This window comes from Hungatella hathewayi WAL-18680 (genome assembly GCF_000235505.1).
Classification (GTDB): domain Bacteria; phylum Bacillota; class Clostridia; order Lachnospirales; family Lachnospiraceae; genus Hungatella_A; species Hungatella_A hathewayi_A.
The window spans coordinates 997,731-1,084,620 of sequence record NZ_JH379028.1 but is presented as its reverse complement, the minus strand read 5'-3'; the positions used below and the strand labels follow the sequence as shown (position 1 = coordinate 1,084,620).

Annotated in this window: 65 protein-coding genes, 1 tRNA gene and 3 pseudogenes; 53 read left to right on the top strand and 16 right to left on the bottom strand. The window is 50.6% G+C overall.

Annotated elements, in window-relative coordinates:
* Window positions 1-87: 87 nt before the first annotated feature.
* Complete coding sequence (locus HMPREF9473_RS20615) at window positions 88-1,140, bottom strand: AraC family transcriptional regulator (RefSeq protein WP_006782153.1); 1,053 nt, start codon at window positions 1,138-1,140, stop codon at window positions 88-90.
* A gap of 183 nt (window positions 1,141-1,323) precedes the next feature.
* On the opposite strand from HMPREF9473_RS20615, the gene araA reads away from it, so the two are divergent.
* The 7 genes from araA (at window position 1,324) to HMPREF9473_RS20580 (ending at window position 10,084) form a co-directional block, all read left to right on the top strand.
* Window positions 1,324-2,820, top strand: a complete 1,497-nt coding sequence (gene araA / locus HMPREF9473_RS20610; protein ID WP_034859681.1) for an L-arabinose isomerase — start codon at window positions 1,324-1,326, stop codon at window positions 2,818-2,820.
* Window positions 2,821-2,897: 77 nt separating this feature from the next.
* Window positions 2,898-4,502, top strand: coding sequence for a xylulokinase (locus HMPREF9473_RS20605; RefSeq protein WP_006782151.1), 1,605 nt, complete (start codon window positions 2,898-2,900; stop codon window positions 4,500-4,502).
* 68 nt (window positions 4,503-4,570) lie between these two features.
* On the top strand, window positions 4,571-5,269 hold the full coding sequence (locus HMPREF9473_RS20600) for an L-ribulose-5-phosphate 4-epimerase (protein WP_006782150.1): 699 nt from the start codon (window positions 4,571-4,573) through the stop codon (window positions 5,267-5,269).
* Between the two features lie 84 nt (window positions 5,270-5,353).
* Complete coding sequence (locus HMPREF9473_RS20595; RefSeq protein WP_006782149.1) at window positions 5,354-6,247, top strand: AraC family transcriptional regulator; 894 nt, start codon at window positions 5,354-5,356, stop codon at window positions 6,245-6,247.
* A gap of 83 nt (window positions 6,248-6,330) precedes the next feature.
* Window positions 6,331-7,854 carry a xylulokinase gene (gene xylB, locus HMPREF9473_RS20590; RefSeq protein WP_006782148.1) on the top strand — a complete coding sequence of 508 codons (1,524 nt, stop codon included), beginning with the start codon at window positions 6,331-6,333 and terminating at the stop codon, window positions 7,852-7,854.
* Window positions 7,855-7,885: 31 nt separating this feature from the next.
* Window positions 7,886-8,506, top strand: coding sequence for a DUF4867 family protein (locus HMPREF9473_RS20585; RefSeq protein WP_006782147.1), 621 nt, complete (start codon window positions 7,886-7,888; stop codon window positions 8,504-8,506).
* A 93-nt stretch (window positions 8,507-8,599) separates the two neighbouring features.
* Window positions 8,600-10,084, top strand: a complete 1,485-nt coding sequence (locus HMPREF9473_RS20580; RefSeq protein ID WP_006782146.1) for an L-fucose/L-arabinose isomerase family protein — start codon at window positions 8,600-8,602, stop codon at window positions 10,082-10,084.
* A 10-nt stretch (window positions 10,085-10,094) separates the two neighbouring features.
* Here the strand turns inward: HMPREF9473_RS20580 and HMPREF9473_RS20575 are convergent, their stop codons facing one another.
* Both HMPREF9473_RS20575 and HMPREF9473_RS20570 read right to left on the bottom strand, forming a co-directional pair.
* Window positions 10,095-10,424 (bottom strand): type II toxin-antitoxin system RelE family toxin, encoded by a 330-nt coding sequence (locus tag HMPREF9473_RS20575; RefSeq protein ID WP_006782145.1) that lies wholly within the window; start codon window positions 10,422-10,424, stop codon window positions 10,095-10,097.
* Complete coding sequence (locus tag HMPREF9473_RS20570; RefSeq protein WP_006782144.1) at window positions 10,421-10,744, bottom strand: type II toxin-antitoxin system Phd/YefM family antitoxin; 324 nt, start codon at window positions 10,742-10,744, stop codon at window positions 10,421-10,423. Before HMPREF9473_RS20570 ends, HMPREF9473_RS20575 begins: the two co-directional genes overlap by 4 nt.
* A gap of 316 nt (window positions 10,745-11,060) precedes the next feature.
* On the opposite strand from HMPREF9473_RS20570, the gene HMPREF9473_RS20565 reads away from it, so the two are divergent.
* From HMPREF9473_RS20565 to HMPREF9473_RS20520, 10 genes are all read left to right on the top strand, one after another.
* Window positions 11,061-11,900 (top strand): tyrosine-type recombinase/integrase, encoded by an 840-nt coding sequence (locus HMPREF9473_RS20565; RefSeq protein WP_006782143.1) that lies wholly within the window; start codon window positions 11,061-11,063, stop codon window positions 11,898-11,900.
* Window positions 11,901-12,329: 429 nt separating this feature from the next.
* On the top strand, window positions 12,330-13,103 hold the full coding sequence (gene lepB / locus HMPREF9473_RS26525; RefSeq protein ID WP_006782142.1) for a signal peptidase I: 774 nt from the start codon (window positions 12,330-12,332) through the stop codon (window positions 13,101-13,103).
* A 29-nt stretch (window positions 13,104-13,132) separates the two neighbouring features.
* Entirely contained in the window at window positions 13,133-18,721 is a 5,589-nt protein-coding gene (locus HMPREF9473_RS27850) for a hypothetical protein (RefSeq protein ID WP_006782141.1), read from the top strand.
* The gene (locus HMPREF9473_RS20550; protein ID WP_006782140.1) at window positions 18,711-19,286 is read left to right on the top strand and encodes a hypothetical protein; all 576 of its coding nucleotides are present in this window, start codon (window positions 18,711-18,713) and stop codon (window positions 19,284-19,286) included. Before HMPREF9473_RS27850 ends, HMPREF9473_RS20550 begins: the two co-directional genes overlap by 11 nt.
* A gap of 2 nt (window positions 19,287-19,288) precedes the next feature.
* The gene (locus HMPREF9473_RS26520; RefSeq protein ID WP_006782139.1) at window positions 19,289-19,828 is read left to right on the top strand and encodes a hypothetical protein; all 540 of its coding nucleotides are present in this window, start codon (window positions 19,289-19,291) and stop codon (window positions 19,826-19,828) included.
* Between the two features lie 11 nt (window positions 19,829-19,839).
* Window positions 19,840-20,451, top strand: coding sequence for a hypothetical protein (locus HMPREF9473_RS26515; RefSeq protein WP_006782138.1), 612 nt, complete (start codon window positions 19,840-19,842; stop codon window positions 20,449-20,451).
* A 51-nt stretch (window positions 20,452-20,502) separates the two neighbouring features.
* Window positions 20,503-21,186 carry a hypothetical protein gene (locus tag HMPREF9473_RS20535; RefSeq protein ID WP_006782137.1) on the top strand — a complete coding sequence of 228 codons (684 nt, stop codon included), beginning with the start codon at window positions 20,503-20,505 and terminating at the stop codon, window positions 21,184-21,186.
* Window positions 21,187-21,245: 59 nt separating this feature from the next.
* Window positions 21,246-22,019: a hypothetical protein gene (locus tag HMPREF9473_RS20530; RefSeq protein ID WP_006782136.1), complete on the top strand. Its 774-nt coding sequence runs from the start codon at window positions 21,246-21,248 to the stop codon at window positions 22,017-22,019.
* A 51-nt stretch (window positions 22,020-22,070) separates the two neighbouring features.
* Window positions 22,071-22,262, top strand: a complete 192-nt coding sequence (locus tag HMPREF9473_RS20525) for a helix-turn-helix domain-containing protein (RefSeq protein WP_006782135.1) — start codon at window positions 22,071-22,073, stop codon at window positions 22,260-22,262.
* A 170-nt stretch (window positions 22,263-22,432) separates the two neighbouring features.
* Window positions 22,433-23,230 carry a Fic family protein gene (locus HMPREF9473_RS20520; protein WP_242830870.1) on the top strand — a complete coding sequence of 266 codons (798 nt, stop codon included), beginning with the start codon at window positions 22,433-22,435 and terminating at the stop codon, window positions 23,228-23,230.
* Between the two features lie 124 nt (window positions 23,231-23,354).
* Here the strand turns inward: HMPREF9473_RS20520 and HMPREF9473_RS20515 are convergent, their stop codons facing one another.
* Window positions 23,355-24,653 carry a sensor histidine kinase gene (locus HMPREF9473_RS20515; RefSeq protein WP_006782132.1) on the bottom strand — a complete coding sequence of 433 codons (1,299 nt, stop codon included), beginning with the start codon at window positions 24,651-24,653 and terminating at the stop codon, window positions 23,355-23,357.
* Window positions 24,654-24,670: 17 nt separating this feature from the next.
* A complete protein-coding gene (locus HMPREF9473_RS20510; RefSeq protein WP_006782131.1) occupies window positions 24,671-25,387 on the bottom strand; it encodes a LytR/AlgR family response regulator transcription factor in 717 nt (238 codons plus the stop codon).
* A 258-nt stretch (window positions 25,388-25,645) separates the two neighbouring features.
* On the opposite strand from HMPREF9473_RS20510, the gene HMPREF9473_RS20505 reads away from it, so the two are divergent.
* The 12 genes and pseudogenes from HMPREF9473_RS20505 to HMPREF9473_RS20450 all read left to right on the top strand — a co-directional run bounded on the left by HMPREF9473_RS20505 (window position 25,646) and on the right by HMPREF9473_RS20450 (window position 38,109).
* A complete protein-coding gene (locus tag HMPREF9473_RS20505; protein WP_006782130.1) occupies window positions 25,646-27,103 on the top strand; it encodes a sodium:solute symporter family protein in 1,458 nt (485 codons plus the stop codon).
* A gap of 164 nt (window positions 27,104-27,267) precedes the next feature.
* Window positions 27,268-28,182, top strand: coding sequence for a YitT family protein (locus HMPREF9473_RS20500; protein ID WP_006782129.1), 915 nt, complete (start codon window positions 27,268-27,270; stop codon window positions 28,180-28,182).
* Window positions 28,183-28,261: 79 nt separating this feature from the next.
* A complete protein-coding gene (locus tag HMPREF9473_RS20495) occupies window positions 28,262-28,993 on the top strand; it encodes an acyl-[acyl-carrier-protein] thioesterase (protein WP_006782128.1) in 732 nt (243 codons plus the stop codon).
* A complete protein-coding gene (locus HMPREF9473_RS20490) occupies window positions 28,986-29,819 on the top strand; it encodes a CvfB family protein (RefSeq protein WP_006782127.1) in 834 nt (277 codons plus the stop codon). Before HMPREF9473_RS20495 ends, HMPREF9473_RS20490 begins: the two co-directional genes overlap by 8 nt.
* Window positions 29,820-29,829: 10 nt before the next feature.
* Window positions 29,830-30,414, top strand: a complete 585-nt coding sequence (locus HMPREF9473_RS20485) for a class I SAM-dependent methyltransferase (protein ID WP_006782126.1) — start codon at window positions 29,830-29,832, stop codon at window positions 30,412-30,414.
* Window positions 30,415-30,478: 64 nt separating this feature from the next.
* Window positions 30,479-31,318 carry a YitT family protein gene (locus HMPREF9473_RS20480; RefSeq protein WP_006782125.1) on the top strand — a complete coding sequence of 280 codons (840 nt, stop codon included), beginning with the start codon at window positions 30,479-30,481 and terminating at the stop codon, window positions 31,316-31,318.
* Window positions 31,319-31,536: 218 nt separating this feature from the next.
* On the top strand, window positions 31,537-32,649 hold the full coding sequence (locus HMPREF9473_RS20475) for an ABC transporter ATP-binding protein (RefSeq protein WP_006782124.1): 1,113 nt from the start codon (window positions 31,537-31,539) through the stop codon (window positions 32,647-32,649).
* 128 nt (window positions 32,650-32,777) lie between these two features.
* A complete protein-coding gene (locus HMPREF9473_RS20470; protein ID WP_006782123.1) occupies window positions 32,778-33,866 on the top strand; it encodes a PucR family transcriptional regulator in 1,089 nt (362 codons plus the stop codon).
* 64 nt (window positions 33,867-33,930) lie between these two features.
* Window positions 33,931-34,617, top strand: a complete 687-nt coding sequence (ftsE, locus tag HMPREF9473_RS20465) for a cell division ATP-binding protein FtsE (RefSeq protein WP_006782122.1) — start codon at window positions 33,931-33,933, stop codon at window positions 34,615-34,617.
* Window positions 34,607-35,546, top strand: a pseudogene (gene ftsX, locus HMPREF9473_RS20460) (permease-like cell division protein FtsX). The gene ftsE and the pseudogene ftsX overlap by 11 nt, the downstream one beginning before the upstream one ends.
* A gap of 125 nt (window positions 35,547-35,671) precedes the next feature.
* Window positions 35,672-36,733, top strand: a complete 1,062-nt coding sequence (locus HMPREF9473_RS20455) for a murein hydrolase activator EnvC family protein (protein WP_006782120.1) — start codon at window positions 35,672-35,674, stop codon at window positions 36,731-36,733.
* Window positions 36,734-36,771: 38 nt separating this feature from the next.
* Entirely contained in the window at window positions 36,772-38,109 is a 1,338-nt protein-coding gene (locus HMPREF9473_RS20450) for a S41 family peptidase (protein WP_006782119.1), read from the top strand.
* 122 nt (window positions 38,110-38,231) lie between these two features.
* Here HMPREF9473_RS20450 and HMPREF9473_RS20445 read toward each other — a convergent pair whose 3' ends face one another.
* The 3 genes from HMPREF9473_RS20445 to HMPREF9473_RS20435 are packed head-to-tail and all read right to left on the bottom strand — an operon-like array spanning window position 38,232 to window position 42,067.
* Window positions 38,232-39,080, bottom strand: coding sequence for an AraC family transcriptional regulator (locus HMPREF9473_RS20445; RefSeq protein ID WP_006782118.1), 849 nt, complete (start codon window positions 39,078-39,080; stop codon window positions 38,232-38,234).
* A 13-nt stretch (window positions 39,081-39,093) separates the two neighbouring features.
* Window positions 39,094-40,599, bottom strand: a complete 1,506-nt coding sequence (locus HMPREF9473_RS20440) for a sulfatase-like hydrolase/transferase (protein ID WP_006782117.1) — start codon at window positions 40,597-40,599, stop codon at window positions 39,094-39,096.
* A gap of 22 nt (window positions 40,600-40,621) precedes the next feature.
* Complete coding sequence (locus HMPREF9473_RS20435) at window positions 40,622-42,067, bottom strand: arylsulfatase (protein WP_006782116.1); 1,446 nt, start codon at window positions 42,065-42,067, stop codon at window positions 40,622-40,624.
* Between the two features lie 262 nt (window positions 42,068-42,329).
* Between HMPREF9473_RS20435 and HMPREF9473_RS20430 the strand changes: the two genes are divergently transcribed.
* The 4 genes and pseudogenes from HMPREF9473_RS20430 (at window position 42,330) to gnpA (ending at window position 47,744) form a co-directional block, all read left to right on the top strand.
* Window positions 42,330-43,652, top strand: a complete 1,323-nt coding sequence (locus tag HMPREF9473_RS20430; protein WP_006782115.1) for an ABC transporter substrate-binding protein — start codon at window positions 42,330-42,332, stop codon at window positions 43,650-43,652.
* A 68-nt stretch (window positions 43,653-43,720) separates the two neighbouring features.
* A complete protein-coding gene (locus tag HMPREF9473_RS20425; protein WP_006782114.1) occupies window positions 43,721-44,614 on the top strand; it encodes a carbohydrate ABC transporter permease in 894 nt (297 codons plus the stop codon).
* Window positions 44,615-44,676: 62 nt separating this feature from the next.
* Window positions 44,677-45,552: a carbohydrate ABC transporter permease gene (locus HMPREF9473_RS20420; protein WP_006782113.1), complete on the top strand. Its 876-nt coding sequence runs from the start codon at window positions 44,677-44,679 to the stop codon at window positions 45,550-45,552.
* A 28-nt stretch (window positions 45,553-45,580) separates the two neighbouring features.
* A pseudogene (gnpA, locus tag HMPREF9473_RS20415) lies at window positions 45,581-47,744 on the top strand (1,3-beta-galactosyl-N-acetylhexosamine phosphorylase).
* Window positions 47,745-47,812: 68 nt separating this feature from the next.
* Here the strand turns inward: gnpA and HMPREF9473_RS20410 are convergent.
* A complete protein-coding gene (locus HMPREF9473_RS20410) occupies window positions 47,813-48,577 on the bottom strand; it encodes a TraX family protein (protein ID WP_006782110.1) in 765 nt (254 codons plus the stop codon).
* 190 nt (window positions 48,578-48,767) lie between these two features.
* On the opposite strand from HMPREF9473_RS20410, the gene HMPREF9473_RS20405 reads away from it, so the two are divergent.
* The 3 genes from HMPREF9473_RS20405 (at window position 48,768) to HMPREF9473_RS20395 (ending at window position 53,658) form a co-directional block, all read left to right on the top strand.
* Window positions 48,768-49,643: a helix-turn-helix domain-containing protein gene (locus HMPREF9473_RS20405; protein WP_006782109.1), complete on the top strand. Its 876-nt coding sequence runs from the start codon at window positions 48,768-48,770 to the stop codon at window positions 49,641-49,643.
* A 215-nt stretch (window positions 49,644-49,858) separates the two neighbouring features.
* Complete coding sequence (locus tag HMPREF9473_RS20400; protein ID WP_034859676.1) at window positions 49,859-52,390, top strand: ribonucleoside-diphosphate reductase subunit alpha; 2,532 nt, start codon at window positions 49,859-49,861, stop codon at window positions 52,388-52,390.
* 224 nt (window positions 52,391-52,614) lie between these two features.
* Window positions 52,615-53,658 carry a ribonucleotide-diphosphate reductase subunit beta gene (locus HMPREF9473_RS20395; RefSeq protein WP_006782107.1) on the top strand — a complete coding sequence of 348 codons (1,044 nt, stop codon included), beginning with the start codon at window positions 52,615-52,617 and terminating at the stop codon, window positions 53,656-53,658.
* 141 nt (window positions 53,659-53,799) lie between these two features.
* Here HMPREF9473_RS20395 and HMPREF9473_RS20390 read toward each other — a convergent pair whose 3' ends face one another.
* Complete coding sequence (locus tag HMPREF9473_RS20390; RefSeq protein WP_006782106.1) at window positions 53,800-54,816, bottom strand: threonine aldolase family protein; 1,017 nt, start codon at window positions 54,814-54,816, stop codon at window positions 53,800-53,802.
* A 222-nt stretch (window positions 54,817-55,038) separates the two neighbouring features.
* Between HMPREF9473_RS20390 and HMPREF9473_RS20385 the strand changes: the two genes are divergently transcribed.
* The 11 genes and pseudogenes from HMPREF9473_RS20385 (at window position 55,039) to feoB (ending at window position 74,948) form a co-directional block, all read left to right on the top strand.
* Window positions 55,039-57,630, top strand: a complete 2,592-nt coding sequence (locus HMPREF9473_RS20385; RefSeq protein ID WP_006782105.1) for an EAL domain-containing protein — start codon at window positions 55,039-55,041, stop codon at window positions 57,628-57,630.
* A gap of 31 nt (window positions 57,631-57,661) precedes the next feature.
* Window positions 57,662-60,061: pseudogene (locus HMPREF9473_RS20380) on the top strand (response regulator); the annotation flags it as partial.
* Between the two features lie 2 nt (window positions 60,062-60,063).
* Complete coding sequence (locus tag HMPREF9473_RS20375; protein ID WP_006782103.1) at window positions 60,064-60,432, top strand: Hpt domain-containing protein; 369 nt, start codon at window positions 60,064-60,066, stop codon at window positions 60,430-60,432.
* A gap of 4 nt (window positions 60,433-60,436) precedes the next feature.
* Window positions 60,437-61,711, top strand: coding sequence for an extracellular solute-binding protein (locus tag HMPREF9473_RS20370; protein WP_034859675.1), 1,275 nt, complete (start codon window positions 60,437-60,439; stop codon window positions 61,709-61,711).
* A gap of 5 nt (window positions 61,712-61,716) precedes the next feature.
* On the top strand, window positions 61,717-64,704 hold the full coding sequence (locus HMPREF9473_RS20365; protein ID WP_006782101.1) for an ATP-binding protein: 2,988 nt from the start codon (window positions 61,717-61,719) through the stop codon (window positions 64,702-64,704).
* 28 nt (window positions 64,705-64,732) lie between these two features.
* On the top strand, window positions 64,733-67,684 hold the full coding sequence (locus HMPREF9473_RS20360) for an ATP-binding protein (RefSeq protein WP_006782100.1): 2,952 nt from the start codon (window positions 64,733-64,735) through the stop codon (window positions 67,682-67,684).
* A gap of 398 nt (window positions 67,685-68,082) precedes the next feature.
* A complete protein-coding gene (locus tag HMPREF9473_RS20355; RefSeq protein WP_006782099.1) occupies window positions 68,083-68,910 on the top strand; it encodes a DUF2971 domain-containing protein in 828 nt (275 codons plus the stop codon).
* A 71-nt stretch (window positions 68,911-68,981) separates the two neighbouring features.
* Window positions 68,982-70,505 (top strand): RNA-binding domain-containing protein, encoded by a 1,524-nt coding sequence (locus HMPREF9473_RS20350; RefSeq protein ID WP_006782098.1) that lies wholly within the window; start codon window positions 68,982-68,984, stop codon window positions 70,503-70,505.
* A gap of 67 nt (window positions 70,506-70,572) precedes the next feature.
* On the top strand, window positions 70,573-72,558 hold the full coding sequence (gene uvrB / locus HMPREF9473_RS20345; protein WP_006782097.1) for an excinuclease ABC subunit UvrB: 1,986 nt from the start codon (window positions 70,573-70,575) through the stop codon (window positions 72,556-72,558).
* A 145-nt stretch (window positions 72,559-72,703) separates the two neighbouring features.
* Window positions 72,704-72,943, top strand: coding sequence for a FeoA family protein (locus HMPREF9473_RS20340; RefSeq protein ID WP_006782096.1), 240 nt, complete (start codon window positions 72,704-72,706; stop codon window positions 72,941-72,943).
* On the top strand, window positions 72,930-74,948 hold the full coding sequence (gene feoB, locus HMPREF9473_RS20335; RefSeq protein ID WP_006782095.1) for a ferrous iron transport protein B: 2,019 nt from the start codon (window positions 72,930-72,932) through the stop codon (window positions 74,946-74,948). The genes HMPREF9473_RS20340 and feoB overlap by 14 nt, the downstream gene beginning before the upstream one ends.
* On the opposite strand, the gene HMPREF9473_RS20330 is transcribed toward feoB, so the two are convergent.
* Window positions 74,925-75,872 (bottom strand): DUF5688 family protein, encoded by a 948-nt coding sequence (locus HMPREF9473_RS20330; protein WP_006782094.1) that lies wholly within the window; start codon window positions 75,870-75,872, stop codon window positions 74,925-74,927. The two genes, feoB and HMPREF9473_RS20330, sit on opposite strands and share 24 nt — an antisense overlap.
* 311 nt (window positions 75,873-76,183) lie before the next feature.
* Here HMPREF9473_RS20330 and HMPREF9473_RS20325 point away from each other — a divergent pair, with 311 nt between their 5' ends.
* Complete coding sequence (locus HMPREF9473_RS20325) at window positions 76,184-78,388, top strand: efflux RND transporter permease subunit (protein WP_006782093.1); 2,205 nt, start codon at window positions 76,184-76,186, stop codon at window positions 78,386-78,388.
* Window positions 78,369-80,477, top strand: coding sequence for a hypothetical protein (locus tag HMPREF9473_RS20320; RefSeq protein ID WP_006782092.1), 2,109 nt, complete (start codon window positions 78,369-78,371; stop codon window positions 80,475-80,477). The genes HMPREF9473_RS20325 and HMPREF9473_RS20320 overlap by 20 nt, the downstream gene beginning before the upstream one ends.
* Before the next feature lie 70 nt (window positions 80,478-80,547).
* Here HMPREF9473_RS20320 and HMPREF9473_RS20315 read toward each other — a convergent pair whose 3' ends face one another.
* From HMPREF9473_RS20315 to HMPREF9473_RS20300, 4 genes are all read right to left on the bottom strand, one after another.
* Entirely contained in the window at window positions 80,548-81,780 is a 1,233-nt protein-coding gene (locus tag HMPREF9473_RS20315) for a GTP pyrophosphokinase (protein WP_006782091.1), read from the bottom strand.
* A gap of 61 nt (window positions 81,781-81,841) precedes the next feature.
* Window positions 81,842-82,075, bottom strand: coding sequence for a hypothetical protein (locus tag HMPREF9473_RS20310; protein ID WP_187388724.1), 234 nt, complete (start codon window positions 82,073-82,075; stop codon window positions 81,842-81,844).
* A gap of 10 nt (window positions 82,076-82,085) precedes the next feature.
* Window positions 82,086-82,844: a type II toxin-antitoxin system PemK/MazF family toxin gene (locus HMPREF9473_RS20305; RefSeq protein WP_006782090.1), complete on the bottom strand. Its 759-nt coding sequence runs from the start codon at window positions 82,842-82,844 to the stop codon at window positions 82,086-82,088.
* A 106-nt stretch (window positions 82,845-82,950) separates the two neighbouring features.
* A tRNA-Arg gene (locus HMPREF9473_RS20300) sits at window positions 82,951-83,022 on the bottom strand.
* A gap of 132 nt (window positions 83,023-83,154) precedes the next feature.
* Here HMPREF9473_RS20300 and HMPREF9473_RS20295 point away from each other — a divergent pair.
* The gene (locus HMPREF9473_RS20295) at window positions 83,155-84,054 is read left to right on the top strand and encodes a hypothetical protein (protein WP_006782089.1); all 900 of its coding nucleotides are present in this window, start codon (window positions 83,155-83,157) and stop codon (window positions 84,052-84,054) included.
* 87 nt (window positions 84,055-84,141) lie between these two features.
* Window positions 84,142-85,167 (top strand): tRNA preQ1(34) S-adenosylmethionine ribosyltransferase-isomerase QueA, encoded by a 1,026-nt coding sequence (queA, locus tag HMPREF9473_RS20290; protein WP_006782088.1) that lies wholly within the window; start codon window positions 84,142-84,144, stop codon window positions 85,165-85,167.
* 11 nt (window positions 85,168-85,178) lie between these two features.
* Here the strand turns inward: queA and HMPREF9473_RS27970 are convergent, their stop codons facing one another.
* Window positions 85,179-85,460, bottom strand: a complete 282-nt coding sequence (locus tag HMPREF9473_RS27970) for a hypothetical protein (protein WP_187388723.1) — start codon at window positions 85,458-85,460, stop codon at window positions 85,179-85,181.
* A 108-nt stretch (window positions 85,461-85,568) separates the two neighbouring features.
* Between HMPREF9473_RS27970 and HMPREF9473_RS20280 the strand changes: the two genes are divergently transcribed.
* Together HMPREF9473_RS20280 and HMPREF9473_RS20275 are read left to right on the top strand one after the other, a co-directional pair.
* On the top strand, window positions 85,569-85,778 hold the full coding sequence (locus HMPREF9473_RS20280; protein ID WP_006782087.1) for a hypothetical protein: 210 nt from the start codon (window positions 85,569-85,571) through the stop codon (window positions 85,776-85,778).
* Between the two features lie 162 nt (window positions 85,779-85,940).
* Window positions 85,941-86,807 (top strand): tyrosine-type recombinase/integrase, encoded by an 867-nt coding sequence (locus HMPREF9473_RS20275; protein ID WP_006782086.1) that lies wholly within the window; start codon window positions 85,941-85,943, stop codon window positions 86,805-86,807.
* Window positions 86,808-86,890: the final 83 nt, after the last annotated feature.

The following is an 86,890-nucleotide window of genomic DNA, read 5'->3' as shown; positions in this document are numbered from 1 at the left end:
ATTATAGTTTCCTTTCTTAAATCCAATTTTTTTTTCTTGAGAATGCCCTGCTTGGGGCATCTGTTTTTTTGGTGCGACAGGGCCCAGTCAGGCTCCGGTGTGCTCTTTGCGGAACCGGGCCGGGGTCATCTGGTAACGCTCGGTGAAAATCCGGTAGAAATACCCCTTGTTCTGGTACCCGACGGCGTCCGCTATCTGCTCGATGCTGAGACTGGTGGACGTCAGCAGCCGCTCCGCCTCATCCAGACGCAGCTTCTGCACATATTCGGTGTAGGTCATGCCGGTCTTCTGGCGCAGCAGGCGGTTGAAATAATCCTCCTGAAAATGAAACTGCTCACAGAGCTGCCGGATGGTGATATCCCGGTAATGCTGCCGGATGTAGGCGGTGATTTCTTCGTACATCAGCCAGTTCATTTCCCTGCGCAGTTCTCTGGACAGGGAAAAGTCGTAATCAGTGCTGAGAATGCGGAAAATGCGCATCAACAGGCCGCGGCAGATGTAGGAGGACGCCTCGTCGTGGGTGATAAGCTCCCGCAGTAGCGGTTCCAGACATTCCTCCAGCTTCGTCCCGGCGTCGGGATTGGGCTTAAAATGCAGGTACTGCTGAAGATTCTTCTGTTTCAACAGGGCCGACTGGAGAAAGGAGACGATGCGCCCCGCCGCCACATGGCTGTCCATAATCTCCTCGAAAATATCGTTGGCGATGCCGAGAAACAGGATAGACGCGGGACTGGAATCCAGATAATCCTGATGCAGGCAGTTCTTGTCAATCAGGCACAAATCCCCCTGCTCAAAGGTAATATCGTTCCCCAGAATCCGCTGGCGGAACCGGCCGGACACGATGTAGGAAAGTTCCAGATACTCGTGGGTGTGTAGCTGGGTCTTGTCCCCCGGCTCAAAATGACAGCTGTACGAGAAGGAGACGGCCGACGGCTTGATGGTCCCGTAGAGCCGGTGGTTGGGGCTCACGTTCCAGCATAGGGCGAAGAGATGTTCCTCTTTGGGGAGGGGGTAGGTCTTCTTGTCTTCCAAATGCAGGGAGTACTCCGGGCACATGATGCGGGAGCCGATGGGATTGTCCTCCCGGAGCATATTGGTGTCGTTGCAGGATATCTGCTCGCAGAGAGATTTGAGCGTCATGGCGGGCCTCCTTTCGTTTTTTGTTTCATTTCCTCTAGTTTAACTGGAATGGAGGGGAAATGCAAGAAGATTGAGGTCGGATTTGGTAACTTTTGAGAGGAAATGACAGGGGTGGGAAATTGCCTTGGCCGGAGGTATTTTTTATAATGAAACCAGAAGAATTTATGAGAGAAGGAGAGTGGCATGATGACGGAGAAAAATTACAAATTCTGGTTTGCAACGGGGTCCCAGGACCTGTATGGGGAGGAGTGTCTGGCCAACGTGGCGGAGCACTCGAAAATTATCGTGGAGAAGCTGAATGAATCGGGGGTATTGCCCTTTGAGCTGGTGTGGAAACCGACGCTGATTGACAATGCTTCCATCCGCCAGCTGTTCAACGAGGCCAATGGGGATGAGGAGTGCGCGGGGGTTGTGACCTGGATGCATACGTTTTCGCCGGCCAAGTCCTGGATTCTGGGACTGCAGGAGTACCGGAAGCCGCTGCTGCATTTACATACCCAGTTTAACCAGGAGATTCCCTATGACACCATTGACATGGATTTTATGAATGAGAACCAGTCGGCCCACGGCGACAGGGAGTACGGCCATATTGTGACGCGGATGGGAATTGAGCGGAAGGTGATTGTGGGACATTGGAGCAGCGAGGCGGTGCAGAAGCGGATGGCGGAGTGGATGCGGACTGCCATCGGTATCATGGAGAGCAGCCATATCCGCGTGGTGAGAGTAGCCGACAATATGAGAAATGTTGCCGTTACCGAGGGCGACAAGGTGGAGGCGCAGATAAAATTTGGCTGGGAGATTGACGCTTACCCGGTAAATGAGATTGCGGACTATGTGAAGGATGTGTCCGCCGGGGATGTGGATGCCCTGGTGGAGGAATATTACAGCAGGTACGAGATACTGCTGGAGGGACGTGATGAGAAGGAGTTCCGCCGTCATGTGGCAGTGCAGGCGGGAATTGAGATTGGGTTCGAGCGGTTTTTGAAGGAGAAGAATTATCAGGCCATTGTCACCCATTTCGGAGATTTGGGGGCTTTGCAGCAGCTTCCGGGGCTGGCGATTCAGCGATTGATGGAAAAGGGGTATGGATTTGGCGGCGAGGGCGACTGGAAGACGGCGGCTATGGTGCGGCTGATGAAGATTATGACCTCCGGGATGAAGGATGCCAAGGGGACTTCGTTTATGGAGGATTATACCTACAATCTGGTTCCGGGAAAAGAGGGGATTTTACAGGCCCATATGCTGGAGGTGTGTCCGACGATTTCGGAGGGACCGGTTGGGATTAAGGTGTGCCAGCTTTCCATGGGCGACCGGGAGGACCCGGCGAGACTGGTGTTTACTTCCAAGACGGGACCGGCGGTGGCCACGTCTCTCATTGATTTGGGGAATCGGTTCCGTTTGATTATCAATGAGGTGGACTGTAAGAAGGTGGAGAAGCCTATGCCGAAGCTGCCGGTGGCCACGGCGTTCTGGACACCACGGCCGAACCTGGCGACGGGGGCGGAGAGCTGGATACTGGCCGGCGGCGCCCACCATACGGCGTTTTCCTATGATTTGACGGCGGAGCAGATGGGGGACTGGGCTGCGGCTATGGACATTGAGGCGGTCTATATTGATGGGGAGACTACCATCAGGAATCTAAAAAATGAACTTCGGTGGAATGCGGTGGCATTCCGGTAGAGATAGCGGGGAATCTGGCCGGGAGCCGGAGATTCTGCAAATAGCGGCCAGACGGGCCGGGAACAGGAGATGGAGATATGGGTAATGAGAGAGAACTGACGGCGGCGATGATTCGGGAGGGCAGGACGACCATGGGAATGGAGCTGGGGTCCACCAGGATTAAGGCGGTGCTGATTGATGAGAATCACAGACCGATAGCGACGGGAAGCCACGACTGGGAGAACCGGCTGGAGGACGGTATCTGGACCTACACGCTGGAGGATATCTGGACAGGGGTTCAGGACGCGTACCGGGATATGGCGGAGGATGTGTTAAGGCAGTATGGGGAAACGCTGACGACCATAGGCGCGATTGGTTTCAGCGCCATGATGCACGGGTATATGGTGTTTGACAAGGCAGGGAAGCTGCTGGTGCCATTTCGGACCTGGAGAAATACCATCACCGGGGAGGCGTCGGAGAAGCTGACGGAGGTATTTCAGTATCCGGTACCCCAGCGGTGGAGCATTTCCCATCTGTATCAGGCGATTCTGAACCGGGAGCCCCATGTGCCGGATATTGATTATATGGTAACCCTGGAAGGTTATGTGCACTGGATGCTGACGGGGCGGAAGGTGCTTGGCATCGGGGATGTGGCCGGGATGTTCCCGGTGGATGTCCAGGCGAAGGATTTTCACCAGCGGATGGTGGAGCAGTTTGACCAGCTGGTGGCGGGAGAGAAACTGCCGTGGAAGCTGCGGGATATTCTGCCGAAGGCGCTGGTGGCCGGGGAGGATGCCGGTGTGCTGACGGAGGAGGGTGCGAAGCTTTTGGATACCAGCGGCAATTTGAAGGCCAGGATACCGCTCTGCCCGCCGGAAGGGGACGCGGGGACCGGGATGACGGCGACCAACAGTGTGGCTGTGAGAACGGGAAATGTCTCCGCCGGGACCAGCGTGTTTGCCATGGTGGTGCTGGAGAAAGAATTGAAGAAAGTCCATCCGGAGATTGATTTGGTGACGACGCCTGCCGGGGATTTGGTGGGAATGGTGCATTGTAATAACTGTACCTCCGATTTGAATGCCTGGGTAGGGATATTTAAGGAGTTTGCGGAGAGCATGGGTATGGATGTGGATATGAATGAGCTGTTCGGCACGCTGTACCGGAAGGCACTGGAGGGGGATGCGGACTGTGGCGGCCTGCTGTCCTATAACTATTTCTCCGGGGAGCATATCACGGGATTCGAGGAAGGACGGCCGCTGTTTGTGCGCAGACCGGACAGCCGGTTTACGCTGGCCAACTTTATGAGGACCCATCTGTACACGTCTCTGGGAGCGCTGAAGACGGGGCTGGATATCCTGTTTAAAGAGGAGGATGTGAAGCTGGATGTGCTGCTGGGGCATGGCGGACTGTTCAAGACAAAGGGCGTGGGACAGAAGATCATGGCGGCGGCCGCCGATGTTCCGGTGTCCGTGATGGAGACGGCCGGCGAGGGCGGCGCCTGGGGGATTGCGCTGCTGGCGGAATATATGTTGAAAAAAGAGGACGGGGAGACGCTGGCTGGCTATCTGGCGGAGAAGGTGTTTGCCGGACAGGAAGGTAGTACTTTGCAGCCGGAGGAAGCGGATGTGGCCGGATTTGAAGCGTTTATGGAGAGATACCGCCAGGGACTGCCTGTGGAGCGGGCGGCTGTGGAAGCGCTGTGATCATAAAGATGGGCAGCAAGCCATATGGAACAAGGTCCCAGTAGAAGCGAAGAAAGAGGAGACATGTGATGTTAGAAGTATTAAAAGAGCAGGTATACGAAGCCAATATGGAGCTTCCCAGGCGTGGGCTTATCACCTACACCTGGGGAAATGTAAGCGGAATTGACCGGGCGTCGGGGCTGTTTGTGATTAAGCCCAGCGGTGTGGATTACGACGACCTGCGGCCGGAAGACATGGTGGTGATGGATTTGGAGGGAAACCGGGTGGAAGGGACGATGAATCCTTCCTCCGATACGGCGACCCATCTGGAACTGTACCGGGCGTTTCCGGAGATTGGCGGGGTGGTGCACACCCATTCGCCGTTTGCCACCTCCTGGGCCCAGGCCGGGCGGGGGATTCCCTGTTATGGGACCACCCATGCGGATTATTTTTACGGAGAGATTCCCTGTGCGAGAAATCTGACGCCGGAGGAGATTGAGGAGGGCTATGAGAAAAATACCGGAAAGGTGATTGTCGAGACCTTTGCCGGAAAAAATCCCGTCTATGTCCCCGGTGTTCTCTGCAAAAACCATGGCCCCTTTACCTGGGGAAAGGACGCGGCCCAGGCGGTACACAACGCGGTGGTCCTGGAGGAGATTGCGAAAATGAACCTGATGACGGAGCTGCTAAATCCCAATGGGGACAACCAGACGCCCCAGTGCATGCAGGATAAACATTTCCTGAGAAAGCACGGCCCAAACGCCTACTACGGCCAGGGAAAGGAGTAGTTGCAAAGAAGGTCCGGGACTGCTACAATGAGAACAGAAAAGAGCAAGAAAATGCTGTTTACTGTTTGAGAAGGAGGCAGGTGGATGACCACGGATTTTAAACATGAGCTGGTGCTTCCCAATGAGGACTTACCGTTTAAACTGTTCCTGTTTGAGGGAAAGGAAGGCAACTACCGGAGGGCGAAGCACTGGCACCGCTCCATTGAGATCTTTCTGGTGCTGGAAGGGAAGCTGGAATTCTTTATCGACAATACCAGTCTGCCGTTAACGGCCCCGGATTTTGTGATCGTCAACTCCAATGAGATTCACTCCATTGAGGCCCCGATGCCAAACACCACCATCGTGGTGCAGATTCCGGTGAGCTGTTTTGCCGGGTACCTGGAGGAGGACGATTATGCGGTATTTTCCAAGGGCTCGGAGGAGGAGAATTTAAAGCTGGTCAAGCTGATTGTGCAGATGTACCGGGCTTACCAGGAGAAGGGGCTGGCCTATGAATTGAAGGTGCGCAGTCTGTTCCTGGAGCTTTTGTATCTGCTGGTTACCTCCTTCATGAAGAAGGAGGAGGACCAGGGCAATATCCGGCAGAAACGTCATCTGGATAAGTTGTCCCGGATTACCTCCTATATGAAGAAGAATTACAACCAGGATATCACCCTGGAGAGTGTGGCGGATTTGTTTGGATTTTCGCCGACCTACCTGTCCCGGATGTTTCAGCGGTATGCCAATGTCAGCTATAAGACGTATCTTTTGAACCTGCGGACGGAGTACGGACTGCGGGAAATGATGAACACGGAGCATAGTCTGAATGACGTGGCGTTAAACAATGGATTTCCCAACAGCCGGGCATTTGCCAAGGCATTTTCCAAACGGTACGGGTGTCTTCCCAGTGAGTACCGGCACCGGATGGGCAGGAGAGAGGGAAATCCGGACCCGGAAAATAAAAAGAGCAAGAAAGTGCTATCAACTGGTCAAGTTTGAGTCTGGAAAGTGACAGTGGAACAAGTTATACTCATAGATAGAAGAGATTGTCAAAGACTCGTGATTGAGAAAGGGGTTACGCAATGAACTATCTGATAGGAATTGACGTGGGGACATCGGCGACGAAGACGGTTCTGTTTGACGAAGCGGGAACAGTGATGGCCTCGGCGTCCCAGGAGTATCCACTGTACCAGCCGAAGAACGGCTGGGCGGAGCAGAAACCGGAGGACTGGCGTGACGCGGTGCTGGCGACACTGGAACGGGTGGTGAGCCAGGCGGCGGTGGAACGGGAAGCGATTAAGGGCATCGGTATTTCCGGGCAGATGCACGGGCTTGTGATGCTGGATGAAGCCGGGGAGGTGATTCGCCCTTCTATCATCTGGTGCGACCAGAGAACCGGGGAAGAAGTGGAAGATATGCTGCGCATAATGCCGAAGGAGCGCTGGATTGAGATTACGGCCAATCCGCCTTTGACGGGATGGACGGCGGCCAAGATTCTCTGGGTGCGGAAGCATGAGCCGGAGAATTATAGCCGTTGTAAGCATATTCTGCTTCCAAAGGATTACATAAGGTATATTCTGACCGGCGTGTTTGCCACGGAGGTGTCGGATGCCAGCGGTATGCAGCTGCTGGATGTGCCGGGGCGGCGATGGTCGGATGAGGTGTTAGAGGCGCTTCAGATTGACAAATCCATGCTGGGGAAGGTCTATGAGTCCTGTGAGGTGACAGGCACTCTGCTTCCGGAGATAGCAGAGAAGACAGGATTGACGGCGGAGGTCAAAGTGGTTGGCGGCGCTGGGGACAATGCGGCGGCGGCTGTGGGAACCGGGATTGTGCGGGATGGAACAGCATTTACCACCATCGGGACTTCCGGTGTGGTGTTTGCACACAGCAGCCAGGTTTCCATTGACAAGAAGGGACGGGTGCATACCTGCTGCTGCGCGGTGCCGGGGGCATGGCATATCATGGGCGTGACCCAGGGGGCCGGTCTTTCCCTGAAATGGTTTAAGGATGAGTTCTGCCAGGATTATGTGGCGGAGGCGAAGGCCCAGGGAAAAGATGTCTATGATTTGATTAATGAAGATGTGAAGACGATTCCGGCGGGCAGCGACAAGCTGATATATCTGCCTTATTTGATGGGCGAAAGAACGCCTCATCTGGACCCGGACTGCCGGGGCGTGTTCTTTGGGCTGTCGGCGATTCACACGAAGAAACATCTGCTGCGGGCGGTGATGGAGGGCGTGTCCTATTCTCTCTGTGACTGCAACCAGATTTTAAAGGAGATGGGCGTGGATGTGACGCAGATGATGGCCTGCGGAGGCGGCGGGAAGAGCCCTGTCTGGCGTCAGATGCTGTCTGACCTTTACAACTGCACGGTGAAGACGGTGCAGCAGGACGAGGGGCCGGCTCTGGGCGTGGCGATTCTAGCCGGGGTTGGCTGCGGCATTTACCCCAGTGTGGAGGAAGCCTGCGACAGACTGATCAGTGAGAAGAGCAGCACCAGCCCGGTGGCGGAGAATGTGAAGACTTACGAGTGCTATCATCATATCTACCAGAATCTCTATCAGAGTTTGAAGGCGGATTATAAAGAACTGGCGAACTTGTAGAACGAACTATGTGGAGAGGAAGGGAAAGAATATGAAGCTGAAACATGTAAATGATTCGGAGTTTCGGATGTACGGCCGGGTGATTACCGGATATGAGGTGTCGGGGCTGATGGAGGAGATGAAGAAGACTCCGCTCCCGGAGGATGTGGTTTATGTGGCTTCCGTGCCGGAGCTGGAAGCATTGCCGGAAATCGGGGCGCTGGCGGACGGCGTGTATGGCGGAATGCCGATTCAGATTGGTTACTGCAACGGACATAACCGGAAGTTAAACGCGCTGGAGTATCACCGGGATTCGGAGGTGAATCTGGCGGTGACGGACATGATTTTGCTGATTGGACGGCAGCAGGATATCACGGAGGAGTACACCTATGACACCGGGCTGGTGGAAGCGTTTTTTGTGCCGGCGGGGACGTTGATTGAGGTGTATGCGACGACGCTGCACTATGCGCCGTGCCAGACGGACGAGGGGGGATTCCGCTGTGTGATCGTGCTTCCGAGAGGAACCAACGAGGAACTGGCCGGGCCGGCAGCCGTGCGGTGCGGGGAAGATAAGCTGCTGTTCGCAAGAAATAAATGGCTGGTGGGCCATGAGGAGGCAGGGCTTCCGGAAAACGCCTGGATTGGTTTGAAGGGTGAGAATGTTTCGATATAAAAGTATGAAGAAACATGTTTTCAGATAGTGAGAGAAACGGAACTAGTGAATTGTAAATAAAATATATTTCATAATAAAATGGAGGATATTCACATGATTAACATGCCAGAAGTAAAAATCGGTATCGTAGCCGTAAGCCGCGACTGTTTCCCGGAGAGCCTTTCCGTGAACAGAAGGAAAGCGTTGATTGAAGCCTACAAGGCCAAATATGATGAGAAAAATATTTATGAGTGCCCGGTCTGCATCGTGGAGAGTGAGATACATATGGTACAGGCACTGGAGGATGTGAAGGCGGCGGGATGTAATGCCCTGGTTGTTTACCTTGGCAACTTTGGACCGGAGATTTCTGAGACATTGTTAGCGAAGCATTTCGACGGACCGGCCATGTTTATCGCGGCGGCTGAGGAGAGTGGTAACAATCTGGTTCAGGGCCGTGGCGATGCTTACTGCGGGATGCTGAATGCCAGCTATAACCTGAAGCTGCGCAATATTAAGGCATACATTCCGGAATACCCGGTTGGAACAGCCGAGGAGTGCGCCGATATGATTGAGGAGTTTGTGCCGATTGCCCGCGCTATCGTAGGGTTAAGCGGACTGAAGATTATCAGCTTTGGACCGAGACCGTTAAACTTTCTGGCCTGCAACGCTCCCATCAAGCAGCTTTACAACCTGGGTGTGGAGATTGAGGAGAACTCCGAGCTCGATTTATTTGAGGCGTTTAACAAACATGCCGGCGACGCGCGTATACCGGATGTGGTGAAAGATATGGAATCCGAGCTTGGCGCAGGCAACAAGAAGCCGGAGATTCTGGAGAAACTGGCCCAGTATGAGCTGACACTGCTTGACTGGATTGAGGAGCACAGAGGCTACCGCAAATACGTGGCGATTGCCGGAAAATGCTGGCCGGCTTTCCAGACCCAGTTTGGATTTGTGCCATGTTATGTAAACAGCCGTCTCACCGACAGAGGCATTCCGGTGTCCTGTGAGGTGGATATCTACGGCGCGTTGAGCGAGTTTATCGGAACCTGCGTGAGCCAGGATGCGGTGACATTATTGGATATCAACAACTCCGTGCCGGCTGATTTGTACAATGAGGATATCAAGGGCAATTATGATTACGGCCAGAGAGAGACCTTCATGGGCTTCCACTGCGGCAACACCAGCTCCAAGAAGCTGTCCTTCTGCGAGATGAAGTACCAGCTGATTATGGCGAGAGCCCTGCCGGAGGAAGTAACCCAGGGAACCCTGGAGGGCGATATCGTTCCTGGCGATATAACCTTCTACCGTCTCCAAAGTACGGCTGACAATGTACTGCGGGCCTACATCGCCCAGGGCGAGGTGCTCCCGGTAGCGACACGCTCCTTCGGCGCCATCGGCATTTTCGCCATCCCGGAGATGAACCGCTTCTACCGCCACGTACTGATTGAGAAGAACTTCCCGCATCATGGGGCGGTGGCATTTGGACATTATGGAAAAGCGATTTATGAGGTGTTTAAGTATATCGGCGTTGACGTGGAGGAGATTGGGTTTAACCAGCCGAAGGGGATGTTGTATAAGACGGAGAATCCGTTTGCATAAATAAGGGTAATTATAAATGATGTTTATTCCGACGGGTTTTGGCTTCTTCGTAAACTTGCTCGTCGGTCCGCGTTGAGATAATAATGATGTTCATGATGGAATTGGTGATTTCTACTTTGTAGACGACCCGGATTCCCAGGTCACGAAATTTGATTTTTAACAGATTGGTTAGATTGGTTCCGTTCTTATTTCCAAGTGGTTTTCCGTAGCCGCCCTGTGTGGCTGGGAGAGGATTTTGACTGACTTTTTGAATTCCTTTTAGCACTTGGATACGGACGGAACCGTCTAATTTTCTTAGGTCTTCCTGCGCTTCTTCTAAAAATGTAATATTCCAAATCATTCGATATCAATATCCTCCGTTTCGTTTAATTCCTGTTCGGTGATGCCCAGATTGGAGAGAACATCGGCGAAAGGTATGGAATTTTTTCCTTCATTTTTTTTCAGACGTTCGCTGGCTTCCATCAAAAGCAGATAGTTTTCCTCAATTTCGGCCAGACGCTCATATTCTTCCGGGGACAGAATGATGGCGGAAGGCTGATTGTTCTTTAGCACGACCAGTTGTTTCTCCGTCCGAAGCCGGTCAAAAATCCTGGAAGCCTGCCCACGGTTAAATTGTGTGATGGGAACCAGACTTTGAAGCAGGTTGGCTGTTATAGTCATGTGTTATCACCTCTCTTTTTTCTTTTAGTATATGCGATTAGATGAAAAATAGCAATAGATAATAATGAGAATATAGCGATAAATTTAATGATTATAAAGCGATAAATATAGCGATATATCCGTGCGATTAAAATATCTTGAAAAATTATCCGGAATGTATCGTGCTGCGGCATGGGCATTCTCTTTTTGCATGGAAATAATTCCCAGCACAATCTGTTTTCATCTGCTTGAAAAATTTCCCTTTTGCGTATAAGGTATATCGTATACTGAAACAACAAAAGAGAAAAGTTCTATGGAAACGAGGGGGTACGGAAGGATGAGGATTACGGAACTGACATTGGAGGAGTACCGGGGGTATTTACAGGATGAGGAGCGGAGCAGCGCTACGGTGGAGAAATATCTGCGGGATGTTCGAAAGTTTATAGCATACTTGTCCGGCGATATGACAATTAGTAAAGATAAGGTGAGAGAGTATAAGCAGTGGCTGAAAGAGCGGTATACGATTGCCAGCGCCAATTCCATGCTGGCGGCCGTGAACAGCTTTTTTACATATCTGGGACAGGAAGAGTGGAAGGTGAGGCTGTATAAAATTCAGAGGGCGGTGTACAGCAAACCGGAAAGGGAGATGACGAAGGCGGATTATAAACGTCTGGTCTGTGCGGCAAGAAAAGAAGGTGATATGCGGATGAGCATGCTGATTCAGACCATATGCAGCACGGGTATCCGCATCAGTGAGCTGAAATACATCACGGTGGAATCATTGGGCGTGTGCCGGGCGGAGATTTATAACAAGGGAAAGTCCCGGCTGGTGCTGATCCCTTCCGAGCTTGCGCGGGCATTGAAAAAATATTGCAAAGAAGAAGACATCACTTCCGGGAGTATTTTTGTCACTAAGAATGGGAAGCCGATGGACAGGAGCAATATCAGCAAAAGGATGAAACAGATTGGAAAGACGGCTGGAGTGGACAGTGCGAAAGTATTTCCCCATAATCTGCGGCATTTGTTTGCGAGAACATTTTATAATGTGGAAAAAGATGTGGTCCGGCTGATGGATTTGCTGGGGCATTCCAATATCAGCACGACGCGAATCTATACCGTTGACACGGAGGAACGGCCCAGAGAGCAGATGGCGCGGATGCATCTGGTGCTTGATTAGGCCGATTACGACAAAATAAAAAATACCCCATAAGATATATTATGTGGTATTGACGATAATTTGCGAGGGAAAATACCCCTCACAATATAGTCTATTATACTTGCTTTCGTAAAAATTGCAAGGATAAAAATGGAAAAACATATAAATTGCGGCATATTTACGAGCAAAAAATATTAAAATACGTATAAATATGAAATTGGGTTATTTTGATAAAACATGGACGTCCGGAGATGGACGCGGACAGCCTTTCAGTTAATCAAAATTTTCAGAAAATCTCTTATTATCAGCAATCTGTTCTTTATGAGACCTAGAATCAGGTCCAAAACTTCAATTAACCATTACAGCCATGGTATTCAGTCCGCACAAACGGCAACGGAATACCACATAATATATCTTATGGGGTAAAATCCGGGAGAGAGGTGCCAGTTCGTGAGAGGGGCCGAAATAAAGGGGAAATCCCGCAGGCAGATGCGGGCAGGCAGTATAAATAAAACGGGAAAAAGCTCCCATTTTCGGACAGTGCGGTTCGGCGGATTCGAGGAGACCCAGATTATCTGTTATCTGTGGGATGTGATAAAGGCGGTGGAGGCCGGAGCTGCGGTCCGTGCCGGGGCATCAGACAGACCGGATAGTCTTGCGGAGGAAGCCCGGCAGCTGCGAATGCAGATGCGGGTTGAAATGCGGCGATATTTTGCAAGACGAAAGCGCAGAAATGTGAGAATTGTTCTTACTTTTATCATGCTGGCGCTGAGTGTGATCTGTCTGTTTTCTTTTATCATCGGAGTGGACCGGGTTTCCGGAGAATCTATGTACCCGTATCTAAATAACGGGGACTGGATTATATACAGCCGCCTTGGCGGTAGATGTAACAGGGATGAGGTAGTGGTCTTTGAAAATGGAGGAGAAAACTTTGTGAAACGTATCGTAGGGCTTCCGGGAGATACGGTGGAAATCAGTGTTTCAGGCGGCCGGGTGGTCGTCAATGGAACCCAGGTGAGGGAGCATTATATAACGCTGACAGTTCCGGAACGGGAGAATGACGGGAACGAGATGGGGGCGCCGTTAACCGTGATAGAGGGACAGTATCTGGTGCTGGGAGATAACCGTGGAGTTTCCATTGACAGCCGCGACCAGAATGTGGGAACGGTGGCGTCAAAGCAGATACTGGGGAGTGTGATACTGATTATCAGGACCAGAGGATAGGGATAAGAGTAAATGTTGGAGGGATACAGATGAGCCGCTTTATATTACATACGAAAACGAAGGAGAAAAAATACTTTACATATCTGGCAGCAGGAATCGCGTGTATCCTGCTGATTGCAGCGGGATGCTGTGCGCTGCGGGGAATAGGGACGGCCAGGGCGAAGAGCCGTGAGACAGTATTAATCTATACGGAAGAGGAACTGGAGCAGTATCTTCTGGATAAAAGCAGTGAGGAGTATAACTTAAATGGAAGATACCGGCTGGAAGAGGATTTGGAGCTTGGCTGGATAAGTGGTTCCATAGGGACAAATGTGGAACCATTTACAGGAAGTTTTGACGGAAACGGGCATGTGATAAGCGGGTTGGAAAGACCGCTGTTTGGCGTTTTGAATCAAGCGACGGTGGAAAATTTGTTCTTGAGTGACGTAGTAATTCAACATCCATTTACGTACTTCGACGGCGAATGCTATGTGGATGGATATGGTGCGCTGGCAGCGTATATAGTGGATTCCACGGTTCATAACTGTGGAATGGGTGGAGAAATCTATGTGGCCACTCCATCAGAGGCGGAGTATCAGACAGCGAAGGCCAGTCCGGCGGATGCGGAGGAATTGAAAGGTCCGGGATATGAGGAAGTGCCAAAATCACAGGAGGAGAGTAGTCCGGAAGGGGAAGCGGAGACAGAGGGGACGCCAGGAGACGGAGCAGGAAATAACACAGAAGAAGTGATACAGGATGACACAGGGAAAGAGGATGGGGATGGCGCTGGAGCAGAAGAGAGTGAAAGTACGCAACCAGAAACAGAAAGTTTATGGGAAACAGAGACATCCGTAACTTCCCAGGAAAGTGAAGGTGTTTCTGCTGATTCATCTGAGGGGGAGGAAAACACGCAGGAAACCCAGACAGCAAAAGAAGATGAAACAGGACAGGAGAATCAGACAGCCGAAGAGACTGTTCAGGTAGAGACGGGGCAGGAAGAAACAGGGCAGGAAGAGGAGATACAGACAGATTCCAATACTGAGGCAGCAGTTCCAATGGAGACAGTTGGTTATCAGCCCCATGAACGGCAGAGTTTAACAATGAAGACATATGCCGTTGTTGATAGTCAAGTTGCTGCCGCCGCCAGTGCGTCTGGTGCGGAACAGTCAGCTGAAATTGGGCCGGGGGTGGAACCGGAGAATCCAGTGCCATTTATCTCAACACCATCCGATGCGGACCCATACGATATGACGGTATCTGAGACAGTTCCATTGGAGACGACTATCTTCGCTGCAACGCCATTCGATGCAAACGAGTTGGAAAATCAGATAGAATATGTCGGAAATCCAAACGGCGATATGTTCATACTTGTAACCGCAGAACGCATAGCGGCCGGAGGACTTGTGGCTCAGACAGCCGGGAAGACGCTGATATCAAACAGTTTTTCTCTGGTTACGGCAGGTTCCGGCGTGACAGAGGTTGATACATATGCCGGAGGATTTGTGGGAATTCTGGGTGGAGAGACCCGGGCAGAAAACAGCTATGCTTCCGGACTGGTCGAAAGCAGCGGCGTGACAGGCGGTTTTGCAGCTGTTAATGAGGGAACGATTGAACATTGCTTTTCCACAATGACGATTGGTGAGAATGGAGTGAGCCGGGGGGCATTTATTGCGGAAGGGGATGGAAACTTATCCGCTTGTGCCTATGACAGACAGATTGCCTGTGTCGGGGAACAAGAGAACCAGGAATCAGAATCGACGGTGAAGGGTTTGAATACGATTGAATTAATTGGAACGCAGTCACAGATGCCTGGTACATGGTTTACTGTGGAAAATGCATATCCCCAGATTGAATACTTTGCATTGCATGAAAACAATAGGATTGCGGTCAGTTCCAAAGTATCGGCGGTTGCGCTGGTACTGCCGGAAGGAGTTCGTTTATCAGATGTTTTAAAAACGGGTGAACTTGTTCTGCCTTCCGAGATAGATGGCCAGGAAATCCGGTGGGAGGCGGAAGGCAAAATCAGAATTGATGAGAATAATCAGGTTCTGCCCGATGAAAATGCCGCCATTTCCGGCCATGAAGCGCCAAGAGTTGGAAGCAGCCTGGAATCAAAAGAGGAAGAAACAGACGAATCTATGGAAAAACAAAACATAGAAGAAAATCCGGGCAGCAGCGAGGATTCTGAAAATACCGGTCTGAAGTTAAAAGCCTCCATGGAAAACATATCAAAAAGTTTTGGCTTATTTACATTGAGTAAAGCAGCCACTTACAACAGCTGGAAGGAAGTCGGAGATGGTCTGGAAGAAGGACTCCGGCCGAAACAAAATGCAGAAGGATATTACGAGATATTTAACGGAGCGCAGCTGGCCTGGTTTGCCTGTCAGGTGAATGCCGGGCAGAATACGCTTAATGCAAAGCTGATGGATGACATTGATTTGTACGGATATGGAGTAACTACGCCGGTGACGCCGGATATAAATGATGCCTTGTTGTGGAATCCTATCGGAGCAACAGAAGGAAACCCATACATAGGAATTTTCGATGGAAACAGCCATTTTGTCTCAAATCTAAGGGTGGAAGGAACGAATCTTTCCAACCAGGGGTTTATTGGCAATTTTGCAAATCCGGGAATTGTCAAGGATTTTGGCGTGGCCTCCGGAAAAGTTTGGGCGACATATGATAATGTGGGGGCTGTGATAGGAAACATCATAGATAATACGGCAGCCGGAAACGGCGCCCAGCTGTTGAGATGCTGGAACCGTGTAGATGTAGAGGGGAGGAAGGTGGTAGGCGGGATTGCAGGAATGGCTAGAAACAATAATTTACTGGTGGAAGGATGTTATAACCAGGGAAATATTAAAGCCACCGACCGCCCCAGTGGAATACTCGGGCAGATTGATGTTGGAAACAACATAAATATAAAAGATTGTTATAATACTGGAACTTTAACAGGTACGAGACAGGCGGGAGGGATTGTCGCATTTTTAGCATCGAGTGTGGACACGGTGTTGATAGAGAACTGCTATAATCTGGGAGATATTTCTACTGCTGATGGTTCCTTAGGGGGAATAAATGGATGGATTAATTCCAGTAAAAATGTAACTATGAGAAATTGTTATAACAAAGGAATGATCAGTGGAGACAATTGCGCAGGAGGAATCGCCGCAAGCGTGGTAACCGGTGAAAATTTGCTCATAGAGGAATGCTATAACGAGGGAGACATTGTGGCAACAGGAGGGCGGGCAGGTGGGATCGTGGCCTATGACGAGAGAATGGCAGGTACTACCTACAAAAATTGTTACAACTTAGGAACCATAACAGGAAGCTCCAATATTGGCGGCATTGCAGGAGTTCTTAATCAAAATAATAAGGGGAGCAATAATAAAATCATAAATTGTTTTAATGCGGGAACATCCAGTGCCGGCATTTGCGGTTACAGCTATGGAACCGTGACAAACTGTTATTATGTCAGTAATTTAAGCTCAAATAAAGGAGGCGGTACAATCGCGCAGGCCCAGCCAGTCACCGCAGAGCAGCTTCAGTCATGGGCGGCAGCCTTTGCACTCAATGGACAGAGTCTGGTCCAGAAAGACGAGGCAGATGAAGAGATCGGTTCATGGACTTACAGACCGGGAAGTCTGTATCCGGAATTTTACAATCCCAAAGACGCTGCCACTGAAAAATTGGCTCCCGCAAAAGACTGGGAAGCAATCGGCCAGGGAATCGACACACAATTAATCGGGCCTTTTGGAAGCAGGATAGCGAAACCGGGTGGCAATGGCAGTACGGAATCCTACAAACTGGGAACGGCAGAAGAACTCGCCTGGTTTGCTTATCACGTAAATAAAACGGTGGGGGCAGGTGGAAGCACCGCCAGCGGTTTTGACGCCGATTTGATTTCAGATATTATATTTCCGATTGGAGCGGAGTATGGTGGAACCGCATCAGACCCGGTTCCCTGGGCATCTATCAAAGAATATAGTGGAACATTTGGGGCGGGAAATGCAAAAATATATACAATTTCCAAACTCCATATGGAGTCCGCAGACCAGGCGGGCCTGTTTGGAACGGTGAAAGGAAGTGCGAATATATCAAAGCTTGGTATGATCCAGTCCTCGATCACCGGTCATACGGCCGGAGGAATTGCAGCAGAGGTTGCGGAGCATGCGGTGATTTCCAGATGCTTCAACAAAAGTGCCATATCTGCGCCAGGGACTGGCCAATTCTACATCGGGGGAATTGCCGGAAAGATTTCAGGAAATGGCCGGATTGAAGACTGTTATAACATGGATGCCACAATAAACGGAACGGCGGTAGGCTCTGTGGAATCCTGTGCAGGTGGAATTGCAGGCGGAATCATTGGCAGCGCCGGCAGGGTGTGGAGCAGTTATAGTCTGGACAGCACAGTCAGTATCTCAGGTGCAGCGGGAAAGGCAAAGACGGGCTCGATTGTAGGATTTACAGACACGGCAGGTTGTATTGAACGGTGTTATGCCGTTACCCCTGGAATTGGCAGTGATGGGGCAAATGGGACGAGCCTGGTCAGTAAGGCAGAGATGAAAGAGCAGGCGGTGACCGACAGCCTGAATGTGTCAGGAGAAACCGGTACGGAGCGGTTAAATCAATCCCGTGTCTGGTACACCAGTCTGGCCGGAGAGATGACAAAAGGGTTTCCGACTTTTGAAGCGCCCAGGCAGTTATCGGTAGAATTATCACCGGCAGAAACGATGGAAGGAAGCACCGGGAATTTGACGGCAGAAAGTGATTCGCTGCCTGCCGGTACAAATGTACTGTTCCGTGGAATCCGGTTTGAGAATAGCGGAACCACCGGATATGCGCTTAATCTGATGACAAAGTCTTCTTTCACAGATGCAAAGTTCCGCAGCTATGGACTGAACAGTGCCATCAGCAATCTTGTACTTATGGCTGGAACTGTTGATTTGGCTGAAATCAAAAATCAGGCGTCACTCTCAGAGCCGAAGGCGCAGCTTGCTGCATTTGACAAAATGACGCTGTATAATGCAGCCGCCTATCTGGACAGAAACGACCGCACAATCCTGGTTGACGTATCACACGAAACGACCCGCTATGAGATTCGGGTGAAAATCAAAGCGGTTACAAGCAAAACCCTGAGTTTGATTATCTCAGCGGGGACGACGATTGAACTTCAACCAGGAATTAACCGGAGAGCAGATTCTAATGATGTGGTTGTCACGAATGGCAATGATTACCCGGTAGCTGGGAAAATTACTGCGGTAGAGGTTATGAGGGAACAGGGGAAGATGGAATTAAATCCAATTGCCCCGAATCTCTCTATTGATGACAGTAAGCGGCTGGAAGAGGCAGGGGTAATATTGGGAATCACCGGGGCAAAGGAGAGCTCTGAGACAGTGATTGGAAGTAAAGAATATTATTATAATCCTGTGGCAGGAGAGGCGGATACTCCGTGGCTGTCTTATCAATTAGGGAGCAAAAATACATTCCGTTACCGTTATTTCATGAAGTACAGTCCTCTTTATTTGGGGGAACAGGCTGCCTTTGGTTACAACATTCAATACAGCGCAGCAATTCCTTCAGAGGATGTTCCTGCCGGCACGGCCATTGTTACAGGGGCGGAGGTTGGAAATGGCGGCTGATGAGAAGAGAAAGACTGGAGACAGTCGTAGAAAAAGGAGAAACTCTCATCACACTATTTCAGGGAAATATTACGCCATATGGCTCCTGGCAGGGGGAATCATCATGGGCTGTCTGACGGCTGGGTATGCTGGTACATTTCGTCCGACGGCTTCGCTTCAGGCCCAGGCAGATATATTGCCGGATGGCCGGGCAAAAGAAGGAACCTTGCATGAAACGCAAGGCCAGACTTTAGCGCAGGGAGACTTTTGGGTAGTATTAAACCAGATACCTGTCATGGACGGGGAGACGGGGGAGTGCAATCTTGAGTATGAGAACCCGGAGTCCAACCATTATAGCGCACGGGTCAATCTGTATTTGAAATCTACGGGAGAGCTGCTGGGCGGGACCCGGCGGGTGGATCCTGGGAATTATGTGGAGATTGTTAAATTAAAGACAATGCTGCCGCCAGGAGAATATCCGGTGACGGCCAGGATTGAATTGTTTCAGAATAAGGAACCAGCGGGGGGATTGTCTCTGGATATGACTCTTCGTGTGGAGGAGCCGGAGGGAGGTGGAAACGATTGAGGATGGAAGAGAAGTGGAGGGGGAAGAAGACGGAGACAGTGATTATTCTGGCGGCAGCGTTCTGTGTGGTGGTGGCGTGCGTGTCTATCTATACGGTAAGTTCCATAGCCCGCCAGCGGCCGCCTCAGACAGAACCGGCATCCGGACTGGTTGCAGAAGCCAATGTAAAGATAGGAACCTTGAATAACATGGAGGGAAGGCAGGAGGAACTGGACGAGATTGTCAAGGAAGGTTTGATTACATTTTCCATCAATGCCACACCAAGTTTACAGACAGGAGACAGTGAGGCAAACCTGTTGATTGAGAATCCACCGGATAATGGAACCCGGTTTACAGTCACGATTACCCGTGATGATACCGGTGAGGAAATCTATCAATCCGGTTATCTGGACCCGGAGCAGTACATTGACAAGACGCCGCTGGATGTAGTGCTGCCAAAAGGGGAATATCCCTGCACGGCCTCCTTTAATTCATATCGGATAAAGGATAGCAGTTATCTGGGACGCGCGGCGGCGAAGATTACGATTTATGTACTAAACTGACGGAGGGACTTATGGAAAAAAATTCTGGTAGACAGGAAAAGCCAGGCCATGAAGGGATACCGGATGGACAGGGAAATCTGGGACGTGGAAGAAAGAACAGCGGGGGTCCCGGACGGTTCTTGCCCTGGGTATTGATAGGGATACTCCTTCTGGTGGCTGTCTCGCTGGGAGCCATGCTGCTGATGAGAGACAAAACGCCGGAAGCGAAAGAGCGGCTGGACTATGAAGCGAATGTGGCAGCTGGTGACATTCCCGGCAAATCGAAGGAGGAGCGTCAGCGCGAACTGGATTCCATTGTGGAAGAAGGGATGCTGGCCATGTCGATCAATGCGACTCCCAGCGGAAAAGGAACCGGAAAGGACCGCTCTGTGAATTGGCTGATTGAAAATCCCTCCAACCAAGGGAAACTCATCCGTGTGGAGGTATCCCGTGATGACACCGGGGAGAAGATTTATGAGACTGGGGCCATTAAACCGGGAAATTATGTGGAGACTGCCCCGCCCAGTGTGGAACTGCCTGTGGGAGAATACGACTGCACGGCCCGCTTTTACACGTACCGCCTGGAGACCGAAGAGTATATCGGACAGGCGGCGGCCAAAATCAGGCTGGTGATCTATGAGTGACAGGGATGGCAGGAAGAAATGTAAAGATAGGAATCGAAAGGGGGGATTATTTTGAAAAACAGAAAATCTGCACAGCGTCTGGTGTGGGGGCTGGCATTGTGTCTTCTAGGTCAATACGGGGCAGTACCTGTCTATGGCGGGGAACCGGCAAATAGAACACAAAGAAACGGAGTCGTGACCAGCGATATCGAATTGGACCCAAATGACGGAAGTATCCCAGTCCCAGTAGAAATGAATGCAAATATCACAGCCTCGTTGATTTCAGTCAGCCTGCCAGCAGATGGATTTGAGTTCACTGTAAACCCGGCTCAGGAGTTTGACATCAGCAGGCCGTCAGCCCAGATTACCAGCCCGGATGTAACAGTAGTAAATCATTCGGTGGTGCCGGTAAAACTGGAGATCGCCAGTGTTCCGGAAGTGGAGGATGTCAAGTTTTCGGATAAGTTTTCAGACTACGTGGAGCAGTCGTTTCAGCTGGTAGACCGCATATCAGGCGTAGGGCCGCCGGGAACCGCCATCCTGGTACTGGGAACCCAGGACAGGCAGTACGGCAGCAGTGAGGATTTTGAACACTATGCCATCTGTCCCGGACGAACAGGAATCTTCGTGGCGGAAATACCAGCCGAGCAGGAGACGGTGATAAAACTATATGGAAAAGTTGCACCCGACTTTTACGGGGAATATGAGTTTACCGTAAAGCCAACCTTAAAAATCAGTGCAGCCAGGGCCGATTGAGCCCGCTGATTTATATAAACAACAGGCAAGGAAAAAAGGATAGTAAGGAGGAAAAGGAAATGAGAAGTAAGAGAACAAAGAGGGCAAAGATGACAAAGAAAATGACAGCATTGATGCTGTCGGCAGTCATGTCAACCGTATGGGCGGGGACCGCTTTTGCAGAACCGGTGAATATCCCGATGGAAACGGTATCAGGACCAGGTGATAATACGACGATGACGCTGACAGGAGTAGTGAAGGTAACCACCCTGAAAGTAACAATACCAACAGCAGTTACCTTTGACATTGACATGACAGCAGTGCCGTCAGCGCCTGCGGCAGAGGATACAACAGCTGCGGCTAAAATGCAAAAAGTAAATCCCCAGGTAGGTCAGCCGGACCCAGATGTATATAAGATCACAAACCAGTCAGCATCCAGCGTCTGGGTGTATGTGAACGAGGTCAGCGTAGAAGGGGATGCCGGAGGGACAGCGCCAACACTGGTCACAGCCTACGAGACAATGTTCGCGAATCCCAACAATGTCATGTTTACGTTAAAAGATGCCAAGGATGACAGCACCCCGCTTACAGTGACTGGAACTGAGGGGACGAACATGAAGATTGGAACTGAGGGGGCAGATGGTGACTGGATGGTGGCAGGCAGTAAGGATTATTATCTGAATGCAAATAAAGGAAAATTGGTAGCAGCAGATCAGGCCACATCAATGGGGAAAGAAAATGAAATGGGCCTGAGAATCTATGCCTACACCAGAAAAGGCTGGCAGGCCGGAAACAGCTTTAAAGTGAAACCTGTCTTTACCGTATCCGTAACAGAGCCGGGCTCAGCCACGTAAGTAAAGTGAAGTGAAATACGTAAAAATCAAAATTGGAAGGAGAATGAATATATGGCAACAAGAATCCCATGTACCCCCTTTGGAAAGAAAATGAAAATCGCCATGGTAGAACAGGACATCCCCCAGCAGGAACTGGCAAAACGGTTAGGAATAGCGAATTCCACAGTGAGCGACATCATTTACGGCCGCAACCAGTGTGAGCGCACGAAGATGCGGATTGCGGAAACTTTAGGAATTCATTAACAGATATCTACATCAATCATAGGGAGGGAATGTTTGTGCGGCGGCATTAACATTCCCTTCTTTTTTCATGCCCTTGACCGGTATTGTTCCGATAGACACAAAGTATCGTTCCGATGACGTTGCTATTGTTCCGAAAGTGGGGTATACTAATGATAGAAATGAGGTGTAGAATGATGTATATATCCGTAAAACAGGCCGCAGAGAAATGGGGCATTTCAGATAGACGAGTGCGAATCCTATGCTCGGAAGGTAAAATTCCAGGCGTTATCCGTGAGGGGCGTAGCTGGAGGATTCCGGCAGAGGCTGAAAAGCCGGAGGACGGACGTTATAAGTCCGCAGAAAATCTGCTTGAGAGGATTGACAGGAAGAAAACAGAGTTGGATTCCAGACGCCCTTTGACGGAGGGAGAGGCGGAACGGTTGACGGAGGAATTTGCGGTGGAGTATACCTATAACTCCAACGCCATCGAGGGGAATACACTGACACTGCGTGAAACCGACCTGGTGCTGCGTGGTCTGACAATTGACCAGAAACCGTTGAAGGATCATATGGAAGCAGTTGGGCATAAGGAAGCGTTTGATTTTGTGCGGGACTTGGTGAAAACTCAGGAACCATTGTCGGAGCGTATTATAAAGCAGATTCATTATCTGGTGCTGGCAGATAAAAGGGAGGACCGGGGTGTTTATAGAAGGGTTCCGGTAAGAATTATGGGGGCAAAGCATGAGCCTGTACAGCCGTATCTTATTCAACCGAAGATGGAGCAGCTGCTGGAGTCCTATAACAATAGTAAAGAGCATATCATTCCCCGGCTTGCACGGTTTCATATAGAATTTGAAGGTATTCATCCCTTTATCGACGGTAATGGCCGCACAGGACGGCTGCTTGTAAATTTGGAGTTAATGAAGGCCGGATATCCGCCGATTGATATTAAATTTACAGACCGTATTGCTTATTACAATGTCTTTTGATGAATACCATAGTAAAACATAATCTAGGAGCCATGGAAAAGTTATTTGCGGGATATGTGAATGAACGTTTAGATAGTTACCTCGTAATGTTGGAAGAATCGGTGCACAAATGACATTTTGTCACCTATCCCCGCACCCCAATCTTCACCATAGCCGTAAACATCGTATCATTGTAGTCAATGTCGAACTCATCCCCAGGCTGGTTTAAGATGCGGCGGACACTTAGGAGGCCCAGGCCGCCATCGGGTTTGGTGGAGAGGAAGGTTTCGTGGTCTAAGTGGAGGTGGCCGTTGTAGGTGTTTTCGACCAGGAGCAGGAGGTGGTTCTCCAGCCAGCGGGCGCGGAAGGAGATGTGGCGGGCGGAGGGGAGTTTTAGGCAGGCTTCGATGGCGTTGTTGATTAAGTTGCCGGTGACGATGCACAGGGTTAAGTCGTCGATGGGAATGTGGGAGGAGATGTCCAGTTCGGTTTGGAAATCGATTCCGTTCTGGCGGCATTTGGCGGCGCTCTCCTGTAAGAGGCCGTTGACAGCGCGGTTTTCGCAGAAGTACTCCTCGGCGGTCTCCTCCATCTCGCGGTGGAGGTAGGCCAGGTACTGCTTCTGGGCATCCAGGTCCATGTGCTCCAGGGCGTGGATGTGGTGGCGGAAATCGTGGCGGATGATGCGCACCTGCTCCATATGCTCCAGCATCTGGTTGTAGCGCTCCCGCTGGCTGTCGATCAGTTTTCTGGCAAAACTCAATTCCTCCTCGGTCTTTCTCCTTGTCACAATGCCGGCGGTGCTGCTCAGTATCATCACGTACAGAATCAGTATCATGACGCAGAGGGCGAGATAGAAAATGATATCCTGAAAGCCCCTTACGGCCAGCACGGCGGGGGAGAAAATGGTGGAGGTTCCGTACAGAATAATCGCCAGGGCGGCGGCCGGATAGCCCAGAAGCAGCAGGCAGGAGCGGCTGGTCAGCTGGGCGAAAAGGCGTTCCGTCACCTCTTTCAGCCAAAAGCGGACAAACAGATAGACACTGCAGGCCGACAGAAAGGATACAATGACGCCCACTTGAAGAGAGGTCAGATTTCCGGCGCCCCGCAGGACCCAGGCGGCAAACGCATTCAGAGAATTTGACAGGGCGGCCAAAAGCCAGGCGGAGAGATAGAGAAATGCCTTTTTTAACAGACTTCCGTCAAAGAAGATGAGCAGCACCAGAAAAAACAGGCAGGAAAAGACGCCGCTGAACAGAAGAAACTGGGTCTCATTCATGTGAAACAGGGACTGCATGGAGATCATGACCACCCACAGATAGACGGAGACCGCCGCAATATTTTCCCGGTTCTTCTGCCTGGGTTCCAGACAGAGGAAGATGGGCATCATGCGGACGGCCAGATTAATCAGATTGAGAAATACGGCACAGGCGTTATCGTTCATGGAAACCTCGCTTGTTATTATTTTAACAGATAGTGGTAATACATGTGTTTGCTCTGCTTGTAATTGTTGCGGGAGATGGGAATCTGCCTGCCGTTTAACGTGACAAAGCAGTCGGCTTCCATCCGGCTCACCTGGGAAAGGTTGATGAGATAGCTCTGGTGGCAGCGCAGAAATCGGGACTGTCCGTCCAGGGATTCCAGTTTTTCCTGAAGCTCCTGGAGTTTCTGGTGTACCGTCAGCATTTCCCCGTCATCCAGAACGACGTTCACCTGGTGCAGGCGGCTCTCCAGATAGGCGATCCGCTTCAGGGGAAGAGCCACGGGGACACGGTTGTGAAGCACTTCGATGGCGGGTTCCTCCGGGGCCAGATACTGGGCCTCCACCCGGGTGATGGTTTCGCGGAAGTTGGACTCCTCAATGGGCTTTAACAGAAATCCGGCGGCATTGACCCGGTATCCGTCCACGGCGGATTCCAGGGACGAGGTGATAAACACAATCACCGGTCTGCGTCTGCGCTTTAAGAGCCGCTCAGCGGCCTGCATTCCGCTCATATCCGGCATGATGACGTCCAGAAGATATAAATCATAGTCCCGGCCGTCGGACAACAGCGTTTCGGCTTCCTCAAAGACGGAGACGTCCACCTCTCGCTCCCGTTTCTTAAAATATTCTTTTATCAGCTGACAGGACTTATCTCTGTCCTCTTTTGCGTCGTCGCAGATGGCGATAGAAAGCATCCTGAATCCCCTTTTCCGGAAAGCATTTGTTAACTTCTATTTTATGGACAAATATGGGAGAAGTCAAGTGTGGGAATGAAGGTGCAGAACTGGTAGAAAACCTGCAAAATCGGTACTTTCGCTGCGCAATTCTTCATGATAAACTGGAACTATAAGCACAGGGCATATCGGAATGAATGTTCTGCGAACGGGCCGCGCTGCGTGCGGTGAAGATATCAAATGGGTATCCAATATTTTGAGAACACAGGAGGGGGTTTTATGGGGTCTAACATTATTGTAACGGTGATTGTGGTGATCTATCTGCTGTTTATGCTGTGGATTGGCTGGTATTCGTCCACCAAGATTTCCAGCAACACGGATTTCATGGTAGCCGGGCGGCGGCTTGGACCGCTGTTGATGGCGGGGACGCTGGCGGCCACGGAGATTGGCGGCGGCAGCTCTCTGGGCGTGGTGCAGAACGGAATGTCCGGCTACGGGCTCAGTGCATCCTGGTACATTACCACCATGGGAATCGCATTTATTATTCTCAGTTTTATCGCACCGAAATTCCGGGCGGCTACGGTGAAGACGGTGCCGGAATATTTCCGCAGGAGATACGGGAAATCCTGTGGGCTGATTACGGCCATCATCATGCTGCTTCCCCTGGTGGGTCTGACGGCAGGACAGTTTATCGCCTCGGCAGTTATTCTCTCCACCATGCTGGGAATCAACTATCAGGTGGCGGTGATTATTGTGGCTGTGGTGGTGACGGTCTACTCGATTATGGGCGGTCTGTGGAGCGTGACGCTGACAGACTTTATCCAGGTATTTCTGATTGTCATCGGCATGATTATCGCGGTGCCGTTTGCCCTGAATTATGCAGGCGGCTGGGGCAATGTGACGGCCAATATCCCGGCGGGGACGATGAACCTGTTCGAGGGGTATGACTTGTTCGGCATCATTTCCCTGGTTATCATGTACACGGCGACGTTCTCCGTGGGGCAGGAAGCGGTATCCCGTTTCTATGCGGCGAAGGATGAGAAGGCGGCAAAGGGCGGCGCCTGGCTGGCGGCTCTGGTGAACTTTATTTACGCTTTTATCCCGACGATTCTGGGTATTATCGTGCTGGCCCTGATTAATATGGGGAAATTCAGTGCGGACCAGTTTGCGGAGGTGGGAGCCCGTTACGCCCTTCCGGTTCTGGCGATGAACGCCATGCCGGCCATTATCTGCGGTCTGCTGTTCGCGGGAATCATATCGGCAACCATGTCCAGCTCCGACTCGGATTTGCTGGGGGCCGGTTCCATCTTTGCCAATGACATTTATAAGGCGATCTTAAAGCCGGATGCATCCAGCAAGTCGGTGATGAGCGTCACCAAGATAGTGATGTGTCTGGTGGGCTTGACCAGTATGTTTATCGCCCTGTTCAATACCCAGAGCATTGTCTCTATCCTGATGTTCTGCTTCACCCTCCGGGCGGCCGGCTCCTTCTTCCCCTACGTGATGGGGCATTACTGGAAAAAAGCCTCCGCGGCGGGCACCATCGCGTCTCTGATAGCAGGCACCATTGTGGTGGTATATTTGGAGCATATTTCCGGTGGAATCCTGTTTGGCATCAAGTTCAGCCAGCCGATTATTCCGGGGCTGGTGGCGGCCTTTATCTGCTTCATCATTTTCTCCTATCTGAAGCCGCCGGCAGTGGAGACCACGGAACTGGCTCCGGAGGAAGAGGATTAACTGAAAATAGAATTAAATTTGCGAAAATGCTTTCGCTCCCATCCATATGTAATCAGGGTGGGAGCGTTTTTTGTGCTTGCATTATTCCGGCGCTCATTATACTATGATAGAAGGCAGTTTATGTGTTAGAACCGCTGTTAATATAGTGGTGTGGGAGGTTTTCGATGGAGAGTAAAGAACTGGTATCTGATTTGTATAAGGAAAATCTGGAAAAGAGCAAGGGGAATCAGAAGTTTCGGGACGGGCTGGCGCTGGTCTGTATTCTGCTTGGCAGTGTGCTGGTGGCGGTGAACTTAAATACCTTTGTGGAACAGGGGGAGCTGGTGCCGGGAGGGTTTTCGGGGCTGGCGAAGCTGATTCAGAGGGTTGGACTGTTTTATTTTGATGTGAGAATACCGTTTACGCTGTTGAATGTGCTGTTTAACGCGGTGCCGGCGGTGTTTGCCTACCGGATTGTGGGGAAGAAGTTTACGATTCTCTCCTGCGTCAGCCTGCTGACCGTATCGGTGCTGGTGGACCAGCTGCCGGTGGTTCCGGTGACGGGCGATATTCTGTTGATTGCGGTGTTTGGAGGAATCTTAAATGGTCTGGGCATGAGCCTGATTCTCAACAACCGGGCCAGCGGCGGCGGAACGGATTTCATCGCCATGTGCCTGTCTACCAAGTATAAGATATCCACGTTCAACTATATGCTGGGCTTCAGCGCGGTGATTATTCTCATATCCGGCGCGCTGTTTGGAATGGACAAGGCTTTGTACTCCATCATTTTCCAGTTCTGTAACACCCAGGTGATCAATGCGCTGTACAAGAAGTATAAGAAGAAAACGCTTCTGATCGTGACGGACAACCCGGCGGCCGTGTCGGCGGACCTGCTGGAGATCACCAACCACAGCAGCACCATCATCAAGGGCTTCGGCTCCTATTCAGCCAACAAGAAGTATATTCTGTACACGGTTTTGTCCGACGGGGATGTAAAGAAGATGAAGAAACGCATCCGGGAAGCCTACCCGGACACCTTCGTCAATGTGCTGAATTCCAGCGATGTGGTGGGGAATTTTTATATTCAGCCGTTGGAGTAAGCCACCTCCATCCCCTAGACAATTTGCCGGAAATACTATATAATGGTAATAATTTTCGGTGGAAAGGGAGCTAAAGGAGATGTATCAGTTTGACAGCAGGGTCAGGTATAGTGAAACCGATGAGCAGGGGAAACTTTCTCTGACGGGGATTATCAATTATCTTCAGGATTGCTCGACATTTCAATCAGAAGATATCGGGCTTGGGGTTCAGTATCTGAAGGATAACCACCGGGCGTGGTGGCTGTCGTCCTGGCAGATTGTGATTGACCGCTATCCGAGGCTGGGAGAAGAGATTGTAATCAGTACGTGGCCCTATGATTTTAAGGGGATTTACGGGTATAGGAATTTCACGATTCAGGATAAGAGCGGGACGTATCTGGTGCGGGCCAATTCGGTCTGGTTCTTTTTCGACACGGAGGCGGGGAGACCGGTCCGGGTCCGGGAGGAGAACGTGCGGGGATACGGAAGCGGGGAAGAGAAGCTGGCCATGGACTATGCGCCCCGGCGGATTGAGGTGCCGGCGGAGTATGAGACCAGGGAGCCGGTGGTGGTGGCCAGGCATCATCTGGATACCAACCACCACGTGAACAATGCCCAGTATGTGGAAATAGCCAGGGAGTTTCTGCCGGAGCTTAAAATCGGGGAAATCCGGGTAGAATATAAGAAAGCGGCGGTTCTGGGGGACGTGATAACCCCTCATATCAGCAGGAACGGGGAGGGATATACCGTGTCCCTCTGTGATAAGGAAGGTTCCCCTCACGCCATCATCTGGCTGAGGGAGCAAAAAGCGGGAAAGGAAAACAATGATTGAATTAGGGAAAAGACAAAAACTGAAGGTTGTCCGCATGAAGGAATTTGGAGTGTACCTGGGAGAACATGAGGGAGATGAAGCGGCGGTGCTTCTGCCGAAGAAACAGGTGCCGGAAGGGACGAAGTTGGGAGATGAGCTGGAGGTTTTCATCTACAAGGATTCGGAGGACAGGCTGATTGCCACCACGGGAGTGCCAAAGCTCCAGGTTGGAGAGGTGGCTGTTTTGAAGGTCAAAGAGGTTGGAAAGATAGGCGCGTTTCTGGACATGGGTCTGGAGAAGGATTTGCTTTTGCCCTTTAAGGAGCAGAATCACAAGGTGCGCCAGGGAGAGGACTGTCTGGTGGCTCTGTACATCGACAAGAGCAAGCGGCTGGCGGCCACCATGCGGGTGTATTCCTACATGAGCAGCGAATCCCCTTACCAGAAGGACGATAAAGTGACCGGCACGGTCTATGAACTGAATGAGAATCTGGGTGCCTTTGTGGCGGTGGATAACCGGTATTACGGTCTGGTTCCCAAGAAGGAATTATATGGAAATATTCACGAAGGCGACATCATCACGGCCCGTGTCATGAAGGTGCGGGATGACGGCAAACTGGATTTAAGCCCCAGGGAGAAAGCCTACGTGCAGATGGATACGGACTCGGAGCTGGTATTGAAGGTGATTGACGAGTTTGACGGCGTGCTTCCATTTACGGACAAAGCCAATCCGGAGACCATCAAGAGAGAATTCAATATGAGTAAAAATGCATTTAAGCGTGCGGTGGGCCATCTGTTGAAGGAAGGTAAAATCAGAATCACAGAGAAGACCATAGAGAGAGTATAGGAGGTTTCGCTTGGACTCGATAGAATATTATAATAAGTATGCGGCTAAAATATATGAGGACACCGTGGATGTGGACATGAGCGATATCATGAAGGAGTTCCTTGACCAGCTGGAGGAGGGAGATACGATTCTCGATTTGGGCTGCGGTTCGGGACGGGACAGCCTGACTCTCTATGAGCTTGGATATGACGTGACTCCCCTTGACGCGTCCGAGGAGATGTGCAAGCTGGCAGAGATACATACCGGGCTGGATGTGCTTCAGATGACGTTTGAGGAGATGGAGTTTGAGGATGTATTCGATGGTATCTGGGCCTGCGGTTCCCTGCTCCATGTGCCCAAAGGCGAGGTGGAGGGAGTCTTAATCAAGCTGGCGGATGCCCTCTGTGCACGAGGTGTTCTGTATATATCGGTTCAGAAGGGGGACTTTGAAGGGTTCCGCGGGGAACGGTACTTTAGCGATTATACGGAGGACAGTTTAAAAGCGATGCTGAACAGAACAGGTCTATTTGAGATTATCCGGATATGGGAGACGGAGGATGTGCGTTCCACCCACCCGGACACCGTATGGATAAACCTGCTGGCCAGAAAAAAATAACATCAATCATAGCAGACAGCCCTGAAGATATGGGGCTGTCTGTATTGTTTTATAGGAGGTAATGATGAAGAGAAGACCCGTTTACGTAGATTATATGCTGATTGTGCTTGGCTCGTTTATTATCGGATTTGCGATTAAAAATATGTACGACCCGGTGAACCTGGTGACAGGCGGGGCGTCCGGTCTGGCGATTATCATGAAAGAACTGGGGAAAATACCGCTGTGGGTGACCAACACGGTGGTGAATATCCCGTTGTTTCTGGCGGCCTATAAGATAAAGGGATGGAAGTTTATCAAGAGAACGCTAATTGCCACGGCGTCCCTGTCCGTCTCCTTATATGTGCTGCCCTACACGCCGTTTGTGACGGACGATTTGCTGCTGGCGTCCCTGTTTGGCGGGATTGTGACCGGCGTGGGAACCGGTCTGGTGCTTTTGTGCAAGGCCACCACCGGCGGCACGGATATGCTGGCGGTGCTGCTCCACCGGAAATTCCGCCACTACTCCATCGCCCAGATTATCCAGGTGCTGGACGGAATTATCGTGCTGGTGGGCGCCACGGTGTTTGGCATCCGCTTCGCCCTGTACGCTCTGATATCCATTTACGCCCTGGCAAAGATAACCGACGGCATGATTGAAGGTATGAAATTTTCCAAGCAGGCATTTATCATTTCGGACAAGAGCAAGGAGATTGCAGAGACCATCATGACGGAGATGGAGCGGGGCGTCACGGCCCTGGACGCCGTCGGCATGTACTCCGGACTTGGCCGGCAGATGCTGTTCTGCGTGGTTTCCAAGAAGGAAATCGTACAGTTAAAGGAGATTGTACAGTCCCACGACGCGGGTGCATTTGTCATCGTAAATGACGCCAGAGAGGTGTTTGGAGAGGGGTTTATAGAATATTAACATAATTTGGAACCTATTTTCGGTATAATTTTGTGGTTTTGGTCATTTTCAAAATTCCGTATACAGATTAGACAAATAAGGAAAATACTTTTTGGTTAATTACAATATGGTAAAAAATTTCCGTTCGTGTATGATAGCTTTAGAACAAATGAGCGGGAAGTTGTGGGGATGGAACGCTCGAATCCAACACATACACTTATTTTTAGGAGGAGTTTATCATGGCTAGTTTATCACTCAAAAACATAACCAAAGCATACCCGAACGGGTTCGTAGCGGTAAAGGATTTTAACCTGGATATTGCAGATAAAGAGTTCGTTATCTTCGTAGGACCATCCGGATGTGGAAAGTCTACCACACTTCGTATGATTGCAGGTCTGGAGGACATTTCTTCCGGTGAACTGTACATCGATGGCAAGCTGATGAACGATGTAGAGCCAAAGGACAGAGATATCGCGATGGTATTCCAGAACTACGCTCTGTATCCTCATATGTCCGTATATGACAACATGGCATTTGGTCTGAAGTTAAGAAAGACTCCAAAGGATGAGATTGATAAACTGGTTCAGGAAGCAGCAAGAATCCTTGACCTGACTCATCTGTTAGACAGAAAGCCGAAGGCATTATCCGGTGGTCAGAGACAGCGTGTTGCCATGGGACGTGCTATCGTTCGTAACCCGAAGGTGTTCCTGATGGATGAGCCGTTATCCAACCTGGATGCCAAGCTGAGAGGCCAGATGCGTATTGAGATTTCCAAACTGCATCAGAGACTGGAAGCTACTATCATCTACGTAACACATGACCAGACAGAGGCTATGACACTGGGTACCAGAATCGTTGTTATGAAGGACGGTATTGTACAGCAGGTAGATTCTCCTCAGAACTTATATGACAAGCCATGCAACAAGTTCGTTGCCGGATTTATCGGAGCTCCTCAGATGAACCTGGTTGACGCGACAGTTGGCAAGGATGGCAGCGACGTGACTCTGACATTTGGCGGACACACCATCGCTATCCCGGCTGAGAAAGGCAAGAAGCTGGAAGACGGCGGATATATCGGCAAGGTAGTTACTCTTGGTATTCGTCCGGAGGATTTACATGATGAGGAAGCATTCCTGGCATCTTCTCCGAAGAGCGTAATCGATGCTACCATCAGAGTATACGAGCTTCTGGGTGCTGAGGTTTACTTATACTTCGATGTGGATGAGGCAAACTTTACAGCCAGAGTGAATCCACGTACCACAGCAAGAGTTGGCGATACCGTGAAGTTAGGTCTTGACTTAAGCAAGATTCACGTATTTGACAAGGAAACCGAGAAGGTTGTGTTAAACTAATCCAAAGTTGATTTAATATTTATGAATTTTTAGTTAATTTAGGCAAGCAGGTGTCATACCTGCTTGCTTTTTTTATCTTTTTGCATTAAGATAGAATCAGGGTAAATTTACAAAAAGGAGAGTGTTCTATGATTTCAAATCAGATACTTCAAACAACGATTGAAGGATTAAAGGGTATTACCAGAATAGACCTCTGTATCTGTGATACGGAAGGGAAGGTGCTCGCGGCTACATTTCCGGACGCCGAGGAGTATGAGAGTTCCATTCTGGCATTTGTAGATTCTCCGGCAGACAGTCAGGTGATTCAGGGTTACCAGTTCTTTAAGGTATTTGACGAGCATCAGTTGGAATATATTTTACTTGCCAAGGGCGGCAGTGATGACGTTTATATGGTAGGGAAGCTGGCGGCTTTTCAGATTCAGAATTTACTGGTGGCTTACAAGGAGCGTTTTGATAAGGATAACTTTATCAAGAACCTGCTGCTTGACAACTTACTGCTGGTGGATATCTACAACCGGGCTAAGAAACTTCACATTGAGACCAGTGTGAAGCGGGTGGTGTTCCTGATTGAGACAAAGCATGAGAAGGACGTCAACGCGCTTGAGACCGTGCGGAGTCTGTTTGCAACCAAGACCAAGGACTTTATCACCGCTGTGGATGAGAAGAATATCATTCTGGTGAAGGAAGTGAAGGCCGGGGAGACCTACGAGGAGCTGGAGAAGACAGCCAACACCATTCTGGACATGCTGAATACGGAAGCTATGACCAAAGTGCATGTGTCCTTCGGTACCATTGTCAACGAGATTAAAGAGGTGTCCCGCTCCTACAAAGAGGCGAAGATGGCTCTCGATGTGGGCAAGATTTTTTACAGCGACAAGAACGTGGTTGCATACAGCAACCTTGGTATCGGGCGTCTGATTTATCAGCTGCCGATTCCGCTGTGCAAGATGTTTATCAAAGAAATTTTCGACAGCAAGTCCCCGGATGATTTCGACGAGGAGACCTTGACGACCATCAACAAGTTCTTTGAGAACAGCCTGAATGTGTCCGAGACATCGAGACAGTTGTACATCCACAGGAATACGCTTGTCTACCGACTGGATAAGCTGCAAAAGAGCACCGGGCTGGACCTGCGTGTATTTGAGGATGCCATCACCTTCAAGATTGCACTGATGGTTGTGAAGTACATGAAGTACATGGAGAATTTAGACTACTAAGAGACTTGAACTACGAAAAACCAGGACTATCAAATTTAGACGATAAAGGGTACCAGAGGATAATATGATTGAGATTTCAGGTATTAACAAAACATACGATACCGGGAACAGGGCTCTGCGGAATGTCAACATCACAATCGAGGACGGGGAATTCGTGTTTATCGTGGGCCGGAGCGGCTCCGGTAAATCCACCCTCCTTAGGCTGCTGTTGAAGGAAGCGGAGCCCAGCTCCGGTAAAATTATTGTCAATGACATGCACCTGGGCAAAATGCCCAGGCGCTACGTGCCCAAATACCGCAGAAAGCTAGGCATGGTGTTCCAGGACTTCCGCCTGTTAAAGGACAGGAACGTCTACGAGAACGTGGCCTTCGCCCTGCGGATTATCGGCGCACCGACGAGGGTGATTAAGGAGTCGGTGCCTGCCATGCTTCACATGGTGGGGCTGTCTTCCAAGTATAAGTCCTTTCCGCAGCAGCTGTCCGGCGGGGAGCAGCAGAGGGTTGCCATTGCGAGAGCATTGATTAACAACCCGGAAGTGCTTCTGGCGGATGAGCCGACCGGTAATCTGGACAATCACAATGCCATCGAGATTATGAAGCTTTTGGAAGAGATTAATCAGCGGGGAACCACAGTGATTGTCGTGACCCACAGCCAGGAGATCGTTGACAGAATGCAGAAACGGGTGATTACCATGGACAGAGGTGTGGTAGTCAGCGACGAGAAAAAGGGCGGATATACACATGAGGATTAGTACATTTTGGTATTGCCTGAAACAGGGCATTATTAATATATGCAGAAATATCTGGTTTTCGCTGGCGTCGATTGCTACTATTTCTGCGTGTATTTTTTTATTTTGTTTGTTTTTTTCCTTGATTGTCAATATTCAGCACATGGTGAAAGTGGCGGAGACCACCGTCGGTATCACCGTGTTTTTTGACGAGGGAATTACGGATGATGAGATTTCCATGATTGGAAGCCAGATTCAGAGCCGGCCGGAGGTGGAGTCCATTGAATTTACCTCGGCGGAGGAAGCATGGGAGATGACTAAACAGGATTATTTTGAGGGAAATGAGGACTTAGCGGAGGGATTCGCACAGGATAACCCGCTGGCCAACTCGGCCTCCTATCAGATTTTCCTGAATGATATTTCCTATCAGGGCGAAATGGTGGCCTACTTGCAGCAGATCGAGGGCATCCGGAGGGTAAATTATTCCAACACGGCGGCGGAGGGGTTATCCAGCTTCAACCGGGTGATTGGTATTTTGTCCGTGGTGATTATCGGCGTGCTGCTGGCGGTTGCGATTTTCCTTATCAGCAATACGATCAACGTGGCGGCGGCATTTCGGAAGAGTGAGAACGAGATTATGCGGCTGATCGGCGCCACCAACTATATGATACGGGCCCCCTTCGTGGTGGAAGGTGTGGTCCTGGGAGTGATGGGAGCGGTTCTGCCGCTGGTTGCCATGTTCTTCCTGTACCGCCGTTCGGTGGTGTATCTGCTGGAGAAGTTCCAGATTCTTTCCGGGATTTTCCAGTTCCTGCCGGTGGAGACGATTTTCCCATATATGGCCGGGACCGCTATGGTTCTGGGTGTGGGAATCGGATTTTTTTGTAAGTTTCTTTACTATTCGTAAGCATTTGAAGGTAATAAAGTACGGGAGCATGTATAGAAAGTTCTAAGGTGGCGAAGGACGCTGTTAGCCATAGCGCTGGCGGCGGCCTGTGCTTTCCCTGCATACGGTACAAGCTCCGATATCAATAAGGCAAAGGATAAGGCGTCATCTCTGGAGGAAGAGAAAAAGAAGGTGGAGACCACCCTCAAGAATCTGGAAGGACTCAAGGCGGACATGGAGGCTTATGTGAGAGAGCTGGATGCCAGTCTTGAGAGTGTGAGCCAGGAGGTAACAAACCTGGAATGGCAGATTCATGACAAGGAGATGGATATTGAGAGGGCAGGTCAGGAGCTTCTGGGGGCGAAACTGGTGGAACAGCAGCAGTATCAGGCCATGAAACTTCGGATTCAGTATATGTATGAGATGGGAGAGACGAATTTTATCGATATGCTGCTCCAGTCCAAGGACATGGGGCAGTTTCTGAACCGGGCGGAATATATTGCCAGGATTACGGAATATGATAAGAAGAAGCTCGATGAGTACAGGGCGGTAAAAAAAGATATTGCCGGACGCGAGGCGGTTCTGGAAGAGGAGCACGCTGAGCTTATGGAGTTAAAGGATGCCACGGAGATAAAACGGGCGTCCGTGGAGGAGCTTCTGAAGGCCAAGAGGTCGGAGCTGGAAGCGTTTGACGTGCAGATATCCTCTGCCGAGGGGAAGATATCCAAGTATGAACAGGATATCAAGGACCAGGAAGACAGGATCAAGAAGATTGAGGCTGAGATAAAACGAAAAGAGGAAGCGGCGAAAAAAGAAGCGGAGGCCATTGGGAAAAAGTATAATACCACCAGTATTGGGAATATTAAATTTATATGGCCCTGCCCATCCAGTTCGAGAATCACTTCCGAGTTTGGCGCCAGGGAATCACCAACGGAAGGCGCGTCCACCGGCCACAAGGGTATGGACATCGGGGCGGCGTCGGGCAGCAGTATCAGGGCCGCGGCGGCGGGAGAGGTGACAATCTCTACATACAGCTATTCCGCGGGCAATTACATCATGATCAATCATGGCGGCGGAGTCAGTACGGTGTATATGCACTGTTCCCAGCTGCTTGTGTCGGAGGGGGAAACGGTGACACAGGGCCAGGAGATTGCAAAGGTGGGTTCCACGGGAGTTTCCACCGGGCCGCATCTTCATTTTGGCATCCGTGTGAACGGAGATTATGTAAATCCGGCAGGCTTCGTTAGTCCGTAGGGGACACCCGCAGGGAGGCATGCGAGAGGAGACTAGTTATGGAAAACAACAGGAATAACAATAAATTCTGGAAAGGCGTTCTGGTCGGAGCGCTGGTGATGGCATTTGCCGGGCTGATTATCGTGGGATTTTCAGCGGGCATCTTCCTCATCGGGAGAACGGTGATTGACAGCCAGGTTCAGACTGAACAGCTGGAGAATGACGTGTCCGGGGAGGGCGCTGGCCTGGAGCTGGAGCGGATTGCGTCCAAGATGGAGCTGATTCAGCAGATTGTGGGGAAATATTTTCTGTTTGATGAGGATATGAAGGACGTGGAGGACGGCATTTACACCGGACTCATGTATGGGTTGAATGATCCGTATTCCGTTTACTACAATGAGGACGCCTACGATTCTCTGAAGGAGGATACGGCCGGAGTGTACTGTGGAATCGGGGCCATGGTGTCCCAGCAGCGCTCGACCGGCATTATCACGGTCAGCAAAGTGTTCGAGGGGGCGCCGGCGTTTGACGCGGGGATGCTTCCGGGAGACATTCTCTACAAGGTGGATGACGTGGCGGTGACCAGCATGGACCTGGATCTGGTTATCAGCGAGCATATCCGTGGGGAGGAGGGGACCTTCGTTCCCATCACCGTTCTCCGCGGGGAAAATAATGACGAGGTGGAGCTGAAGGTGGAGCGCCGTCAGGTGGTTGTGCCGACGGTGGAGTACCAGATGCTGGAAGACAATGTTGGCTATATCTATATCATGCAGTTTGACACGGTGACCAGCGAGCAGTTTAAGGAGGCCGTGGATGATTTGGAGAGCCAGGGCATGGAGAAGCTGATGGTGGACCTTCGGGATAACCCGGGCGGTGTTCTGGATTCCGTGGTGGAAATGCTGGCCTATATCCTGCCGGAGGATGAGCATGACGGACTGCTCCTCTATACCAGTGACAAGGACGGCAAGGGGGATAGATATTTCAGCAAGGATGGAAAGCTGCAGTGCACCAGCGATTTTGACGAGGTGAATTCCAGCTATCCCAAGGCTGATAACCACGAGCTGGATATGCCTATGGCGATTCTGGTCAATGGAAACTCGGCCAGCGCCTCTGAGGTTTTCACAGGAACTATGATGGATTATGACAGAGCGGTGGTTGTGGGAACACAGACCTTTGGAAAGGGGATTGTCCAGAACCTGATTCCGCTGGGGGATGGGACGGCAGTGAAGCTGACCACTTCCCATTACTATACGCCCAGTGGATTTGATTTGCACAAGGTGGGTCTGAAACCGGATGTGGAGATCGATTTGGATGATGAGCTGAAGAAGAAGGCGGTTGTGCCGCTGGAGGAAGATAACCAGGTGCTGAAGGCGCTGGAGGTTTTGAAGGAAAAGTAATGAGGTAAGAAGTAAGTGTGAATAAATAAGCATGGCTGCTGTAAGATGGAGAATACATGTTGCGGCAGCCATGTCTTTTTTTAATAGAAAGTTTTTTTTGGTAGAAAATTTCCGTAAAAGTTTCAGGAAGGCGTTTCTGATTCTGATTCCGTGGATTTTCTCTTCCGGTATTCGTTGGGCGTCATATTCATCTCCTTGCGGAAGGCCTGCGAAAAGTAGGACTGGGAGGAGAAGCCGACGCTGGAGGCAATCTGGGCGATGGAGAAGTCCGTGGAGGTCAAAAGATTCCGGCTGGACTCCAGGCGTTTCGCGTTTAAGTAGCTGATGGGGGAAAGCCCCGTGTACTTGGTGAAGGCGTGGACCAGATAATACTTGTTCATGTGGGCCATGGCGGCGAGGCTGTCCAGATTGATATTGTCCGCATAGTTGGAATCCAGGTATTGTTTAATCTGTCCGCACTCCTTGGTCATCTTCGTGAAACTGATGGGCGCCGGAACCAGCTTCTGGCGGCGGATAATCTGAATCAGCAGCACGTCCAGCAGGTTCTGGCAGACCAGATGGTAGCCGGGCTGCTTGTCCTGAACCTCTTTTAGAATCAGATTCAGAAGGTTGGACAGCTCGGTCCGCTCCGGGTAGTTGTAGATGTCACGGCTGCTGGATGTCTCCGAATCCAGAAAGGTGATGCCCTCGATGCCCAGCACGATGTATTCCAGCGGGTTGGCATTGTAGGATAGCTCCGTGTGTTCCGTGTTTGGCGGAACAATGATTAAGTCGTTGGGACTGATGGGATAGGTCTTGTTTTCCAGCCAGAATTTGCCCTTCCCGCTTACCACATAAAATAGCTCGGCGAAGTGGTGGGTGTGGGGGATGCTGTTCCAATCTCCCTCGTACTTGGACATGGAGATATAGAGCAGCTTAGAATTCAGCTTCTGGAAATCCTGGGGTTTGATTTCGTAACGGTTTATGCTCATGGGTTTCTATCCTCTAAATCTTTGGATTTCTGGATACCTTTTTCCGGACCGCTTCTGTCATGGGAAGGCCGGTATCGTAATCCAGCTGTCTCGGCTCATACTCTTCATTTTCCCGCTGTCTGGTGTAGCCGTCGTTGGCCCAGGACGGAGTTTTGTCCCTGCGCCAGTTCCGGCAGGCCCACTGGTAGCCCCGGTATAGGTCTCTGGTCCGGTTCATCTGCTCCAGAATGCTGTCGTGCAGGGAGTTGCGGATTTCGGAATACTCCTCCTCGTCAATCCGGTTGCAGATTTCATAGGGGTCCGTTTCCATATCATAGAACTCATCGCTGTCCAGCAGATGAAGCACCAGCTTGTACCGCTCGGTGATGGCGGCCCGCATCATCTGTAATCCGCCGAAGCCGTCGTGATCGGCTTCATACCGGGTAAATTCGGTGTAGACCACATCGTTGATGCGGATGTCTGTGTTGTGGATTTGTGGCAGCATGCTTTTTCCCTCCAGCATGTTCGGGATGGGAAGACCCATGTAGTCCATGATGGTGGGAACTAAATCGATGTGGGAGGCCGGGTAATTCACCACCTTGCCGGCTTCCCCGCCCTTGATAATCAGCGGGATGTTGGCGACCTCCTTGTAACAGGCGGCATTTTTGGCGGTCAGCTGGTGATTGCCCAGCATGTCTCCGTGGTCGGAGGTGAAGATGACCATGGCGTCCGGCGCCGTCTCCCGGATTTTGTCCAGAACCTTCCCGATTTCGTAGTCCACAAAGCTGTTGCATCCCAAAAACAGGGCCAGCTTGCTGGAAGGACGGTTCAATTCCTCCTTGGTTTTGTGGAGGTTTTCTCCTGCCCACAGCTGCTGCATGAGAGGTTTCCGGCTTAAATCGTCCTCGTAGTTGGGATTGTCCCCAAAGCGGAAGCCCTCATACATGGTATTGTAAGGGGCAGGGCAGAGGGAGGGGCCGTGGGGCTCATCGTAGGAGACCGCCAGGAAATAATCTTCGTCCTTATAGTTTTCCAAAAAGTCCAGCGCCCGCAGGGAGCAGCGGTGGGCGTATGTAAATGCTTCCGTCATATCTTCTTCATAGGAAGTGGAGGATTTCCTGGATTTTAACCGTTCCTCCTCCGTCAGCTCTTCCAGATAACGGCGCATGTCGTACCAGTATGCTTCATCCCAGCCTTCGGGGCAGACGCCGTTGCCGAAATAGTCGCCGCCGTCCAAATGCCATTTGCCGATATAGCCGCAGTGGATGCCGTTGTCGGTGAGCCGCTGGCCTACGGTCTTGATATTGTCTCCCATAGCCACACAGTTGGTCACCTCCCCGTTGGTGTGGGGGAAGGTTCCGGTGAAGATGGCGGAGCGGGCCGGACCGCAGACGGGCTGGCAGGTATAGGCATTCTCATAGCGGATGCCCTCGGTGGCCAGACGGTCTAAATTGGGGGTAATCATGCTGGGATTACCGTAGCAGCCCAGCATGTCTTTTCGCGTTGTATCTGTCATAATGAGGATGATTTGTTTTTTCATAATATTCTCCAGATTTTTGTTGTTATGAGAGGACTGGCGGATAGGGGCGTCCGGGTACCAGGTGCCCGTTTTCCACAAAGCCTTCCGGGCGGTTTTCTAAGGATTCGATCAGGCAGCTCCTCAGTTCCCGGATCCGCTCCTGGCAGGAAGCATTTCCAATCAGGTCCGTGAGCTCGTGGGGGTCTGTCTCCAGGTGGAAGTACTGCTCCTGCCCGCTCTGTGAGTGCCAAATGTATTTGTCCGTTCCGGTGACAATCCAGTGGTTGGAATATTCGTCAAAGGAATGCTCCCCGTGAAGCCAGGGGCGCACAGGCAGTGTGGGATTCTCAAGCAGAGGAAGGAGTGATTTTCCGTCCACGGTATCCGGTATGGGCGCGCCTGCCGCATCGAGGAGGGTGGGCATGATATCCCGAAGCTCCACAACGCTGTCGCATCTGGCGGAAGTTTTCAGCTTCGGAAGCACCTGTCTGCCTCCGGTGATGATGAGGGGAACGTGGCAGCTTCCCTCATAGGGTCTGGCCTTGCGGAACATATGGTGGTCACACAGTTCTTCCCCGTGGTCGGCGGTAAAGAGGATGATGGAGTTGTCGTAAACTCCCTGCTCCTTCAGCGCCAGAATCAGCCGCCCTATCTGGTGGTCCAGATGGGTGATGCACGCGTAGTAGCCCACTTGGGCCTGCCGGATCAGCTCCGGGTCGATGGGGCCGGTCTTGGAATCATAGATCCGCCCGTCCCTCTGCAGCAGCTCGTCGGTCTCCCAGGTGCCCACATAGGGGGCCCGCAGGGGTTTATCCCGGTATAAGTCGAAGTAATGGGAAGGAGCGTCAAAGGGCGGATGGGGGCGAAGATAGGAAGCCATCAGGAAAAATGGCTTTCCCGGGTCGCGCCGTCTCAAAAAGTCGATGCTTCTCTCGGTCACCCAGTTGGTGGGGTGATATTTCTCCTCATGCATCCAGGGCCTTGCCACAAAGCTGTTGCATTCAATCCCGGTGTCCGTCACGTCGGCGGAGATTCCCAGTTCATTTTTCAGCCAGTAGAAATAATCGTCGGCCACCAGCTGGGATTCCTGATAGGGAATACTGGCCCGCCTGGAATATCCCAGATATCCGTCATGAAGTTCCACGTTGTGAAACCCCAGATAGTTTCTTAGAGGATGGACATGCATCTTGCCGACGCACTGGGTGTAGTAACCTGCCTGGGCCAGTTCCCCGGCCAGGGTGTGCTCATACTCCCAGGGAATGCCATCCTGATAGCCGACACGGCCGTGGTGGCTCTGCTCCATCCCCGTGTGGAGGGCGGCTCTGGCGGCGATACAGCTGGGACAGGCGCTGTATGTATGGTCAAACGATACGCCGGCAGCGGCCAGCGTGTCGAGATAGGGCGTTTTCACGTCGGGGTGACCGGCGTATCCAAGACAGTCCCACCGAAGCTGGTCAGTCATAAGAAGAATAATATTCGGACGGCTCATAATGATACTCCTTTGTTTTTTTATCATCATAGTATAATAAATTTTAAAAATCAAGCATTTTATAAAAAAATATAGTGCAAACTGTTGGTAAAAAACCTACTAAAAAGAATTTTTATTATGTATATGCAACAAAAAATAGCAAGAATTATAAAAAACAGACCAATATAGTGATAGCTATTGGTGGCCTGGTCAGTATATAATTTAGGTATGGATTTCAGATATGCAAAATTGGGCATCGCCCGACAAAAAGGAGGATTTATTTATGAAGAAAAAAACATTAAGTGTTCTGCTGGCAGCGGCTATGACCACAGGTCTTTTAGCAGGATGTGGCAGCGGCGACAAAGCGGCAGAGACAACCGCGCCGGCAGCGACTACCAAGGCTGAGAGCGGCGAGACAACCGCTGAGACTGCTGCACCAGAGGGCGGCAAAAAGTACGACGGTGTGGAGCTTACATATTGGTCCATGTGGACCAGTCAGGAACCTCAGGGGCAGGCGCTTATGCAGGCGGCTGAGGCTTTCGAGGCTGAGACCGGCGCCAAGGTTAAGTTCGAGTGGAAAGGCCGTGAGACCAAGAACATCCTTTCTTCCGCACTGGAAGCTCAGGAAAAATTCGATATGTTTGAGGATGATTACACCAGAATCTCCAAGAACTATGTGAACTATGTAGCTGATTTGACAGCTATGGCTGAGGAAGCCGGATACGCTGACAAGAGTTATTCCGTATTCAACAATCAGGCAACTGAGTGGGCTGGATTCCTCCCATGTGTGACCGAGCAGCCATCCGTAGGCGGTGTGTTCTATAATAAGGATATATTTGATGACTGTGGCATCACAGCTCCAAAGACATGGGCTGAGTTCATGACAGCATGCCAGACCATGAAAGACAAAGGCTATCAGCCTCTGGCTCTGGACAGCACCTATGCACCATTCCTGTTTGGCTATCATCTGTCAAGACACATTGGACAGGCAGCTGTGGAAGAACTGGCTACTAACGGTGGATGGAGCAGCAATCCGGGCGTTGCAAAAGCAGGCCAGGAGATGATTGATTTCGTAAAGGCCGGCTACCTTGCAGATGGCGCTCCTGATGAGTATCCTGCAAGCCAGAATAAGATTGGTCTGACAGGTAAAGTTGGTATGGTAGTATGTGCAAACTATATCACTTCAGAAGTAAATACCAATACTGGTTCAGAGATAAACTGGGGTCTGTTCGCTTACCCAGCAGTGGATGGCGGCGTTGATAATTCCAGTACCTTCGCAGGTGCAAACTCTATCGGTATCACCAAATACAGCGAGAATCAGCAGGCTGCTTTTGACTTCGCTTTATATCTGACAAGCGGCAAACAGGGTCAGAACTTTGCTGATCTGTCCCTTTCAATCCCGGCAGATCCAAGCAACACAGCACCGGCTGTTCAGAACGGTACGACAGAAGTACTGGTTAACACCACAGCTCCTCTTTCCTGGAACATGGGTCTGAATGCAAATGCAGATAAGATTTCCGTTATTCAGGAAGTAATTGTGAAACTGTACGAAGGAAGCTATGCAACAGGCGACGATTTTGCAAAGGCTCTGGACGCTTTATATTAAAGAATGCTGGAAAACCGGAGGTGGCGCTTTATGCGTCACCTCATTTGGTCAGAAAGGTGACATAGGAAATGAAAAAAAACAAATTGTTTATCGTTGGTTTTATCACACCTTGTATACTTGCTTTGTTTGTCATGTATCTATACCCGGTTGTCAGAACCGTAATCATGAGTTTTTTTAAGATTGAAAGCGTGACTTCCAGTGTATCGGACTGGAGCTTTAACGGTCTGGCTAATTACGCAAAGGTATTTTCCAGTCCCACCTTCCAGAGAGCAGCGTCAAACATCCTGATTATCTGGGTACTGGGCGGTATTATTATCCTCAGTTTTGCACTGCTGTTTTCTGTTATCATTACCAGTGGAATCCGGTTTAAGAAATTTTTCCGGGCAGCAATTTACCTTCCCAACATCATCAGCGCCGTGGCTCTTGCCACGATGTGGATTCAGTACATCTACAACCAGGATTACGGTCTTATCAACCAGATTTTGAGGACCATGGGTCTGGAAGGAAAGAACTGGCTGGGAACTGATATGAAGTTCTGGGCCATGCTGGCGGCTTTCACGTTTGGTGCGGTCGGTTACTATATGTTGATTTTCATCAACGGCATCGAGCAGATTCCCGCAGATATCTATGAGGCGGCCACGATTGACGGGGCAAACAAGGTTCAGCAGTTCGGCAGAATTACTATGCCTCTGCTCCGCGGCATTTTTAAGACAAACATCACGTTCTGGAGTGTAAACTGTGTTACCTTTTACCTGTGGTCCAAGATGTTTTCACCGGTCAGCACGGAGGCTTCTACGATTACACCGGTGGTATATCTGTATGACACGGTATTTGGTACGGTCGGCAATGTTCAGAGAGACGCGGGCGCCGGTGCTGCCATCGGCGTTGTGATGGCAATCTTTATCGGAATTGTCTATTTCTTGATGAACAAGCTGCTCAAGGACGATGATTTGGAATATTAATGTGTGAGTGACGTGGCACAAGAAAGATACTTATCTGACATGTCCACAGAATGGAGTGAAAAATGAGTAAAAGAAACAAAGAGAACGTGTTTAGAGGCAAGGTGAACTGGAGAAAAGAGCTGACCCTTCTTCCGGGATATCTCATTTTGACCATTTGGGTTGCTTTTACGGCGGCCTTCCTTATCTGGATTCTGGGCGCCAGCCTTTCTACCTCCAGAGAAATTTTCACCGGCACAGTATTTAAGTTTGAATCAGGAATCCACCTTGAGAACTACGTAAGCGCCTGGAAGGGCAACAACGTTTCCATCTATTTTGCAAACTCGCTGCTGTATGCCGTATCTTCCTGTTTCGTGGTAATCCTGATTTCGGCGCCGGCGGCCTATGTGCTGTCCCGCTTTACCTTCCTTGGCAATAAGGGAGTTAAGACAGGATTAATCCTGGCCATGAGTATACCGGAAGTTATGATTATCATGCCGATTTATTCTCTGACAGCCCAGTACCACATCAGAGGAAGAATCTTGCTGATTATTCTTTATATCCTGTTACGTGTGCCGTTTACCACCACTTACCTGCTGAACTTCTTTGCCAGTCTGTCAAAGAGTTATGAGGAAGCGGCGGCTATCGACGGCTGTACGCCTTCGAAGGCTTTCTGGAAGATTATGTTCCCGCTGATTCAGCCGGCGGTTGTTACGGTAACTATTTTCAATTTTATGAGCGTTTGGAATGAGTTCTTTATGGCTCTCATTTTTGCAACGTCCACGGAGACCACTCCTGTCGGCGTAGGACTGCTCCAAATCGTAAATGCAATGAAGTACACTGGAGATTATGGCGGATTGTTTGCGGCAGTCATTATCGTATTCCTGCCCACTTTCCTGTTGTTTATCCTGCTCTCTGAGAAGATTATATCCGGTGTTACCGGCGGCGGGGTAAAAGGCTAAAAAATATTGACAGCAAAGGAGAACGATGATGAAAACGGATTTTAGTGGAAGAGTGACTATCCCCACGGATGTGGATGTAGTTCCGGAAACCCTTGAACTATTAAAACGATGGGGGGCCGACGCGATCCGGGACTGTGATGGCACCAATTATCCGGAAGAATTAAAAAATGTAAATGCCAAGGTTTATTCGACTTATTATACCACCAGGAAGGACAATGCCTGGGCGAAGGCGAATCCTGACGAGATTCAGCAGATGTACATCATGACGCCATTCTATACGGCGGTAAAGAGCGAGCTTTCCATCCATCTGATGAATCATTTACATACGGATTTGCTGAAAGTAAATGACAGGGATGATATCAAGCGGTGGTGGGAAGTCATAGACAGAACCACCGGCCAGCCGGTTCCCGTATCCTCCTGGGAATATGACAGCCAGACTGGGGATGTGATCATTCACGAGGCGGACGGGTTCCATGAGTATACGGTCAGCTTCCTGGCCTATATCATGTGGGACCCAGTACATATGTACAATGCGGTCACCAACGGCTGGACGAATTTTGAGAAGCAGATTACCTTTGATGTGCGTCAGCCGAAGACCCACAAGTTTTCCATGGACAGACTGAGGAAATATTTTGAGGACAATCCTCATGTGGATGTGATCCGCTACACCACGTTCTTCCACCAGTTTACGCTGATATTTGATGAACTGGCGAGGGAGAAATATGTGGACTGGTACGGATACTCGGCATCGGTAAGTCCCTACATTCTGGAGCAGTTTGAGAAAGAGGTGGGGTATCCGTTCCGCCCTGAGTATATTATCGACCAGGGGTACATGAACAATACCTACCGGATTCCGTCGAAGGAGTTCCTGGACTTCCAGGCGTTTCAGAGACGCGAGGTGGCAAAGCTGGCGAAGGAAATGGTAGACATTACCCATGAATATGGCAAAGAGGCCATGATGTTCCTGGGAGACCACTGGATTGGGACGGAGCCTTTCATGGACGAGTTCAAGACCATTGGACTGGACGCCGTGGTGGGCAGTGTTGGAAACGGCTGTACGCTGCGCTTGATCAGTGATATTGAAGGAGTGAACTACACGGAAGGTCGTCTTCTTCCCTATTTCTTCCCGGATACCTTCCGGGAGGGCGGGGACCCGGTGAAGCTGGCAAAGATTAACTGGGTGACGGCCAGAAGAGCAATCCTTCGAAAACCCATTGACCGGATTGGTTATGGCGGTTATCTGAAGCTGGCGTTACAGTTCCCTGAGTTTATTGACTATGTGGAGGACGTATGCAACGAATTCCGCACCCTGTATGACAATATAAAGGGCACGACTCCGTACTGCATCAAGACGGTGGCCGTACTGAACTGCTGGGGCAAGGCACGGGCCTGGGGGAAATCACATGGTTCACCATGCCATCTACCACAAGCAGAACTATTCCTATGCGGGAATTATCGAGGCTTTGAGCGGCGCGCCGTTTGATGTGAAGTTTATCAGCTTTGACGATATCCGGAATAATCCGGAGATGTTAAAGGATATCGACGTGATTCTCAATGTGGGTGATGCGGATACGGCTTACACCGGCGGAGATAACTGGTGTGACGAGACCGTTGTTGCCGCGATTCGAAAATTTATCTACAACGGCGGCGGATTTATCGGTGTCGGGGAACCGGCGGCTCATCAGCACGAGGGGCATTTCTTCCAGCTGGCTGCGGCCATGGGGGTGGAGAAGGAGACCGGCTTTACCCTCAATGTGGATAAATATAATTGGGAGCAGCATGACCACTTTATCAAAGAGGACTGCACCGGAGAGATTGACTTTGGCGAGGGGAAGAAGAACATCTATGCTCTTGACGGAGCTCAGATTCTGGTGGAGAGAGAAAAAGAAGTGCAGATGGCGGTCAATGAGTTCGGAGAGGGACGGTGTGTTTACATCAGTGGACTGCCGTACAGCTTTGAAAACAGCCGGATTCTGTACCGCTCGATTATCTGGTCCTCCCATGACGAGGAGAATCTTTACCGCTGGTTCAGTTCCAACTTTAACGTGGAGGTTCATGCCTACGTGAAGAATGGAAAATACTGTGTGGTGAATAATACCTATGAGCCACAGCATACCACGATTTACAAAGGGGACGGGTCCAGCTTTGAGCTTGACTTGAAGGCTAATGAGATTGTGTGGTATGAGATATAAAGAGTTATAAAAGAGATATAATATAGAAATCCACCAGTCCTTTATGGGCCGGTGGATTTTTTTGTGCGCTATTTACCGCCGATTAGAACTCCTATGTTGCCGTGGATGGCAATACGCAGGAGGCCGCAGAGAACGAGGTGCAGCGGATAGTAGAGGTAGAAGAACCACTTCATGCTTTTGGACTTGCCGCGGGTGCCGTTGTATTGGCGAAGCAGAGGGATGGCGAGGGCGACAGTCATCTGAAGGAGTCCATATACCGGGTTGATGAAGAGGATATAGATGGCGGCGTACATGGCCACACAGCCAAGCATGTGTGTCATCTGTTTCCGGAAATCACCCCGGTATTGTCCGTTATACACAATGATGAGAACGGCGATGCAGCTCCAGTCGGAGCAGAAGGTGATGACGCAGATAATGGCGAGCGCCAGGGATTTCATCCAGGGCTTCAGCCAGGGACGCTCGCACTGAAACATGGCCAGAGCCACCAGTCCCCAGGCCAGTGACCAGATGATGCTGGTTTGATTGAAGATGGTGGTCTGAAACGGAATAAAGGGAATGCCAAATGCAAAATTGTAGGCAAAATGGGAAATGACGGCAAAGAGGAACAGCCGTGAGGCATAATGCTTTACATTGTGCGTGTAGTGATATCCCTCCGCGATAAAGAAGCACATGATTGGCATCGTCAGCCGGCCGATGGTATGCAGAAGGAGGATGCCCGGATTCAGCGGATATCCCGGGAAAATGACGGAGGTCAGATGGTCGATGGTCATGGCAATGATGGCAATGAGTTTTAACTGGTTGGAGTTTAACCCTTTTGATATGGTTTCGTTCATGAGTATGGTTTTCGCCTTTCTATGGATGGGTTCATTGTACCACCGGGGACGGTGTGGGCGCAAGGGAAAATAATCCAGTTGGATGGAAGGGCGGGGATGTGGTAGAATGGGGGAAATGCGGGATGGCAAGAATCGTCGAGAGATTTTGGACGGAAAAGGGTATGATGGATGATGTCAGGAGGTGATGGAGATGGAGGAGCGGGTTTTGGCGGTGCAGAGGATGCAGGATTATATTGACGGGCATCTGAGCGAGGAGATTACGCTGGCGGATTTGGCTCGGGCGTCGTTTTATTCGCCGTGGTATTCTTACCGGCTGTTTAAGCAGTGGGTGGGGATGACGCCGGCGGATTATATCAGGAGGCTGCGGCTCTCCAAATCGGCGCTCCGGCTGAGGGATTTTGACTGCAGGATTGTCGATGTGGCCTTTGAGCTGGGATTTGGGAGTGTGGACGGGTACCAGCGGGCTTTTTACAGGGAGTTTGGCTGTAATCCCAGGGAGTACGCGTCAAATCCGGTGCCGCTTTATCTCTTTACCCCCTATGGCGTGAAATTCAGGGAAATCAGGAAGGAGTCTAAGACGATGGGAAATGTGAACAATGTGTTTGTACAGGTGATTCAGAAACCGGCGCGGAAGGTGATTGTGAAACGGGGCGTGAACGCGACGGAGTATTTTGGGTATTGTGAGGAGGTTGGATGTGATGTGTGGGGACTGCTCACCAGCATGAAGTCCATCAGCGGGGAGCCTGTGTGTCTGTGGCTGCCGGAGCGTTACCGGAAGGCAGGGACCTCGGAGTATGTGCAGGGGGTGGAAGTTTCCGCGGATTATGACGGGGCGGTGCCGGAGGGATTTGACGTGATCGAGCTGCCGGCGGCGGAGTATCTGATGTTTCAGGGGGAACCATTTGAGGAGGAGGATTACTGCCAGGCCATTGATGCGGTGCAGGAGGCGGTGAAGAAGTACCAGCCGTCGGTGATTGGGTATCAGTGGGATGAAGAGAATCCGCGGGTTCAGCTGGAGCCGGTTGGGACGAGAGGATATATTGAGATGGTGGCGGTGAAGAGGTAAATTTGCAAAAGAGATAAAACAGCGAAGGAGATGGCGTGGCAGGCCATCTCTTTTGTGGTTTTATGGAAAATATATGGAGGAATATTTTTGAGGGGGGGGATAGGATATTTTGTATATTGGTTATTGAAAGATTCTATATCTTGTGGTATCATTTTATGGTAATAATAACTAATATTAATATAGCGATAAATATGGACAGGGAAGCAGGTAGGAGAATGGAAATCAGGAAGAGAAACGGACAGCCGGAGATTTATGACGGAAGGAAGATTAAGGAGGCGGTGAGACGGGCATTTGACAGTGTGAACCAGTTTCCGGCGGAAGGTGTTCTGGAGCAGATTACCGGGAGCGTGGAGGCCCATGTGAGGGAGCTGGAGGCCCAGGGCGAGACGGTGATGGTGGAGCAGATTCAGGATATGGCGGAGCGGGCCATGATGGAGGCCGGCTGCTATGACGCGCTGAAGAGTTTTATTCTGTACCGCAATGAGCGGAGCCGGGAGAGGAAGGTCCGGAGGGAACTGGCTGGGTATTTTGAGGATGTGCCGGAGCTTTTGGGGGTGCTGAAGGAGATTCAGAAGGACTACCGGGAGGAGGCTTACAGGCTGGAGCAGTTACTGATGAAGTTTCAGTCATTTTATAAAGAGGGGGCCGGGGCGGAGGAAGCGCTGGGGTCTTTGATTCAGGCTGCGGTGGAATTGACCACCATGGAGGCGCCCAACTGGGAGTTTGTGGCGTCGAGACTGTTGATGCTGCGGTTTGAGCGGGCGATGGCGGTGGAGATGGCACAGCTGGAGATTGGAGATTTTTATGAGAAGGTGAAGTACCTGACGGGGGAGGGGCTTTACGGGGGATATATTCTGGAGCATTACGGCAGGGAGGAGATTCTGCGGTATGCGGAGTTTATGAAGGCGGAGAGGAATCAGCTGTTTACGTATTCGGGGCTGGATTTGCTGCTTTCGCGGTATGTGATTCGGAGCCGGAAGAATGTGGCGCTTGAGACGCCCCAGGAGATGTTTCTGGGGATTGCGATGCATCTGGCGATGGAGGAGAAGAATGACAGGGACGGCTGGGTGAAGCGGTTCTATGATATGCTGAGCACGCTGAAGGTGACGATGGCGACGCCGACGCTTTCTAATGCGAGGAAGCCTTATCACCAGCTGTCTTCCTGTTTTATTGATACGGTTCCGGACAGTCTGGACGGGATTTACCGGAGTATTGACAGTTTCGCCAAGGTGAGCAAGTTTGGGGGCGGAATGGGGCTTTATTTTGGAAAGGTGCGGGCTGCCGGGAGTGCGATTCGCGGGTTTAAGGGGGCCGCGGGTGGCGTGATTCGGTGGATTAAGCTGGCGAATGATACGGCGGTGGCTGTGGACCAGTTAGGGGTCAGACAGGGGGCTGTGGCGGTGTATCTGGATGCGTGGCATCGGGATTTGCCGGAGTTTTTGGCGCTGCGGACCAATAATGGGGATGACAGGATGAAGGCCCATGATGTGTTTCCGGCGGTGTGTTATCCGGATTTGTTTTGGAGGATGGCAAAGGAGAACCTGGAGGGGGACTGGTATTTGATGTGTCCTCATGAGATTTTGACGGTGAAGGGGTATGCGCTGGAGGACTGTTATGGGAAGGAATGGGAGAAGAAGTATTGGGAGTGTGTGGAGGATTTCCGGATTCATAAGAGGGTGATTCCGGTGAAGGAATTGGTGCGGCTGATACTTAAGAGCGCGGTGGAGACTGGGACGCCGTTTACGTTTAACAGGGATTTGGTGAATGAGATGAATCCTAATGGGCATAAGGGGATGATTTATTGCAGTAATCTGTGTACGGAGATTGCGCAGAATATGAGTGCGGTGGAATCGGTGGAACAGCGGATCGAAACGGTGAATGGGGAGACGGTGGTTGTTACGGTGACGAAGCCGGGGGATTTTGTGGTTTGTAATCTGGCGAGTCTGTCGCTGGGGAAGATTGATGTGACGGATGAGAGGGAGATTCGGGAGTTGACGAGGAGCGCGATGAGGGCGCTGGATAATGTGATTGATTTGAATTTCTTTCCGGTGCCGTATGCGAAGATTAATAATTTGAGGTATCGGCCGGTGGGACTTGGGGTTAGTGGGTACCATCATATGCTGGCGAAGAATGGGGTGGCTTGGGAATCGGAGGAGCATTTGGAGTTTGCGGATAAGGTGTTTGAGTGGATTAATTATGCGGCGATTGAGGCTAGTTGTGAGAATGCGGGGGAGAAGGGGAAGTATGAGTATTTTGAGGGGAGTGATTGGGAGACTGGGGAGTATTTTGAGAAGAGGGGGTATGTATCAGCGGAGTGGGTGGAACTTAAAAAGAGAGTGGCGCGTGAGGGGATGCGGAATGGGTATTTGATGGCGGTGGCGCCGACTAGTAGTACTAGTATGATTGCGGGGACTACGGCGGGGTTGGATCCGATTATGAATCGGTATTTTTTGGAGGAGAAGAAGAATGGGTTGATGCCTCGGGTGGCGCCGGATTTGAATCCGGGGACGTTTTGGAGGTATAAGAATGCGCATTTGATTGAGCAGATGTGGTCGGTTCGGGCTGGGGGAGTGAGACAGAGACATGTGGATCAGGCGCAGAGTATGAATTTGTATATTACGAATGAGTATACGTTGAGACAGGTGTTGAATTTGTATGTGATGGCTTGGGAGTGTGGGGTGAAGACGATATATTATGTGAGGTCGAAGAGTTTGGAGGTGGAGGAGTGTGAGAGCTGCTCTAGTTGAGAAAAGTAGTGAGGGGGTGGCGAGGGGACGCCGCGCGCAGGCAAGTGTCCGCCTCAGGGCGCGCTCCCGCTCGACATAACACGTAGCGGTACTAGGGCTTCAAAGGACGAAGCCCAAGGACCGACGTTTTTATACGGCCCTGATTCGGCCACTTGCCTGCACACGGCTGGGAGTTGGCATTATTAAGAAAAAGAAAAATAAAATAAAAGATTAGGAGAGTTGGGATGGAGAGTTTGAGGAAGAAGCCTTTGTTTAATCCGTTGGGGGATATTGATGTGAGGAAGAGGCGGATGATTAATGGGAATACTACGAATTTGAATGATTTTAATAATATGAAGTATGGGTGGGTTAGTGAGTGGTATCGGCAGGCTATGAATAATTTTTGGGTGCCGGAGGAGATTAACTTGGGGGCGGATAAGAAGGATTATCCGATGTTGAGTGAGGCGGAGAGACGGGCTTATGATAAGATTTTGTCGTTTTTGGTGTTTTTGGATAGTATTCAGACGGCGAATTTGCCGGCGATTGGGGAGTATGTGACGGCGAATGAGATTAATCTTTGTTTGTCGATTCAGACGTTTCAGGAGGCGGTGCATAGTCAGAGTTATAGTTATATGCTGGATACGATTTGTGAGCCGCAGACACGGAATGAGGTGCTGTATCAGTGGAAGAGTGATGAGCATCTGTTGGCCAGGAATACGTTTATTGGGGAGCTTTATAATGAGTTCCAGAAGGATAAGGGGCCGGTGACGTTTATGAAGACGGTGGTGGCGAATTATATTCTGGAAGGGATTTATTTTTATAGCGGGTTTATGTTTTTTTATAATTTGGGGAGAAATCATAAGATGCCGGGGTCGGCTCAGGAGATTCGGTATATTAATAGGGATGAGAATACGCATTTGTGGCTTTTTAGGAGCATAATTAAGGAACTGGAGAAGGAGGAGCCGGAACTGTTTACGGAGGAACTGGTGGATGTGTACCGGGGGATGATTAAGGAGGGGTGCGAACAGGAGATTGCATGGGGACATTATGCGATAGGCGATGGCGTGCCGGGACTTACCAGGGAGATGATTACGGATTATATTCAGTATCTGGGGAATTTGAGATGTACCAGCTTGGGATTTGGGGCGATTTATGAGGGGCATGAGAAGGAACCGGAAAGCATGTCCTGGGTGAGCCAGTATAGTAATGCGAATATGATTAAGACCGACTTCTTTGAGGCGCGGAGTACGGCTTATGCGAAGAGCAGTGCGTTGGTGGATGATTTATAAAATTGGGAATGCATTCCTGAAAATTGGCGAAAATAAAAGAAATACGGAATGTATTCCTTAAAATTATTATGAGAGAAGAGTGTTGGAACAACGGGTTAGGTTGTTTTTAACACTCTTCTTTTTTGGTTCATTTGATTTCGGTTAGTCTAAGGCTTTTATGAAGGCTTCTACGCTCTCAGGGGTGGTGGCCCAGGAGGTGACTAGGCGGATGACGGTGTGGGTGGCGTCGGGTTTGCTGTCGATGTTGAAGGTGAAAGTTTTGGACAGCTGCTCTACCAGGGGATCCGGGAGGATGGGGAAGAGCTGGTTGGTGGTGGAGTTGGACGCAAATGTATAGCCGTGGTCGATCAGGGCTTTTCTTAGGCGGGAGGTCATCTCGTTGGCATGGGCGGCGGTTTCGAAGAATAAGTTATTCTGGAAGAGTTCTTCGAACTGGATGCCTAAGAGCCAGCCTTTGGCGAGCATGGCGCCGCGCTGTTTTATCATGAAGCGGAAGTCGGGTTTTAAGGCCTCCGCGCAGATGATGAGGGCTTCGCCGAAGAGGGCCGCGTTTTTTGTGCCGCCGATGTAGAAGACGTCCACCAGGCTGGCGATGTCGGCCAGGGTTAAATCGTTGACTTCACTGGTGAGAGCGGAACCCATGCGGGCGCCATCCATGAACAGATAGAGCTGGTTCTGGCGGCAGATGTGGTGCAGGGCTTCCAACTCGGCTTTGGTGTACTGGGTGCCTGTCTCGGTGGAGTTGGAAATGTAGACCAGTTTAGGCTGGACCATATGCTCGTCGGTGTGGGCATCCAGGGCCTTTTGAACGAGGGCCGGGCTCAGCTTGCCGTCGGGAGATTCCATGGCCAGAACTTTGTGGCCGGTGGCCTCGATGGCGCCGGTCTCATGGACATTGATATGGCCGGTGTGGGTGGAAATGACGGCCTGGTAAGGGCGCAGGGCCGCGGAGATAACCAGCAGGTTAGTCTGGGTTCCACCTACCAGAAAATGGACGTCCACGTCATCGCGTCCGATTTCTTTTTTGATAAGCTCGGCCGCGTGGATACAGTGGGTATCCAGGCCGTAGCCGGTCTGCTGGTTTAAGTTTTCTTTCATCATGGCTTCCAAGATTTTTGGATGTGCGCCTTCGCTGTAATCGTTAGTAAAACTGTACATATGTGAATCCTCCCTGTTATTGTAATCTAAGGGTTATCATAGCGGAAATGAGGGGAAAATGCAAGATACGTTTTGACACGGCTTTTTGGTCACTTATCATTGAGCGCTGTCGAATTTTGTGATATACTTTATAATTAGGTAATTAGAGTCGGCTTAGGGGAAAGCGGACTTCTTGTTGTATCGGGATTTCATAGCAAATGATAATTAAAAGGAGATAGAGGCATGCTGGCTCATAAAGTAATCTTGGTTGTGGAGGATAACGAAATTAATCGTACATTGCTGGTCACACTCCTGTCTGAGGAATACCGGGTTCTGGAAGCGGAAAACGGTCAGGCAGCGCTCGATGTTCTGAAAGAACACGGGGAGGAGATTGCGCTGATTCTGCTGGATATTACGATGCCGGTGATGGATGGGTACACGTTTCTTTCCATTATCAGGGAGGAGCCGGCATTTTCGGCAATTCCGGTTATCGTCACCACCCAGAGTGACAGTGAGGAGGACGAAGTATCGGCCCTCTCCCACGGAGCCACTGATTTTGTGGCGAAGCCTTATAAACCGCAGATTATTCTGCACCGGGTAGCCAGCATCATCCGTCTGAGAGAGACGGCTGCCATGATTAACCAGTTCCAGTATGACAGACTGACCGGAGTGTACAGCCGTGAGTTTTTCTATCAGCGTGTCAGAGAGAGTCTCCAGCAGGCTCCCCGTAAGACCTATGATATTATCTGCTCCAACATAGAGAATTTCAAACTGCTCAATGATGTGTTTGGCACGGTGGTGGGCGACCAGCTTCTGTGCGGGATTGCGGATTTGTACCGGGAGTTTGTAGGGAACCACGGGATTGTGGGCCGGCTCAACGCGGACCAGTTTGTCTGCCTGTTGGAGGGGGGCCGGACCTATGCGGATGAGATGTTTATCCGGGCCGGCGAGGCGGTGAATGCTCTGCCTAACGGTAAAAATGTGGTGATGAAATGGGGCATTTACTCCATCACGGACTATGATACCTCGGTAGAGCAGATGTGTGACAGGGCCCTTCTGGCGGCCCGCAGTATCAAGGGACAGTACGGAAAATATTTTGCGGCCTACGATGACAAGCTGCGGGGAGAACTGCTCCGGCGGCAGGCCATTCTGGACTGCATGGAGACGGCGCTGGCGGAGGAGCAGTTTTTTGTCTGCCTCCAGCCCAAGTACCGGGTGATAGACAGCGCCCTGGCCGGAGCCGAGTCTCTGGTGCGCTGGAGACATCCGGAGTGGGGGATTCAGTCGCCGGCAGAGTTTATTCCCATCTTTGAGCAGAATGGGTTTATCACGAAGCTGGACCAGTTTGTGTGGGAGAAGACCTGCTACTATTTAAGGCAGTGGGAGGATATGGGATATCCGGTGATTCCGGTGTCGGTCAACGTTTCCAGAGCGGATATTTACAATACCGATATCGCCGATATTCTGATGGATATTTTAAAGAAATACAGACTGTCGCCGGAGCGGCTTCATCTGGAGATTACGGAGAGCGCCTACACGGAGAATCCCAACCAGATTATCGAGACGGTGAGCAGACTGAGAGGTTTGGGATTTATCATTGAGATGGATGATTTCGGGACGGGTTACTCGTCCTTAAATATGCTGAACCGGATGCCGATTGACATCCTGAAGCTGGATATGAAATTTATCCAGGGGGAGGCGAAGAGGACGGCGAAGCACGGTATCCTGCGCTTCATCATGGACCTGGCCCGGTGGATGGGGCTGAGCGTGGTGGCGGAGGGCGTGGAGACCAAGGAGCAGCTGGACCAGTTGATGGACATCGGCTGTGACTACGCCCAGGGTTATTATTTTTCCAAACCGGTTACCTGCGATGTGTTTGAGCATCTGCTGAAAGAAGAGAAAATCGTGGGGATAACGGAGCTGAAGAACAGGAAGCCCCAGGAGAACCAGAGTCTTCTGGCGGCGGATGAGAATGCGGCATACAGAAAGCAGATTCGCGAGACCTTTGACGGTGTGTTTGAGGTGCTGGAGGCTGAGGATGCCGATGCGGTGCAGCGGGTTGTCTCCGAGATGGGGGATGATTTGGCCGCGGTGATTTTGAGCGCCACCCTGCCGGGCGTGGAGCGTCTGGGAGAGCCGGCGGAGCCCGGAAGAGAGAAGGTGGGCTGGAAGGTGCCGATTATCGTGACGGGAGCCCAGGATTCCGGTCTGGAGGAGAAGGCGCTGGCGCTTGGTGCGGCGGACTTTGCGGGCAAGCCGCATTCCCAGAAAAGCCTGTTCCAGCGGGTTTTGCGGGCTATCAAGCTGACGACGTTCCAGAAGCAGGAACAGCTGTTGGAGCGGGAAGCATTTCGGGACCATATGACGGATACCCTGAACCGGAGGGGCTGGGATATGGCGGTCAGCACTCTTCGGAGAGAGGATTTGCCCTATGCCCTGTATCTGTTCGATTTGGATAATCTGAAGCAGATTAACGATACGTTTGGACATATGGAGGGAGACCGTCTCATCGAGGGCTTCAGCCAGATTCTGCGGACTCACACCAGGGACAGCGATATCATTTCCCGCTACGGAGGGGATGAGTTTGTGGTCATCATGAAACAGATGGGTTCCGAGGAGGTGGCGCTGCGAAAGGGCGAGGAAATCTGCCGGGCATTTAAGGAGGCTGTGTTCTCCAACGGAACCAGAGGCCGTGTCTCCGTGGGAGTCACCATTACCAGAGGAAAAGAGCCCATGGAGGAAGTATTTAAACGGGTGGATGAGGCCATGTATCAGGCGAAATCCAGCCACCGGGGCCATGCGTTTTGCGGGGGGACAGACAGTGATGGGGAATGATAAGACTGCGATTACGCACCAGAGACAGGGGCTGTTTGAGCAGGAACTCAGCTACTTTGCGGAGCTTTCCTCCGAGGAAGGCAGTGTACAGGGGACGTTAAATATCACGAAGAACCGGCTGGAGAGCTATCTGCCGGTCACGGACGTTGTGACAGCCCGCGTGGGAGATACCTACGTGCAGGCCATCCAGAATTTCGCAGATTCCGCAGTGGATACCATGGTTGGAGAGGAAATCCGCCTTGCCCTGGCCAGGGAGAAGGTTCTGGCAGATTACGGGCGCGGAAAAACGGATTACCAGTGCGTGTTTTTGAGGAGACGCGGCGGAGGCGGGTGCTTCTGGGGCAATACCAGGATGCGCACCTATTTGAATCCGGACAGCGGGGATATTGTGGCATTTTTTTACACGACGGACGTGACGGAGCAGAAGCTTCGGGAGCAGCTGCTCCACCAGATTGCCCGTCTGGATTATGAAATGCTGACGGAAGTGGATATTTATCACGATACATACCGGGTGATATCCCTGGAACATGAAAAAGAAATGACAGTCAGGCAGAAAGGAAATTTCCAGAAGGCGGCCCGGGAATTGGCGGAGCGCTATGTGGAGGAAGAGGTCCGGAAGGAATATCTTGAGAAGCTGGACTATACGTATATAAAGGAGCAGTTGGAGAAAGCGCCGGTCTACTCGTTTGTGGTGGAGGAACACGACAGCCAGGGGGAGCGGAGAGTGAAACGGCTTCAGCTGTTTTATGTGGAAAAGGCTATGGGGATTGTCTGCATTGCCCGAAGCGATGTGACGGACGTGGTGAGGAAGGAGCAGAGACAGAAGGAGGAGTTGGCATCCGCCCTGGTGGCGGCGAAACAGGCCAGCGCCGCGAAGTCGGATTTCCTCTCCCGCATGAGCCATGAAATCCGCACGCCGATGAATGCCATCATCGGGATGAGCACCATCGCGGCCCAGTCTCTGGGTGACGATGAGCAGGTGGCGGACTGCATTGCAAAAATCGGCATTTCGTCCCGGTTCCTGCTGTCGCTCATCAATGACATTCTGGATATGAGCCGGATTGAGAGCGGGAAAATGCTGTTAAAGAACGAGAAAATCCCGTTCGGGGAGTTCCTGTGCGGCATCAACGCCATCTGTTATGCCCAGGCGGAGGCCAAGGGTGTGGATTATGAGTGCATTATAGCGCCGGTGGTCGATGATTATTACATCGGGGATGCCATGAAGCTGCAGCAGGTGTTAATCAATATCCTGAGCAACGCCATCAAGTTTACCGGCGAGAGCGGGAAGGTGACTTTCTCGGTGGAACAGCGGAAGCGGACTAAAAATGACGCCATGCTGCGGTTTGTGGTCAATGACACCGGCGTGGGCATGAGCGAGGATTTTCTGCCCCATATCTTCGAGCCGTTCTCCCAGGAATCCACCGGAACCACGGCTCTGTACGGAGGAACCGGCCTGGGGCTGGCCATATCCAAGAGCATTGTGGATTTGATGGACGGACGGATTGTGGTGCATTCCATCAAGGGAATCGGTACGGAATTTACGGTGGACGTCAAGCTGGGGATTGCGGAGGAAGAGAAGCTGCGCCATCGCCAGAAAAAACAGAATTACAATTTTTCCCATCTGAAGACCCTGGTGGTGGACGACGATGTGGCTGTCTGCGAGAGCGCTATGCTGACCCTGCGGGAAATCGGCATTGAGGCGGAGTGGGTGGACAGCGGGCGCAAGGCCATCGAGCGGGTCAGCGTCCTGTTGCAGGATGGAAAGTATTTTGATTTGATTCTTATCGACTGGAAAATGCCGGAGATGGACGGGATCGAGACGGCGCGGCGCATCCGCAAGGCGGTGGGGCCTGACGTCACCATCATTATCATGACGGCTTACGACTGGGCGTCCATCGAGCATGAGGCGAAGTTAGCAGGCGTCAACCTGCTGATGAGCAAGCCCATGTTTAAATCGGCCCTGATATCCGCATTTTCCAAAGCGCTTGGCGAGAAAGAGGAGCAGGCGCAGCAGCCGGAAGTGATGGATTACGACTTTTCCGGCAAACGGGTGCTTCTGGCGGAGGACAATGCCCTCAACACGGAAGTGGCCGTGATGCTGCTTAAGAATAAGGGATTTGCGGTGGAGACCGCGGAGAACGGCCTGCGGGCCATGGAGATGTTCAGCAAGTCGGAAAAGGGATATTATGACGCGATTCTGATGGATATCCGGATGCCGCTGATGGATGGTCTGACGGCCGCCACCAGTATCCGCCATCTCAGCAATGAGGACGCGGCGGAGATACCGATTGTGGCTATGACGGCCAACGCGTTTGACAGCGATGTGGAGAAGAGCAAGGCGGCGGGGATGAATGTTCATCTGGCGAAACCGATTGATCCGGAGCAGATGTACCGGACACTTTATGATTTGATTTATCGAAGGGAGGATTAGAGATGGGGAATTTTAAGAGTGTATTTGAAGCCTACGGCGGTGATTATGATGTGACCATGTCCCGGTTTATGGGGAAGGAAACACTGTACATGAAGATACTGGGTATGATGTTCCAGGATGAGAATTTAAAAAAGCTGGGAACAGCCATAGAGGAAAATGACCTGGACGCAGCCTTTGAGGCGGCCCACACATTGAAGGGCGTTGCCGGAAATCTCGGACTAACGCCTTTTTACGACTCTGTGTGCCGGATTGTGGAGCCAATCCGCAACCGGGAAGAGCGGGAGGATTACACCCAGATGTATCAGGAGATTCAGGATGAATTTTCGAGGGTTGATGAGCTGTGGAAGGAGCTGTCGGCGCTTGGAAACTGACCGTATGATGAGAATGAGTAAAAGATTGGCGGCGGTCATGCTGGCGGCGGTGCTTGTTCCCGCGCTGGCGGCTGGCTGTGGCAGCAGAAACCAGGTTGTAAACTATGAGGTGGACAGCCGGGAGCAGGAGAAAATTACGGTTTTTGGCAACAAGTATGAGCCGGAAAATGTGAAGGTCATCGAGGAGATTATCTCGTCATTTATGGAGGAAAATCCGGATATCTGTGTCAGCTATGAGAGCGTCAAGGGAAATGAATACTATGAGGCGCTCAGAAAACGCATGGCCTCCGGCAACGGGGACGATGTGTTTATGGTCAATCACGACGTGCTTCTGGAGCTGGAGCAGCAGGGGCAGGTGGCGAATCTGGCCGGGCTTTCCACCATAGAGAACTATACGGACCGGATGCGAAGCCAAATGGAGGAGAATGGAAATATCTACTGGGTTCCCACAACGGTCTCCGCGTTTGGACTTTACTGCAATCTGGATTTGCTTAAAAAGCATAAGCAGGAGGTTCCTGGAAATTTAAGGGAATGGGAGCAGACCTGTGATTATTTTCTGGACCAGGGTATCACACCGGTGATTGCCAATAATGATATCTCCCTGAAAACGCTGGCTATCGGCCGGGGATTTTTTGAGGTGTATCAGGAGGGGCGGCAGGCGGAGGTGTTTGCCAGGCTGAATGACGGGGAAGCCAGGCTGAGTGAGTATCTGGGGGATGGCTTTGCGGTGGTGAAGCGGTTGATTGACAACGGGTATGTCGACGCGGAGAAGACACTGAATACCAAGAAGACATCGGATGACCTGGAGGAATTTGTCAAAGGGGAATCCCCGTTTATGCTGACCGGGGCCTGGGCGGCGGGACGCGTGGAGAAGATGAATCCCGGCTTTTCCTTTGAGGTGGCGCCACTGCCAGTGCTGGAGGATGGCTCGCTGCTGGTGATCAATGCGGACACGCGTCTGAGCGTGAACAAGAACAGCCGTCATTTGGAGGCGGCCTTGAGATTTGTGGAGTATTTTACCCAGGCAGACAATATTCGGATATTTGCGGACCAGCAGTCATCGTTCAGCCCACTGGAGGCGGGGAGTCCGTCTTCCGTGAAGGAGATACAGCCGTTAGTGAAGGATTATCAGGCGGGACGGACCGTGATTGGGACAGATGGAATGTTGAATCTGCCCATTTGGAGTGTGACGGAGGAGGTGTCAAAGCGGCTGTTGTCAGGGGAAGACCTGGAAGCTGCTATGGCGTGGATGGACGAGCAGGACCATGAAGGAGACTGAACCGGATGAATCAAAACAGTAAGATAACAAAAACGAAAATCGTTTTGGCGGCTGTTGTTATTGGGACAGCTCTCATTTTGATAACGAGTCTGTTTGTCAACGGGGTGAGCGGGCAGCTGTGGCAGCAGTCCATCACTACGATTATGGAAAGCACCCAGCAGGGGTGTAATACTCTGCGGGTTCAGCTTCAGGAGGAGTTTGAAAGGCTGGAAAACGTGGCGGAGCGTCTGGGGAAAATAGTGCCTGGGGATGAGGAGGCACTGGACATATTTTTGCAAAATTACAGCCAGACGGACAGCGGCGTCAGCTATTTTACGGATGAGGGGATGACTTTTCCGGCGGGTGTACCGGTCGATGAAAACGTGATGAAGCAGCTGGAGGAACGAGGGCTGGAGCATGGGATTGTCGACCCGCACATCAGCAGTGTGACAGGTGTCAATGTGTTTCATCTATTTGTACGGGTGACGATGCAGGATGGCACGGCGGGTTATCTGTTAAAGGAATATGAAGTGGGAAAGATTGTGGACAGTTTCAGTCTCTCCTTTTATCAGGACAGCGGTTTTTCCTATGTTGTCGATGGGGATGGGAATGTGTTGATTCGTCCCACCCATCCAAAGAGCAATAAAACGACGCAGAATCTGTTTGATATGCTTCAGGTGCCGGAAAATCAGCCGGATGCGCTGGAGCAGTTCGCGGGGGCTTTGAAGGAGAACAAAACCGGATGGGCGTCATTTTCCTACCAGGGGGAGGACACGGTGTTCTGCTATATTCCTCTGGAACTGGGGTCTGACTGGTATCTGGTTTCCATCATACCGAGGGCGGTTGTCCGGGCCCAGACCAATGAGATTATTCTGCGGACTTTGATTTTAATTGTGGGGATTATCGGCGGAATCGCCATTCTGGTGGCGCTGAATTACCGCTATGTGAGTTGGACGAACCGGAAGCTGAAGAGCCAGGCGGGGTATATTGAGCATCTGTACAATGCGGTTCCGGAGGGCATTGCCCTGATATCGCTGGAACAGCCGTACCGGATTTTACAGTTGAATCAGGAGGGAATGCGGCTGCTGGGGTATCCGGAGGATGCTTTCGATGAGGTGCCGAAGAACCAGCTGCTGCGGGAAGTCATCTATGAAGAGGATTATGAGAAACTGATTGAGTCCTTTGAGGATACGGTGGAGCATGAGAGAAAGAATATCATTGAACACCGTACCTTGAAAAGGGACGGCAGCTTTTTCTGGGTGGCCGGGCTGGTGGAGAAGACGCTGGACGATGACGGCAATAGCATCCTCATCACCACGTTTCATGACATCACCAGTGAGAAGCTGGCGGAGGAAGAGGCGGAGCGGGAGAAACTGCAGGAGCGGATGATGCTGGTGGGGGCGATTTCCAACATTTACCCCATCATTATCAGTCTGAATCTGACCCAGGATACCTGTAAATTTATCTATACCGGCGAGGGACTTTTGGTAAATCTGAAGGAGACATCCTCGTACCGGGAGTTGTACGAGAGTTTTATACCAAGCGTGCATGCGGACAATCTGGAAGAGTTTGAGCGGCGTTTCCAGCCGGATAATCTGCGGCGCAGCCTGTGCAGGGAGCGCAGTGAGGTGTTTCTGGAGTCCAGGCATTTGCTGAAGGACGGGGAGTATCACTGGACTTCCGTGCAGATTATCTATGTGGAAAATCCGTATTCGGAGGACAGTCTGGCGATTCTGATGGCCCGCCTGATTGACGAGCAACGCCATGAGGAGGAGCAGCAGAGACAGATGCTCCAGAGCGCCCTTGACAATGCCAACGCGGCCAACCAGGCGAAGAGCCGGTTCCTGTCCAATATGAGCCACGATATCCGCACGCCGATGAATGCGATTATCGGGATGACGGCCATCGCGTCAGGCCATCTGGATGACAGAAACCGGGTGGGAGAGTGTCTGAAAAATATCAATCTTTCCAGCCAGCATCTTTTGAGTTTGATAAATGATGTGCTGGATATGTCTAAAATCGAGAGTGGCAAGATGACGCTTCGGGAGGAAGCATTTCACCTGGAACAGCTGATCTCCGACGTCGTGGATTTGATGCGTCCGGAAGCGGAGCAGGGGGAGATTGACATGCAGGCCCACATGGACGTGAGGGAGGAGCTGGTGATTGGGGATGCGCTGCGGCTGCGGCAGGTGTGCATCAACATTCTGAGCAACGCGGTGAAATACACGCCGGCCGGAGGAACAGTCCGGGTGGAGGTGACCCAGGAGCCAGGCGGCGGCAGGGGATACCAGAATTACAGGTTCTGCTGTCGTGACAATGGAGTTGGAATGTCGGCTGAATTTCTGGAGAAGCTGTTCCAGCCTTTTGAGCGGGTGCAGGATTCCACCAACAGCAGGATAACCGGGACGGGGCTCGGCATGGCGATTACGAAGAATATGGTGGATTTGATGAATGGCGATATTCATGTGGAAAGCGCGCCTGGGAAGGGGTCTACGTTCGTGGTTACGATTCCGCTTCGGTGTGTTTCTGATGAGGTATCGGCTGAGGACGGAGGCGGCGGTTATTCCGGAGCAATCGGGGCGGCGGTAGCAATGTCTGGGACGAACCGGGAGACAGCGGTTGAGGATTTCACGGGCAGACGTATCCTTCTGGCGGAGGACAATGAGATGAACCGGGTGATTATGCGGACCCTTCTGGAGGAGAAGGGGATTGCGGTGGAGGAAGCTTGCGACGGCGTGGAAGCGGTGCGGATGGTTTCTGAATCGGAGCCTGGTTATTATGATTTGGTTTTTATGGATATTCAAATGCCGAAGATGGATGGATATGAGGCGGCAAGGGCGATTCGCGGGCTTGACAGGAGTGATGCGGCGGTGCTGCCGGTCATTGCCATGACGGCCAATGCCTTCGACGAGGATGTGCGGTCGGCGCTCCGGGCAGGGATGAATGCCCATTTTGCTAAGCCGATTGATGTGGAGGAGTTGAGGCAGCTGCTCCAGGCGTATCTGGGGTTTTAGGATTGATGTGATAGTAAAGGATAGATGAATGGTTGTAAAGAAAGATAGAAGTGAGAGAGAAAATTGGGGAAATGCGGGACGAAGTGGCGGCAGTCTGGGACGAAAGCGGGGACTGGCGCTGCTGGCGGCGGTGCTTGCTCTGACAGTGATGACAGTTTTGGGAGCTGCGGCTGAGGAGACAGCTGGTGTGGCTGGCGTGACTGATGTGTCTGGAGCGGCCGGTGTGGCAGATACGGCCGGTATGGCTGGCGCGGACAGCGTAAATCGTGCGGAGGAACACCGGGTTCTGCGGGTGGCATTTCCCCTGGTGGAAGGGTATTCCATGATGGCGCCCAATGGGGAACCTGCCGGGCTGGTGGTGGATGTGCTGAATGAGGTCGCCAAATATACGGGGTGGACTTATGAGTATGTGACGGTGGATAACGACATGATTATCAGCCAGTTCAAAGAAGGAAATATCGACCTGATGGGCGGACAGTACTATATGGATGGGCTGGAGGAGTATTACGGGTATCCGAAATACAACTGTGGTTACAGCAAACTGATTTTGCTGGCAAGGCGGGATGATGAAACCATCAAAAGCTATGATTTGAATACGTTGAATGGAAAGACGATTGGCGTGTATGACCGGGCGGTGGAAAATATCCGGCGTCTGAAGATATACCTGGACCTCAACCAGCTGGACTGTACTCTGAAGTATTATACCAGGGAGGTAGTGGAGGAGAAGGGGAGCGCCAAGCGTTTGCTGGAAGATGGCGAGGTGGACCTGCTTTTGGGAAACAGTGGGGATGCCGGAGGAGAATTCTACATTGCGGCGGCATTTGACTCCCAGCCCCACTATATTGTGACCAGGCCGGGGGACAGGGAGACGCTGGATGCGCTTAATATGGCGCTGGGGAAGATTTATGAGGCGGACCCCAATTTTGCCCAGAAGGTGTATGAAGCCAATTTCCCAAACACCTATAATGAGTATACGATTTTAAATGACAGGGAAAAGGCGTATGTGGAGGAGCAGAAAACGGTGACTGTGGCGCTTCCAAGAGACTGGCATCCCTTATTTTGTCTGAACAATACGGACGGGCATAATGGTTTTGTGCCGGACATTTTGGAGAAGGTGACGGAGTATTCCGGACTGCAGTTCAAGTATCGGTTTTACGACTGTTATGCGTCTTCTCTAGCTGCGGTGCAGCAGGGGGAAGCCGATATTCTGGGATTTTATCTGGGGACGAATGAGGAAGCGTTTGAGCAGAAACTGGCGTTGTCGGCGTCCTATGTGGATTTGAATTCGATTCTGGTGAGAAACAAGGAGTCCAGCTATCCCGCCGAGGGACTGGTGGGAGCGGTGCTGGAGGGACAGCAGCTGCCATGGTATGTCAATGCGGAGAAGGTGGTATATTATAACAGCATGAAGGAGGCGCTGGCGGATGTGAACCGGGGGCGGGTGGATTTCTTCTATGGAGTTTCCGCGCGGCTGGAGCACATTATCCAGCAGAATAACTTTCTGAATCTGGTGCAGGTAAATCTGGTAAATGACAAGATGGATATCAATTTTGCGGTGAAGAGTCCGGCCCGGACGGAGCTGTTGTCGATTCTCAACAAAGGGGTCAACAACCTCACGGCTCAGGAGCTGTCGGTGATTAACAGCCGGAATCTGGTGTCCATCGGGGAGACGAGGATGACGCTGTCCAGTATTGTCTATGCCAATCCGGGGCTGGCCATTGCGGTGGTTACGGTGGTTCTCATGCTGATGCTTTTGGCGGTGACCATCTTCTTTCGGAGCCGTCTGCATGCCGCGGCCATGCGCAGTGAGCTGGAGAGAGCGGAGGCGGGGAACCGGGCCAAGAGTGAGTTTCTCTCCCGCATGAGCCATGAGATTCGGACGCCGATGAATGCGATTATGGGACTGGTGGATTTGACGCTGATGACGGAGAAGCTGACGGCGGCGGCCGAGGAGAATCTGGTGAAAGTGAAGGCCTCCTCCCGGTATCTGCTCAGTCTGATTAATGATGTTCTGGATATGAGCCGGATTGAAAATGGGAAAATGGAGATGGCAGACGAGTCATTTTCCATGACGGCGATGCTGGATGAGATTGAGAGTATGCTGGTTTTGGAGGCGGCTGGCCGGAAACTGGAGTTTCGGATGGAGAAGAGTATTCGGGACGATGTGGTCCGGGGGGATGCGGTTAGGCTGCGCCAGGTGATTGTGAATCTGCTGTCCAACGCGTTTAAGTTTACGCCGGCAGGCGGGAGCGTGGCCGTGGAAGTGACGGAGGAGGATGCCGCAGAGCAGGAGACGGCGGCGTTTACGTTCCGGGTGAGAGATACGGGGACAGGAATTGCGCAGGAGGACCAGCAGCGGATTTTTGGAAGCTTTGAGCAGGTGGGCTCCAACTATTCCAGGAGCCAGGGAACGGGACTGGGACTGGCCATCAGCAGGAATATTGTTCAGCTGATGGGCGGTGAGCTGCAGTTGAAGAGTAAACCTGGGGAAGGAAGCGAGTTTTACTTTACGGTGACATTTCCGAAAGGGGAATTGGAGGACGTTAAGGAGACAGGCCGTGAGAACGGCGCCGGGGACCTGCGGGGAATCCGGATTCTGGTGGCGGAGGATAATGATTTGAACGCGGAAATCGCAATCGCGCTTCTGGAGACCCAGGGAATCGAGGCGCAGCGCGCGGAGAATGGACGAAAGGCGCTGGAGGCGTTTGAGAGGAGTGGGCTTGGAGAATTTGACGCGATTTTGATGGACGTGCAGATGCCCCAGATGAGTGGACTGGAGGCGAGCAAAGCCATCCGCTCACTGGAGCGGGAAGATGCAAAAACGATCCCGATAATCGCCATGACAGCCAACGCGTTTAAGGAAGATGAACAATTGGCCCTCGCGTCTGGCATGACCGGATTCGTGCCCAAACCAATTGATACCCAGCGGCTGCTGGAGGAATTGGGTCGGGCAGTGAAGAGGCGCCGGGGGGAGAGATAGAGGGAAGACGGATAGGTGCAGACAAAAGAACAAATGTTCTTGTTTGCACCTATACTTTTTATTGGGGGTGTGTTATAATTTTTAGTGAAGTTAGAAATAATGCAGATACTGAGGATTGGATAGAAAAATGAGTAAATCTAAGATTTATTTATCTTCAACAAAAGAGGAACAGCAATTTTATGATGATGTTCGTCATATTTTGCAGGCGGCCAGAAATTCAGCATATAAAAGCGTCAATTTCATTATGTCTAATTTTTGCTTCAAAAATCATTTTAAAGAGTTCTTCCCGGGAAATACGGATTTCGCAGACTAAACGGACTAGGCGATACTAGACGGACGGTATGTAGTTTGTAACTTTTGGCGGTAAAAATTCGTAATGAAGAAAGAGAGAATGATATATGGTATATCATTATTGTAATTTAGATACTTTTTTGAAAATCATACAAAATAAATCATTGAGATTATCTGACATAGGAAAATCTAATGATTATACAGAATTAACTTATATGGAAAATATGATTCGCAAAGAATTTGAAAAGAAAATTAAAATGATAATACCAGAAGATGAAGAAAGAAATAAAGTGTTATCGTTAGAAGAATATACCAGAGATGTGATGTTAAGTTGTATTAATCTTTATGCAGTTTGCTTTTCGGAGGAAAAAGATTTATTGAGCCAGTGGAGGGGATATGCAAATGGAGGAATGGGAATTGCAATTGGTTTTTCGAAAGAAATGATGCAATTAGTAAACGAAGAAGAATATGGATTGGTGTTTAGAAAAGTATGCTATGCGGAAAATGAGCAAAGAGAATTTGCAAGCAAAGAAGCACAAATCATTATAGATACAATGCAAAGAAAAAATTTATTTGCTTCATTTGCAGAAGTATATGAAAATGATATTGCCAAAATTGGTTGTATGAAACAATCCGGTTTTTCAGAAGAAAAGGAATGGCGCTTATGTATTGGTATGTGTCCAGAGGGGCGTATTGGTTGTGAGGGAAAATTTAAAGATTTTATCCTTTCTGAAATAAAAACACAATGTATTAGAGAACAGCTTATTACATATTTTGATTTATCTTTTGAAAAAATATGTAATGATTTTGTGAAAGAAATAATAATTGGTCCTAGTGCAAAAGTAACAGAAAAAGATATAGCTATAAGCTTAATGATTAATGGATTTGATCCTAATAAAATTCATGTTATAAAGTCTCAAGTTTCATATAGATAAGCAGAATGGCAGACAGTGTACGTTCAAAATCAATTGAAATCAGTGCATTGGTATAGATGGGAGGGGACTATATGGCAATACCAACAAACATAAAGACATTGTTATCAGGAGATGTTGTTGAATGGGCAAGGATTGAATTTAAGGAAAGTTGGGATGCAGAAGCTTCCTTGAAATCAGTATGCGCATTTGCAAATGATTTGGATAACTGGGGCGGTGGGTATATAGTTATTGGCGTAGAGGAAAATGAGGGGCAGCCAGTTTATCCTCTTAAGGGCATATCAATGGATAAAATCGATGCCTGTCAAAAAAGTATTTTGGCGAAATGTAAGTTGATTCGGCCTGCATATATGCCAATAGTTGAAGTTGTGGATTATGAGAATAAGAAGTTTATTGTCATTTGGTGCCCCGGTGGAGATAGCAGGCCATATTCCTGTCCGAAAACTATGGCGAAAGACAATAAAGAACGTATTCATTATATACGGAAAATGTCTAATACAGTAGAGCCCTCGGATGATGAAGAAAAGGATTTGTTCAATTTGGCAAATCGAATTCCGTTTGATGACCGTGTAAATCACCAGGCAGAGATATCGGACTTAAATATTACACTTATTCAGAATTATTTAAAGGTAGTTAAAAGCTCACTATACGAAAAATCAAAAACGGGAGATTTTATTGAAATATGTAGCGATATGAACATTATTAGTAATCTTCCGGAATATACGAAGCCCAAGAATGTAGGGTTGATGTTTTTTAGTATGGAGCCAGATAAATTTTTTCCATACACACAGATAGATGTTGTCCAGTTCCCGGAGGGATTGGGGGGCGATAATATTATTGAACAGACTTTTAAAGGGCCGATTCAGCAACAACTTAGAGATGCTTTGCAGTATATCAGAAATACAATTATTACAGAAAAGGTTGTAAAATATCCGGATCGTGCAGAAGCGGATCGCTTTTTCAATTATCCATTTGCAGCAATAGAGGAGGCCTTGTCTAATGCGGTATATCATCGCGCTTATGATGAAAGAGAGCCAATTGAAGTTCGGGTAGAGACTGACAGGATGGAAATATTAAGCTTTCCGGGACCGGACCGTTCTGTAACAATGGAAGGATTGAAATCTTATCGCGTATCAAATCGTCGGTATCGGAACCGCAGGATAGGGGATTTCCTGAAAGAACTACATTTGACTGAGGGAAGAAATACAGGATTTAAAAAAATTCTTGATGCTTTAGAAGCAAATGGGTCGCCGAAACCAGAGTTTGAAACGGATGAAGCGCGCAGTTACTTTATTACAAGACTATTTATCCATGAGGGATTCGGGGATGCAAAACATGAGAATGAACATGTGTCAACCCCAAATTCAACCCCATCAACCCCAAATTCAACCCCATTACCGAAGGATTTGCAGGGATTGCCATTGAGAGAACAGATATTGGTACTCATAAAGAAAAATCCTTCAATTTCAAAAAAGAAAATGACACAAATACTGGGGGTTTCAATGTATGCGCTGAAAAAGGAATTGGCGGTAATGAGTGAAGAGCATGTGGCTGAATTTGTTGGATATAGTCGGAGTGGTAAGTGGGTTGTGTATTAGGTGAATTATATTAGCAGTAAATGGAGTGAGAGTAATTTGTTGATTAAATAATAGAGAGGTTTTGGATATGGACCATTTTGAATTAGTATCAGAGTATAAACCAACCGGTGACCAGCCACAGGCTATCGCAGAATTGGTAAAAGGATTTAAGGAGGGTAATCAGTTTGAAACTTTATTGGGAGTTACTGGTTCCGGTAAGACCTTTACTATGGCAAACGTGATTCAGGCGTTGAACAAGCCGACGTTGATTATCGCTCATAACAAGACATTGGCTGCCCAGTTATACAGTGAATTCAAAGAATTTTTCCCTAATAATGCGGTGGAGTATTTTGTGAGTTATTATGATTACTACCAGCCGGAGGCGTATGTTCCTTCTACGGATACGTATATTGAGAAGGATTCCTCTATCAATGACGAGATTGATAAGCTGCGGCATTCGGCTACGGCGGCGTTGTCGGAGAGGGATGATGTGATTATTATTGCTTCGGTGTCCTGTATTTATGGGCTGGGGAGTCCGATTGATTATAAGGAGATGGTGATTTCCCTGCGGCCGGGGATGGTGAAGGATCGGGACGAGGTGATTCATAAGCTGATTGATATCCAGTATACCAGGAATGATATGGACTTTAAGCGGGGGACCTTCCGGGTGAGGGGGGATGTGCTGGAGGTGTTTCCGGCGTACTCCGGCGGGGAGGCGTTTCGGATTGAGTTCTTTGGGGACGAGGTGGACCGGATTACGGAGATTGATACGCTGACTGGAGAGATTAAGGCCCAGCTGGGGCATATCGCGATTTTCCCGGCGTCCCATTATGTGGTGCCCAAGGAGAAGATGGAACAGGCAGCCCAGAATATTCTGGAGGAGATGAAGGAGCAGGTGGCTTTCTTCAAGAGTGAGGACAAGCTGCTGGAAGCCCAGAGAATCTCGGAGCGGACCAACTTTGATGTGGAGATGATGAGGGAGACGGGATTCTGTTCCGGCATTGAGAACTATTCCAGGCATCTGGTGGGGTCCATGCCGGGGGAGCCGCCCTGTACGCTGATTGATTATTTCCCGGATGAGTTTCTGATTATTGTGGATGAGTCCCATATTACGCTGCCGCAGATTCGTGGCATGTATGCGGGGGACCGCTCCAGGAAGACCACGCTGGTGAATTATGGGTTCCGGCTTCCGTCAGCCCTTGACAACCGGCCGTTAAATTTTACGGAGTTTGAGAGCAAGATTGACCAGATGATGTTTGTGTCGGCTACGCCGTCCGTTTACGAGAAGGAGCATGAACTTTTGCGGACGGAGCAGATTATCCGGCCTACGGGACTTCTGGACCCGGAGATTGCGGTGCGTCCGGTGGAGGGGCAGATTGACGATTTGGTGTCTGAGGTGAATAAGGAAGTGGCCGCCAAGCACAAGGTGCTGATTACAACGCTGACGAAGCGGATGGCGGAGGATCTGACAGACTATATGCGGGAAGTGGGGATTCGGGTGAAATATCTCCACTCGGATATTGACACGCTGGAGCGGGCGGAGATTATCCGGGATATGCGTCTGGACGTGTTTGATGTACTGGTGGGAATTAACCTGCTGCGTGAGGGGCTGGATATTCCGGAGATTACGCTGGTGGCGATTCTGGATGCGGATAAGGAGGGATTCCTCCGCTCGGAGACTTCCCTGATTCAGACTGTGGGACGTGCGGCCCGTAACTCGGAGGGCCACGTCATCATGTACGCCGATACCATCACGGATTCCATGAAGGTGGCCATCGACGAGACCAACCGAAGACGGCAGATTCAGCAGAAGTACAACGAGGAGCACGGCATCACGCCGACCACGATTAAGAAGGCGGTCCGAGATTTGATTGCCATCTCCAAGGCGGCGATTGAGAGCGATAAGGATTTCAAGAAGGACCCGGAATCCATGGACGTCAAGGAACTGAACAAGCTGCAGAAGGAACTTCAGAAGAAGATGCACCAGGCCGCAGCCGAGTTGAACTTCGAGGAAGCCGCCATGCTGCGTGACCGGATGCTGGAAGTGAAGAAGATGTTGTTGGAGTTGGAGTAAAGTTAGAAGCCAGGGCATCTGTGGCCCTGGCTTTTTATTGGAAATACATATTGACAACAGTTCTCAATTAGAGTATGCTTTCCTTGAAAGTTACCCTATCCTAACCAAAGGGAAACAATAAAGAGAGTGTGCAAGGGGAACCAGTATGAAGCTGTATGAAGGGAAGATAGGAAGGACCTACATTGTGGAGAGTGTCCTGGTGGAGCAGAAGATAACCAGGAGGCTGGAAGCGCTGGGGGTCAATGAGCAGACGCCTATCACGATTATGAACAAGAAGGGGAGCGGCACCCTGATTATCAAAGTGCGGGGAACCCGCCTGGCGCTTGGCAGGAGAATCGCGGAGGGAATTGATATGAGGGAGGCGCGTCCGGATGAGTGGAGATGAGTTGAGAGCGGAGGATTTACGGCCGATTACCGTCGGCTTTGTGGGCAACCCAAACTGTGGGAAGACCACGCTGTTTAATGCGTTCACGGGAGCGAAGTTGAAGGTGGCCAACTGGCCCGGCGTGACGGTGGAACGCGTGGAGGGGGAGACCAGCTACAAGGGCCGGCCCATCAGGGTGATTGACACCCCAGGTATTTACAGTCTGACCTCCTACACCATAGAAGAGATTGTGACCAGAAAATGCATCGAGGACGGAGAGGTGGATGTCATCATCAACGTGGTGGACGCCTCCTCCCTGGAGAGAAATCTCTACCTGACGCTGCAGCTGCTGGAACTGAAAAAACCGGTGATTCTGGCCTTAAATATGATGGACATTGTGGAAGAGCGGGGCATGGAGATTGATTTGCACCGACTGCCGGAAATGCTGGGAGAAATCCCGGTTGTCCCCGTGTCCGCCAGAAAACGGACCGGCCTTGACGTGCTGATGCATGCCGTGGTACACCACTATGAGGAAGGACCTCACGGCGTAGTAGTCCGGTACGACGACACCGTCGAGGAAAAGATTGAAAAGGTAGAGGTGATCTTAAAAGCCCATTATGGAGATTTGGATAACATGCGCTGGCATGCCATCAAAATGCTGGAGTACGACGAGGAGGTCAGCAAGGACCACCCGGTGAATCTGTCCGACGTGGTGGATAAAAGCTATGAGAAGCAGATTATCAACCAGAAATACGATTACATAGAAGAGATTATCGGTGAGTGTCTGTTCAACAAAGAGAAAAAGGCGGCATCCACGGACAAAATCGACACGTACCTGACCCACCCAGTATGGGGTATTCCCATATTTTTGGGAATTATGGCGCTGGTGTTTTTCCTGACCTTTACGGTAGGGGATTTTCTGAAGGAATACTTCCAGATTGGCCTTGACTGGTTTTCCGTGGCGGTGCTGACGGTGCTGGAGAACCTGCACGCGTCGCCCCTTCTCATCTCCCTGATTGTGGACGGGATTATCGCGGGTGTGGGCGGCATTCTCACCTTCCTGCCTAACATCTTTATCCTGTTTCTGGCCCTGGCCTTTTTGGAGGACAGCGGCTATATGGCCCGCGTGGCCTACGTGATGAATGAGACCATGAGCATGGTGGGACTGTCCGGCAAGGCATTTCTGCCCATGCTGCTGGGCTTTGGCTGTACGGTGCCGGCGGTGATGGCAACCAGGGCGCTGGCCAGCGAGCGGGACAGAAAACGGACGATTCTGATTACCCCGTTTATGTCCTGCTCGGCCAGACTGCCTATCTACGTGCTGTTTGCGGAAATGTTCTTCCCAAGCCATGCGCTGATGGTGGCCTACTCCCTGTATTTAATCGGTCTTCTGGTGGCTATCGTGGTGGCCTTTGTGGCCCACAAGACTTCCAAGTCCACCGAGGAGGACACCCTGCTCATCGAGCTGCCGGAGTACAAGACGCCAAACGGCCGCACGGTGGCCATCTATGTCTGGGATAAGGTCAAGGATTACTTGAGTAAGGCCGGAACCACGATTTTTATTGCGTCAATTGTCCTGTGGTTTGTGCTGAATATCGGCCCCTCCGGGTTCGTGTCGGAGGTATCGGAGAGCTTTGCGGCCATCGTGGGCCACATCCTGGTGCCGGTGCTGCGGCCGGCAGGTCTTGGCAGCTGGCAGATCGCCGTGGCGCTTATCTCCGGTCTGTCCGCAAAAGAGGTGGTGGTGTCCAGCTTCTCCGTATTGTACGGAATCAGCAACATCAACTCCCAGGCCGGCATGATGGCGCTGAGCAAGGATTTGGCGGTCACAGGTTTCGGCGCAGTCAACGCCTACGCACTGATGATATTCTGCCTGCTGTACTCGCCCTGTATGGCGGCAGTGGCTACGATTAAGAGAGAGACCCGCTCCTGGCGCTGGACGCTGGGGCTTGTGGCCTTCCAGATTGCTACGGCCTGGGTGATGTCGGTGCTTGTCTACCAGTTAGGAAGTCTGATATTTGGATAGACGGGGAATGGCAATGATGCAGTCCTCGGCCCGCTTGTAGCGGTAGACTTCATCGGAGAGACGGTCCTCGACGGGGACCTCCGTTTGATTAACATGACGTACCATTTGAAATAAATCTTCCATGCAGATATCCTCTGCATAGGGAAGCAGTAAGACTTCGTGGATGCTGGAGGGCAGGATGAGCAAATCCTGTTCCAGCAAATCCGCGAAGTTTTTTAATGCGCTCTCATAAAGCATGGCACAGGCGCCGTTGACGCCGCAGGTATTGCTGAGGACGTAAAGAGGCGTCGGCTCTTCCACCTGCGCCTGCTCCCGTATCAACTGTCTGATAAAGTCGTCGTCCATCTGGATGTCGCACAGTTCTCTTATGACTTCCTCCATACTTTTTAATTCGGCGGGTAAAAGCCGGGGCGTATTCTTCATAGCCAGCCGGTACAGCTCGTTTGGGGTGACACCCCAGGATTTCATGTGGCTGTTGTGGATGGTGGCGGTCATGTGGCCGTACTCATTTTCATTTAAATACAGGTAGAAAATGAGGGACAAATCCAGAAACGGGATGCTTGGCAAATCCTTCAGCATTTCCCGGTTGGAGGCGGTGTGGACCAGTTTGAATGCCACCTTGTCCCGGAGATTTTTAAAATCGTGGAGGAGCCCGGAATCTAACTGGGGAATGGAACTCTCCTCGGAATAGATATTGATAAGTTCCTCCAGAATACAGGTCATGGCGGTGCCGGATTTCCAGCGCTCGTAAAAGGAATTTAAGTAGATGGTGGGCGAGACCTTCTGGCCCGGTTTGGTGATGCAGAGCCCGTCCAGCATGGTGCCATTGTTTTTGGGTACTTTCTGGATGGTGACGTGATAGCTGGTTCCCAGACGCATTTTTAATTTTGACTGAACCGTTATGATGAATTCTTCATATAACATAAAATGATACCTCCTAAGATGTGAATTTCAGATATGGATATGGTTATCCCATGAGAATAGCCCAAAAGACTATTGATAATGTTACTGCAAATCGCATCGGGTACTCTGGTTCAGAACTGGAACCGGAATGTTTGAAAATCTTGATTGTCGGAAAATCGTAACCCCATTATACAGGAGCCGGAGATATTTATCAAGAAGAAAAATGATTTTTAGACAAAAATTTAAATCTGTCTAAAAATCAGCCAGGTTTTGGAAATTGTATAATTACAAATTTGGGAATTGGTATTATGTTAGAGGACGGAGGTAGAAACATGAAACGATTGAAGGTTGGATTACCGGTTGGTGAGAAGAAAAAATTTAACATGATTGATTTGATTGTGAATAAGGGAAAGCTGATTGAGAAGTTTTTTATGGTGGCTGTGGTGCTTTCCTGTATTGCTACCTGTTTTGTCGGTGTGAATTATGATATGAGCGAGTATCTGCCCAGCTATGCGCCCTCCAAGGAGGGGTTAAACCTGATGGAGGAGGAGTTTGGGTATCCGGGAACCGCCAGGGTGATGGTGGGGCCGGTGTCGCTGTATGAGGCGAAGATTTATAAGGATAAGATTGCGGCGGTGGACGGTGTGGATATGGTGATGTGGGCGGATACCACCACCAACATTTACGGCGCCCAGCATTTTATTGAATATGAAAATATTGAGGATTATTACCGGGATGAGTATGCGGTGATGGACGTCATTTTTGAGGAGGGGGACTCCAGCAAGCTGACGAAATCGGCGCTGAACGAGATGAAGACAATCACCGGGGATAAGGGATATTTCATGGGTTCCGCGGTGCAGAACAAGTCACTGAGCGAGACCCTGATTAAGGAGATATCGGTGGCGCTGGTGATGGGCGTCATCATGATTGCGGTGATTCTGTGTCTGACTACCACCTCCTGGTTTGAGCCGGTGCTGTTTTTGATGGTTATGGGCATTGCCATCATTATCAATATGGGAACCAACCTGATGATCGGGACGGTGTCCTTTATCACGTTCAGTGTGGCGCCCATTCTCCAGCTGGCGATAGCCATGGATTATTCCGTGTTCCTGTTACATTCCTTTACGAAAATGAAGCTGAAGGGGCTGCCTGCCGAGGAGGCCATGGTGCAGGCCATCCGGAATTCCCTGTCCTCGATTCTGGCCAGCGGGGCCACCACCATCGTCGGATTTATCGTGCTGATGCTGATGCGGTTTTCCATCGGGCGGGATTTGGGATTCGTGCTGGCGAAGGGAATTGTCATCAGCCTGGTGACGGTGCTGTTCCTGATGCCGGCGTTGATTCTGCGGTTTAACGGGCTGATTGAGCGGACGGAGCACAAATCCTTTGTGCCTTCCTTCCATAAGATGGGAAATTTTGTGTATAAGATACGTTATGTGGTATTAGCGATTGTGGCGGTGCTGGTGATTCCTATGTTTGTGGCCCAGAATATGAACCAGTTTGCATTTGGCAACAGCGCCCTGGGTTCCAGCCCAGGTACGGCGGCCTATGAGGATGAGCAGGCGATTAACAGCCGGTTTGGCAAGAGCAACCTGATTCTGGCCATTGTGCCCAACACGGACATGGTGACGGAGCGGGAGATGAGTGAGGAGATTGACGACCTTTACTACACCAAGTCGGTAACGTCGCTGGCGGGGACATTGCCGGAAGGGATTCCGGTGGACTTTTTGCCGGAGAGTATGACCAGCATGTTACATACGGAGGATTACAGCCGGATTCTGATTTATATCAGGACCAAGGATGAGAGCGATTTCGCGTTCCAGTGCTCCGATGAGATTAAGGGGATTGTGACGAAGTATTATCCGGAGGGGTCTTATGTGACGGGAGTGACGCCGTCGACCCAGGATATCCGGGATATTATCACGGAGGATTATGGGTTCGTTAATATTTTGTCAATTATCGGCGTGGCGCTGGTGGTGGCGGTGACATTCCGCTCGGCGATTGTGCCAATTATCGTGCTGATTCCCATTGAGGTGGCGATTTTCTTTAACATGGCGATTCCTTACCTGACGGGCGACACGATGCTGTATATCGGATACATTATCGTCAGCTGTCTGCAGCTGGGGGCCACGGTGGATTACTCGATTTTGATGACCAACAATTACATGGACGCCAGGAAGGAGTATCCGGATGAGAAGGCCAGGGCGGTGAAGCACACGGTGTCGCGAAGCGCGCTGTCGATTCTGACGTCCGGCTCGATTCTGACCATTGTGGGGTATGGACTTTACAAGATATCGTCGGTTACGGCTATCGGGGATTTGGGACATCTGATTGGCCGTGGGGCCTTTGTCAGCGTGATTCTGGTGCTGTTTTTGCTTCCGATTCTGCTGGTGGGCGGTGACCGCTGGCTGGTGAGAAGTGAGAGGAAGCCGAAAAAGCCGATTAAGGAACGGTGGCGGGAAATGACGCTGCGATGGAAGGAAAAGGGCAGAAAGAAGATAGAGGAGGATGAAGATCATGTGGAAGAAGAAAAATAACGGATTGCGCAGAGGAGCGGCGGTGATTCTGGCGGCCAGCACCTTTATAGGATGTACGCCGGCGACCGCATTGGCCGGACCTCCTGCTATTGACACGGATGAGGCAGTTTATGTAAACCTGGATTACTATGGGGCCAGGACTCAGACCAGTGTGGTGAAGGGGTGCAATTTAAACGGCATCCGCTCCTTCACGGATTATGGGACTTACACGGATGTGACCAATATGTCCAGCCATGTGGAGCCGGTGCGGACGGAGGACGGGGTGACCTGGAATCTGCCGGAGGACAGCAAGGAGCGGTTCTACTATGAGTGCCAGATGGACAATGAGAGCATTGTTCTGCCCTGGGACTTTGACATTTCCTATCAGTTAAACGGGGTGCCGGTGGAGGCGGAGAAGCTGGCCGGGGCTGATGGGCTGGTGGCCATCGATGTGGTCTGCACGCCCAATGAGAAGGCGAAGGATTACTATAAGAATAATATGCTGCTCCAGGTGGTGAACCTGGTGAATATGGAGGATGTGAACACCATCGTGGCGCCGGGCTCCCAGACCCAGTCGCTGGGCACCTACAAGCTGATTTTGTTTGCGGCGGTGCCGGGGGAATCGACCACATTTCACATGGAGATTGGAAGCAGCAACTTTGAGTCGTCGGGGATTATCATGATGATGGTTCCGGGGACCCTGGAGCAGATGAAGGAGATTAAGGATATCCGTGAGGCGAAGGATACGTTTTCGGACTCGGCGGAGGAACTGGTGGACAGTCTGAATGATGTGCTGGATAAGCTGGATGGGCTGACCAATGGGGTGGCTGTGACGAAGACCGGACTGGAGCAGTTAAAGGAGGCCAAGGCCAAGTTTGACGCGTCCAAGGATGAGATGACGGCCAGCACGGACCAGGGAATTACGGAACTGGCAGGGCTTACGGCGGCCTTGACGGAGCTGTCCCCGGATATTGAAAATGTGCACCGGACCATGCAGGACATCAGCGATGAGATGGATAACCTGGTGGACGTGGCCAGGGGCTCGGAGGATGATTTCGCGGATTTGGGCGGAAAGCTGAATGGGCTTAAGAATGATTTGCGGGATTTGCAGGGAGATTTGCAGAATACGGGCAGTGTGACGCAGGGGAAGGTGGATAAGTTACAGGCACAGGTGGATCAAGTGCAGGCGAAGCTGGATGAGATGGCGGAAGGGCTGGGCATGGTCACCAGTGGAAATATGACGCAGGCGCAGATGGCCCAGGCGCTGGGGGCCATGAAGCAGCAGACACTGGCGCTGATTAAGAGTCTGGAGCCCTATATCGGAAAGGCCCAGGCGGACAGCATGAGGCAGGAGCTTCAGGATGCCATCAATGCGGCGGCAGGCGGCAGCACGGATGAGCTTTATGAATTGCTTGACAAGTATACGGAGATGGTCGGCCAGGTGCAGGATGTGATTTATGAGCTGCAGGAGGTGCTGGATAACAACTCGGTTGACGGGACATTTACCAGCAGCGCCGGGGTTTTGAATGAGCTGGACCGGGTGATGGCGGATTTGGAAAATGCCATGGCGGGCATCGGCACGGTGAACTCCATCAAGAAGAGGGACCAGGCGGATTTCGACCGGATGCTGGACGATACCATGGTGACCTCCCAGGCGCTGGCCAGTTCTTCGGGGAATCTGGTCAACACGCTGACGATTCTCCAGAACACGCTGAAGGCCAACCGGGCGGATGTGGAGAACGGGACGGAGAAGACGCTGGATGGGCTGATTGAGATTATGGAGAAGGCGGTGGAGGATTCCACCACCGGGCGGGTCAAGGACGCCAACGAGAAGATGAAGGACAGCGTGAAAAATGAGATTGACAAGGTGGAGGATGAGACCAATTTCCTGAATCTGGATGTGGATGAGCAGATGATTTCCTTTACGTCGGATAAGAACGGGACTCCGGCCAGCATTCAGATTATCCTGAAAACCCAGGAGATTAATAAGGACAGCATCACGGACAACGCGGTGGATATTGAGCCGCCAGTGGTGAATCATGGCATCTGGTACCGGATTTCTCAGGTGTTTGTGAAGATTTGGAACGGAATTAAGGGGATTTTTAAGTAGAAAGTGGGAGACCGCGTCGCTTTGCGGATTTGGTGGCAGAGCGGGGCGGTCTCCCTTTTTTGAGACGATTCTAGTGGGTATTTAGTTTTATGAGCAAATCCCTGGCCTCGGCGGCCTGCTTGCTGATGATATCCGCTTCGGGGAGTTCGATGTTATGTATCAGAACGTTCCGCGTCTTCCGAAGGGAAATGATTTTGTTCAAGCAGTCTTTGTCGAGAACATTCATCCGCTTTAAGGTGTTGATATTGAAGGCACCGCGGGTTTTGGGCGAATTCTTGAAGGCCAGGGAATTGAGGTAGCGCTCTAAGGGCACCCACTGGCTGAAGAAGTTGTTAATCGCCTGGCTGCAGGCTTCATTTTCCAGATTGCTGTCGATGCGCAGTTCCTGATAAATCTGGTAACGCTTCTCGCTTCCCGTGATAATCTGGTCAATAATCTGCTGGGAAATGTTGCGGCTGTCCTTCTCAAATTTGACCGATTTGAGGACGGGCTCGATTTCCTTTACGGTGTTCATCTTCAGACGGCTGATGAGCTTGAACAGCAGTTCCACGTTGCCCATGCGAAGTTCCACATCCTCCCGCCGGAAGTTGTTGCTCAAATAGTTGTAGAGATAGGACGCTAGGTCGTACTGGCTGGCGAAGGTGGTGCTCTTGTTCTTCATCCGCTCGTTGCCGGCGCTCTGAAGCCGCTCCAGGGCTATCTCGCCGGCCAGAACCAGGCCGTTTAACTCATCCACAATGGCGAGCTCCTCATCGGATAAGGTGCCCTGCAGCGGTTTGTAAACCAGGTCGTGCTCCACCTCGGACCAGGCGTGCATGAGAACAGACGCCACCTGAATCTCGATGCGGGCGTCAGTGTAACGCTTCTGGGTGCCGTCCAGGGATTCCGCCTTCAACTGTGCCCGGTAATGGTTGGCCCAGTAGCCGGAAAACCGCTTGTTGTAGCTGGGCGGACGGGACTGCTCCGGGAACTGCTTGGTCTCCAGGATGGTGAACAAGTCGGCAATCAGGCTGTTGGCCTTGTCGCGGTCACCTGGGAAATAGAGGGAGACTCTGACACCGGCCAAATCGGCGATATCCTCGTAGATTTCCCTCATGTTTTTATAGGGCACGGCACGGGTAGAATTGCGTCGCAGCACCTTGCTCTTCAAACGCCCCGGACTCTTGGCACGGGAGGTAACCATGGCACGGATACCGGCCGCCTGCAGCGCAGACTCCAGCTGCCTTGCCGCAATGGTACCAGCTGTCTCGTAGAAGGGACGTCTCTTTTTATAGTTTTCTATAAACTGATTTGTTAAGTCCATATGCTTTCCTCGTTTGACTTTTGTATTAAGTTCTATTATATATCAAAACTGGGGTATAAGTCTACACACAAAAACCCTGGAGGAACTTTTCTTTGAGTTCTTCCAGGGGGGGGCTGGCTTTTACATACTGGGGGGCGGCCTCTATTTTTGAAAGGCTGGACACGTAAAAGGCCCTGCATTTCTGCAGGGCCTCAATGAATACGGCTTCCAGGTTACTGGAAACATTGTCTTTTATACGGCCGGTAAACGGCTTTGTTTTCATATTCATTGTATCTTTATTATATTCGATTGTCAAGAAAAAATGACTACAAGTTCGTAAATTTTTTTCTTATTTCATCATCAATCATGTCTAGTTTTTCGTTTGATAGCTTGATTCCACTTAAAATGTCGTGGTCTGTTTTGGGGTCATATATACGGATTTTACTGACGGTAGTAATTTGATTTATTAAAGCAATACTGCCTTGCTTCATTTTTAAAACTTCTGCCTGCATTCTGGCCAGGAAAGATAATTCATCTTTACAGACCATAATCTTTTTTATAATCTCTGTTCGTTTTTCATCAAAGGTATCATCACTCATCTGCTCAACAACTTGAGTGAGCAATTTGATCTCACCAGTAAGATGCTTATTAGTTGCTGATACCTTCGCATTTAAATTCGTAAAAAGTTCATTTCCTAAAAAGATACTGCCACCTTTTAATTTTGAAATATCTGTGTGTGGCTTTACAGACGAAAGCGGAATAATAGATACAACCGGGGAGGATTTAGCATTATTTTTATCTAACACTACGGCGTAGTGCAAGCCCCCTTCTTCGCTTCCAACATTAAAACCCAAATGTACCTTAATAATTTCTCCACGTTTGTACCTTCTTAGGCTCATAGGAGAAAATTGACTTTCAAAAGAGAGAAAAGTAGTCCAATCTTCCAGCCAGTAACAGAGTTTATCTGATTTCCCTTTGAGTTTCATATCTTCAGATGATATAAGCGATTCGATGTAAGCATCAACTTTTTGGATTGCTTGTTCTTTGTGTTTCATTAATTCTGAGTTACTTTTGGGCTTGCTCATTCCTCACTTCCTCATTCTTTCGTATTGTCACTTCCGTATATACAAAAGGCCTGAATTTAAGCGGGTTTCATAACCATCTAGCTTAAATTCAGGCCTTTTTATCAAATGCGCCTGATAGGAATCGAACCTACGCACGCAGCTCCGGAGGCCACTGCTCTATCCACTGAGCTACAGGCGCATCCCTATTATAATACTATATTGTTGGGAAATGTGCAAGTGGTTTTTCGCAAATACTTATGAGGGCGGTTGCTTTTTGGAGGGGATTTTGTTAGAATAGAGCCAGACTGATGAGCCTGGAGGGGAAACATACATGGAGAGACGGAGCAGAAAGAAGGCTGTGTCGTTAACGAAGGATAAAATTAGGAAGTATACTTATTTTCTTGGCATACCGCTGGTGGTGCTGGTGTTGGTACTGGTGATTGTGGTGGTCGGCAGTGGGAATAAGGAGAAAGATAAAGACGGTGACAAGGCGACTGCCGGTACGGAGAGTACGGCGGCCGGCGGTGATGAGACGGGCGGGAGCGTTTCCGGGGATGAGACAGGGGACGAGCTTGATTTGTCTCAGTACCAGTTGAAGCAGGACGAGATTCCGGAGCTGACGGCCCTGGTGCAGGAGTACTGCCAGGCCAAGACGGATGTGGACCCGGTGAGACTGATGGCGGTGTTTGGCAGGACGGATGTCAGCGAGCCGGAGCTGGAAGAGGAGCGGGCCAGAATGGATAAGGTCAGCCAGATGGTGGAGGGATATGAGAATATCACCTGCTATTTTGTGGACGGACTGGAACCGGCATCCTATGTGATATATCCCTATTTTGAGATACAGTACAAGGACGCGGCGATGTTGATGCCGAGTCTGACCTGGAGTTACGTGAAGCGGGACGGGGATGGGAAATTTTACATGACCCAGGACGTGACGGACAGTGAGGCGGAGTTTATCGCCAAAGTCAGTCTGCTGGACAGTGTGAAGACTCTGTCGGCCCAGGTGGAGGCCCAGGCGAAGAATGCGCTGGAGATGGACGAGGTTCTGCGCGAGATTTACCAGGTGATGGGGAAGGAGCCCATGGGCGGAGCCGTGCCGGAGGAGCTGGTAGACGAGACGGGAACGACCTGCGTTGACACGCCGGAGGGGTCTGTGGATGAGACGGAGCCGGCTGGCAGTGATGGGGCCGGGGAGACGGCGGTGCCTGAGACGGAGAGCGGCGCGCAGTAGAAAAGTGCAGTGAGATATCTCAATTGTGTAGTTTAGTGGATTATCTCAGTAAGGATAAGACGGAATTCGTTAAGAGAAGGAGACATCATGAACGTTTCGGATTTTAATTTTGATTTGCCGGAGGAACTGATTGCGCAGGACCCGCTGGAGGACCGGTCGGCGTCCAGGCTGCTTGTGCTGGACAAGAATACGGGGGAGATCGAGCATAAAGGGTTTCGGGATATTACCTCCTATTTGAAGAAAGGGGACTGCCTTGTCATCAATGACACGAAGGTGATTCCGGCCCGGCTGTTTGGTGTGAAGGAGGATACGGAAGCGAAGATCGAGGTATTGCTGCTCAAGAGAAAGGAGCATGATATCTGGGAAACGCTGGTGAAACCGGGGAAGAAGGCGAAGCCGGGGACGGTGATTTCCTTTGGTGACGGTCTTTTGAAGGGGACGGTCGTGGATGTGGTGGAGGAGGGAAACCGGTTGATTCAGTTTTCCTACGAAGGCATTTTCGAGGAAATTCTGGACCAGCTGGGGCAGATGCCGCTGCCGCCTTATATCACTCACCAGCTGAAGGATAAGAACCGGTATCAGACGGTGTATGCCAAGCATGATGGCTCCGCGGCGGCGCCTACGGCGGGGCTGCATTTTACGAAGGAACTGCTGCAGCAGATTGAGGAGATGGGCGTGACGATCGCCCATGTGACTCTTCATGTGGGGCTTGGAACCTTCCGGCCGGTGAAGGTGGACGATATTCTGGACCACCATATGCATTCGGAGTTTTATATTGTGGAAGAGGAAGAAGCGAAGAAGATTAATGAGACCAAAAAGGCCGGCGGGCGTGTCATCTGTGTTGGGACGACAAGCTGCCGGACTCTGGAGTCGGCCACTGGGGACGACGGGATATTGAAGGCAGGAAGCGGCTGGACGGAGATTTTCATTTATCCGGGGTACCAGTTTAAGATACTGGACGCGTTGATCACCAATTTTCACCTGCCGGAATCCACGCTTGTGATGCTGGTCTCCGCCCTGGCCGGCCGGGAGCATGTGCTGAATGCTTACCAGGAGGCGATTAAGGAGCGGTACCGGTTCTTTAGTTTTGGGGATGCGATGTTTATTCATTAACTGCAATGCAGTTAGGAATGTGATGGATGCTGTTTAAGGAAATCATTCACCAGTTCCTCTAATGTTACGCAGGCAACATTGCCGCGTTTTTCCAGTTCATACACCGGTTTTGTAAAACCGTTTTGAGAGAAGAGATAGAAATAGCAGCCTGGGGCCTGGGTCCCAGGCCATTTTTCTTCTAATTTTTTGTAATTGGCCAAATCAAAGGGGGATGTTTTATATTTACATTCTCCAAGCAGATAATGCTGATTGTGCGAATCGACGGCCATGACATCTATCTTACGTAAAAACAATTATAAAAGGATTAATTGTAGAAAAACTATTGTCTGTGGAGAAAAAAGAATTTATACTAAAGGTAGACAAAAGACACGTTTTTGAATCCTATGGAGGAGGTGTTGAAGATGTCGTTACTGGGACAGATGATTTTTAAAGATGGGATGGAGACCGGGATGAAGCGTGGCATGAGGCAGGGGATGGAGAAGAGCATGGTGAAAATCGTGACTACGATGTTGAGTAAGAATAAGACGGTTGAAGAAATCCATGAAAATACCGATATTCCAGTGGAGAAGATATTGAAAATTAAAGAAACTTTGGATGGGCAGAGTAGTTAGCCGTAGGTTTTACGGCAGAGGGAGCGCAGAGCCATATGCATATGTGGTTTTGGGCTCCTTTATTTTGTGAAATGTTATGATGGAAGAAAATACCATTGCAAAAAGTCTTCAAATTATTTAAGATAAGACCATATCACACAAGAGAAAAGGGGGATTCTTATTATGAATATGCGCAAAAATATGAATTCGGCAGCGGATGAAATGTTGGAGCCTTATGAGCAGTTTTTGAGAGAGGAAGAGAGAAGTCAGGCTACGGTGGAGAAGTATCTGCGGGATGTGAGGAAATTTTGGGGATACGTGAGGGCGGCCGGAAAGGAAACATTTGATAAGGCAATTGTTTTGGAATATAAGCAGTATCTCAGTGAGCGCTACAAAACGACCAGCGTCAACTCCATGCTGGCGGCGATTAACAGTTATTTTGATTATCTGGGACGTGATGAGTGTAAGGTGAAGCTGTTTAAAATCCAGCGTGCCCAGTTCAGCGAGAAAAGGAGAGAGTTGACGGAAAAGGACTACGAGCGACTGGTACATACGGCGGAGCGGAAGGGGGATGTCCGGATGAGTATGCTGCTTCAGACCATTGGAAGTACCGGGATTCGAATCAGTGAGCTGCGGTTCATTACCGTGGAATCCCTGGAAAATGGCCGGGCGGATATCTATAATAAGGGGAAATCAAGGATTGCGCTGCTTCCAGTGGAGTTGGTGAAGGTGTTGAAGAGATACTGCCGAAGGGCGGGAATCCTGTCAGGAAGCATTTTTATTACCAGAAGCGGGAAAATGATGGACAGAAGCAACATCAGCAAACGGATGAAACAGCTTGGAAGAGAAGCCGGGGTAGATACGGCGAAGGTGTTTCCTCATAATTTCCGTCATTTGTTTGCAAGAATTTTTTACAGTATTGAAAAAGACGTGGTCCGGTTGATGGATCTGCTGGGACATTCGAATATCAGCACTACCCGGATTTATACTATGAGTACGGAGGAACAGCCCAGGCGGCAGATGTCGCGGATGAAGCTGGTGCTGGGATAGCTGGAAAAGCTATAAAATAAAAAACACCCCATAATATCTATTATGCGGTATCAATAAAAATTTCTGAAGGATATTTCCTTCGC

Excerpts from the sequence above, each read along its gene's own strand:
- HMPREF9473_RS20615 (WP_006782153.1), bottom strand. The coding sequence starts at position 1,140 with ATGACGCTCAAATCTCTCTGCGAGCAGATATCCTGCAACGACACCAAT.
- araA (WP_034859681.1), top strand. The coding sequence starts at position 1,324 with ATGATGACGGAGAAAAATTACAAATTCTGGTTTGCAACGGGGTCCCAG.
- HMPREF9473_RS20605 (WP_006782151.1), top strand. The coding sequence starts at position 2,898 with ATGGGTAATGAGAGAGAACTGACGGCGGCGATGATTCGGGAGGGCAGG.
- HMPREF9473_RS20600 (WP_006782150.1), top strand. The coding sequence starts at position 4,571 with ATGTTAGAAGTATTAAAAGAGCAGGTATACGAAGCCAATATGGAGCTT.
- HMPREF9473_RS20595 (WP_006782149.1), top strand. The coding sequence starts at position 5,354 with ATGACCACGGATTTTAAACATGAGCTGGTGCTTCCCAATGAGGACTTA.
- xylB (WP_006782148.1), top strand. The coding sequence starts at position 6,331 with ATGAACTATCTGATAGGAATTGACGTGGGGACATCGGCGACGAAGACG.
- HMPREF9473_RS20585 (WP_006782147.1), top strand. The coding sequence starts at position 7,886 with ATGAAGCTGAAACATGTAAATGATTCGGAGTTTCGGATGTACGGCCGG.
- HMPREF9473_RS20580 (WP_006782146.1), top strand. The coding sequence starts at position 8,600 with ATGATTAACATGCCAGAAGTAAAAATCGGTATCGTAGCCGTAAGCCGC.
- HMPREF9473_RS20575 (WP_006782145.1), bottom strand. The coding sequence starts at position 10,424 with ATGATTTGGAATATTACATTTTTAGAAGAAGCGCAGGAAGACCTAAGA.
- HMPREF9473_RS20570 (WP_006782144.1), bottom strand. The coding sequence starts at position 10,744 with ATGACTATAACAGCCAACCTGCTTCAAAGTCTGGTTCCCATCACACAA.
- HMPREF9473_RS20565 (WP_006782143.1), top strand. The coding sequence starts at position 11,061 with ATGAGGATTACGGAACTGACATTGGAGGAGTACCGGGGGTATTTACAG.
- HMPREF9473_RS27850 (WP_006782141.1), top strand. The coding sequence starts at position 13,133 with ATGAGCCGCTTTATATTACATACGAAAACGAAGGAGAAAAAATACTTT.
- HMPREF9473_RS20550 (WP_006782140.1), top strand. The coding sequence starts at position 18,711 with ATGGCGGCTGATGAGAAGAGAAAGACTGGAGACAGTCGTAGAAAAAGG.
- HMPREF9473_RS26520 (WP_006782139.1), top strand. The coding sequence starts at position 19,289 with ATGGAAGAGAAGTGGAGGGGGAAGAAGACGGAGACAGTGATTATTCTG.
- HMPREF9473_RS26515 (WP_006782138.1), top strand. The coding sequence starts at position 19,840 with ATGGAAAAAAATTCTGGTAGACAGGAAAAGCCAGGCCATGAAGGGATA.
- HMPREF9473_RS20530 (WP_006782136.1), top strand. The coding sequence starts at position 21,246 with ATGAGAAGTAAGAGAACAAAGAGGGCAAAGATGACAAAGAAAATGACA.
- HMPREF9473_RS20525 (WP_006782135.1), top strand. The coding sequence starts at position 22,071 with ATGGCAACAAGAATCCCATGTACCCCCTTTGGAAAGAAAATGAAAATC.
- HMPREF9473_RS20520 (WP_242830870.1), top strand. The coding sequence starts at position 22,433 with ATGATGTATATATCCGTAAAACAGGCCGCAGAGAAATGGGGCATTTCA.
- HMPREF9473_RS20515 (WP_006782132.1), bottom strand. The coding sequence starts at position 24,653 with ATGAACGATAACGCCTGTGCCGTATTTCTCAATCTGATTAATCTGGCC.
- HMPREF9473_RS20510 (WP_006782131.1), bottom strand. The coding sequence starts at position 25,387 with ATGCTTTCTATCGCCATCTGCGACGACGCAAAAGAGGACAGAGATAAG.
- HMPREF9473_RS20505 (WP_006782130.1), top strand. The coding sequence starts at position 25,646 with ATGGGGTCTAACATTATTGTAACGGTGATTGTGGTGATCTATCTGCTG.
- HMPREF9473_RS20500 (WP_006782129.1), top strand. The coding sequence starts at position 27,268 with ATGGAGAGTAAAGAACTGGTATCTGATTTGTATAAGGAAAATCTGGAA.
- HMPREF9473_RS20495 (WP_006782128.1), top strand. The coding sequence starts at position 28,262 with ATGTATCAGTTTGACAGCAGGGTCAGGTATAGTGAAACCGATGAGCAG.
- HMPREF9473_RS20490 (WP_006782127.1), top strand. The coding sequence starts at position 28,986 with ATGATTGAATTAGGGAAAAGACAAAAACTGAAGGTTGTCCGCATGAAG.
- HMPREF9473_RS20480 (WP_006782125.1), top strand. The coding sequence starts at position 30,479 with ATGAAGAGAAGACCCGTTTACGTAGATTATATGCTGATTGTGCTTGGC.
- HMPREF9473_RS20475 (WP_006782124.1), top strand. The coding sequence starts at position 31,537 with ATGGCTAGTTTATCACTCAAAAACATAACCAAAGCATACCCGAACGGG.
- HMPREF9473_RS20470 (WP_006782123.1), top strand. The coding sequence starts at position 32,778 with ATGATTTCAAATCAGATACTTCAAACAACGATTGAAGGATTAAAGGGT.
- ftsE (WP_006782122.1), top strand. The coding sequence starts at position 33,931 with ATGATTGAGATTTCAGGTATTAACAAAACATACGATACCGGGAACAGG.
- HMPREF9473_RS20450 (WP_006782119.1), top strand. The coding sequence starts at position 36,772 with ATGGAAAACAACAGGAATAACAATAAATTCTGGAAAGGCGTTCTGGTC.
- HMPREF9473_RS20445 (WP_006782118.1), bottom strand. The coding sequence starts at position 39,080 with ATGAGCATAAACCGTTACGAAATCAAACCCCAGGATTTCCAGAAGCTG.
- HMPREF9473_RS20440 (WP_006782117.1), bottom strand. The coding sequence starts at position 40,599 with ATGAAAAAACAAATCATCCTCATTATGACAGATACAACGCGAAAAGAC.
- HMPREF9473_RS20435 (WP_006782116.1), bottom strand. The coding sequence starts at position 42,067 with ATGAGCCGTCCGAATATTATTCTTCTTATGACTGACCAGCTTCGGTGG.
- HMPREF9473_RS20430 (WP_006782115.1), top strand. The coding sequence starts at position 42,330 with ATGAAGAAAAAAACATTAAGTGTTCTGCTGGCAGCGGCTATGACCACA.
- HMPREF9473_RS20425 (WP_006782114.1), top strand. The coding sequence starts at position 43,721 with ATGAAAAAAAACAAATTGTTTATCGTTGGTTTTATCACACCTTGTATA.
- HMPREF9473_RS20420 (WP_006782113.1), top strand. The coding sequence starts at position 44,677 with ATGAGTAAAAGAAACAAAGAGAACGTGTTTAGAGGCAAGGTGAACTGG.
- HMPREF9473_RS20410 (WP_006782110.1), bottom strand. The coding sequence starts at position 48,577 with ATGAACGAAACCATATCAAAAGGGTTAAACTCCAACCAGTTAAAACTC.
- HMPREF9473_RS20405 (WP_006782109.1), top strand. The coding sequence starts at position 48,768 with ATGGAGGAGCGGGTTTTGGCGGTGCAGAGGATGCAGGATTATATTGAC.
- HMPREF9473_RS20400 (WP_034859676.1), top strand. The coding sequence starts at position 49,859 with ATGGAAATCAGGAAGAGAAACGGACAGCCGGAGATTTATGACGGAAGG.
- HMPREF9473_RS20395 (WP_006782107.1), top strand. The coding sequence starts at position 52,615 with ATGGAGAGTTTGAGGAAGAAGCCTTTGTTTAATCCGTTGGGGGATATT.
- HMPREF9473_RS20390 (WP_006782106.1), bottom strand. The coding sequence starts at position 54,816 with ATGTACAGTTTTACTAACGATTACAGCGAAGGCGCACATCCAAAAATC.
- HMPREF9473_RS20385 (WP_006782105.1), top strand. The coding sequence starts at position 55,039 with ATGCTGGCTCATAAAGTAATCTTGGTTGTGGAGGATAACGAAATTAAT.
- HMPREF9473_RS20375 (WP_006782103.1), top strand. The coding sequence starts at position 60,064 with ATGGGGAATTTTAAGAGTGTATTTGAAGCCTACGGCGGTGATTATGAT.
- HMPREF9473_RS20370 (WP_034859675.1), top strand. The coding sequence starts at position 60,437 with ATGATGAGAATGAGTAAAAGATTGGCGGCGGTCATGCTGGCGGCGGTG.
- HMPREF9473_RS20365 (WP_006782101.1), top strand. The coding sequence starts at position 61,717 with ATGAATCAAAACAGTAAGATAACAAAAACGAAAATCGTTTTGGCGGCT.
- HMPREF9473_RS20360 (WP_006782100.1), top strand. The coding sequence starts at position 64,733 with ATGGTTGTAAAGAAAGATAGAAGTGAGAGAGAAAATTGGGGAAATGCG.
- HMPREF9473_RS20355 (WP_006782099.1), top strand. The coding sequence starts at position 68,083 with ATGGTATATCATTATTGTAATTTAGATACTTTTTTGAAAATCATACAA.
- HMPREF9473_RS20350 (WP_006782098.1), top strand. The coding sequence starts at position 68,982 with ATGGCAATACCAACAAACATAAAGACATTGTTATCAGGAGATGTTGTT.
- uvrB (WP_006782097.1), top strand. The coding sequence starts at position 70,573 with ATGGACCATTTTGAATTAGTATCAGAGTATAAACCAACCGGTGACCAG.
- HMPREF9473_RS20340 (WP_006782096.1), top strand. The coding sequence starts at position 72,704 with ATGAAGCTGTATGAAGGGAAGATAGGAAGGACCTACATTGTGGAGAGT.
- feoB (WP_006782095.1), top strand. The coding sequence starts at position 72,930 with ATGAGTGGAGATGAGTTGAGAGCGGAGGATTTACGGCCGATTACCGTC.
- HMPREF9473_RS20330 (WP_006782094.1), bottom strand. The coding sequence starts at position 75,872 with ATGTTATATGAAGAATTCATCATAACGGTTCAGTCAAAATTAAAAATG.
- HMPREF9473_RS20325 (WP_006782093.1), top strand. The coding sequence starts at position 76,184 with ATGAAACGATTGAAGGTTGGATTACCGGTTGGTGAGAAGAAAAAATTT.
- HMPREF9473_RS20320 (WP_006782092.1), top strand. The coding sequence starts at position 78,369 with ATGTGGAAGAAGAAAAATAACGGATTGCGCAGAGGAGCGGCGGTGATT.
- HMPREF9473_RS20315 (WP_006782091.1), bottom strand. The coding sequence starts at position 81,780 with ATGGACTTAACAAATCAGTTTATAGAAAACTATAAAAAGAGACGTCCC.
- HMPREF9473_RS20305 (WP_006782090.1), bottom strand. The coding sequence starts at position 82,844 with ATGAGCAAGCCCAAAAGTAACTCAGAATTAATGAAACACAAAGAACAA.
- HMPREF9473_RS20295 (WP_006782089.1), top strand. The coding sequence starts at position 83,155 with ATGGAGAGACGGAGCAGAAAGAAGGCTGTGTCGTTAACGAAGGATAAA.
- queA (WP_006782088.1), top strand. The coding sequence starts at position 84,142 with ATGAACGTTTCGGATTTTAATTTTGATTTGCCGGAGGAACTGATTGCG.
- HMPREF9473_RS20280 (WP_006782087.1), top strand. The coding sequence starts at position 85,569 with ATGTCGTTACTGGGACAGATGATTTTTAAAGATGGGATGGAGACCGGG.
- HMPREF9473_RS20275 (WP_006782086.1), top strand. The coding sequence starts at position 85,941 with ATGAATATGCGCAAAAATATGAATTCGGCAGCGGATGAAATGTTGGAG.